This is a genomic window from Mesorhizobium sp. XAP4 (assembly GCF_029269325.1).
In the GTDB taxonomy this organism is placed as follows: domain Bacteria; phylum Pseudomonadota; class Alphaproteobacteria; order Rhizobiales; family Rhizobiaceae; genus Mesorhizobium; species Mesorhizobium ciceri.
Window position 1 is genome coordinate 229,976 of record NZ_JARIXW010000006.1, and the last position, 111,914, is coordinate 341,889.

A 111,914-nucleotide genomic window follows, 5' to 3' on the forward strand; every position below is an offset into this window, starting at 1 on the left:
GCCCGGTCGACGTCGGCGACCAGTTGGATACGCTCGATGGCGACTGCCGCCTGGTCGGCCAGTGCGTCGAGAAGCCGCTGCTGCTCGGGCGTCAGCAACGGTCCCTGCTTGTCGTTGTCGAGGCCGACGACGCCGATGGGCGTGCGTCCTGTCCGCAAGGGCAGATAGAGGCGCTTGGCGCCCGGAAGCGTGTCGGCGCCGCGACCCGCGGCACGATTGTGCTCCCAGGCCCAGCGGGCGGCGGCGATGTCGGCTTCGGCCAGCGTGTCATCAGGCGGATAGCCGGCCTTGACGGTGATCGTCCCGTCTTCCGGCAAAAGCAGCACCACGCGCAGCTTCAGCATCGAGGCGATCTGGAAGGCGGTGGCCCAGAGGACGTCGTCCAGCGTCCCGGCGCCGGCGAGCTTCTTCGAAAAGAGGTAGATGTCCTCGGTCGCCCGCGCCCGCGAGCGGGCGGCGACCGCCTGGCGCTGCACGCGCGCCGTCAGATTGCTGGCAATGACCGCAACGACGAGAAAGACGCCAAGCGCGACGATGCTCTCCGGATCCCTGATCGTCAGCGTATAGCGCGGCTCCAGGAAGAAATAATTGAAAGCAAGGGCGCTGACGAAACAAGCATACAGAGCCGGCCACAGGCCGCCGGTCACCGCCGATGCCAGCACCCCGATGAGCAGAATGATCGCCAGATTGCGAACGTCGAGAAACTGATCGAGAAGGACGGCGAAGGCGAGCGAGCCGATGACAAAGGCCGTCGCCTTGAGATAGGGCCAGATTTCGAACTGCCACTGCTCGTCGGCCGCCTTGACGCTCCGCGACGCCGCCTCGGTGCCGCGTTCGCTTCCCGAAATGACATGGACGCTGATATCGCCGGCATTGCGGATGAGATCGTAGGTGAGCGAGCCTTCGATCAATTCGCGCCAGCGCGACCGGGTCGGCCTGCCGACGACGATATGGGTAAAATTGTTCGCCGTCGCATAACGCACGATGTCCTGCGCCACATTCTGACCCGGAATGGTCGTCACCTCGGCGCCAAGCTGCTGGGCAAGGCGCAGGTTCGTCGCCAGCCGGTCCTTGTCATCCTCGGGCATGCTGGCCGAGCGCGTGCTGTCGACGTGCAGCGCCGTCCACGGCGCACGCAGCCGGTCGGCCAGCCTGCGTGCATAGCGCACGCGGGCCGCTCCTCCAGGTTGCGCGTCGAGGCAGACGAGGACCCTTTCGCCTGCCGCCCACGGTCCGGGAATGGCGTGCGCCTGCATATGGATGAGCAACTGGTCGTCGACACGCTGCGCGGTGCGGCGCAGCGCCAGTTCCCTGAGCGCCGTCAGGTTGCCCGGCGAGAAATAGTTCTCGATTGCGCGCTGCGCGGTGTTGGGGAAATAGACCTTGCCTTCCTCGAGCCGCTTGATCAGGTCGTCGGGGGTGAGATCGATGATCTCGACATCGTCGGCCTGGTCGATGATGGAATCGGGAACCGTCTCGCGAACCCTGACCTTGGTGATCTGGGCGACGACGTCGTTCAGGCTTTCGACATGCTGGATGTTGAGCGTCGTATAGACGTCGATGCCGTGCGTCAGGATCTCCTGGACGTCGAGATAGCGCTTGGGATGGCGGCTGCCGGGCGCATTGGTGTGGGCGAGTTCGTCGACAAGAACCAGCGCCGGGCGCCGGGCGAGGATGGCATCGATATCCATCTCGTCGAGGATGCGCCCTTTGTAGTCGACCTTGCGGCGGGGAATGACCTCATAGCCCTCGACCAGGGCCAGCGTCTCCTTGCGGCCATGCGTCTCGACGACGCCGATCACCACATCGACGCCGTCGGCCAGCCTGGCGCGGCCCGACATCAGCATCTCATAGGTTTTGCCGACGCCGGGTGCCGCGCCGAGGAAAATTCTTAGGCGGCCGCGACCCTCCCGCTCGGCATGGTCAAGCAGTGCGTCGGGCGAGGGTCTGGTGTCGCTGCTTCTGTCGTCAGGCATCGGGATCGATCATGGATGGCGCCGGGGGTACTGTCGATCCCCGGCCGCCGCCATTCACTCTTTCGCTACGTCCAGCGCAAGGTTGAGGCCAAGCACATTGACCACAGGCTCGCCCATGAAGCCGAGTTCCCTGCCCTCGACTTGGGCATCGACAAGCGCCTTGACCCTGGCTTCCTCGATGCCCCTGGCCTTGGCCACCCGGGCGACCTGGAAGTAGGCGGCTTCCGGGCTGATGTCGGGATCGAGGCCACTGCCGGACGTCGTCACCAGGTCCATCGGCACAGGCTGGTTCGGCTTTTCCGCTTTCAACTTCTCGGCGTCGCCCTTGATACGATCGATCAGCTTGGGATTGGTCGGACCGAGATTGCTGCCGCTCGAGGCGGCTGCATTGTAGCCGTCGCCGGCAGCCGAGGGGCGGCCGTGGAAATACTTGTCGCTGGCAAACCCCTGGCCGATCAATTCGGAGCCGATGATCTTGCCGTTCCTCTCGACCAGGCTGCCATTGGCCTGCCGCGGAAACAGCGCCTGGGCGATGCCGGTCATGCCCAGGGGATAGATCAGGCCGGTCAGGACCGTGAAGAAGACGATCATGATGATCGCGGGTCTTATCTGGGTGAGCATGGAGATGTTCCTCAAAGCAATTCCAGGAAAAGTGTGAAGCGGTTTTCCCTAGGGAATTGCGTTAAAACAAAGAGTTAAGCGAGGCCAAGCGCGGTGACGATCATGTCGATCGCCTTGATGCCGACGAAAGGCACGATGAGGCCGCCGAGGCCGTAGACGAGAAGATTGCGGCTGAGCAGCGCGCCGGCGCCGATGGCCCGATATTTGACGCCCTTCAGCGACAGCGGGATCAGCGCGATGATGATCAGCGCGTTGAAGATGATGGCCGACAGGATGGCACTCTGTGGCGTCGCCAGATGCATGACGTTGAGTGCCTGCAGCGGACCGGTCGTCTGTCCCGGTGCGACGTAGAAGACGGCGAACATCGCCGGGATGATGGCGAAATACTTGGCGACGTCGTTGGCGATCGAGAAGGTCGTCAGCGAGCCCCGCGTCATCAAGAGCGCCTTGCCGATCTCGACGATCTCGATGAGCTTGGTCGGATCGCTGTCGAGATCGATCATGTTGCCGGCCTCGCGGGCGGCGACCGTGCCGGTGTTCATGGCGACACCGACATCGGCTTGCGCGAGGGCCGGCGCATCGTTGGTGCCGTCGCCGCACATGGCAACCAGCTTGCCCTTGGCCTGTTCGTCGCGGATCAGCTTCAGCTTGTCCTCCGGTGTGGCCTGGGCGAGGAAGTCGTCGACGCCGGCTTCCGCAGCGATGGCCGCCGCCGTCATCGGGTTGTCGCCGGTGATCATCACCGTGCGGATTCCCATGCGGCGCAGTTCGGTGAAGCGCTCCCTGATACCGCCCTTGACGATGTCCTTGAGGTGGATGACGCCGAGCAGGCGGCCGTCGCGTTCGACCGCCAGCGGCGTGCCGCCGGACTTGGCGATCTCGTCCGCGATGGCCTGGAGATCCCTGACGGTATCGCTGCCGGGCCGCGTGGCATGGGCTGCGACCGTCGATTGGTTGACATGGGCAAGCACGGAATCCACGGCGCCCTTGCGCACCGACGAACCATCGATGTCGACGCCGCTCATACGGGTCTGTGCTGTGAAGGGCACGAAGGTGGCGTGCAGCGTTGCCATGTCGCGGGCGCGGATGGCGTATTTCTCCTTGGCCAGCACGACGATGGAGCGGCCTTCCGGCGTTTCGTCGGCGAGCGAGGCAAGCTGGGCCGCGTCGGCCAGTTCCTGTTCGGTGACGCCCTTGACCGGGCGGAACTGCGTCGCCTGGCGGTTGCCGAGCGTGATCGTGCCGGTCTTGTCGAGCAGCAGCGTGTCGACGTCGCCTGCGGCTTCCACGGCGCGACCCGACATGGCCAGCACGTTGAATCGCACCAGACGGTCCATGCCGGCGATGCCGATGGCCGAAAGCAGCGCCCCGATCGTGGTCGGGATCAAGGTGACGAACAGCGCCACCAGAACGGTCACCGAAATGTAGCCGCCCGAATAGGAAGCAAAACTCGGGATCGTCGCGGTGGCCAGCACGAAGATCAGCGTCATGCCGACGAGCAGGATGTTGAGGGCGATCTCGTTCGGCGTCTTCTGGCGCTCCGCACCTTCGACCAGCGAGATCATGCGGTCGAGGAAGGTGTGGCCGGAAGCCGCCGTGATGCGCACGCGAACCCAGTCGGACAGCACCTGCGTGCCGCCGGTGACCGCCGAACGATCGCCGCCGGATTCGCGGATCACCGGCGCGGATTCGCCCGTGATCGCGGCCTCGTTGACCGAAGCGACGCCTTCGATCACTTCGCCGTCGGACGGGATGATGTCGCCGGCCTCGACCAGCACGGCATCGCCGACCTTGAGGCTGGTGCCGGGCACAAGTTTGTATTTGGTGCGGTCTTCACCGGTCAAAAGCTTGGCCTTGGTCTCGGTGCGTGCCTTGCGCAGCGAATCCGCCTGCGCCTTGCCGCGGCCTTCTGCGACCGCTTCGGCGAAGTTGGCGAACAGCACGGTGAACCAAAGCCAGATGATGATCTGCAGCGTGAAGCCGAGATTGCCGCCGCCGGAGACCAGGTCCTTGACGAACAGCACCGTGGTGAGCGCCGAGACGACGGCAACGACGAACATCACCGGGTTCCTGGCCAGCGTGCGCGGGTCGAGCTTGCGGAAGGCGCCGCCGATGGCGGGAAGCAGGATGCCGGCATCCATGATGCTGGCTGATTTCGAGTTGCTCATTTTGAAGCTCCGGCTTCGGTGTTGTTGGACGGCACCGGATGATCGGATGCCGAAAAGAGATGGGGCGGCCCGTAGGCCAGCAGCCAGAGGACGAGCATGACTGCCGCAAGGCCGAGAAACGTCGACAGGGTCGGGAAAGGAGGAGGTCCCTCCTCCTTTCCGTGATCGTCCCTGTGGGCGACCTTGCGGCGCATGGCATTGAACCACGACATGGCGGCCTCAGAAGGTCTGCCCGTGAGCCATCGCCAGGTGCTCGATGATCGGCCCGACGGCGAGCGCGGGGAAGAAGGTGAGGCCACCGACGATCAGGATGACGCCGATCAGCAGCCCGACGAACAGCGGGCCGTCGGTCGGGAAGGTGCCGGCGGAGGCCGGAACCGTTTTCTTCGCCACCAGCGAGCCGGCAATGGCCAGCGCCGGGATGATGACCAGGAAGCGGCCCATCAGCATGCCGATGCCGATGGTGATGTTGTACCAGGGCGTGTTGCCGCTGAGGCCGCCAAAGGCCGAACCGTTGTTGGCCGCCGCCGACGTGTAGGCATAGAGGACCTCGGAGAAGCCATGCGGGCCGGCATTGCCCATCGACGCCACGCCGGTCGGCAGCACGACGGCGATGGCCGTGAAGATCAGCATCGCCAGCGGCAGGCACAGTATGGCCAGCATCGCCATCTTGACCTCCTTGGCCTCGATCTTCTTGCCGAGATATTCGGGCGTGCGACCGACCATCAGGCCGGCGACGAAGACGGCGACGACGATGTACATCAGGATGCCGTAGAGGCCCGCGCCGACACCGCCGACGATGACTTCGCCAAGCTGCATGTTGATGATCGGGATCATGCCGCCGAGCGCCGTGAACGAGCCGTGCATGGCGTTGACGGCGCCGCAGGAAGCGGCCGTGGTGATGACGGCAAACAGCGCCGACAAGGCGATGCCGAAACGTGTCTCCTTGCCCTCCATGTTGCCGCCGTCGATGCCCAGCGCATGCACCAGCGGGTTGCCGGCGGCTTCCGCCCAGTAGCAGATGGCGACACCGGCGATGAACATGACGCCCATGGCCGAGAGGATCGCCCAGCCCTGGCGCTGGTTGCCGATCATGCGGCCGAAGACATTGGTCAAGGCGGCGCCGATGGCGAAGATCGACACCATCTGGATCAGGTTGGAGATCGCGTCGGGGTTCTCGAACGGGTGCGCGGCATTGGCGTTGAAGAAGCCGCCGCCATTGGTGCCGAGCATCTTGATGGCCACCTGCGAAGCGACCGGGCCGACGGCGATGGTCTGCTGCGCGCCTTCGAGCGTCGTGGCGTTGACATAGGCGCCGAGCGTCTGCGGCATGCCGAGCCAGACATAGGCCAGCGTCAGGACGACGCAGAACGGCAGCAGCAAATAGAGTGTGGAGCGGGTCATATCGACCCAGAAATTGCCGATCGACTTGCCCGAAGCCCGGGCAAAGCCGCGGATCAGCGCGATGGCGATGGCAATGCCCGTGGCCGCCGAAACGAAGTTCTGCACCGTCAGCCCGGCCATCTGCACGAGATAGGACATCGTGCTCTCGCCACCATAGTTCTGCCAGTTGGTGTTGGTCATGAAGCTGGCGGCGGTGTTGAAGGCGAGCCCAGGCTCGACCGCTGTCATGCCGGCCGGGTTATAGGGCAGGCTGCCCTGCAGGCGCTGCAGGGCGTAGAGCACCAAGAAGCCGGCAAGGTTGAAGAGCAGCAGGGCGACCGCATAGGTGGTCCAGTGCTGTTCCTCGCGTTCGCTGGTTCCGCAAACACGGTACAGCCCGCGCTCGAGCGGGCCAAAGACGGGCGAGAGCAGCGTCCGGTCGCCGTTGAAGACGCGGTGCATGTAGCCGCCGAGCGGCTTCACCAGCAATATCACGATCCCGCAATAGACCAGGATCTGTATCCAACCGTTCAGTGTCATGGCTGTGGCTTTCCGTGCCTTCAGAAGCGTTCTGGACGAACGAGCGCGTAGGTCAGATAGGCGAGCAGGAACAGCGTAACGCCGCCACCGAGAATATAGTCGACGATCATTTTCTCAGCCTCGCTCTAGAGCGCGTCGCAAACTTTGATGTAGGCGAAACAAAGGGTGAAGAACAAAATTCCGATCCCGATAACGGCCATATCCATTGTTTTTATTCCTTTTGTTCTTTTGTACTTTGCGAACTTGACAGGAGAGTTCGCAATATCGAAAGTGTCCCGTCGCATCTTTGGCGACGAAACCGGTTGTGTTTTCTGAAGGGAATATGGACCCGATCGCCATAAAGGTTCGAGACGGGGCGCAGTGGAAAGAAATAGGAATTTCATAAAGATTTTAGCGCGGGCTCTTCCCGACACGCAGGGATTGTCGCGCAAGACACGCGGCCAGCCACAGGATTGCGATTTCCTTGCGAACTGCCGGAAACGGGAAAGCCCGGCTGGGGCCAGCCGGGCCTTCTATGGTGGTGTGGCTTTAGCCGCCACGGAGGGTATCGATCTTCAGGCGGCGTAGCCGCCATAGCCACGCGCAACGGCGTGCACGCCCGCCACCGGCTCGAGGTCCGGCCACAGGATACAAGAAGCTTGCGCAAACTGGACGAGCGCGTGGCGGGCCTGCTCGATGGTCACATAGCCTGGGATGGCGAGTTCACATGCTTCCACCGCGTTGCGGTAGAGCGGGCCGCGGCGGGAGGTCGTCCAATTGGTGAGGAAGTCGTGCATTTCGGCCAGCGACGCAATCTCGCGTTTGAAGCCAAGGCCGACCGAGAGTGCGACCGGGGAATGAAACAGCTTGTCGTGCATGAAGCGGGCTCCTGGTTTTTTTGCGCGCTTGGAGAGATATCCGGCGGGTCCGCGAACGGGACGCCCTGAAACGCGCAATGAGGCCGGAGGTTCCAGACTTGGGTCTTGGCGGTTTTTGATTGTGCCTGGTCGGCGAAATTATCAATTTCGCAGCGCAACGATCGTGTGCCGGACGCTCAACGGCTCCGCTTCCACTTGGCGACGGCAGGCTCTCCAAAATCCCGAAGGAGCCATCGAGATCGCTTGCCGCCCTGAGGCTCACGCCTTCTTCACGAACTCGGTCTTGAGCACCAGGCCTTTCACTTGCTTGGTGTTGCATTCGATCTCGCCGGGATTGCCGTTCAGGCGGATAGCCTTCACCAACGTGCCGCGCTTGATCGTTTCCGAAGTGCCTTTGACTTTGAGGTCCTTGATCAGCGTGACGGAATCGCCGTCATTCAATTGAGCGCCATTGCTGTCGCGCACGATTACATCGTTCGGCATGCCATCTCCTGTGATTGACAGGTTTCAAGGGCAGAGCGCGGCGGGATGTTTACCGCCCTGCTTCGCGCAAAGGCTCGGGCTTGTCCTGCGAAGCTCGTAGAGCGAAGCAGGATGGCGGAGAGAGCGGGATTCGAACCCGCGTTACGGTCTCCCGTAAACACACTTTCCAGGCGTGCGCCTTCAACCACTCGGCCACCTCTCCGTCCATGCATGTCGCGTCGGCCGGTTTTGCCGCGCGGGTTGGGGAGATGCACCTCCCTTGGGGCAAGACGGAACTTCCGCCATCGGCGTCGCCAACCAGCAAACGCCTTCCCCTGCACCTGAGCCGTCGAAGCAACAGGCGCGGGGCTCATCTAGTCGATCCGACGGCGAATGCCAAGCCATAACGGCAGTCTATTCGCTTTGCCGGCCACACAGTCTTTCACGAGGCCGCCGGCATGCCCGTTTTTGCGGGCGCCGCCGCTGCAATGGTGTGCACAGGCAGGACCGCAGGGACGGCCGCCCTTGACTTCCCCCGGAGTTGCCTGTCGGGTGCCGAGGCTTTGCGGGGGCATTGTGCGGACATGACATCGAGCAATGGACAGACGCCAGTCAGGCGGCCGGACAGCGGGCTGTCCTTCGTGCCGGTGGGCTGGCTTGTCTTCGTCATGGCGTGGTCAGTCTACGGCCTGATCTCCGTCTGGCCCGCGGTCGGCGCCACCGGCCTGCCAGACAGCGTGCTTTACCTTATCTATGGCGGGCTCGTCGTCGACATCGTCACCATCCTATGGGGGCTTTACCTGCTCGGCCTCGCCTTCGGCCGCTCGGCCCGCTTCCCGCGCCAGTTCACGATCTGGCAGATTGCCATAATCGTCGGGCTGCTGGTCATCCATGCCTATGCCCCTACGGTGCCGGGATTCGTCTTCTCGGGCCAGGCGCTTGTCATCACCGGCGCCGAAATCGCCATCGGCGCGCTCTGCATCTATCTGCTGCGCCATGGATCCGAAGCCGATGCCGTTTATGTCAATCCGAAAACCGCGAGCCCATCGGCCTTCGTCTCGGTCATCACCGCGCTGCTCGGCATCGTCCTGGGCGCGGTCATCGGCGCCGTGGGCGGATTCGCCATCGGCTCGCTGATCGCCGATGCCACCGAGATGAGCTGTTTCGAGGGCGCCTGCGGCTATTTCGCCGTGTTCACCGGCCTGGCCGGTCTGGTGATCGGCGCCATCGGCGGCGGCGTTTTTGCTGTCTGGCGTATCCACCGGCACAAAAGGAAGCCGGCCGCATAATTCGCGCGGGCAACAAATCCGGGTTCACACGGTCTTTGGAGACTTCGCCGGCAAGTCGGCTTGCGACCACCAAACGCAAAAACCCGCCTGTGCGGCGGGTCATCGGCGCAAGTCAACGCCATACCGAAACTATCAGCATAGCTGCCCTCACATGTCAATGAAAAGCGACCCGACCGACTGTCGTCCGGCCCTCCGTTGACCTGAGTTTGGAGTCTGCAAATTCGCGTATGGCGATTGCGATCCAGCCATGCGCATTCTATCTCTGAAAAGCCCCTCGGGAGAGGACCAGCCCGGAGGAGGGTTCTGATGTTTCGCTTCGTCTTTCGTCTTGCCGCAATGATCGCGCTGTCGATTTCCGTCATCATGGCGGTGCTCGACGCGACACGCACAGTGGCGGCCTCCGTGCTGGTGCTGACCCCGCTCAACAGCAGTTGGCTGGCGGTCTCGCCCGACACGCGGGCCGCCTTCGAGACCTTCATCCGAACCAAGACCAGCCCGCTGCTGTGGGATGGCGCCATCGCCTGGGTGCTGAACCAGCCGGGCTTCGCCGTGTTCGCGGTGCTGGCTTTCCTGCTCTATGCGATAGGCTACAGGCGGCAACGTCGCGCCGGACAGTTCGTCGCAAACTGATCCGCTTTCCGCGAAGAGAGGGAAACCCGCGCATGTTCTTTCTCAGCGACATGCTGAACAAGAAGCTCAATCTGCCGAAGCCCTCCGAGGCCCTGCCGGGCCGCGCCAGGGCGATCCCGACCGCATCCAGGCACAAGGTCTTGAAAAGACCGCTCAAGGGTCCTTATCCCGAGGGGCTGGAGACGGCCATGTTCGGGCTCGGCTGCTTCTGGGCTGCGGAGCGGCTGTTCTGGCAGATCGAAGGCGTCTGGGTCACCGCGGCCGGCTATGCCGGCGGCTTCACGCCCAATCCGACCTATCAGGAGACCTGCACCGGGCTAACCGGTCATGCCGAAGCGGTGCTGGTGGTCCATGACCCCGGGATCGTCTCCTATGCTGGGCTTCTGAAGCTGTTCTGGGAAAGCCACGATCCCACGCAGGGCATGCGCCAGGGCAATGATGCCGGCACCGCCTATCGTTCAGCGATCTACACGAGCGACGAGGCGCAACTGTTGGCGGCGAGCGCCTCGCGCGATGCGTATGAGACCTCGCTGCGCGGTGCCGGCCACGGCAGGATCACCACCGAGATCGCCCCGGCGGCCGAATTCTACTTCGCCGAAGCCGATCACCAGCAATATCTGGCGAAGAACCCTTACGGCACATGCAACCTCAAAGGCACCGGTGTCGCTTGCGCCATCCCTGCCGCCGCCTCCGCCTGACACTTGGCGCAAGGACAAGCTGCGGTGCGGCTTGCCCGCACCAAGCTTTTCCAAAAGGTCAAAATTCCGCGTGAATTTTGTTTCGGGCCATGCCAGATTGCCGCCGAGCGGGAGGGAATACACTCCTGGCTGACGTCGCATGCCTGCCGGAGAACCGGGCCGGCATGCGGTGCGTAACGGAAAAAATAACCGACAGGGTGTGGATCACATGAAACGTATCGTTCTCGGCCTCCTGGCCGCAACCGCAATGGTTCTTCCGGCTTTCGCCGCGGATGTCCAGCCGGCCATCCTCTATGATCTCGGCGGCAAATTCGATAAATCCTTCAACGAGGCTGCCTATCACGGCGCCGAGAAATTCAAGACGGAAACCGGCACGGCCTACGTCGAATTCGAGGTCTCCAATGCCTCGCAGCGTGAGCAGGCGCTGCGCCGCTTCGCCGAGGACGGCCACAACCCGATCGTCATGGCCGGCTTCGCCTGGGAGGATGCGCTGAAGAAGGTCGCGGCCGAATATCCCGATCTCAACTTCGCCATCATCGACGACGCCGTCGACATGCCCAATGTCCGCTCGCTGGTATTCAAGGAAAACGAAGGCTCCTATCTCGTCGGCATCATGGCGGCGATGGCCTCGAAGTCGAAGAAGGTCTCCTTCGTCGGCGGCATGGACATCCCGCTGATCCGCAAGTTCGAATGCGGCTATGTCGGCGGTGCCAAATCGGCCGGCGCGACCGATGTCATCCAGAACATGACGGGTGACACGCCGGCTGCCTGGAACGATCCGGCCAAGGGCGGCGAGATCGCCAAGACGCAGATCGACCAGGGCTCCGACGTGGTCTATGCCGCGGCAGGCGGCACCGGCGTCGGCGTGCTGCAGGCGGCGGCAGATGCCGGCAAGCTCGGCATCGGCGTCGATTCCAACCAGAACGGCCTGCAGCCCGGCAAGGTGCTGACCTCGATGCTGAAGCGCGTCGACGTCGCCGTCTACACCGCCTTCATGGACGGCAAGAACGGCACCTTCAAGGGCGGCGTCGAGAATCTCGGCCTCAAGGAAGGCGGCGTCGACTACGCCATGGACGACAACAACAAGGCGCTGGTGACGGACGAGATGAAGGCGGCCGTCGAAAAGGCCAAGGCCGACATCATTGCCGGCAAGGTCGAAGTACACGACTATACGACTGACAACGCCTGCCCCTATTGAGCGGCACGAACATACAGCCATGATCTGCAAACCGCCGGGCGCCAGCCCGGCGGTTTTGCCTTTACCGGATCGAGCGAAACCTTCGCTCCGTGCCGGACACCGTTTCGAGATACAGATGCAGCCGACGATCGGACCCATGGGCGAGCACGACGTAGCAGCGGTCGCGCAACTGCGCCTGTCTGCCTTTTTCGAGGGAACCGGAAGGACTCTCGGGGAAGATGCGGCAGGGCTTCGCGACTTGATCGCCGGTGACGGTTTCGAGGCGGCATTCGTGGCCCGGATCGGCGACACCCCGGTCGGGACATGCCTGCTGGTCCGCCACGAACTGGAGCCCGCGCATGATCTGACGCCATGGCTGGCCGGGTTGGTTGTCGATGCAAGGTATCGACGCCAAGGCATCGCCACCGCGCTGGTCAAGGCAACGGAAGCCCATGCGGCGTCACGGGGCGTCGAGATGCTCTATCTCTACACATGGGATGCGCGTGGTTTCTACGCGGCCCTCGGCTGGAACATCGTTGAGATATGCAGTTCGGACGGCGAGACGATGGCTCTGATGTCTCGCCGGCCTCGCCTATAGCAGCTTCGCGACGAGACAACCGAGCGCGAACGCCACCATCAGTCCGGCGGCAACCACAAATCCACGCCGGCCGCCCAGCGCGTGGACGCCGACGCCGTATGGCCGCTGCGACAGGCTTCGGATCACGGTTGGCGGCCTGGCGTCGCTCAGGCCAGAACTACGCATCTGCGGCAGCTCGCCAATGCGCTGCGTGATCTGCTTCCAGCGCTCTTCGCCATCCCCCGGTTCGGCACGGTCGAAGACGTGCATGCGCTCGGCAAGTCGCACGACCTCGTCGCGGAAGGCCGGGTCGATCTCCAGATCACGTTCGGCCCGTTCGCGCTCCGCATCGTTCATCAGGCCACGCACATAGTCGCTGGCCCGTGCAATGCGATCGCTTTCACTGGCCATGGCGTGCGCCCTTCCCTTTTTCCTCACCAGTGCGGCGGCTTGGTTACAGGCACTTCATCTCCCGTCTGCTCCTCCAGCGCCAGGAAACGATCCGTCAGCGCGTCGAGCTTGCGCTGCATGCGCTCGATCACTTTCCACTGCTCGGCGATCTGGCCGGACAGTTCCTCGATGGTCTTCTCCTGCTCGGCGGCGCGGATTTCCAGCGTCGTCAGCCGGTCGGCGGGTATGGTCATGTGAATTCCCCAGTCTTCACCGCGATGTCTTGCGCCGCGATGTCTTGCGCCGCAATGCGAATTTCGGCTTCGTCATACTAGCGAATGTGAAGGCCCCGGCCACGTTGCAAATTGACAAGCGCACCGGGATTTGTCGAGAGTGAACCTGCTCCGCCAATTGGCACGGGCGGAGCGTCATGCTAGGCGTTTTGACCAAGCGATAAAAAAATAAGAGTGGGACAGGCTGCATGGCGCAAGCCGCAATCGAGTTGATCGGCATCAACAAGAGTTTTGGTGCGGTGCGCGCCAACCGGGACATCAATCTTGAGATCGGTCGCGGCACGATCCACGGCATTGTCGGCGAGAACGGCGCTGGCAAGTCGACGCTGATGTCGATCCTCTACGGCTTCTACCAGGCCGACAGCGGCGAGATCCGCGTTGGCGGCCAGCCGGCTTCGATCAAGACCCCCAATGACGCCATCGCGCTCGGCATCGGCATGGTGCATCAGCACTTCATGCTGGTCGACAATTTCACGGTGCTGGAGAACGTCATCCTCGGCGCCGAAAGCGATGCGCTCTTGAAGAAGAGCATCGCCAAGGCGCGCTCCGAACTGGAGCGGCTGGAGCGTGAATACGGGCTGGAAGTCGATCCCGATGCAATCATCGAGGAACTGCCGGTCGGCCTGCAGCAGCGTGTCGAGATCCTGAAGGCGCTCTATCGCGGCGCCGAGATCCTGATCCTCGACGAACCGACGGGCGTTTTGACGCCGGCCGAGGCCGACCATCTGTTCCGCATCCTTCGGCAGTTGAAGGACCAGGGCAAGACGGTGGTGCTGATCACCCACAAATTGCGCGAGATCATGGCCATCACCGACACGGTGTCGGTCATGCGCCAGGGCACGATGGTGGCGACGCGCGAGACCAGGAAGACGACTGTCGAGGAACTGGCCGAGCTGATGGTCGGCCGGCGCGTGCTCTTGCGGGTCGAGAAGGGCGAGGCAGAGGCCGGCGCCGTCAAGCTCGCAGTCAAGAACCTGACGGTCAGGGATACGCGCGGCGTCACCATGGTCGACGACATCTCCTTCGATATCAGGGCCGGCGAGATCGTCGGCATCGCCGGTGTCGCCGGCAACGGACAATCCGAACTGCTCGAGGCGATTTCCGGCATCAGGCGTGCCGTTTCCGGCTCGGTCATGCTGGATGGCAAGCCGATCGACCTGACCGGTGCCGCCGACCCCGGAGAGTTGCGCGACCGTGGCCTGGCGCATGTGCCGGAGGACCGCCATCACGTCGGGCTGGTGCTGGCCTTCGAGGAGAACGAGAATTCGATCCTCGGCTATCACGATGATCCCCGCTATTTGAAGGGGCCGTTCCTCAACATCGATGCCATCCGCAACGATGCCAGGGACAAGATCGCCAAATACGACATCCGCCCGGCCGACTGCCGGCTGAAGACCGCCAATTTCTCCGGCGGCAACCAGCAGAAGATCGTGCTGGCACGGGAGATGGAACAGGACCCGGGCGTGCTGATCGTCGGCCAGCCGACACGCGGCGTCGATGTCGGCGCCATCGAGTTCATCCACAAGCGCCTGATCGCCATGCGCGATCAGGGCAAGGCGGTGCTGGTGGTGTCGGTCGAGCTGGACGAGATCCGTTCGCTGTCCGACCGTATCCTGGTGATGTTTGCCGGCCGCATCGTCGGCGAGCGCGGCTCCGAAGCGACCGAAGGCGAGCTCGGCCTGCTGATGGCCGGCATCGAGCACCAGGAGGCAGCACTTTGAGCACGCCTTACGCCAAACTACCGGCCTGGGCCGACTATGGCCTGATCCCGCTGATCAATCTGTTCGTCGCCTTCGTCGTCGCCGGCTTCGTCGTGCTTCTGGTCGGCGAGAATCCGTTGCGCGCCGCCGTCATCCTGGTCGAAGGCGCCTTCGGCAAAGGCACTGGCATCGCCTTCACCCTGTTTTATGCCACCACCTTCATCTTCACCGGGCTTTCGGTGGCGGTTGCCGCGCATTGCGGCCTGTTCAACATCGGCACCGAGGGGCAGGCCTACATCGCCGGCCTTGGCATCGCCATCGTCTGCCTGAGCTTCGACAGTACACTGCCGTGGTGGCTGACCTTCCCGCTGGCGATCATTGCTGCGGCGGCGGTGGGCGCATTGTGGGCGCTTATCCCGGCCTATCTGCAGGCCAAGCGCGGCTCGCACATCGTCATCACCACCATCATGTTCAACTTCATCGCCGCCTCGATCATGGTTTACCTGCTGGTCGGCCCGTTGAAGCCAGCCGCCTCGCAAGCGCCGCAGACGCGCAACTTCCTCGCCGGCGCGGAACTGCCCAAACTCAACTGGATCATCGAGCTGTTCGGCGCCAAGATCCGTTCGGCGCCGCTCAACGTCACCTTCCTGCTGGCGCTGGTCATGGCCTTCCTGGTCTGGCTGCTGATCTGGCGCACCAAGCTCGGCTACGAGATGCGCACCTACGGTCACAGCCCGAAGGCGGCACGCTATGCCGGCATTTCCGAAACCCGCATCATCATCACCGCCATGATGATCTCGGGCGCACTGGCCGGCATGATGGCGCTCAATCCGGTGATGGGCGATCAGCACAATGTCGCCATCGACTTCGTTTCCGGCGCCGGCTTCGTCGGCATCGCCGTGGCGCTGATGGGCCGCCTGCACCCTGTCGGCATCGTATTGGCGGCGGTCCTGTTCGGCATGCTCTACCAGGGCGGCGCCGAACTCGCCTTCGAGATGCCGGCAATCAGCCGCGACATGATCGTCATCATTCAAGGCCTGGTGATCCTGTTTGCCGGTGCCCTCGAGCACATGTTCCGGCCCTACATCCAGGCGCTGTTTGCCTCGTTCAGTCCGCGATCGGTCGGCATGGAAGCGGTCAAGGGGAAAGGTGCCTGAGATGGATGTGTTCAACGCGATCATCCAGACACTGGACTCCACCATCCGCCTCTCGGTGCCGCTGCTGCTTGCTTGCCTCGCCGGGCTCTATTCGGAACGCGCCGGCATCTTCGACATCGGCCTCGAAGGCAAGATGCTTGTCGGCGCCTTCGCCGGAGCGGCCGCAGCTTCCGTGTTCCATTCGGCCTTTCTCGGCCTCGGCATGGCGGTCGTGATCTCGGTCGCCTTCGCCATGATCCACGGCTTTGCCTCGATCACTCATCGCGGCAACCAGATCGTCTCCGGCGTGGCGATCAATTTCATCGCCGCCGGCTCGACCATCATCCTCGGCCAGGCCTGGTTCCAGCAGGGCGGGCGCACGCCGGCGCTGCAACCGGGCGAGCGCTTCGAGGCCATCACCTTGCCGGGCGCCGAGGCCATCCGCGACGTGCCGATCATCGGACCGGTCTATGCCGAACTCCTGTCGGGCCACTCGATCCTGGTCTATCTTGCCTTCCTGATGGTGCCGTTCACCTGGTGGGTGCTGTTTCGCACCCGCTTCGGCCTGCGCCTTCGCGCCGTCGGCGAGAACCCGGCCGCCGTCGACACCGCCGGCATCTCGGTCGCCTGGCTGCGCTACCGGGCGCTGATCTGCACCGGCATCCTCACCGGCATTGCCGGCGCCTACCTGTCGATGGTGCAAAATGGCGGCTTCGTGAAGGACATGACTGCCGGCAAGGGCTATATCGCGCTGGCAGCCTTGATCTTCGCCAAGTGGAAGCCGGTCAACGCCATGTTCGCCTGCCTGCTGTTTGGCTTCCTGGACGCTGCGTCGATCCGCCTGCAAGGATCCCCGCTGCCCGTCATCGGCAAGGTGCCGGCGCAGTTCATGCAGGCGTTGCCCTACATCCTCACCGTCATCCTGCTCGCCGGCTTCATCGGCAAGGCCATTCCGCCACGCGCCGGCGGCGTGCCTTATGTCAAGGAACGTTGAGCGACGGGTCGGCTTTGCGCGGGGTTTTGAACACGATCATCGGAGAGAACGCTGAATGTCGCATGATCTGTTCGAGGCCGCCAAGGCCGCCATGGCCAAGGCCTACGCGCCCTATTCTAAGTTTCCGGTCGGCGCTGCCTTGCGCACCGAGGACGGTCGCGTCTTTACCGGCGCCAACATCGAAGTCGCCTCCTATCCGGAAGGCTGGTGCGCCGAGACCACGGCGCTCGGCCACTACATCATGGGCGGCGGCGGCAAGATCGTGGAAATCGCCGTGCTTGCCGAACGCATGGCCAAATGCTCGCCTTGCGGCGGCTGCCGCCAGCGGCTTGCCGAATTCTGCCGGCCGGAAACAAAGCTCTATCTCTGCGACAATGCGGGTGTGGCCGAAACCGTGACCATGGGCGACATGCTGCCTTACGGCTTCCGCGGCGATATTTTGAAATGAGCAACAGGCTCAAATGAACAGCTGGCAACGATGACGGAAAAAGCCCTGGATCATCTCGTCGAAAGGCTGGACGGCCTGGCGCCGGCCACGGCACTGGTGCTCGGCTCGGGCCTCGGCGGTCTGGTCGACCAGATCGAGGACCCGATCCGCATCTCCTATGCCGACCTGCCCGGCTTTCCCAGAAGCGGTGTCACCGGGCACGCCGGCGAAGTGGTGGCAGGGCTGTTTGCCGGCGTGCCGGTGCTGCTGCTGTCGGGCCGTGCCCATTACTATGAGCACGGCAACGCCGCGGCGATGCGGCCGGTGCTGGAAGTGCTTGCCGGCATCGGCATCACGAAACTGATCCTCACCAATGCCGCCGGCTCGGTCGATCCGGACATGCCGCCGGGCTCGGTGATGCTGATATCGGACCACATCAATTTCTCGGGCACCAACCCGCTGATCGGCGAACCAAGCGACCGGCGTTTCGTCGGCCTGACCGAAGCCTATGATGCCGGCATCCGCCAGGCCATCGAGCGGGCGGCAAAAGCGACCGGCACCACCCTGCACAAGGGCGTCTATATGTGGTTCTCCGGCCCATGCTTCGAAACGCCGGCCGAAATCCGCATGGCGCGCATCATGGGCGCCAATGCGGTCGGCATGTCGACCGTACCGGAGGTCATTCTCGCCCGCTTCCTCGGACTGCGCGTCGCCGCCTGTTCGGTCATCACCAATCTGGCGGCCGGCATGACCGGGGCCGAGCTTTCGCACCAGGAGACCAAGGACATGGCGCCGGTCGGCGGCGCGCGGCTGGCGACGGTCCTGCAGCGCGTGTTCCGCGACGGACTGCTGGAGATCTGATGCTTCCCCAGGAAATCATCCGCCGCAAGCGCGATGGCCTCAGGCTGTCGGAGGAGGAGATCGCCGGCTTCGTCGCGGGCGTGACGTCAGGCGCCGTTACCGACGGCCAGGCCGGCGCCTTCGCCATGGCGGTGTTCTTCAACGGCATGAACCGCGACGAGGCCGTGGCGCTGACGCTGGCGATGCGCGATTCCGGCGATGTGCTCGACTGGTCGGACCTGCCAGGTCCGGTCACCGACAAGCATTCGACCGGCGGCGTCGGTGACAATGTCTCGCTGATGCTGGCGCCGATCGTCGCCGCCTGCGGCGCCTATGTGCCGATGATCTCGGGCCGTGGCCTTGGCCACACCGGCGGTACGCTGGACAAGATGGATGCCATCCCGGGCTACATCAGCCAGCCCGATGTCGCGCTGTTTCGCAAGGCGGTGCTCGAAACAGGCTGTGCCATCATCGGCCAGACCGCCGACCTCGCACCCGCCGATCGACGACTCTATGCGATCCGCGACGTCTCCGGCACGGTCGAATCGGTGCCGCTGATCACCGCTTCGATCCTGTCGAAGAAGCTGGCGGCCGGGCTGCAATCGCTGGTGCTCGACGTCAAGGTCGGCAACGGCGCCTTCATGGAAAAATCGCGCGACGCCACCGCACTCGCCAACAGCCTGGTTGAGATCGCCAACGGCGCCGGACTGAAGGCCTCGGCGTTGATCACCGGCATGAACGAGCCGCTGGCGTCGGCCGCCGGCAACGCAGTCGAGGTGCGCAACGCCGTCGATTTCCTCACCGGCCGGTATCGTGACCGTCGGCTCGAAGATGTGACGCTGGCGCTGGCCGCCGAAATGCTGCAGTCGGCCGGGCTGGTGTCGTCCAATCAGGATGGCATGCGGCGCGCCACCGAGACGCTCGCCAGCGGCCGCGCCGCCGCCACTTTCGCACGCATGGTGGCCGCGCTTGGCGGCCCCGCCGATTTCATCGAGAAACCGGAAAAATATCTGCCTGCGGCGGCGATCGAACTTGCCGTCAAGGCGACCGCAAATGGCTTCGTCACCGGCATCGCCACCCGCGATATCGGGCTCGCCGTGGTCGGCCTGGGAGGTGGACGCACGCGGCCGGACGACCAGATCGACCCTGCGGTCGGCATCACCAGACTATTGCCGGTCGGTGCGGAGGTTGGGATCGGCGAGCCGCTGGCGCTGATCCATGCCCGCTCATCGGCCGATGCCGAGGCCGCCGCGGCAACCGTGCTTTCGGCCTATATGGTCGGCGCCTCGAAGCCGCCCGCCGACAAGTCGGTCATCCGGCGGATTCTGCCGCGCGGCTAGAGCAATTCCAGGAAAAGTGTGAAACGGTTCTCCCTGGGAAAAAGCGCATAGCGCTTTCCCTTGGGAAATTGGAAAACGAATAGCCTTACCGGACGAGCAGCAGCGTGCCGTTCTCGACCTGGTATTTGTCGAGCCGGTTGAGGAAGCTCATGCCGATCAGATTGGTGCGCAGCGCCCTGTCGTCGAGCACGATGGTCTGGACGTCATTGACGGTGATGCTGCCGATCTGCAGGCGGTCGATCATGGCCACGGCCGCCTTGATGGTGCCGTTGGCGGTGTTGACCTCGCGGTTGAAGTCGGAAGCGTTCAGCGACAGGCCGATCCTGCGTGCCGTCGAAATGTTGATGGCGACCAATGTGGCGCCGGTGTCGATCATGCCGTCGACCTGACGTCCGTTGAGCTTGAAGGGTGACGAGAAATGCCCGCGTTCGTCTGCCGCGACGAGGACCTTGCGGCCCATCGGCAGCGGTGCCGCGGGCTTGTTGGGCACCGATGCCAGGTTGACGTTCGGCTGGGCTTCGACCGCTTGTTTGCCCGGCACCGCCGACCTCAGCAGGTTTTCGACGAGTTGCGGATTCGACTGATACACAATCGGTATCGATGCCGATGTACCGGCGAAAACGGCGAGGATCAGAAGTTTGCGCAGCATGGATCGGCCTCGCCGCATGACCCCGAAAATCGGGAACGATTTTCGGAAAGGCTCATGCACAAAATCAAAGTGCTACAGCGTCCTTTGCGCGTCCGAAACGGACGCGCGGCGCTGTAGTGACAGCCGATCGTTAAGCCCGGATGGTGTTTGCCGCTTTAACGCGCGCCAAAACCGCGCCTTTGCGTAAATATTTGGTAAATCGTACCAGGCGACTTGGTCTGATATTACTTGGTCCCGTACATGCGGTCGCCGGCGTCGCCGAGGCCGGGCATGATGTAGCCCTTCTCGTTGAGCTGGCGGTCGATCGAAGCGGTGAAGACGGGAACGTCCGGATGCGCCTTGATGAAGCGCTCGATGCCTTCGGGCGCCGCCAGCAGGCAAAGGAAACGGATGTTGGTGGCGCCGCGCTCTTTCAGCTTGTCGATCGCCGCGATCGCCGAATTGGCGGTGGCCAGCATCGGATCGACGACGATCACCAGCCGGTCGGCGAGGTCGCTCGGCGCCTTGAAGAAATATTCGACCGCCTCCAGCGTTTCGTGATCGCGGTAGAGACCGACATGGGCGACGCGCGCCGCCGGTACCAGGTCGAGCAGGCCTTCCAGCAAGCCGTTGCCGGCGCGCAGCACCGAGGCGAAGACCAGTTTCTTGCCCTCGAGCGTCGGCGCTTCCATCGTTTCCATCGGCGTTTCGATGGTCGTCGTCGTCAGTTCGAGATTGCGGGTGACCTCGTAGCCGAGCAGCAGCGAGATTTCGCGCAGCAGCCGGCGGAAGCCCGCCGTCGAGGTTTCCTTCTTGCGCATGATGGTCAGCTTGTGCTGGACAAGCGGGTGGTCGACGACGGTGACGCCCTGCATGGTGTTCTCCTGATGCCTGCGCCCGAAAATGCGCGCATCGCCCTTTCGGACGCGCCGCGCTTCAAGCTGCCTGGGCGAATCCTAGCGGCAATGCGCCGGCCAAGGAACCGCTTGGCCCGCACCGACCACAGCTTTGTCGGCGGAAATCAGCGTGCCGCGCTGTTCAACCGGGCAAGAAGTGCCGTCTTTGTCTTTCTATCGACGAAAGCGGCCTCGATGGCCGTTCTGGTGACGGCGGTCAGCGCCTTGTCGTTCATCGAGAAATGCTCGGCAGCGATATCGTATTCACGCTTGAGCGAGGTCCAGAAATAGGGCGGATCGTCGGAATTGAGCGTCACCTTGCAGCCTGCCGCCTGCAGGGCCGGAAACGGATGATCGGCGAAACTGTCGAACACCTTGAGCGCGATGTTGGAACCGGGGCAGCATTCCAGCACGATGCCCTCGTCGGCGATGCGCCGGACGAGGTCCAGGTTCTCGATGGCGCGCACGCCATGGCCGATGCGGGACGGACGGATGTGATCCAGCGCCGCCTGGACGGTCTCCCAGCCCGTCAGTTCGCCGGCATGGATGGTGATGCCGAGCCCGGCTTCGCGAGCGATCTCGAAAGCCCTGACATAGTCCTCCATATCACCGATCCGCTCATCGCCGGCAACGCCGAAACCGGTGACCAGCGGATGCCCGCAGCGCGCCGCGAAGCGCGCCGCCTGCTCGATCGACTCGACGCCGACATGGCGCACGCCGGTGACGATCATGCGGCCCTCGATGCCGGTCTTGGCCTTGGCGCGGGCCATGCCTTCGCCGAGCGCGTCGGTATAGGCCTTGGGCGACAGGCCGGCTTTTTTAGCGTGGTCCGGCGAGGTGAACACCTCGGAATAGATGGCGCCATCGCGGGCAAGGCTGGTCAGATAGTGGTCGGCCAGCCGCGCATAGTCCTCCTCGGTCCGGAACAGATCGGCGGAAAAATCATAAGCCGCCAGGAAGGAGGTGAAATCGTGCCAGACGAAGGAACCGTTCTGGATATAGGGCGAGGTGTCCTTGCCGTATTTCTGCGCCTGGCGGATGACGAGTTCGGGCGCCGCTGCCCCTTCGATGTGGCAGTGCAGTTCCGCTTTCAAAGGCATTCAATCATCCCGTCGGTCCGTCCAGGTCTCGAAAACCCGCCACCTGGAAGCGCGGCTGAACACCGCGCCTTAAACAATAGCGCCCGCACCATCGATCGGCTATGGTCCCGCCGGTTTTATGACGGATCAAAAAAATGTCAGTTGAGAGAACCACGGCCGCGGGCGGCATGGAAACCTCCTATGGTTTCAAGCGTGTAGGGGCTGGCGACAAGCAGTCCCTGGTCAACGATGTTTTCCACAAGGTCGCCAACCGCTACGACCTGATGAACGATCTGATGTCGGCCGGCCTGCACCGTCTGTGGAAGGACGCCATGGTCACCTGGCTCAATCCGCCTAAACGGGCGGGCTGGAAGGTGCTCGACGTTGCCGGAGGCACCGGCGACATTGCCTTTCGCATCGTCGATGCCAGCCACGGCAATGCCCATGCCACTGTGCTCGACATCAATGGCTCGATGCTGGCTGTCGGCCGCGACCGGGCCGAAAAGAAGGGCCTGTCCGGCAACACCGATTTCGTCGAGGCCAATGCCGAGGAACTGCCCTTCCCTGATGCCACATTCGATGCCTATACCATCGCTTTCGGCATCCGCAACGTACCGCGCATCGAGGTGGCCTTGGGCGAAGCGTTTCGCGTGCTGAAGCCCGGTGGGCGCTTCCTGTGCCTGGAATTTTCCGAGGTCGAGATGCCGCTGCTCGACAAGGCTTATGAAGCCTGGTCGTTCAACGCCATTCCAAAGATCGGCAAGATGGTCACCGGCGACGGCGAGCCCTATTCCTATCTGGTCGAATCGATCGCCAGGTTTCCCAACCAGCAGAATTTCACGACGATGATTTCCCGCGCCGGCTTCGACCGCGTTTCCTTCCGCAACTATTCCGGCGGTATTGCAGCACTTCATTCGGGCTGGAAGCTTTGAGGCCGGACCGCATTTCTCACAATCGACGCGTGCTATGCCGGTTCAAAGAGCCGGCAGGGTTGGCGCTGCCATGAGCAATGTCAGTGCAGGATTCCGGCTCGTAAGGGCCGGCTGGGTGCTGGTCCGCGAGGGTGTCGTCGCCGCTCTGCCGGGTGAGGAACTGTCCGGCCTGCCGAAGTTCGGCTGGCGGATGGCACGGCTGTTCACGCGCCGCCGCGCGCTGGCCTATGAGCGCAGCGACCGGCTGGCCAAGGCGGTCGTCCGGCTCGGTCCCTCCTATGTAAAGCTCGGCCAGTTCCTGGCGACGCGGCCCGACGTCGTCGGCAACGACATGGCGCTCGATCTCGCCATGTTGCAGGACAAGATGCACACCTTTCCGAAGGCCGAAGCCATAGCGGCCATCGAAGCCTCGCTCGGGCGCAAAGTCGGCGATCTCTACGCGCAATTCGGCGATCCGGTCGCCGCCGCCTCCATCGCCCAGGTCCATGCCGCCGATGCCATGCATGACGGCGTTGCCACCAAGGTGGCGGTCAAGGTGATCCGGCCCGGCGTGCGCCGCCGCTTCTTCCAGGATCTCGAAAGCTATTTCCTTGCCGCTCGCCTGCAGGAGAAATACATCCCCTCGTCCCGCCGGCTGCGGCCGGTCGAGGTCACGCAGACGCTGGCACAGACCACCAAGATCGAGATGGATCTTCGCCTCGAGGCGGCGGCCCTCTCGGAGCTCGGCGAAAGCACCAGGTACGACCCCGGCTTTCGCGTGCCGTCCGTCGACTGGGAGCGTACCGGCCGCGACGTGTTGACCATGGAATGGGTCGACGGCGTCAAGATGAACGACATTGCCGGACTGGTCGCGGCGGGCCACGATCTGAAAACCATCGCCACCAACCTGATCCAGTCGTTCCTGCGCCACACGCTGCGCGACGGATTTTTCCACGCCGACATGCATCCGGGCAATTTGTTCGTCGAGGCGAACGGCACCATCGTTGCCGTCGATCTCGGCATTGCCGGCCGGCTCGGCAAGAAGGAGCGCCGCTTCCTCGCCGAAATCCTCTACGGCTTCATCACGCGGGACTATTTGCGCGTCGCTGAGGTCCATTTCGAGGCCGGCTATGTGCCGCGCCAGCACAATGTCGCGGCCTTCGCGCAGGCGATCCGGGCGATCGGCGAGCCGATCCATGGCCAGCCGGCCGAGACCATCTCGATGGCCAAGCTTCTGACGCTGCTGTTCGAGGTTACCGAGCTCTTCGACATGGCGACGCGGCCCGAACTGATCCTGCTGCAGAAGACCATGGTGGTGGTCGAGGGCGTGGCGCGCACGCTCGACCCGGCCTTCAACATGTGGAAGACTGCCGAGCCGGTGGTCGGCGACTGGATATCAGGCAATCTTGGGCCGCGTGGCATGATGATGGATGCGCGCGATGGCGCCAAGGCGCTGCTGACGCTGGCCCGCCAGGTGCCCGAGCTTGCGGCGCGCACTGACCGGCTGTCGCGCGAGATCGACCTGATGGCCGAGCACGGCCTGCGCTTCGACGAGACCACCGCCCACGCCATCGGCAAGGCCGAGGCGCGCTACAGCCGTTCCGGCCGCTGGGCACTCTGGGTGATTGCCGTGACGCTGGTCTATATCGCCTGGAAGATGATCTGAGTTCTCGGTGACAGCAGTGCCGGCATTGCTATCATTGAAAGCATCGCTTTCATGGATTACGTTGAGGTAAGGAGCAAAAACATGAGCACACTTACCATCCGCAATCTCGACACCAACGTGAAGCAGAAACTGCGTGAGCGAGCTGCCGTGAGGGGAGTCTCCATGGAAGAGGAAGCGCGTAGCGTTCTTGCCAAGAGTGTTCTTTCGGACGGTGTGGACCAAGACCCTCGGGGAGAGTCACTCTATGCCGCGATTCGTAGGCTGGTTGAGCCCCATGGCGGTTTCGATGTCGAGTTGCCGGAGCGCGGCCCTACGCGCGAGCCACTGAAATTTGACTAACCATGTTCGTGCTGGATACGAATGTTATCTCGGAAACCTTCAAACCACGGCCGGATGCAGGGGTGGCTACCTGGATGGATAGCTCGCTCGCAACCCGCTCATATGTCACGGCGATGACCAAGGCAGAGCTGCTCGTTGGGCTTGCGAACATGCCGGACGGAACGCGTAAGGCTGCACTGGGTAGTGTCATCGGGGCCTTTTTCACCAAATGGCTCAAGACCCCAGTGCTCGCGTTCGGTGACCGCGAAGCCGAAGCCTACGCGGAGATTGTTTCGAACAGACGATTTCTGGGACGTCCTATACGCGAATTTGACGCACAGATCGCCTCGGTTGCTCGCTCGCGGGGCTTTGCGGTGGTGACTAGAAATGTTGCTGACTTTTCCGATTGCGGTATCAGCATAGTCAATCCTTGGGAGGGTGCATGAGCCTCTCCGGCAAGCGCATCCTGCTCATCATCGGCGGCGGCATCGCCGCCTACAAAGCGCTGGATCTGATCCGCCGGCTGCGCGAGCGCGGGGCTGCGGTTCGGGTGGTCATGACATCGGCCGCGCAGGAATTCGTCACCACGCTGTCGGTCGGCGCGCTCTCCGCCGACCATGTCTTCACCGAGCTGTTCGACCGCAATGACGAACACGATGTCGGCCATGTCAGGCTGTCGCGCGAGGCCGATCTGCTGGTGGTGGCGCCCGCCACCGCCGACCTGATGGCGAAGCTCGCAAACGGCCACGCCAACGATCTGGCCTCCACCGTGCTTGTCGCCACCGACAAGCCGGTGCTGATGGCGCCGGCCATGAACCCCAGAATGTGGGCGCATCCGGCCACCCGCCGCAACCGCGCGACGCTGCAGAAGGACGGCGTCACCTTCGTCGGTCCGGCCAGGGGCGAGATGGCCGAAAGCAATGAGGCGGGCGAAGGCCGCATGGCCGAGCCGCTGGAGATCGTTGCCGCGGTCGAGGCGCTGCTCGATGTCGGCCCCAGGCCGCTGTCGGGGCGCAAGATCATCGTCACCTCCGGCCCGACCCATGAGCCGATCGACCCGGTGCGCTACATCGCCAACCGCTCGTCCGGCAAGCAGGGCCATGCGATCGCGGCAGCACTGGCCAGGCTCGGCGCCGATGTGCGCCTCGTCTCCGGCCCTGTCGGCATCGCCGATCCCCCCGGAGTGAAGACCATTCACGTCGAGCGGGCGCAGGAGATGCGCGACGCGGTGGAACGGCTCTTGCCCGCAGATGCGGCGGTGTTCGTCGCCGCCGTGGCCGACTGGCGCACCGAGAACTCGGCCGGTGAGAAGATCAAGAAGGTCGCGGGCGAAGGGCCGCCGGTGCTGCGCATGGTCGAGAATCCCGACATTCTCGCCGGCGTCGGCCATCACAGCCAGCGACCCGGCCTGGTTATCGGCTTCGCCGCCGAGACACAGGATCTCCTGCGCAACGCCGAGGCCAAGCTCAAGAAGAAAGGCGCCGATCTCATCGTTGCCAACGACGTGTCGCAGGGAAGCGGCGTCGGCTCTTCGGGCGTGATGGGCGGCGATCGCAACCGGGTGCGGATCGTGTCAAAGGCCGGTGTCGAGGAATGGCCGGAGATGAGCAAGGACGAAGTGGCGGCTCGGCTTGCCGCCCTGATCGCCGAACGGCTTAAAACAATCGTCGTTTGACTGAAAAATGTTCTGCTGCAGTGACGCACCGCCCTGCCGCGAGACTGCGTTCAGGCGGCGCGCGCTTTAAGTCCTGCGGCTCACATCAATTGGTCAAAAGCTCCGCGGTTCGGGCAAGTGCGCCGGCGAAGCCGTTGAGCGGAATGGAAAAGCTCACCGCTTGTCCGGTGTCTGCCGCGAAAGCGTCGATCTTCAGCGTGGTGCCTGATTTCAGCAGCGGCGTGACAGTCGCATCGAACACCACCGGCACCAGACAGCCGACGACCTGGCAGGTGTTGAACGCCAGGCTGCCGTCCAGCTTCTGATCGTCGATGGTCAGGCTCACCCCCTTGGCCAGCGCCAGGCCGAACGGCAGCGCAAGCGTTCCCGTGGCATCCTCGCCGGTCTTGCTCGACAGCTCGATCGCCAGCAGGCGCTGATTGTTTTGCTTGTTGAATTGCTGATGCGACAGGCTGCAGGTTTTGGTCGCGCCTGATATCTGGCAATTGACCGTCCAGTCGCCGTGGGTTTCGGACAGTGCCGACGCGCCACCGGGCAACTGCGGCGCATCGGCGGCAGCCGGTGCCGCGACCGCCTTGTCGCTCTTGGTTTGCGCCGCCACGGCCGGCACACCGACGGTGCAGGCAACACCCAGCATCGCCACGAAATACGCGAACTTCCTCATCAAGACCCCTCCCGCCCGGCTCCGCCTCGGGCCAGCTAGAAGCTGACCTTGAGAGACGCGCTGATCGCGTTCTGTTTAACCGTTTCGCCGAAGGCGCCATTATATCTGACGGACATGCCGACGCCATTGACGCCATTCAGTTCAAGGCCGGCGCCGACCCGATAGAGCGGCGAATCGACGGCCTCCGTCAAGTGCAATGCGGGGTTGCCAGGCAGATTCTCCGCCGCCGCGAAGCGACCTTCGATTTCCCACTCCTTGTTGGAAAACTCCGCCCCGGCCTTGCCGTAGACGCGAAGGCTGGCAATGTCGCTGAGCGCGATGTCGGTGCCGATCTCGATTGCAGGGGTTGCAGAATAGTAGGTGTTGGCCGAGCCATCGAAGTTGAAGGCGGCGACCGAACCCTCCTCCGTGCCTGAGACACGCAGCCAGCGCGCGTCGAACTGCACTGTCGGCTGCAGATAGAACGCGCCCATCTCCCGGGTGAAACCCAACCGCGCCGAGCCGCCGAACATCGCGGTCTTCTGTGTGTAGGTGACGCTGCTGCCGATGCCAGGCAGCATTACCTCGTCGAGATAATCACCCGCCAACGTTTCGCCCGGAATGTAGAATGCCGGGTCGATATGGGTGTCGCGTTCGCCCTTGAACGAGCCCGTGCCGCCACCGAGTGCAAAGTCCACGAAGTAATTCTTGTTGGTATATTTGGCCAGCGCATAGGCCTGCCAGGCCTCACCGGTGGTCTCCGACAGCAGGTCTCCATCAAAGCCGATCTTGGAATCGAACTCTGTGCGGCCGATGGTGGCGCCAAGCGACCAGTTCTGGCCAATCTCGCCAATGCCGCCAAGCGACATCGTCTTCAGGACGTCGTCGCGGCTTGTAGTGCCAGCACCCGCGTCGCGGCCGTACTCGGCCTGCGGGCTGATCGTTGCCCAGACGCAGCGGCCGTCGGGATTCTTGTAGGCAGGCACGCCAGTACACTCACGCGCCGCTTCCAGCATCATGTCGGCTTCGCGGTTGATCATGTCGAACGTATGCACGGCATAATGCGGTGTGAGCCGGGTCAATGCTGCACCCAGTTCCTCTTCATTGGGCAGGAAGCGCAGCATGTTGATCAGCCTGGCCATCGGGTTGTCCGGGGTCGATGCTGCCTCGACATCGTCAAGGTACTGCGCCATCTGGAACACGCCGGGATCGGTGGTGCCGGACCCCGGATCCTGCGCCAGTTCCAGGAATGTCGGGTTGTCGGCGTAAAGAACGAGATCGGTGCCGCCATCCACCCGGAACTGGAAGTTGAAGCCCACTGCCGGATGCAAGGTCTTCGCTGCTATGCCGGAGTCGGTCATCCCCGAGCCATTGGCGACCACATATTCCGTGAACAGCTTATCGATCGACAGGAAATTCAGCGGCGCTTCGCCGTTGAAGTCACCGGCCGCCGTTAGTGCCAGGGCATCCGTGATCTGGTTGTTGAGATCCACATCGGTGACGAAATCGCCGGAGAGGTTTTGTTTGAAGCCGCCGCCGACATCCACCTTCGCCACCACGCCGATGCCCTGGTTGGTATAGAGCCCGTCATTGGTGAACAGCCCGCCGCCGAGATCGATGGTTTTCAGTCCGACCATCGAGGCATCGGCAAAATTGTGGAAGCTGTTGTTGCCGCCGCCGAGATCGATGTTGCCGACGACGCGTCCCAGCGCGTCGCCCAGCGGCGAATTGTCGACATGGTCATCACCCGACGTGCCGGTAATGGCCAGCGGACTGAAATCATCGAGCAGCGATTCCAGGATCGCATTGGTCGGCACGACGGGACCGGGCGCCAACAGGAAGGTCTGGAATGCCTGGATATCCGCTGCCTGGATCTCGAATGTCGGCGTCGCTCCCATTGCGTAGAGCAGGCTGTGGTTGGTCAGCGCGTTGTTGGCGCCGCCGACGAGCATGGCGGCAACGCCGGTTCCGGCGCCGCCAATCGTGTAATGACCGTTGAGATTGATGGTGATGTTGCCTTTCGCGCCGTTGGCTGTGCTTTCGCCGTAGGCGGCCACGGAACCAGCACCCTGCGCGAACAGGCTGTCGCCCGCGGTCAGCGTAACCGCGTGCGCGTCGCCGATGCCGGTCGCGCTCTGTCCGAACATGGCATACGAGCTCGCACCCTTGACCCAGACCTGGCTCATGGCCGTCGCCGTCGCCGCCGCGGCATCGCCGATGCCACCGCCGGAACCGGCAGCGCCGGTGGAGAGCGTGCCGGCCAGGCCGCCGCCGCCGCCCACCGCCTGGGCCACGATGCCGTGCGCCCGCTCGCCATAGGTGACGATCTCGCCGTCCTGCTGGATGGTCACCGTGCCGCCATTGCCCTTGGCACCCGCAAATGTGTTGAAGCCGATGGTGTTGTTGTCGATGCCGCTGCCGCCATCCGCCGTGGCGCCGAAGCGCCCAAAGCCGGCACCGCCGATGCCGCCGCCGCCGCCGACCGACTGAGCGATGATGGCGACCGCATCGACACCATGCGTGGTGATGGTGCCGGTGCGGATCACGGTCACGTCGCCGCCATCGCCGCCATTGCCGCCAAGGCCGCCGATGCCGAGCGCGTTCGAGGTTTTACCTTTTGCGTCGCCGCCGACACCGCCGCCGCCGCCCACCGACTGCGCCACGACGCCATGCGCGCGGGCGCCGAAGGTTTCGATCGATCCGGAAACCTCAACCCTCACATCTCCGCCATCGCCGCCGTTGCCGCCCTTGCCGCCCAGGCTGAGAGCAAAGGAATCGGACCCGGCGAAGTCGGACGAAACCGTACCACCATATCCGCCACCGCCGCCGATGGACTGGGCGAAGATGCCGTATGACCCATCCTTGTGTGTGATGATCTCGCCATCGTTGGTGACGGTGACCTTGCCACCACCGGCCTCGTTGTCGGGGTCGTTGGGGTCGCCGACCACCGGGATCGGAATCCCGTTGGGTATGCTGGCACCGCCACCGATTGTCATGTCTGCTTCCGATGCGCCGGTCGCGGCACCCGAGGCACCACCGCCACCGCCGATCGACTGCGCAAAAATGCCGTGCGAGATATAGCCCAGTGTTTCAATCTTGCCGAAGTTGTTGACCTCGACCTCACCACCGATGCTGCCACTGCCGCCTTGGCCGCCAATATACATGGTAACGGCCGTCTCGGCCTTACCGGTCTCCGTCGAGCCAGCGCCACCCGCACCACCGCCGCCGCCCACCGACTGTGCGAAGATGCCGTGCGAGTTGTCGTCCTGCGTCAGGATCGAACCGCTCTGGAAGTTCTGGACGTGAACCTTGTCGCTGGTACCGCCAGCGCCGCCGGCGCCGCCGAGGCTCAGCGTGATGGCGATCTTCGAGTCGGTGGATGACGTGCCGGACGCGCCGCCGACGCCACCGGAGCCGCCGATCGACTGCGCCAGGATGCCGTGGGAATTGGCCTTGTCGGTCTGGATTATGCCGCTGTTTTCGACATTGACCTTGCCGCCGTTGCCGCCGACCTCACCCGAGCCGCCAAGCGACAGGTTTACCGCGACCTCACCGCCATCGCTCTTGCCCTTGCTTTCGCCGGCACCACCTGCGCCGCCGCCGCCACCGACCGACTGCGCGAAGATGCCTATCGAGCGCTCCTGCTTGGTCCATATCGTTGCGCCGGCCATATTGACGACATCGACCTGGTTGCCATTGCCGCCCTTGCCACCCGCACCGCCAAGCGAGCCGCCGATTGCGTAAGTGCCAAGCACGCCAGAGCTGGACGAGCCGCCGACACCGCCGCCGCCACCGATCGAATTGGCGCTGATGCCATAGGAATCGGCGCCGTCCGTGACGATCAGATTGCGGTTGGTCACCGAAACCGTGCCGCCATTGCCGGCGCCGCCGGCACCGAGGGCGATCGCCGCGCCGATACCGACCGAAGTCTCGCCAGCATCGCCTGGGCCGACGATATCCTCTTTGGTCGAAGCCGAGCCGCCGCCGCCGCCACCGCCGCCGATGGACATGGCGAGGATGCCGACCGAGTTGAACCCGCTTGTGCGGATCTCGCCCGAATTATCGACTGCGACACCGACCTTGCCATCGAAACAAGTGGCATTGCCACCTGCGTCCGCGGCACAGGCGGCATCGTTGCCTTCGCCGCCATTGCCGCCGATGCTGACATTTGCGGTAACGCTCGTGCCGGCGGTGCCGCCGACGTGGAAGGCCTGCGTGTTTGTCGCACCGCCCATGCCGCCACCGCCGCCGATCGATTGGGCAACAATGCCGGACGAATAGTCGCCGTCGGTGGTCAAATTGGCGGAATTCGTAACATCCACGGCACCGGACTTGTTGCCTGTGCCACCCGCCCCGCCAACACCAACGTTGACGGCGACGTTGACGCCGTTTTCTGTACCGAGATCGGCCGTCGCGCCATTGGTTGCTCCGCCATTGCCGCCGCCGCCGCCGATCGACTGGGCAACGATCGCGGTGCTCATGTCCCCACCCGTCTTGATCGTCATGGCGTTGTGAACGGCGACATCGCCGCTGATGTTGCCCTTGCCTCCGCCGCCACCGATGGTGACCGTCGCATTGATGCTGGCGTTGACCCCGAAGCCGCCTGCAGCTCCCCAGGAATCGCCGCCATTGCCGCCGCTGCCGGCCACCGATTGCGCGAGGATGCCGATCGCGTTGGCGCCTTTGGTAACGATGCTGCCGCCGCCATTCATGCCGCTGTCGACCATGACGAGGTCGCTCTTGCCACCGTCGCCACCCCAGCCGCCAACAGTGACACCGAGTGAAACGCTGACCCCCGTGCTGGCTGCACCCGAAATCGTGGCAGCGCGGCCGCCATTGCCGCCGCCGCCGCCGATGGACTGGGCAACGATGCCGCCGGAACCGGCTGCGTCGGTGTCGGCAATCAGGTTGCCATCAGCCCGAACCGTTACCTTTCCACCGTTGCCTCCGTTGCCGCCCTCGCCACCCACGGCAACCCCGACCGAGGCGGACACGTAGAGACCAGCGCTGACCGCGCCTGAATAAGCCGAACCGCCGTTGCCGCCACTGCCACCGACCGATTGCGCAAGGATGGCCTTCGAGCCCATGCCGCCGACATGAATGTCACCTTTGTGGGTGGCCGTGACCTGGTTGCTGAGATTGCCATCGCCGCCACCGCCGCCGATCGCCACGGAAGCGGCGCCGAACAGACCGACGGCAAACGTTCCGACAGATCCGCCATTGCCGCCACCGCCGCCGACCGACTGGGCGAGAATGCCGTGTGAGAGGGAGCCCACCGTCGTGATGTTGGTGGTGTTCTTGACCTCTACCTCGCCGGCCGCGCCGCCGGCCCCGCCTTTGCCACCGATGCCGACCGCGGCAAAGGCGCCGGCCGCCATCGCAAACCCGCCGTCGCCGCCCGAGCCGCCGACCGACTGCGCGAAGATGCCGATCGACATATCCTTGTCCGTGCTGATCAGGCCTGTGTTTTCGACATAGACCTTCTTGCTCCCGCCGCCCGACGCGCCATCGCCGCCAAGCGAGAAGGACGGCCCGCCAACCGAGACGGCAAATCCGCCTGAGCCGCCACCGCCGCCGATCGACTGCGCCAGGATGCCATGAGACTGGACACCTTCGGTGTGTACCGCCGCGCCATTGGTGACATCGACGGTCCAGCCCGTGCCGCCGCCACCTCCCTTGCCACCGATTGTGACGTTGGCGCCGAGGCCGGCGGAAGCCGTGCCGCCGCCATTGCCGCCGCCGCCGCCGATCGACTGGGCGATGATACCCGTGGAGCGGTCGCCAAGCGTGTGAATCAGCCCTGAATTGATGCCGACCGTCACTGCCTTGGCATCGCTGGCAGTGCCGGCCTTGCCGCCGATGCTGACAGCAGCCACAAGACCCGCGCCGTTCAACGAGAAGCCGCCATTGCCACCGCCACCGCCGACCGACTGCACGATGACGCCGGCCGAGTCCGACTGATGGGTCGTGACGTCAAGTGTTGTCGTCGAGAAGAACTTTGCCGTCCCGGCTTCGCCGCCCCCCGCGCCCGAACCACCGATGCCCACGCTTGCGTTGACGCTCAGGCCGAACTGGCCGCCGCCATTTCCGCCACCGCCACCGATCGACTGCACGATGATACCGGCCGACCTTTCGCGGAAAGTCTCGACCGAACCATTATAGGTGGCTTCCGTCGCCACGCCCTTGCCGGCCGCGCCGCCTCTTCCCCCCATGCCGAAGCCGGCAATCGCCGACAGTGTGCCGGAAAAGCCGCCATTGCCGCCGCCGCCGCCGACCGACTGCACGATCAGGCCGGCCGAATCCGCGCCGTCCGTGGTGATCGATTGCATCGCGCCATCAGCCGTGCGCAGCGTGACGGCATCGGCATCGCCGCCGCCTGCGCCACTGCCGCCGACACCCACACTGGCGCCGAAGCTGGCAGCGCCGGAAAAGCCGCCATTGCCGCCGCCGCCGCCGATCGATTGGGCAACGATGCCGGTCGACCGATCCCCCGAGGTGTTGACGGTGCCGCCGACGGTCGCGTCGACCACGCCGCCTTTACCCGCCTTGCCGCCACTGCCGCCGACGCCCACTGCTGCGACGGTCGAGCCGGAAAGTGCAAACCCGCCATTGCCGCCGCCGCCGCCCACCGACTGCATAAGCACGCCGATGGAATCGTCCCCGAGCGTGGTGACCTTGGCGTTCGCAACGTTGTAATTCACCTTGTCGCCGTCACCCGCCGCATCGCCTGATCCGCCTACCGACACACCCACCAGGCCGCCAATGGCAATGGCGCCGCCGCCATTGCCGCCGCCGCCGCCGACCGACTGTGCGATGATGCCGCTAGCGGAACGGCCGTTCGTCTCGACGGTCACACCGTTGCCGGCCTGATTGACGTTGACCACGCCACCCTTGCCGCCAGTGCCGCCGCCACCGCCGATGGCGACCGAAATTGCAGGCGCTACGCCGATGGCGTAGCCGCCATTGCCGCCGCCACCGCCGACCGACTGGATCAGAATGCCATGCGCGCCGTCGCCGCCGTTTCCATCGACGCCGGTCTTGATGACGCCGCCAATATTGCCGGTCGCCGTATCGCCCTGGCCGCCACCGCTTGCCTTGCCACCGATCGACACGAGACCTATAGCGCCGCCGCCATCGCCGCCGCCGCCGCCCACCGACTCGACCAGCATGCCGATGGCGCCCAGGCCACTGGTGGTGATGTTGCCGGTGTTGGTCCCCGTGGCTGCCCGGCCGTCATTGCCATCCGTACCCGCGCCGCCACCGCCGAACAGACCTAGACCGCCACCGCCGTCGCCGCCGCCACCGCCCACCGACTGCACGACCATGCCGCTGGCAAAATCTCCCCGAGTTGTGATGGTCCCGGAATTTATCCCCTCGGCATTGCCGCCGATTGTCGGCACGCCCCCATTGCCGCCGTTACCCACGATACCGAAACCACTTGCACCATCACCGGCAACGCCGCCCGCCGACCGCACAAGCATACCCTTCGAGAAAGCCCCGTCCGTGGAAATGGAGCCGGCATTATCGCCTTTCGCGTCACCGCCGAAACCGCCATTGCCGCCATTGCCACCCTTGCCGGCACCGATCGCAGCGCCCAAGCCGCCATTGCCGCCGCGCCCTCCGCTGGAATTGACGGTGATGCCGTTCGAATTGACCCCGTGCGTGATGATATTGCTTTCGATCGTAGTGGTCACGGTCGCCGTGCCGCCATCGCCACCCCGCCCGCCGACGCCACCCTTACCGCCTACCGCGATGGCGAATGCCCATGCGCCGTTACCACCATCCCCACCGCCGGCGTCGCCCAATATGCCGGGAGCATTGTCCCCCGATGTTTCGAGGGCGCCAGATGCGTTGTTCGTTATATCGACGGTTCCGCCCTTGGCGCCATCGCCGCCTTTACCACCCTTGATCTCCACAAAAGGCGGGACGGCTGTTGCATGGACAGCCGAGCCGCCATCGCCGCCGCGCCCACCCCGGGCGCTGCCAACGAAAGCGGCCTCCCCGGAGGTCGTGCGGCCGACACTATTCGTTCCCGTAGCCGGCGCCACCGGCGAATTGCCATCTCCGGCGTCAGCAGTACCGATTCCGTCATCACCATTGTCGCCCGGTGCACCATCCGTATTGATGGACAATTGCTGCGCATGGACCGGAGATTGAGCGTAAGGAAAGACCAGCCCCACCAGTGCCGTAGCGCAAAGCAATCGAGCTATCCGTTTGGGCAGAGTGGCGAGACATTGATTCGGCCGGCCGGGCAAACCCTTCTGAGTCGCCGCGGCATCACGAAGAACTTCCTCAGAACATGCCTTGGCTGAACCGTCGTCGGCCGATGCGCACGACAATACGGCAACGCGCTCTGTGAACAAAGCCATGCACTTACCCCCCATTTTACGGGGGCGCGCCTCAATGCCTGCTTGAGTCCGACGCCACCGCTATGCTCTGCTCATGCAATTGCAATAAGGATGCCGGCACTGTGCAATAAGGTTCAATGCATTAAAACAGGGCATCCGTATTCCCACTTGCGGAGCTCTGACTCAATTAGAATACATTAACTTATGCCGGATGAAACCAAAAATTTACGTGGGGAACACTGACCAAAGCCACCGACGTTTCATAGTCATCATATGATGACTATCTGCCGTTTCGCGGTCGAAATCGCAGAACAAAGCGATTGGACCGCCCGATTTCGTGATACTCGACCCGCTGGCCATGGCATCGACGCGCAAACGCCCTATATCAAAGGACAGAGTTTTTGCGCGGGAATGAACGGATGTCGGCACTTCGGCCATCAACGATCTTCACAGTGGCAATGCTGGCCACGGCAGTGCTGGCGGGCGTTTGCCTGCCGGCTTCCGCGCAAGCGCTCAATCCCGCTACCGGCAACAATGCGCTGATCCGGCAGAACGACCTGCAAATCCTGCAAAACAGGATACAGCGGCAGCAATATCAACAGCAACAGCAGCAGAATCGCGCCCAGGACCGCCAGATCTTTCAGCAACCGCCACCGGTCGTGCAGCAGCTCAAGCCAAGCTGCCAGACCCAGATAATCGGCACCACCGCCGTGAGCAATTGCCGCTGACATCAAGGCCTTTTTCGTTTATTTAGCCGACTTATGTATTTCGAGTGTCGTTGGCACATGCGAAAGTTTTGGTTTTGCAACGACGCCTTGTCGCGCTATGCGGCATTGCATCGACTGGATTGACGAATGGCAGCCACCAAGAAAAAGGCCGTACGCAAGGCAAAGAAGGGCGAGAGAATCCGCCAGGTGGCGGCTATTCCCTTCCGGCTGACCGCGCGTGGCGACATCGAGGTGATGCTGGTCACGTCGCGTACCACCAGGCGCTTCATCGTCCCCAAGGGCTGGCCGATGAAGGGCAAGAGCGGACGCAAGGCGGCCACCATCGAGGCGCAGGAGGAAGCCGGCGTGCTCGGCAAGACGCTGAAGCAGCCGGCGGGCACCTATTCCTACTGGAAGCGGCTGGCCAATCGCTTTGTCCGCGTCGACGTCATCGTCTACCTGCTCGAGGTGAGCGAGGAACTGGCCGACTGGCAGGAAGCCAAACGACGCCAGCGGGCCTGGCTGGCGCCAGCCGATGCGGCCATGCTCATCGACGAGCCGGATCTTTCAACGTTGGTGAAGACGCTGAAGATCCCTGTGCAGGTGGACCAGGCGTAGAGCCTCACTCGCCGGGGTCATCGCTTTCGGGAAACGGCCGCACCGGCGTGCCGGTATAGGCCCACAGCCACTCGCGCGGCAGCGGCCCCTTGTTTCGCTCGCCATGCTGCGACTGCTCCCAGGCATGCGCCAGGATGCCGACCGAGCGCGACAGCACGAAAAGCCCTCGCGTCAGCGGCGGCGGAAAACCGAGTTCGCCATAGATGACGGCGGTGGCGCCATCGATGTTAAGCGGTATTTTTTTCCCCTTGCGGCGTTCGACGTCCGCCTCGACCGCTTCGGCGATATCGGCGAAACGCCCATTGACGGCACCGCGTGCGGCAAATTCGCGGGTCAGTTCCAGCAAGCGCGGCGCGCGCGGGTCGACGGGATGGAAGCGATGTCCGAGCCCCGGCACATAGCCCTTCTCCTCGGCGAAGAACCGGTCGAGCCGCGCCGAGACCGCCTCATTCAGCGTCATCCCGGCATCGATCGCCACGGCAATGTCACCATAGAAGGAAAGCGCCTGCTCGCCGGCGCCTCCATGCACGTCGCCGAGAACGTTGATGGCCGAGGCCATGGCGCTGTTGATACCGACGCCGCAGGTTGCAGCCATGCGCGCGATGGCAATCGATGGCGCCTGCGGTCCATGGTCGACGGCGGCAGCCAAGGCAATGCCGAGCAATTCTGCCTGGTCCTCGCTGGGCAGTTCGCCGCGCAGCATCAGCCAGATGACAGCCGGAAAGCTGACGCGGCCGATCAGATCCTGGATCTCGTAGCCGCGCAGCCGGATGACACCTGGCCGCATCTCGATGATGTCGGTCTGCCACCATTCCTCGCCGCGCTCACGGCCCGTCTTCTTCTCCGTGCCGCTCATGCGCGTGCCTTTGTCCTGGTGCGGGGCGGCAGGTCGGCGAACACCTCGCTCATATGTTCGCCGAGCGCCGGCGGCGGCTTTGTCGGCAAGGGCGCCTCGCCATCGACCATGAAGCCGCCGCGCAAAACGGTCAGCGGCTTGTCCATGCCAGCCACATCGTCGAAATGCGCGGTCACCTGGCGCTCGAGGACTTGGGGCTCGGCCAGCACTTGCGGGATCGTCAGCACCCTGCCGGCAGGCACGCCGGCGCGATTGAGCGTCTCTTCCCAGGCCGCCGCCGAGGCGCCCGCCAGGGCGTCCTCGATCTCGACTTTAAGCGCCGCACGGTTGCGCTTGCGCGTCTCGCGCTCTGCATAGCGGACATCGGAAGCCAATTCCGGCCGGCCGATCAGCCGGCACAGCGCCACGAACTGCTCCTGCTTGTTGGCGGCGATGTTGATGAGCCCGTCGCCGGTGCGAAACGCACCGGAGGGTGCCGCCGTCATGTTCTCGTTGCCCATCGGCATGGGGTCGATACCTGCGGTCAGATAGTTGGAAACCGGCCAACCAAGTGCGGAAAGTGTGCATTCGAGCATCGAAACGTCGAGAAAGGCACCCTCGCCGCTCGTCTTCTGCCGCACCAGCGCCGAGGCGATGGCGAACGCGCCGACCAGTCCGCCAAGCGTATCGGCGACGGGATAGCCGACCCGCAGCGGCGCCGCTTCCGGTGTGCCGGTGATGCTCATGATCCCAGACAGGCCCTGGATGATCTGGTCATAGGCGGGATTATCGCGCATTGGCCCGGTCTGGCCGAAACCCGATATCGCGCAATAGACGAGGCCCGGACGAACCGTCTTCAGTGCCTCGTAGCCAAGCCCCAGCCGATCCATCACGCCGGGGCGGAAATTCTCCACCAGTGCGTCGGCGCTGGCCACCAGATCGAAAAAGCGCTCGCGATCGGCTTGCTTCTTGAGGTCGAGCACAACCGACCGTTTGCCGGCGTTCTGAGCCAGGAACGAGGCGCCCATGCCGGCGCTGTTCAGCTTTGCCGAGCCGCCGAGCTGGCGGGCGAGGTCGCCGCCTTGCGGCGCCTCGACCTTGATCACGTCGGCGCCCAGCAGCGCCAGCTGGTAGGCGCAATAGGGGCCGGCCAGGACATTGGTCAGGTCGAGGACGCGAATACCGGAAAGCAGTTCTGTCATGGCATCAGGGATCGATCAGGCATCGCCGGGCACATGCTCCGGTCCGCGCCGACGACGATGCTCGATGAAGGCCCAGATATGCGGGCCGGCGAGACCGATGAAGGCGAGCGTCAGCAGTGTCAGCGACAGTTTGTGGGTGTAGAACACGGACCAGTCGCCATTCGAGATGGTCATCGCCCGGCGGAACTGGGTTTCGGCGAGCGGCCCAAGGATCATGCCGATGATGACAGGCGCGGTCGGAAAATCGAACCGCCGCATCAGGAAACCGGCGGCCCCCAGCAGATAGAGGATGACGAGGTCGATGGGCGATTGCGAAATGCCATAGGTGCCGACCGTGGCGAACACCAGGATGCCGGCATAGAGCTGCGGCGCCGGGATTTTCAGCAGCCGCACCCACAGCCCGATCAGCGGCAGGTTGAGGATGACCAGGATGACGTTGGCGATGAACAGGCTGGCGATCAGCCCCCAGACGAGGTCGCCCTGGGTCGTCAAAAGCAGTGGTCCGGGATTGATGCCGTAGCTCTGGAACGCCGACAGCATGATCGCCGCCGTCGCCGAGGTCGGCAGGCCAAGCGTCAGCATCGGCACCAGCACGCCGGCTGCGGACGCATTGTTGGCGGCCTCGGGGCCGGCAACGCCTTCGATGGCGCCGACCGTGCCGAACTCCTGCTTGTGCTTCGACAGCTTCTTTTCGATGGCATAGGACAGGAAAGTCGGGATTTCGGCGCCGCCGGCCGGCATGGCGCCGATCGGGAAGCCGATCGCGGCGCCGCGCAGCCAGGGTTTCCACGAACGCCCCCACTCGGCCGCCGTCATGTAGAGCGAGCCCTTCAGCGGCACGATCTCGTCCTTGCCGGCATAGCGGCGCGAGGCCATGTACAGCGTCTCGCCGACGGCAAACAGGCCAACGGCGGCGATGATGACGTCGACGCCGTCGAGCAGTTCGGTCATGCCGAAGGTGAAGCGCGGCTGGCCGGTCTGCAGGTCGACGCCGATCATGCCGATGACGAAGCCTGCGAACAGGCTGGTCAGGCCGCGAACGGAAGACGAGCCGAGCACCGCCGAGACGGTGATGAAGGCCAGCACCATCAGCGAGAAATATTCGGCCGGACCGAAGGCCAGCGCGAATTTGACCACCACCGGCGCCAGGAAAGCGACGCCCATCGTGCCGATCGTGCCGGCTACGAATGAGCCGATCGCCGAAGTGGCGAGGGCTGCACCGCCGCGGCCGGAACGCGCCATCCTGTTGCCTTCCAGCGCGGTGACGATGGTGGCGCTTTCGCCGGGCGTGTTGAGCAGGATCGACGTCGTCGAGCCGCCGTACATGGCGCCGTAATAGATGCCGGCAAACAGGATGAAGGATGCCTCCGGCGCCACCTGATAGGTGATCGGCAAAAGCAGCGCGATGGTCAGCGCCGGCCCAAGACCGGGCAGCACACCGATGGCGGTACCAAGCGTGGTGCCGAGCAGGCACCACAGAAGGTTGACCGGGGTGAAGGCGACCGAGAAGCCATGTGCCAGATGTCCGAGCGTTTCCATGGCGTCAGCCCCTCAACATGGTGATGAACGCATCGATGACCGTGTTCAGCTGGTTCTCGATGAAACCGGCACCGATGTTGACGCCGAGCGCCCTGGCGAAGCCGAAATAGGCGGCCAGCGCCAGGATAAGGCCGAGCACGACGTCCCGCAGCGTACGCTTGCTGCCGAAGCCGTAGCAGACGAGCACGAACATGATGACGGATGCCGCCGTGAAGCCGAGCGGTTGGATGAGCAGCAGATTGGCGATCAGGCCGATAACGACGAAGCCCATTGCCTTCCAGTCGGTCGGCGTCTCCTTTTCCTCCTCCGGCTGCCAGCCGCCGCGAAGCGCGGCAAGGATGAGCAACAGCGAAAGTACCACCAGGCCAACCATGGTAAGGTAGGGAAAGACGGTCGGGCCGACCTTGGAGTAGAGCGGCGACACCGGGATCGCCAGCGTCTGCCAGGCAACGGCGCCGGCGCAGGCCAGGAGCCCGATGCCTATCAACAATTCCGGCACGGCAAGCCGCGACGGCGCCGGCTGCTGGTCGCTGGTGCTCATGATTGTCCTCCCCAGGAGAGCTGGCCAAGTATGGTTGGCGAAAATGCCCGGCGCCGCATGCTTGCTCCCCACCGCAGGGTCATGCCGGCTTGCATTTCATGCGAGAAGGGGCGACCTGCGCCGCCCCTATGACGATGGATCAGGCGAGCCCGAGATCCTTCAGGATCGCCTCGATGCGGGCTGAATCCTCGGTGACGAACTTCGCATAGTCGTCGCCGGTGAGCAGGATCGGCGTCCAGTTGCGGTTCTTGCATTCGGTCGCCCACGCGTCACTCTTGGCCATGGTCTCGATGAGGGTGATCATCGCTGCCTTGTCGGCGTCGGAAATGCCCGGCGGTGCGAAGACGCCGCGCCAGTTGAACAGTTCGACATCGATGCCGGCCTCCTTCAGCGTCGGCGCATCGATGCCGTCCTGGCGCTTGTCTGCCGAGATGGCGAGCAGCCGCAGCGCGCCCGCCTTGACCTGCTCGGAGAACTCGCCAAAGCCGGAGATGCCGGCCGCGACCTGGTTGCCGAGCAGCGCCGACAACGCCTCACCGCCGCCGGCGAACGGCACGTAGGACAGGTTTGTCGCCGGCACGCCGACAGTCTTGGCAATCAGGCCGAACAGGATGTGATCGGAACCGCCTGCGGAGCCGCCGGCGACAGGAACCTTTGTCGGATCGGCCTTGAGCGCGGCGACGAAATCAGCGGCCGTCTTGAACGGCGACTCCGCCGGCACGACCAAGGCCTCGAACTCGCCGGTAAGGCGGGCGATCGGGGTGACCTGCGTCAGATTGTTGGCGGCCTTGTTGGCAATGATGGCGCCAACCATGACCATGCCGGCAACCATCAGGGAATTGCCTTTGCCGTTCCACTGGCTGATGAATTGCGGCAGCCCGACAGTCCCGCCGGCGCCGCCGACATTGGTGATCTGCGAACCCGAGATGAGCTTTTCACTGCGCAGCACCTGGTCGATCGTGCGCGCCGTCTGGTCCCAGCCACCACCCGGTGCGGCAGGCACGAAGAGCTGTATCTGGGGCGCGCCTTCGGCGAAAGCGGGAGAAAGATGCGACGTCATCAGCCCGGCACCCACGGCTGCGGTGCTCATCAAAAATCTGCGTCTGTCCAGCATGGGATTCCTCCAAATCACGACACCTCCTCCGGTGCCCGCCAAAACGCGCCTGCATCCAGACCCGTCATCGATTTCAAGCAGATGTTACGGAGTTCTGTCAACGGAAACGATATTCTGCTGGACAGAACGATTTGGCGGCGCGACACAGTCGCGTCGCTCGGCTTTCTTCAAACTGGAACCGCCATGGACTCGCCAAGCAAATCGGCAGATGCGGAAATCGACCGCGCCGAAGGTGTTGCAGCACTCGATCGGGCGATTGCCATCCTCGATGCCTTCAGCACGGAGGACCGGTCGCTCAGCCTGGCCGAAATCGCGGCGCGCACCGGCCTCTACAAGAGCACCATCCTGCGGCTTGCGAATTCCCTTTTGCGCGGACGATTGCTCGAGCGCCTCGACAATGGGCGCTACCGCGTCGGACCCGCGACGTTTCGGCTCGGTGCGCTCTACCAGCGTTCGGTCGTGGCGGTCGACATCCTGCTGCCGATCATGCGCGATCTTTCCGAGCGAAGCTGGGAAAGCGTTGCCTTCTACGTTCGCTCGGGCGATGTCCGCACCTGTCTTTACCGCGTCGAATCCAAGCACCCGATCCGCTACACGATACGCGAAGGCGACGTATTGCCTTTGCTGCTCGGCTCGGGCGGCCGCGTGCTCGCAGCGTTTTCGGGCCAGCAGGGCGAACCCTACGAGACCATCCGCAAGACCTGCAACTGTCTCGCCGTCGGCGACCGCGACCCCGAGACGGGGGGCGTGTCGGCGCCGGTATTCGGGCCAGGGGGCGTCCTGCTCGGCGCCTTGACCCTGGCTGGACCAAGCACGCGCGTCGACGCGGCCTTTCTGCAGCGCATGAAGCGTCCGCTGCTCGAGGCAGCGGCCCGCGCCACCCGCGCCTTCGGCGAGGACGCCTCCATGCTCGAGCAGGCAAGCCTGGCAGCGGACGCCCTGCCGTAGAATGCGGCCTGATTGGAAGGCTCGCCCAGTTCAACTTGACCAGAACCACACGGCGGTTCTTGGCGCGGCCCGCCTCGTCATCGTTGCTGGCGACAGGTGCCATCATGCCGGCGCCCGCAGCGGTCAGCCGCGCCGCTCAGGTCACCGCGCCAGCAGGATGGTCGGAGCGTCGTGATAGGTGGTCTTTACCACTTCCCGGTAACCGCACTTGGCAGCCACCCTCAGCGAAGCGCCATTTTCCGGATCGATGATACAGACGGTCTTCTCGCGCCCGAAAATCACTTCGCCCCATGCCAGGACGCGGCCAACCACCTCGGTGGCGAAGCCCGCGCCGTGCACGGCCGGAACCAGCGCCCACCCGGCCTCGGGAATGCCTTCGATCGATGGTTCCATGTCGCGCTTCAGATCGTGAAACCCGGCCTCGCCGATGAAGCGCCCGGTCGCCTTCTCCTCGATCGCCCAGAAGCCATAGCCAAGCAACGACCACAGGCCGGCGTGACGCAGGAAGCGCATCCAGCTTTCTTCGCGCGTGCGCGGCTTGCCGCCGATGAAGCGGGTGACGACGGGATCGGTCCACATCGCGGCATAGGTGTCGAAATCATCCAGCCGGTGTGCCCGCAGGATGGTTCGCTTCGTTTCGATGACAGGAGCACTGGTTGCTTGCGGATTGTTCATGGGATCTGCCTCGCACGGATCGCCAGCGCTTAGCAAATCGCCGGTGCTGCGCAAGGGGCCAGGGCAACACGGCCCATCATCCAGGCGCCGCCATGGGAATTTTGCGCGACGATGTTATTTTTCACCGCAGGCTGATTCAACACCCGCCAGCGCGACCTTTTTTCAGGCGCGCATTGGTGGCGTCAAACCCAGGGAAAAGAGCATGGATACCACCGATCTTGTGCTTGCGATCTTCCATCATCTGCTGGTGTTTTCGCTGGCGGGGATCATCGGCGCCGAATTCGTCCTGATCCGCGGCGATCTGGGTGCTGCGACGCTCAAGAGGCTCGCCGGCATCGACCGCCATTACGGCGTCATCGCCGCGCTGATCATCGTCGTCGGCATCGGCCGTGTCTTCTATGGCCTCAAGGGCTGGGAATTCTACGTCTACAACTGGGTGTTCTGGGCCAAGATAGCGGCGTTCGGCGCTGTCGGCCTGCTGTCGATCATCCCGACCGTCCGCTTCATATCCTGGAACAGGCAGGCGAGCGGCAATGCCTCGTTCCAGGTGCCGGTGACCGAACTTGCGTCCGTGAAGACCTATATCCGCGCCGAAGCTTTCATCTTCCTGCTCATCCCGGTCTTCGCCGCGGCGATGGCGCGCGGCTACGGCTACTAGGGTGGCGATCACCCTCCGACATTATCCACCCATCGAGTGCGGATGTTTGCGGATATCGGCAGTTTGCCGCCCAGTTGCTATTTGCTAGCTTGCCCTAGTTGTTGCTTCATGCGCAGCCGGTGTTGAGAGGAGTTCCGCGCGGCGTTGGAGATTCATATCCCGGGAGGAGATCACGATGAGAAGATTTGTCGCCACTCTGGCTGCTGCCGCGGCCGTCACGCTTTATGGGTTCGCGGCCAGCGCGCAGACCTATCCTGAACGCACCATCACCGTTGTGGTGCCGTTTGCGGCCGGCGGGCCGACCGACACGGTCACGCGCCTCGTCGCCGAAGCGATGTCGAAGGATCTCGGCCAGCAGGTCATCGTCGAGAATGTCGGCGGCGCCGGCGGCACGCTGGGTGCCGGCCGCGTCGCCAACGCCGAGCCTGACGGCTATACGCTGCTGCTCCATCATATCGGCATGGCGACAAGTGCGACGCTGTACAGAAAGCTCGCCTACGACACGCTGAACGCCTTCGAATATGTCGGCCTCGTCACCGAGGTGCCGATGACCATCGTCGGCCGCAAGGACCTGGAGCCGGCCGATCTCAAGGGATTGGTGGAGTACGCCAAGGCCAACAAGGATTCCATAACCGTCGCCAATGCCGGCATCGGTGCGGCCTCGCATCTGTGCGGCATGCTGTTCATGAGCGCCATCAAGACGCCGCTGGTCACCGTGCCCTACAAGGGCACCGGCCCGGCCATGACCGATCTCCTCGGCGGTCAGGTCGACATCATGTGCGACCAGACGACCAACACCACCAAGCAGATCCAGGGCGGCACCATCAAGGCCTATGCCGTCACCTCGCCGGAGCGCCTCGATGTGCTGAAAGACGTGCCAACGACGGTGGAAGGCGGCCTTCCCGAAGTGCAGGTCGGCATCTGACACGGTCTCTATGCACCCAAGGGCACTCCGGCCGGGATCACCGAACGCCTGTCGAAATCGCTTCAGGTCGCGCTGAAGGACCAGAACGTCGCGGCCCGCTTCGCCGAACTCGGCACCAAGCCATCGCCCGAGGCCGATGCGACGCCCGCCGCACTGAAGGCCAAGCTGGAAAGTGAGATCGCGCGCTGGAAGCCGATCATCGAAGCCGCCGGCCAGTATGCCGACTGAGGTTTGAACAGGGGCGCCACCGGCGCCCCTGTTCGCTCGGCATCCGCTACGCACCGCGGCTTGGGAGAACCATCATGAAACCTTTCGCGATCGACAGGGCCAACGGCCTGTGCGCCGCCCTGTTCATCGGCTTCGGCGCATGGTTCGCGCTGCAATCGCTCGGCCTCGAAATCGGCACCGCGTTGCGCATGGGGCCAGGCTATTTTCCGCTGGTCCTGGCGATCGTGCTGATCCTGCTTGGCGCCGTCATTCTCGTCCAGGCTGTACGCGTCGAGGGCGAAGCGATCGGGCATATTGCGTGGCGCGGCATGCTGCTCATCCTGCCTGCTCCGATCTTCTTCGGCCTGACGGTGCGCGGCCTCGAATTCATCCCGTCGATCTTCCTGACGGCGCTGATCGCGTCGTTTGCCAGCCGCCGCATGAAGCCGTTGACCGCGCTCGTGCTGTCGGCCGGCCTGACATTGTTTGCATTCCTTGTCTTCAGCTACGCGCTCGGCCTGCCGTTCCGCCGCTTCGGCCCGTGGCTGGCCCCGTGGTTGGTATCGTAAGGCGATGAGCATGGATCTGCTCGACAACCTTGCGCTCGGCTTTTCGACGGCGACGTCGCTGACCAACCTCGGTTTCTGCCTGATCGGCGTCCTTCTCGGCACGCTGATCGGCGTCCTGCCCGGCATCGGCGCCACCGCGACCATCGCCATGCTTTTGCCCATCACCTTCCAGATCGGCGACCCGGTTTCCTCCCTCATCATGCTCGCCGGCATCTATTACGGTGCGCAATATGGCGGCTCGACCACCGCCATTCTCATCAACATGCCCGGCGAATCCTCGTCCGCCGTCACCGCGATCGACGGCTACCAGATGGCCAGGAACGGCCGCGCCGGGGCGGCCCTCGCGATCGCGGCCATCGGCTCGTTCTTTGCCGGCACCGTGTCGACGTTCCTCGTCGCCATCTTTGCCCCGCCGCTGACGGCGATCGCGCTGAAATTCGGCGCGGCCGAGTATTTTTCGCTGATGATCGTCGGCTTGGTTTCGTCCGTCGCGCTCGCCCACGGCTCGATCGTCAAGGCGCTGGCCATGGTCGTGCTCGGCCTGCTGCTCGGCATTGTCGGCACCGACATTTACACCGGCACGCCGCGCTTCACGCTTGGAATCCGGGAATATGCCGACGGGTTGAATTTCGTTGCGGTGGCGGTCGGCGTCTTTGGCATCGCCGAGATCCTGCGCAACCTCGAAAACGAGGATGAGCGCTCCGTGATGATCCGCAAGGTCACCGGCCTTATGCCGACCCGCGAGGACTTTCGGCGCATGGCAGCGCCCATCGTGCGCGGAACGATCATCGGTTCGGCGCTCGGCATCCTGCCGGGAGGCGGCGCGATCCTGGCAGCCTTTGCCTCCTACACGGTCGAAAAACGCGTCTCGAAAAACCCGAAGGAGTTCGGCAAGGGCGCCATCGAAGGCGTCGCCGGACCGGAATCGGCAAACAATGCCGGTGCGCAGACTTCCTTCATCCCGATGCTGACGCTCGGCATTCCGGCCAACCCTGTCATGGCGCTGATGATCGGCGCCATGATCATCCAGGGCATCGTGCCCGGCCCCAATGTCGCGACCGAACAGCCGGCGCTGTTCTGGGGCATCATCGCCTCGATGTGGATCGGCAATGTGATGCTGATCATCCTCAACCTGCCGCTGATCGGGCTTTGGGTGAAGCTGCTGACAATCCCCTATTACGTGCTTTTCCCGATCATCATGGCGTTCTGCTCGATCGGCGTCTACAGCGTCAACAGCAACGTCTACGATCTCTACGCCGTCGCCTTCTTCGGCTTCCTCGGCTACCTCCTGACCAAGCTGCGCTGCGAACCGGCACCGCTGCTGCTCGGCTTCGTGCTCGGCCCGCTGCTCGAGGAAAACCTGCGCCGCGCCATGATTCTCTCGCGCGGCGACCCGAGCACCTTCGTGACCAGACCGATCAGCGCCGGCCTGCTGCTCATAGCGCTCGCCGTGCTCGCCGTCGTCTTCCTGCCGGCGGTCAAGAAAAAGCGCGAAGAGGTGTTTGTGGAGGAGAGTTGAACTACGCCGCCGTTCCGCCTCGGTCCTGAACCTCTTCGACCGGGTCGAGCGGTGCGATCGGCACCAGCGGTGCCGGCACATCGGTCGTCTTGACCTCGGCCTTGCAGATGTCGGCGATGACGCAGGCCGGGCAATCCGGCTTGCGCGCCTTGCAGACGTAGCGGCCATGCAGGATCAGCCAGTGATGTGCATGGCGCATATATTCGTCCGGAATGATCTTCAACAATCCCTGCTCGACCTGTTCCGGCGTCTTGCCGGGCGCCAGCCCGAGCCGGTTGCCGATGCGCAGAATGTGCGTGTCGACCGCCATCGTGTGCTGGCCGAAGGCCATGTTGAGCACGACATTGGCGGTCTTGCGCCCCACCCCGGGCAGCTTGACCAATTCATCGCGATTATCGGGTACCTCGCCGCCATGGTCGCGGATCAGCGCCTGCGACAGCGCAATCACATTCTTCGCCTTGTTGCGCCACAGCCCGATGGTGCGGATATATTCGCCGACCCTTGCTTCCCCCAGCGCCAGCATCTTGTGCGGCGTATCGGCGGCCCTGAACAGCGCCCGCGTGGCCTTGTTGACGCCGGCATCCGTCGCTTGCGCCGACAGCACCACCGCGACCAGCAGCGTGAAGGCGTTGACATGTTCGAGTTCGCCTTTCGGCTCGGGCCGCTGGACGGAAAAGCGCCGGAATATCTCGTTAACTTCGGCCGGGCTGTAGCGTGACGCGCGTCGCACCGGCCGCGGGCGCGGCTTTGCGTTCGAACCATCGCGTCGTGCGGGCAACAGCTCTTTTTTGGACAGGGAAGAATCTTTGGACTTGGGGCTTGCCATTTCCCTCCTATAATATCCTCTCATGAGCGACACAAACGCCTCGTTTCAGGCCGACGAGCCATTCTTTCAGGCGCTACTGACCCCGCACCGGTCTCTGGGCCGGACAGGCTTCTTCGTCCTGATGGGCGCGCTGCTGTTCGGCTGGCTGGTGACAGGCGCGTTTTTCCTGTCGCGCGGCGCCTGGCCGGTGTTCGGCTTCTTCGGCCTCGACGTGGCCGCCGTCTACATCGCCTTTCGCATCAACTATTGCCACCGCCTTTTCGCGCGCGCTGGCGACCGCCAAGACACGCTGAGGCAGCCGCGAGCGATTCCTGGGCTCGAATCCGGTGCCTATCTGGGTATGCGCCGCAAGAAGGCAAGTTTCGGGTGGCGATCGACGCCCCGAGGGGCGATATTCCGGCTCAAGGAGACAGTTCCATGAGCACACACACCGCAGTCCTCAAAAAGGACATCACGCCTGAGGGCAGCGATTATGAGATCGTGCGACGTGCCATCGAGAAGATCAGTCTCGACTATCGTGATCAGCCTTCCCTCGAAGAGCTGGCCGAGGAGGTCGGCGAGACGCCGACCGGCCTGCAAAAACTCTTCACCCGCTGGGCCGGCCTGTCGCCCAAGGCCTTCCTTCAGGCGGTGACACTGGACCATGCGCGCAGGCTGCTCGATTCCGGCATGCCGCTGCTCGAGACCTCATTCGAACTGGGCATGTCCGGCCCCGGCCGGCTGCATGACCTGTTCGTCACGCACGAGGCGATGTCGCCGGGCGACTACAAGACACGCGGCGCCGGGCTCACCATCCGCTACGGCTTCCATTCCTCGCCGTTCGGCACCGCCCTGATCATGGCCACCGAGCGCGGGCTCGCCGGCCTCGCCTTCAGCGACCCCGGCGAGGAACGCGCCGCCTTCGCCGACATGGCCAGCCGCTGGCCGAACGCCATCTACGTCGAGGACATGACTGCCACCGGCCCCTATGCCGCCCGTATCTTCGACCCGACGCTGTGGCGCCCCGACCAGCCGCTGCATGTCGTCATGATCGGCACCGACTTCCAGGTTCGCGTCTGGGAGGCGCTGCTCAAGATCCCGATGGGCAAGGCTCGCACCTATTCCTCGATTGCGGCCAGCATCGGCGCTCCGTCCGCCAGCCGTGCGGTCGGTGCGGCCAACGGCGCCAATCCGCTCTCTTTCGTGGTGCCTTGTCACCGCGCCATCGGCAAATCAGGCGACCTCACCGGTTATCATTGGGGCCTGACCCGCAAGCGCGCCATTCTGGGTTGGGAAGCCGGGCAGGTATCGTAATATCGATTTTTCTCGATATTGCGAAGAAAAACATGGTTATATCGGCGCTATCAAGTATAAGCGCTATTTACGCTGTGGTTTCCGCTTTTGCAACCGAGGGCAACCTCCGGTTCCTGTAGTTGTTATTTTGAGGCGTTATTTTAGGTAACTCTAAATTAACCACGATAAAGTGATGATGCTCTCATATTAATCCGGACGATCCGGCTTGATAGGAGGTCTCGATGACATTGTTTCGCGCCGCCTGCGGCGCAGCTCTGCTGGTTGCCAGCGTCGACGAGGCCGCGTTGGCCACGACGCAGAATGTCATCTTCAACGGCACGATCGCGCCCACCTGCACGCTGGTCGTTGCCACCAACGGTACGATGACGGCCAGTCCCGATCTCCAGTCCCTGAGCTCCCACAACAGCGGCGGCTCGGCTGGAACCGTGACGCTGACGACGACCGGAGGTGTGTCGCTGAGCGTCGACCCGGTCACCACCATGACGGTGCCATCCGCCGACAGCACGTCGACGACCTGGACACCCACCTACTCCGCCGCCGGCGCGCATTCCATCGTCGAGACCGGCTCGACAACCAGCATCACCACCCCCGGCGCAGATCTCGTCTCGGTTCACCTTGCCGGAACCAAGGGCGGCAGCAATCGCTTCGCCAACGGCAATTATCAGGCAACGGTAACGCTGCGCTGCGAATGACGCGGGCGAAGGAGGGGTCGTGAAACATGCTCGAATCCTGGCGACGGCGTTGGCCGTCGGATTGGCGCCCGTTGCCGCCAAGGCTCAGTCGATGTCGCCGATGCGTGGCGATATCAAAAGCTTCACCGACGTCTTTGCGGTTCGCGTCTTCCCCGCCAATCCCTACGACCGCAAGATCCGGGTCGAAATTCACGTCTACGATCAGGATTTCCAGCCGGTAGATGCCAGGGTCTCTCCAAATGTCTTCCAACTGGCCTCCCAGGCCTCCCGTTCTGTCCTTGTGGTTGTGCCTTTCGACGGCGCTGCCGAGCGTAAGGTGCGTATCTGTACCGAAAGCATCCCCTTTCCCAATCAACAGACGCAGATAAGGGCACAGATATGCGGAAAGTTTTTTGGGCGCCGCAAGTCCTGACACTGGCGCTCGCGGCTGTTTGGGCGGGTGCCTCGCCGGCCGGGGCCGAGGACGTCTACAACCTCAACCAGAACGAAAGCGGCTTCAACCTGCCCGGCGTCACCTTGCCCCAGGGCCAGGACGAGGTCCATGCCGCGGATGGCACCACTTGCCGTTCCGCCGTCTCCGGCTCCGGCGCCTATGTCGATCTCGGCGTCATCAGAGGCAACAGCCAGTCCGACAATGATGTCGCCACTTACGGCCGCGTGGTGATCCCCATCGGGCGTACGCCCAAGCGCGTCGATTGCAGCCGTCTCTACGAGCTTGAGGTCGAGCGCCTTCAGCTGGAGCTGAAGCTCCTCAAAATGGGCCTCGGCACCGACGGCCAGACGGCGAGTATTGCCGCCACCGCTCCCGCGACCGCATCACCGGGGTGGGCCAACGAAGGCTGGAGCATCAGAACCGGAAATGGCGATGGCAAGAAAAAGAAGAAGCAGTAGCCGCGCGCTGTTTGCGATGGCGGCACTTGCCGGTTCCTGCCTTCCGATGCAGGCGGCGATCATCGGCACCTGCACCATCATGGTCGGGGCGTCCGGAACGATGAAGGCCAATCCCGCCATCAGCATACTGGGCTCCAAACAGGCAGGCGGATCGAGCGCCAGCGCCACCGTGGTGGCAAGCTCCCTGTTATGCTCAATACTCAACCTGCTTGACTGCTATTCGGTTTCGGCGCCGGCGCCTGCCGCATTCTCGTCCGCGCCGAGCGGCGGTGGCACCAACGTGACGTTCGCTTCGGTCTTCCGCCTCGATGGCTCGGGGGCCGATGTCAACGGAAGTGTGCCGCAGAGGGTTGCCAACGGCACCCACGCGATGCAGGTCGACCTCACCGCCACCAAGTCGAGCGGTATCTTTCCCGCCGGCAACTATCAGGGCACGGTCACCGTGCGCTGCGAATAAGGCCGCGACAACTCAAATCGGGCTGGACCATGCGCGTGGTCTGGCAAGCTGCGGCCTTACAGGTTAGCTTCCACGCAATCGGAACGATCTGCGTTCGCCCGGACGCACGAAGACGCTCCGGCATTTTGAATTTGCGTTGCCAGGAGGCCCTGCTTGATTATCGTCATCGGCTCGATCAACCTCGACCTTATCGCCAAGGTCGACCGCTTGCCGAGCCCCGGCGAGACGGTGGGCGGCTCGGCCTTCACCACCGCGCCTGGTGGCAAGGGCGCCAACCAGGCCCTGGCCGCCGCACGCGCCGGCGCCTCGGTGCGCATGGTCGGCGCCGTCGGCAGGGACAGCTTCGCCGCCGAAGCACTGGCATTGCTGCGCGACGGCAAGGTCGACCTGTCCGGCGTTGCCGAGACTCACGCCTCGACCGGCACGGCACTGATCATGGTCGCCGACGACGGCGAGAACATCATCGCCGTGGTGCCGGGCGCCAACGCTTCCGTGGTGCCCGGCGATCTCTCCAAGGCCTTTCTGAAAAAAGGCGACGTCGTGCTGCTGCAAAATGAGATTCCGCTGGCCACCGTCGATGCCGCCCTCGACCAGGCAAGGGCGGCCGGCGCCATCACGGTGCTCAACACAGCACCTTTCCAGGCGCAGACAGCCGGCTTTCTCGACAAGGCCGACTATGTCGTCGCCAACGAAACCGAGTTCGACCTGTATGGCGAAGCGCTGTCGCTGCAAGGCCGCGATCGGGCGGCGCGCATGCGCGACTTTGCCGGAAAGACCGGCCGCACCGTCGTCGTCACGCTCGGCGGCGATGGCGTGATGGCGGCGACACCGACCGAGTTCCTGGCCGTTGCTGCGCGCAAGATCATCCCCGTCGACACGGTCGGCGCCGGCGATACGTTCTGCGGCTATTTCGCCGCCAGCCTGTCGTCGGGCCTCACGCTCGAACAGGCGCTGGCGCGCGCCGGCGCGGCCGGCTCGCTGGCCTGCCTGAAGCCTGGCGCCCAACCGGCGATCCCGCTCGCCAAAGACGTCGATCAGGCGCTGCAGGAAACCCGTTAGAATGCTGCGTCCTCAAACAAAACATGCCGTGCCGCCGGCAGGCGACATCTGCCGCCTGTCCGCAGTCGAACTCGCCGGCGCGATCCGGGAGAGAGAGCTTTCCGTGCGCGAGGTGGTGGCGGCATTCCTCGACCGCATCGAGGCGGTCAATCCGCTGGTGAACGCCATCGTCTCCTTGCGCGATCGCGCCGATATCCTGCGCGAAGCCGATGCGGCCGATGCCAGCCCGACGCGAGCCAAAACCAACCCGCTCTTCGGCCTGCCGATGGCCATCAAGGACCTCGCCTCGACCACGGGCCTCAGGACCTCTTTCGGCTCGCCGATCTTCGCCGATTTCGTGCCGCAGGAGGACGATTTCTTCGTCGAGCGCATCCGCAATGCCGGCGCCATTATCATCGGCAAGACCAACGTCCCCGAATTCGGGCTTGGTTCCAACACCTACAACGCCGTGTTCGGGCCGACGCTGAACGCCTTCGATCCGGCCCTGACCGCCGGAGGCTCGAGCGGCGGCGCGGCCGTTGCCCTGGCGCTCGACATGGTGCCCGTCGCCGATGGCAGCGACTTTGGCGGCTCGCTGCGCAACCCGGCCGCCTGGAACAATGTTTTTGGCTTCCGCCCGTCGCAAGGACTTGTTCCTGGCGGACCCGATTTCGAAGTCTTCCATGCGCAGATGGGCGTCGACGGGCCGATGGGCCGCAACGTCGGTGACATGGCACTGCTGCTCGATGTGCAGGCCGGTTACCACCCGCACGCGCCATTGTCCTACGAGAAACCCGGCTCGTTCCTCGAAGGGCTTGGAATACCCGCAACTGGTGGCCGCATCGCCTGGCTCGGTGACCTCGGCGGTCATCTGCCGGTTGAAACAGGCATTCTCGGCCTGTGCGAGGCGGCACTTGGCCGCTTTGCGGAGGCGTCCTTCGCGACCGAGCCCCTGCTGCCGGATTTCGATTTCGAAGCGCTGTGGCAGGCCTTCGTGACGCTGCGCCAGGCCAGCAGCGGCTGCGCGCTCAAAACCCACTATGACGATCCCGCAAAGCGCTGCCTGCTCAAGCCGGAAGCCATCTGGGAAGTGGAGAACGCAACGCGGCTGACGGCGCCGCAGATCCGCGCCGCTTCGGTCATCCGCACGTCCTGGTATCGCACGCTTCTGTCGATCTTCGACCGCTATGATCTGATTGCGCTGCCGACAGCGCAGGTCTTCCCCTTCGACATCGATACGCATTGGCCGCGTGAGGTCGCCGGACGCACAATGGACAGCTATCACCGCTGGATGCAGGTTTCCGCCTTCGCGACCTTGGGCGGCTGCCCGGCGGCCAATGTGCCGGTCGGCTTCGACGATAGAGGGCGGCCGATGGGCATGCAGCTGATCGGCCGGCCACGCGGCGACCTTGCCGTGCTCAAGGCGGCGGCCGCCTATGAGGCAACACTGCCCTGGCCGGTCGGCGCCTGAATCGCACGCGTTGGCGTGCCGCGGCGCTTCGCGCACCGGCTTGCATCGCTATCGCCGCCATGCATTGATTATCCTCAGCCGCGCCGCCTCGGCGGTATTCCTGGGGAAAAAGCATGTCGCTCGAACTCTACGCCGCCTATGTCCTCGCTTGCATCGTCATTATCCTGGTGCCCGGTCCGACGGTCACGCTGATCATTGCCAACAGCATCCGCCATGGCTCGCGCGCCGGCCTCGCCAACGTCGCCGGCACGCAGGCCGGGCTTGCCGTGATGATCGCCATCGTCGGCATCGGCCTCAACACGCTGATCGCAGGCATGGGCCACTGGTTCGAATGGGTACGGCTGATCGGTGCCGCCTATCTGATCTGGATGGGTGTGCAGATGTTCCGTTCCAAGGGCACGTTGAATGCCGATGGAACAGCGAGAAAGCCGCGCGGCGGCTTCTTCCTGCAGGGCCTGCTGGTGGCGCTGAGCAACCCCAAGACGCTGATTTTCTTCGGCGCCTTCTTTCCGCAGTTCATTTCGCCGCAAGGCAACTACTCGCTGCAGATCGCCGTCATGGGTCTGACCGCCATGATCTTCGCCGCCTTCTCGGATTCGACTTACGCGCTGGCCGCCGGCCGCGCCGGGCGCATACTGTCGGCCGGCCGCATCAAGCTTTTGTCGAGGATCAGCGGCAGCTTCATGGTCGGCGGCGGCCTGTGGCTGGCGTTTTCGCGGTCGAAGTAAAGGCGGCCGAGCCGGCGCCGCAAGGAGTTGCAGCACCCTGGGATGGCAACAGATTGAAAGTGTGCTGTCCCACCACCACATGAATCTGGCTTGAGGGATTCATGTCTGTCTTTTGGACTTGGGATGGTTTGAAGAGGAACGCGCCTGGCGTGATCCTCTTTATTGGTGCGTTTGCGGTTATGATCATGTTGGCGGCAAACAAATGGATCAACGACGCCAGCCCGATCCGATCGGTCGACACAGTCGAGGCAAACGTCGAAAGTGTCCGGTTGGACCATGGCCGCGGCATATATCTGGTTTCTATCGAGAACGGTTCGTCTGTCCTTATCGATGACGATCACCCGCATCTGATCGGCTCGCGCACAAACATCGAACGCGTCACGCGCGACAATGGCTTCGTCTTCTACCGATTCGTGAATTGAATCATGGCAACAGTATCTTCTCTCAGAAACCGCCTGCTTCTGTTTCAGGCAGAATACCGAGACGCAGTCATTGGTGTCGTATTCTTCTGCGCACTGCCCCTGGCGGCGCTGATCCCGATTGCGATGAACCAGGACAATCCGGTTGTGGCAACTCAGCGTGTGATAGGCACTATCGAGTATGTGAGGTTAATGCCCATCAATCCGAAGATGGCTGTCGGGCGCGGGCTGTATTACACATACGATGTCCGCCTTGATGGCAACAACGCGGTGACATCCATCGATGATGAAGTGGGGATGCCGCACCTTGTCGGTTCGGTCATCCCCATCGAGCGGCAACATCATAAGCGCGGCGGAGACACCTATCGGTTTCTCAATGAGTGAAGACGCGTGCTCACAAGTTCAGTTCTGTTCTGACGGTCAGTTAAGCCGCCCCAGCCTCTCCACCAGCAAGGCGAAAAACGCATCATGGTCGATGTCGCGCATCACCATGGCGTTCTTCGGCCGTTTGGTGACGCCCCACCAGTCGATCACGGTCATGCCCATGGTCAGTTCCGAGGCGGTTTCCACGCTGACGTTGCAGTTGCGGCCCTTGAACAGGTCCGGCTTCAACAGATAGGCGATGACGCAAGGATCGTGCAGCGGGCCACCGTCGGTGCCGTATTTCTCTTCATCGAAGCGCTCGAAGAACTCCAGCATCTCCGCGGTGGCGGTGCCGACCCTGGTGCCCAGCGCGCGGAAGGCCTGCGTGCGCTTGGCGGTGGTCAGCGCCTTGTGGGTGACGTCGAGCGGCATCATGACGATCGGAATGCCGGATTTGAGCACGACATCTGCGGCCTGCGGGTCGACATAGATGTTGAATTCGGCGGTCGGGGTGACATTGCCGCCTTCGAAGAAGCCGCCGCCCATCAGCACGATTTCCTTGATGCGCGGTGCAATGCGCGGCTCGCGGATCAGCGCCAGCGCAATGTTGGTGAGCGGGCCGAGCGCGCAAAGCGTGATCGTGCCGCTTTCTTCGCTCATCAGCGTCTCGACGATGAAATCGACCGCGTACTGGTCCTGCAGCTTCATCGTCGGTTCGGGCAATTGCGGACCGTTGAGGCCGGTCTTGCCATGCACTTCCTCGGCGGTGACCAGTTCGCGCGTCAGGGGCCGGATGGCACCGGCATAGACCTTGATGTCCGGGCGGCCGGCCAGCTCGCAGATCTTGCGGGCATTCTTTTCGGTAAGCTTCAGCGGCACGTTGCCGGCAACGGCTGATATGCCGACGATCTCCAGTTCGGAGCTGCCGAGCGCCAGCAATATGGCGACGGCATCATCCTGGCCGGGATCCGTGTCGATGATGATCTTGCGTGACTGGGGCATTTCAATTCCTTGTTTGGCGAGGTCGTGGACTTGCATCGATCCGATCGGAACATCCAAATGACGCCGAAGCGGCCGCGAGCTGCCAGGCCGAACCGCTCGACCGGGGAAGACAATCCCGACCCGCGCGCTTTTCCTTGCATCTGCTCGCCGTTTCAAGCGCCATGTCTGTCATTCCTGTGAGTCCACGGCCTGGTCTTTTTGGGCGGGTCTGTTGACGGCTTGAACTTGGTCGCGGGGCGGACCATATCAAGGCCATCGGGAAAAATGCCATCTGGGTTTTTCCACTTTATGTCGCTCTTGAGAGGACAGTGTAACATGAGCCGAATGACGCCCTTTTCCAGCCCGCTTCTGCTTGGTTTCGACGCCATGGAAAAGACCCTGGAACGCCTGGCGAAGTCCGGTGACAGCTACCCTCCCTACAACATCGAACGCCTCAGCGGCGCCGACGGCAAAACCGAAAGGTTGCGCATCACATTGGCGGTCGCCGGTTTCGCCGAAAGCGATCTCGATGTCACCACGGAGGAAAACCAGTTGGTCGTGCGCGGCCGTCAAACCGACGACACCGAGCGCGAATTTCTTCATCGCGGCATCGCCGCGCGCCAGTTCCAGCGCTGTTTCGTGCTGGCCGACGGCATGCGGGTGATCGCAGCGGAGTTGAAGAACGGCCTTTTGGCGATCGACCTCGATCGGCCGGAGTCCGAACGGCTGGTACGGAAAATAAACATATCGGTGAAAGACTGATCTTTACCGATGGCTCTCATGCGGGATGGCCTTGAGCGGCGTCCTCGCGCCAAGGAGGCTTTGAAATGACCAGAACTGAAACTATCACCATGACCAATGGCGAATTCGCTCATCTCGGCGAGGGCTCGGTCGCTTATCTCAGAAAGGTTTCGAGCGACGAATTGCTCGGCCGTTTCCCCAATCTCGGCGAAATCGCTCCCGGCATGGAACTGTGGGCGCTGTTTGCCGCCAATGGCCAGCCGATCCTGCTTTCCGACGCGCGTGACCGCGCACTGGCCGGTGCCATGGAAAACGACCTGACCACGGTCGCCATCCACTAAGACCCAGCGCGCCGCCCTGTTAGGCGCGACCAGCAGGCTCAAACGCATAGGGCCGCCCGTGGCGGCCCTTGAAGTTCGTCTCACCAGAAAATCAGGCCGCGTGCGAGGCCTGGGTGTCCGATAAAAGCGCGTGGATAGCCGCGGCGTCGCGCGTACCCCTGATCTTGGCCACCGTGTCGGCGTCACGCAGCACTCGCGCGATGCGCGACAGTGCCTTGAGGTGATCGGCACCCGCCCCTTCCGGCGCCAGCAGCAGAAACACCAGATCGACGGGCTGATCGTCCAGCGATTCGAAATCGACAGGCGTCTCCAGCCGGGCGAAAACACCTGCGATGCGCTTCACGCCGGCCAGCTTGCCGTGCGGGATGGCGATGCCGTTGCCGACGCCGGTCGAACCCAGCCGCTCACGCTGCAGGATGGTGTCGAACACCTCCCGCTCCGGAATGCCGGAAATCGCCGCCGCCCGTTCGGACAGCAACTGCAGCAGCTGCTTCTTGGAGTTCGCCTTCAACGCCGGCAATATCGCCGGAACGTTGATAAGATCGCTCAGATCCATGCTTGAAAATCCCTTGTTCGCCTGCCGTCACCAGTCCTCACCCCTCGTGCGGCCGGCTCTTATCCCAGTGCGACCTCGTCGTCACCGTGCGACCCTTGTCGTCACCGTGCGACCGTTGTCGTCACGCTTGTGCGACCTTGGTCGTCGACGGGTCGATCCAACCGATATTTCCATCGGGTCGGCGATAGACGATGTTGAGATGGTCGGTTCCCGCGTTGCGGAAGACGAAGACCGGGCTGTCCTTGGTGTCGAGCTCGATGACCGCCGACGCCACCGACATGGTCTTCAGCGTCATGGTTGATTCGGCGACGATGGCCGGCGCGAAATTCTCCGGAATGTCCTCGTCGTCATCGGCAAGCGGCGCCATCACCGTGTAGGCTATGTCGGTCGGTTGGCCGTTGGCGGCGCCCGAATTGTGCGATTTCAGCCGGCGCTTGTAGCGCCTCAGGCGGGTTTCCAGACGGTCCGCCGCCGCCTCGAAGGCAAGCGTCGGATCCTGGGCATCGCCGGTGGCCTGCAGCGAAGCGCCGGAATCCAGCCGGATCATGCAATCCGCCGAATAGCGCGAACCCGATTTGATGACCGTGACATGTCCGGCAAAGCCGCGATCGAAATATTTGCCGATCGCTTCGCCGACACGATCGTTGATGCGTGTCCGAAACGCATCGCCGATGTCCATGTGTTTTCCCGATATGCGCAGATTCATCTGAAAACTGACCTTCCTTGCTCAGGCTTCAAACTGGCCCGAGTTTATACTCGTGATCCGTGCGCACAAGCTTTGCGGCGTCACTTGCGCCGATTTTAAATCCAGACTTTCCGGTTGATCACAAGCCGCCCTTTGACCGTCCCGAGGCCAACGTCGTGACGGACCATCCGCATGCGGGCATCTAGCCCGTCTCATGCGGGCGGGCTTCTAGCCAGTTCACCGCGGCTTGTCAATGAAGTGCTGGCTTGTGGAAAATCGACCCGCCTCAGCGCCCGGCGCTGGCCATCGCACGTTTCTCGCGCCGGCGCTGCACCGAGGAGGGGATATTCATGCCTTCCCGGTACTTGGCGACCGTACGCCTTGCAATGTCGACGCCACTTTCGCGCAACATGTCGACGATTGCATCGTCGGAAAGCACGTCGACGGGCTTCTCCTCGTCGATCAACTGCTTGATGCGGTCACGCACGGCTTCCGAGGAGTGCGCATCGCCGCCGCCCGATGCGGCGATCGAGGCGGTAAAGAAGTAGCGAAGCTCGAACACGCCGCGCGGCGTCAGCATGTATTTATTGGCTGTGACCCGGCTGACGGTCGATTCGTGCATGCCGATGGCGTCGGCCACAGTGCGCAGATTGAGCGGCTTCAGCTGCCGCACGCCATGGACGAGGAAGGCGTCCTGCTGGCGAACGATTTCCGAAGCGACCTTGAGGATGGTCTTTGCCCGCTGGTCGAGGCTGCGCGTCAGCCAGTTGGCGTTCTGCAGGCATTCGGCCAGAAAATCCTTTTCCGCCTGGTTCTTGGCCTGCGGAGAGACCTGGGCGAAATAGATATGGTCGACCAACACCCGCGGCAGCGTTTCGGCATTGAGTTCGACCGTCCAGCTGCCGTCATTGGCCGCGCGCACCTCGACATCGGCGACGATCGCGTCGCTGGCGCCGCCCGAAAACGCCATGCCCGGCCGGGGATCGAGCGCCCGGATTTCGGCCAGCATGTCGAGCAGATCCTCCTCGTCGACACCGCAGATCCGTTTCAATGCGTGAAAATCGCGCCGTGCCAGGAGTTCGAGATTGGCGACCAGCGCCTTCATCGCCGGATCGAGCCGGCTCCGCACGGCAAGCTGCAGCGACAGGCATTCGGCCAGGTCGCGGGCAAACAGGCCGGCCGGCTCGAAGGTCTGACACACCGCCAGCACCTTCGCCACGGCGGCGGCATCCGCACCGAGACGAGCGGCGATCTCTGCCAGATCGGCACGCAGGTAGCCGCTCTCGTCGAGGCCGTCGGCGAGGTCGGCGGCGATCAGACGTGCAGCCGGATCGGCGAAGGTTAGCGCTACCTGTTCACCGACATGGTCGCGCAGCGTGATCGCAGCAGTCGCCATATCGCCGGCGTCAAACCACTCGGATGAGGAACCCGCGCCATTGCCGGAAGCCGATTTCCATTGCGCCGTCAGGTCGGGACCGAGCCGCTCGCTGGTGCCCGGGTCGTCGGGAAACAGGTTTTCCAGCGACGTGTCGAGCTTGTCCGAGATCGCCTCCGCGCTCCACTGCGTCTCGTTTTCGAACCAGTCGCCTTCGGAGGTGGCTTGCGGCTCTGCCTCGATCTTCTGCGCCTGGTCGCTGGCGGCATCGTCCTGCGGCTCGGCGCGCTCCAGCAGTGGATTGCGCTCGATTTCCTCGTCGATGAAATGCTCGAGCTCGACATGGGTGAACTGCAGCAGCCGAATCGACTGCATCAGTTGCGGCGTCATCACCAGCGACTGCGATTGTCGTAGCTGTAGTTTGGCCGCCAACGCCATGGTTCGGTTTCAAACGCCTCGTCTACGCATCCGGACTTCCGGAAAGGAATTTTGCAGCCGGCCATAGAAACTGGCCCGGCTTTTGCTTGTCAAGGCAATTGGTAGCAAAACTCGCTTACCGGAGCGTTATCTCGGAGCAAAATCGACAAAAAGCGCCGCGCGAACCGCAAAAATCGTGTCAGGAAACAAATTTCACGCTCAGAGGGTGAAACCCTCGCCGAGGTAAAGTCGCCGCACATCCGGGTTTGCCACCACTTCGTCGGCCCTTCCATGGGTCAGCACCTGGCCGGCATGGATGATGTAGGCGCGGTCGATGAGGCCGAGCGTTTCGCGCACATTGTGATCGGTGATGAGGACGCCGATGCCGCGCGCCGTCAGGTGGCGCACCAATTGCTGGATATCCGCGACGGCGATCGGATCGATGCCGGCGAAAGGCTCGTCGAGCAGCATGTAGGCCGGACGCGTCGCCAGCGCTCGCGCGATTTCCAAGCGTCGCCGCTCGCCGCCCGAAAGCGACATTGATGGCGCCTTGCGCAGATGGCTGATGTGGAATTCCTCGAGCAGTTCGTCGAGATTGCGCTCGCGCACCTTGCGGTCCTTTTCGACCACTTCCAGCACGGCGCGGATATTCTGCTCGACATTGAGGCCGCGGAAGATCGATGCTTCCTGCGGCAGATAGCCGATGCCGAGGCGTGCGCGACGGTACATCGGCATCGACGTGACATCGAAGCCGTCGATCTCGATCGTGCCTTCATCCACCGGCACCAGGCCGGTAACCATATAGAAACAGGTCGTCTTGCCGGCGCCGTTGGGGCCGAGCAGTCCAACGGCCTCTCCGGCGCGCACGCCGATGGTGACGCCGCTGACGACCTTGCGGCCCTTGTAGCTCTTGGTCAGCCCCTTGGCGATCAGGGTTCCCTTGAACTTTCCCGCATCGACGGTCACCGTGGCCGGCGCCGAAAGCTTGCCGGCGGCCCGTCCCGGAAGACGCGCCGTCAGCGACGACAGGCTGGCCATCAGGGGTTCGTCGCTCCCGATTTCGGCGGCGGTGTGATCGACATCTGGACGCGTTGCCCAGCGCATGGATCCACCTGAGCCAGCCCGCTTTTCATCTGCACGGTAAGTTTGCAGCCCACCAGAACGTTGTCGTTTTGCGACAGAACGACCTTTTTGCCCGAAAGCACCAGCACCTGGCTCTTCATATCGAAGCTGCCTTGATCGCCGGTCGCGATCTGCGCATCCGATTTGATGTAAACCTTGTCGGAGATCTCCAGGTGGTCGATGTTGGCCGAGCCCGTCATCGCCGCACCCGCGGCCTCCGTGCCCTTGGCAGCGGCGTTGGGGTCCTTGACGTAGTAGACCGTCATCTTGCCGGCCTTCATCAATGTCGGCCCCTGGACGACGCTGACATTGCCCGTGAAGATGGCGACACTGTCGGCCTGGCGGACTTCCAGCTTGTCGCTCTCGATCTGGATCGGCTTGTCGCCGGACAGTTTGAGGCCTGATTGACTGGTCGTCTGCGCCCATGACGGCACGAGTCCGAGCAGCAGCAACGCTGAAGTTGCAGCCGCGAGCCGCGTCGAACTACTGAGCCGCATTGGTTTCTCCGCTGTTTCCCTGTGCCGCCTTCAGGGCGGCGGAATCGATGTTGACGCGCACTTTGTTCTCGAAAACCAGAATCTTGCCATTGTCCTGAACCGACATCGTATCCGCCGTGATCCGCGACCCGCCACGGCTGACATCGACGGGATCTCCTGTCTTCATAGTGCCTTTGCCCATGTCGAGGAAGACCGATTTGAACTTGGCCTGCATGCCGTCGGTCGTGGTGATCGTGACGTCGCTGGTCAGGTTCATCGTATTGCCGTCGCGATCGTAGGTGCCGTGCGAGGCCTTGACCGCCGCCACATTGTCGGACGCGATCGGCACCTTGGCGTCGATGCCTTCCAGCTCGATGATACCTTGCGTGCTGACATCCTGAATGGCACGCAGCGCCGTCATCGAATAAGGCTGCTTCTGCTTGGTGAAACCGTTGAGCTTGGGATTGGCCATCACCAGCTTGCCGTTGGAAAAGGCAGTGCCTTCCGCCTGAATCTTCACCGAGACGGGTGCGGCGAGATAGGAGTAGACCGGGAAAGCGACCGCTATCAGTGCTGCGGCCACCGGCACGGCAAATTTGAGAACGCGCACGCGGCGCGAATGACGCTGTGCACGGTCGAAAGCATCGCCGCGCGTCCGGCCGTCCGCCGGGGGAGCCAACACCGCCTCGGCGTCGGTCGGTTCAATCGGTCGCGCTAACATTCACTGCTTTCTTCTAACCCTGCCCGCCCTCGGGCACCGCCTATAGGTGGGACGCCGGCGCTTTCAAGCAAGCACAAGCCCACGAAAACTGCAAAAATGTGACAGCCGCCTTTGTACAGACGAAAACGAAGTCCGCACAACTGCGTGTTCTCCATAGCAGAAACAGACACGCGGCGTAAAATTTATCAGCCATCGGTCTCGTCGCCCGACCTGGTGGCGATTGCACGAATATGTGAGCAGACCGACGCCTGGAGAGGGCCCGACCCGGCCCCGTCGACTGCCGACGCGGATAGCCACCTCACGTCCAGGCGCCGACTTGTCTCGCCATGCGCAAAAGAGAACTGCTTCCAGATGGGAGGATCATGGTCTAAAAGCGTCTCCTCCCGCCGACTGAAAGGCTGACCATGGCACTGAGAGCCGACGACCTGATCGACCGCCGCCGTTTGCGGCGCAAGCTGACATTCTGGCGCGTCGTCGCCATAGGCATCATAGCCCTTGGGGTGATTGCGCTTTCAACCTGGTTCTATGGCGACGATTTCGGCGGCTCGACGGTCGACCATATTGCCAAGGTCAAGATCGAAGGCACGATCACCGAGGACGAGGAACTGATCAAGCGGCTGGAAACCATCCGTCTTTCATCGAAGGTGAAAGGCGTGATCCTGTCGATCGATTCGCCTGGCGGCACCACCGTTGGCGGTGAATCGATCTATGAAGAAGTGCGCAAGCTGGCCGCCGACAAGCCGGTGGTGGCGGAAGTCGGCACGCTCGCCGCATCGGCGGGCTATATGATCGCCAGTGCCGCCGATCACATCGTTGCCCGCAAGACCTCGATCGTCGGCTCGATCGGCGTGCTGATCCAGTATCCCGACGTCAGCGGCCTGATGGACAAACTCGGCGTCAAGCTGGAGGAGGTGAAATCCTCGCCGCTGAAAGCCGCGCCCTCTCCCTTCAAGCCGACCAATGACGACGAGCGCGCCATGGTTCGCAAGCTCATCCTCGACAGTTACAACTGGTTCGTCGACATCGTCGCCGAACGCCGCAAGATGAGCCGCGAACAAGCGCTGGTGCTTGCCGACGGCTCGATATTCACCGGTCGCCAGGGCGTTGCCAACGGGCTGATCGACGCCGTCGGCGGCGAGACCGTGGCGATCGACTGGCTGGCGACCAAGGGCGTCGATGCCAAGCTCAAGGTCGTCGAGTGGAAGGATACCGAACGGCGCAGCGGCTTCCTGTTCTCGAAAGCGATGGCGCAAACGATCGGCAGTGCGCTCGGCCTGCCCGCCTACAGCAGCGACGTCATCCATGAAATCGGAGCCGACCGCTTGTTTCTTGACGGTCTCGTTTCCGTCTGGCACCCTTGAGAAGCCGTTTGGGGCAAGTGAAAAAAGCAAATAAAATCATCCTCATAATTTTGACCGCACTGCTTTCACGGGGACCCGTCTCATGATCAAGTCCGAACTTGTGCAGATTATTGCCACGCGCAATCCGCATCTTTTCCTGCGCGACGTCGAAAACATCGTCGGCGCGATCTTTGATGAAATCACCGACGCCCTTGCCGAAGGCAACCGGGTCGAGTTGCGTGGCTTCGGCGCTTTTTCGGTGAAAAATCGTCCCGCCCGCACCGGACGCAATCCGCGCACCGGCGAATCCGTCGAGGTCGAGGAGAAATGGGTGCCGTTCTTCAAGACCGGCAAGGAACTGCGTGAAAGGCTGAACGGCGGCAAGTAGGCGCGACGCCAGCGCCTGACGCCTTTCGGACAGGCCAGCTTCCGACGGAAAACATCATGTTCAATCGCTTCATCCTTATCGCGATCTTCGTGCCCCTGGCGATCATCCTGATCGCACTCGCTGTCGCCAACCGCGAACTGGTCGCCTTCACGCTGGACCCGTTCAATCCCGGCAATCCGAAGCTGACCCTGACTTTGCCGCTGTTCATCTTCCTGTTCCTGGCGCTCGCCATCGGCATGATCGTCGGCAGTCTGGCTACGTGGGTCAAACAGGGTCGCTATCGCAAGCTGGCGCGCCAGCGCGGCGTCGAAGCCGAAAACCTGCGCCAGGCGGTCAGCCGTGCGCCGGCGGTATCACAAAGCCAGGCACCGGGGTCCGCCCAAGAGGCAGCATTGCCGAAGCCGACCGCTTGAGCCGCCAATCGGCGGTTTTGTCCTCACGGAGTTTTTCATGCTGACCATTTCGGCCGCAGAGGTCGACCATGCGCTGACCTTTCCCCGGCTGGTCGAGACGCTGCGCATGGCGTTTCGCGACGGCGCGGTGCAGCCTGTCAGGCATCATCATACGATCGAGCGGCCCGATGGTGCCGCCTCCACACTGCTTTTGATGCCGGCCTGGACCGATCTCAACGCGGCCGGCACGTCGGCCGGCGGTCACGTCGGCGTCAAGATCGTCACCGTGTCGCCCGACAACAATGCCATCGGCAAGCCCGCGGTGATGGGGCTCTATCTTCTGCTCAACGGCGCCACCGGCGAACCCGAGGCCCTGATCGACGGCCAGCGGCTGACACAATGGCGCACCGCCTGTGCTTCGGCGCTTGCGGCCTCCTATCTCGCCCGCGACGATGCCTCGCGGCTGCTTGTGGTCGGCGCCGGCGCGCTGTCGCCCTTCCTCGCCAAGGCGCACTCGGCCGTGCGGCCCATCAAGACCATCCGCATCTGGAACCGCACCCCGGCCAATGCCGAGAAAGTCGCGGCCGATCTGTGCGCCCAGGGCTTCGCGGCCAGTGCGGCAAGCGATCTCGATACGGAGCTTGGGCAGGCCGACATCGTCTCCTCGGCGACGATCACGACCACGCCGTTGATCAAGGGCGCATTGTTGCGGCCGGGAACCCATGTCGACCTGGTCGGCGGCTTTACGCCGACGATGCGCGAGAGCGATGACGATGCGATCAGGCTTGCCCGCGTCTATGTCGACACCCGCGCCGGCGCCACCAAGGAAGCCGGCGACATCGTCCAACCGCTGACCTCAGGCGTGCTGAAACCGGAAGCCATCGTCGCCGATCTGCACGAATTGGCGCGCGGCCGGAAGAAGGGCCGCGAGAGCGCCGGTGAGATCACGCTGTTCAAGTCGGTCGGAGCGGCGCTCGAGGATCTTGCCGCCGGCATTGCCGTCTACAAGGCGCTCACGGCCTAGTTTACCGTTGCACCCATTTCGGCGCCCATCGCCTCGGCGATCACACGAAAATCGTGATCCCCGATTTCAAAAAGGCCAAAGCGAAGCTGATAACCCCAGTTCGACTTGGCCACGGTGAAGTCCAGCCTGTCGAGCAGCGGCTTGATCGGCGCTTCCTCGGCCTTGGCCCACGCCACATCGCGGCGGAACGGCGTGAAGCCGGCGCCCATATCCCCCTGATAGGGCTCGCCTTCCCGCACGATGCCTATCGCCGTGAAAGCCTGCAGGCCGTCTTTCTCGCCCAAAACAGTGGTCGGCGAATAGTAGACGACGCCGTCACCCGGCTTGACGCAACGCAGCGGTGCCGCCTTGCCGTGGTTGACCTGCATGAAGCCGGCTGTGCGACCACGCCGGACATGTTCGGCCGACGCCACCGCGATCCAATACGCGCTCATTTCTGTTCCCCATTGGCCTGTTCCCCGTCGGACAGCCAGTAGACGCGCAGGCGATGATTATCGGGATCGAGCGCGACAAAAGTACGGCCGAAATCCATGTCGGTCGGCGTCTGCAGGATCTTCAGCCCGCGCCCGGACCAGTCGGCATGGGCGGCATCGACCGCATCGGGCGTATCCAGCGCAAACACGATTTCGGCGCCACCGCCTGACGTGGCGGCTGCCGGCTCCACCGTGTGGCGCGACCACAGGCCGAGCTTGAAGCCGGCATCGAGCACGAACAGCACGAAGGTCGGCGAACTTTCGACCGGCTCACGACCGAGCAGCGCGCTGTAGAAGGCACCGCTCTGCTGCGGCTGGTCGACATAGAGGATGACGAAATTCGGGGTGGCCATATCTGCTCTCCAAGGTTCGGTGTTTCGACTTGACGAACATACGATAGGCTACTGTCAGAATATGGCAGCAGTCATCGCGAACCACGCGGCTTGTCGAGCGTCGTTCGCCATTCCTTGAGCAGCGCCTGGCGACGACGCGGATAGCGCGTGTCCATTGCTTGGAGTTCGGCGATGCGATCGGCGCGAAAATGCCGGAAATCCTGCCGCATCTCGCACCACGCCACCACCACCCGCACCTTGTCGAAGAAGCCCAGCGCAAATGGCCAGACGACGCGCTGGGACACGGCCCCGCCGGCATCGCGGTAGAGAAAGCCGAGCTTGCGCTCGTTGCGGATGGCCTGCCGCACCAGACCAAGATCGATGCCCTCGGTGGCCGCGGCAGGAGGCCCGACCAGCAGTGTGCTCGCGTCAAGATCCTCGCGCAGATCGTCGGGCAGCACGGCTGCGATCTTGGCCAACGCGTTGGCGGCGGCGGCCGAGAGACGCTGGTCCGGCTGCCTGGCGACCCAGCGCGAGCCGAGCACAATGGCTTCGATCTCCTCGTCGCTGAACATCAGCGGCGGCAGCATGAAGCCGGGCTTGAGCACATAACCCAACCCCGCCTCACCTTCGATCGGCGCGCCCTGGCCCTGCAGCGTGGCGATGTCGCGGTAGAGCGTGCGGATCGAAACGCCCGTCTCGTCGGCAAGCATGTGCCCGCTCACCGGCCGGCGATGCCGGCGCAAGCACTGTATGAGGTCGAGCAGGCGTTCGGAGCGGGACATCGAGCAGATTTGCCTGTTTCTTTGACATTGGTCCATCGCCGGCAGACATAAACCGGAGAGGCCGACCTGTCGGACTTGGTTGCGAAGCCGGTTGCCCTATGTCAAAAGCGGCCACGCCGTTCGGAGTTGCCCCCGCTTGAAGTCTTTTCGCGACAAACGCCGCGACAACCGTCCACATCCATCCGCCAAGAGTGCGGCGGACGTGTCACGCCCGCGTCCCGGCCAGGCTCCTGCCAGACCGGAAGCGCCACCGCGCGAGCGCCATGAGGCGAAGACGGAAAATCGTTCCGAACCGAACTCGGCGCCGCGCATCCTGGCCCGCCGCGAAGGCGCTCTGCCCACTGAACATCTTCCCGTGATCCTGGAAGTGGCGCCCAATGCCGATTATGCGCTGCTCGACAGCGGCACCGGCCAGAAGCTCGAACAATATGGCCCCTACCGGATCGTGCGGCCAGAGGGCCAGGCGATCTGGCAAAAGGCCTTGCCGGCAAAGGAATGGGAGCGCGCCGACGCCGTCTTCACCGGAGACACCGACGAGGAGGGGATCGGCCGCTGGCGTTTCCCGAAGCTGCCGCTCGGCGAGACCTGGCCGATGAAGCATGACGGCATCGACTATCTCGGCCGTTTCACCTCGTTTCGTCATGTCGGCGTCTTTCCGGAGCAGGCCTCCCACTGGGACCACATGGCCGGGCTGATCGCGGCGGCGAAGCGGCCGGTCAAAGTTCTGAACCTGTTCGGCTATACCGGTCTCGCTTCCTTGGTGGCGGCTCGCGCCGGTGCCGAGGTCACCCATGTCGATGCCTCGAAGAAGGCGATCGGCTGGGCCCGCGAAAACCAGGAGATGGCCGGCCTCGGCAGCAAGCCGATCCGCTGGATCGTCGACGACGCGGTGAAATTCGCCGAGCGCGAGGAGCGCCGCGGCAGCCGCTACGATATCATTCTGTTCGACCCGCCGGCCTATGGCCGTGGCCCCAAGGGCGAGGTCTGGCAATTGTTCGAGGACCTGCCCGATTTGACCGACCTCTGCCGGGCGATCCTGACGCCGAAGCCGCTCGCCGTGGTGCTGACCGCCTACTCGATCCGCGCCTCCTTCTTCGCCATCCACGCCCTGATGCGCGATACCTTTGCCGGCATGGGCGGCAAGGTTGAATCGGGTGAGTTGATCATCCGCGAAAAGTCCGCCGGCCGGGCGCTATCGACCTCATTGTTTTCGCGTTGGGTGGCTGAATGAACGAGCGGCATGCAGGCGCACCTGGCCAGGTGAAGGAGGTCACCAGCCTCGCCAATCCGCTGGTCAAGGACATCAAGGCGCTCGCTCAGAAGAAATTCCGCGACCAGCAGAACGCCTTCATGGCCGAGGGATTGAAGCTGGTCATCGATGCGCTCGATCTCGGCTGGCAGATCAGGACATTGGTTTTCGCCAAGGCCGGGCGCGGCAACGCTGCGGTGGAGAAGGTGGCCGCACGCACGGTTGCCGCAGGCGGCATGGTGCTCGAAGTGTCGGAGAAGGTGCTGGTCGCCATCACCCGTCGCGACAACCCGCAAATGGTGGTCGGCGTCTTTTCGCAAAAATTCCTCGCCTTGAAGGATGTCCGCGCTGACAATGGCGACGTCTGGGTGGCGCTCGACCGGGTGCGCGACCCCGGCAATCTCGGCACCGTCATCCGCACCGTCGATGCCGTCGGCGCCAAAGGCGTCATCCTGGTCGGCGATACCACTGATCCATTCTCCGTGGAGACGGTGCGTGCCACCATGGGTTCGATCTTTGCCGTGCCGGTGGCGAAGGCGACAACCGAGGCTTTCCTCGCCTGGCGAGGCGGGTTTTCAGGCCTCGTCGCCGGAACCCACCTGAAAGGCGCCGTCGACTACCGCTCGGTCGATTTTTCCCGCGGGCCCGTGCTGCTGATGATGGGCAACGAGCAGCAGGGACTGCCCGAAAGCCTAGCTGCGAGTTGCGACAGGCTGCTCAGGATTCCGCAAGCGGGCCGTGCCGATTCGCTCAATCTGGCCGTTGCCACCGGCATCATGCTGTTCGAGATCCGGCGCGGCGCGCTGAAGCTCGAGCCAATCCTGGACCAGCAATGAAGGTTGCCTGCCCGTGAGATCATGGTCTCCCTACGCATTGCTCGTCGTCGCGGCCATCGCGCTCGACCAGTGGATAAAATACCTGGTCGAGGCCGATCTGCCTTTTCAGGAGAAGGTTGATCTGCTGCCCTTCCTGGCGCTGTTTCGCACCTACAATACCGGCATCGCCTTCTCGATGTTCTCGTCCTTCGGCGACACCGGGCTGATCGTCATTTCGCTCGCCGTCGTTGCTTTCGTGCTGTTCCTGGCGACACGGATCGCGCCGTCCCAGATCCTTGCCCGCACCGGCTTTGCGCTGATCGTCGGCGGCGCGCTCGGCAATCTGATCGACCGCGCCGTCTACGGCCACGTCATCGACTATATCCTGTTCCACACGCCGGTCTGGTCCTTCGCTGTCTTCAACCTTGCCGACGCCTTCATTTCGGTTGGCGCGGCGTTGGTCGTCTTCGACGAGCTGGTCGGCTGGCGGCGCGAACCCAAAGCCAGTCCTTCCAAGGATTGACCCCGTGCGGCCATCGCCGCACAGTTCATGTCGTCAAGATCGCGGAGAAAGACATGTCCGAAACCTTCAAAGCCATCCTCGTTTCGCGTGACGCCGAGAAAAAGCAGTCGGTCGCCGTGACCGATCTCACCGAGGCCGACCTGATGGAAGGCGATGTCACCGTCGCGGTCGAGGCAACGACGGTGAACTACAAGGATGGCTTGGCGATCACAGGCAAGGCGCCGGTGATCCGCCGCTGGCCGCTGGTGCCGGGCATCGATTTCGCCGGCACCGTCATTTCGTCCTCGCATCCCGACTGGCGCGCCGGAGACAAGGTCGTGCTGAATGGCTGGGGCGTCGGCGAAACCCATTTCGGTGCCTATGCAGGCCGTGCCCGCGTCAAGGGCGACTGGCTGGTGCCGCTGCCGCAAGGCATCAGCCCGCATGACGCGATGGCCGTCGGCACCGCAGGATATACCGCCATGCTCTGTGTCATGGCCCTGGAGCGGCACGGCATCCTGCCCGATCGCGGCCCGGTGGTGGTGACGGGGGCAGCCGGCGGCGTCGGCTCGGTCGCGGTCTCCATCCTGTCCAGCCTCGGCTACCATGTCATTGCTTCCACCGGCCGCAATGCCGAAAGCCCCTTTCTGATGGACCTTGGCGCCGCCGAGGTGATCTCGCGCGAGGAGCTTGCCCAGCCGGCCAAGCCGCTGGCCAAGGAGCGCTGGGCCGGCGGTATTGACGCTGTCGGCAGCCACACGCTGGCCAATGTGCTCTCGATGACCTCCTATGGCGGCGCGGTCGCCGCCTGCGGGCTGGCCGGCGGCATGGACCTGCCGGCCAGCGTCGCGCCCTTCATCCTGCGCGGTGTCTCATTGCTCGGCATCGATTCAGTGATGGCGCCGAAAGCAGTCCGCCTCGAGGCATGGCGCCGCATCGGCACCGACCTCGATCTGCAGAAGCTCGCCAGCCTGTCCAGCACCATCGGGTTCGACGGCATCGTCGATGCCGCGCGCGATATCGTCGAGGGCAAGATCCGCGGCCGCGTCGTCGTGGATATGTGACTCCGCCCAACTGCCGGAAGGGCGGATGCAATCGCCAGATCTGGTGGCAAACCCGCCGCGCCTCGGCAAAAAACGCTCATCCGCTAAAATTGGAACGATCCGCCGCAATTTTCCATAAGCTCTGTCTGGCAAGAATTTCGCATGATCGCGCAATCCGGCAGCCAACAGGCGGACACTGGCGACGATGTCGATGCGGTGCTCCCGCCGGCGTCGACGCGGCGCTTCGTCGCCGCGCCGTCGCTGGTGCCCGAGCCGGAATTCTCCAGGCGCGAAGGCCTGTCCTTTCTGACATTCGTCGCCATCGTGGTGATGGCCGGGCTGGCGCACCTGACCGGGGCACCGATGTTCATCAGCGTTGCATTGCTCGCAACCGGCCTAGCCGGCCTTGCCATGCATCTGCGCGCCAGGCGCAGCGAACATCGCACCGCCGCCCTTCTTGACGAAACCACGGCCCGCAGCCGCGCCGAGATCGAGACGCTGGCCGACCGCATGTGGGAGATGCAGGAGAGCGATGAGCGCTTTCGTGGCCTGATCGACGCGCTTGGCGATCTCGTCATCCATCGCGACCGCGACGGCTACATCGTCTATGCCAACAAGGTCTTCGCCGATCTCGTCGAGATCGACCAGCGCGATCTTGCCGGCAAGACCCTGGCGGAACTCGGCATCGAGGTCGGCATGGTTCCCGATGCCGCCTTTTCCGACCATGAGTGCCTGAGTTCCACCGATGTCTCTATCAGCACGCCGAGCGGGCAGCGCTGGTTCTCCTGGATCGAACTGTCGGTGCGCGACAAGGACAGTGGCGCGGTTTCGCACCGCGCCATCGCCCGCGACATCACCGCCCGCAAACGCGCCGAGTCCTCGCTGATCACCGCACGCGAACGGGCCGAATATGCCAGCCAGGCCAAATCGCGTTTCCTCGCCACCGTCAGCCATGAAATCCGCACCCCGATGAACGGCATCATGGGCATGGCCAGGTTGCTCGCCGACACCAGCCTGTCGCCGGAGCAGCAGACCTATGTCGGCGCCGTCTCGACCTCAGCCAGCGCATTGCTTGCCCTGATCGAGGATCTTCTCGACTATTCCAAGATCGAAGCCGGGCGTTTCGACCCGGAGCCGCAGCCGATGTCGGTGCGCGAGATCGCCGACAACATCATCGAATTGCTGGCGGCGCGCGCCTTCGCCAAGGATATCGGGCTGGGTTGTCATGTCGAACCCGACGTGCCGCAATTGATCACCGCCGATCCAGGCAAGGTCAGGCAGGTGCTTCTCAACCTCATCGGCAACGCCATCAAGTTCACCGACAGCGGCGGCGTGCTGGTGAGCATTGCACGCGCACGCACCGAAACCAGCGACCGCATATGCTTTACCATCGCCGATACCGGTCCGGGCCTGCATGATGCCGACCTGGAGCGCATTTTCGAGGAGTTCGAGCAGGCCGACGGCACGTCGACACGCACACATGGCGGGGCCGGCCTCGGCCTTGCCATCTCCAGGCGCCTGGTGGCCGCCATGGGTGGCACGATCTCGGTATCCAGCCGGCTCGGCCAGGGATCCGAGTTCGTCTTCGAAGTCCCTGCGACAGCGGCCACCGAAGCGCCGCAGGGCCGCCAGAATGCTCTCTCGGGCAGACGCGTGGTGATCCTGTCGAAGAACGCCGTCGAGGCCGACGCCATCGCCCGCACCATCCGTGCCAACGGTGGCGCGGTCGACATCGCCACCACCGCCGCACAGGCCGCGCCTTTCGCCGCCGGCTGCGACGCGATCCTGGTCGATGCAGCGATGGAGGAAGGCGACGGAAGGCTGCTCAAGCGCCTGCGCCAGAGCGGTTTCTCCGACTGTGAGGCGATCACGCTGATCGCGCCGACAGATCGCGGCATGCTTGGCGAGTTCCGCGCCAGCGGCTACGCAACCTTCCTGGCCAGGCCGGTGCGCGGCGGAACACTTTTGCGTGTACTGTTGAGCAGCCATGCTCCGAGCCTCGGCCCGCCGCAGCCGGAAAAGCGCGGCGCGCCGACACTGCGCGCCGTCGGCAACCGCCAGCGCGGCCTGTCGGTGCTGATCGCCGAGGACAATGACATCAATGCCATGCTGGCCCGCGCCACGCTGCTGAAGGCCGGGCATCGCGTCAGGGTGGTCGGCAACGGCAAGGCGGCCGTCGAGGCTGTCACCGGCGCCGCGCACAAGGACCGCTTCGACGTGGTCTTGATGGATCTGCACATGCCGGTCATGGACGGGCTGGACGCGATTGCCGCCATCCGCCGCCATGAGGAAGAAAGTGCCGTGCGGCCGGTGCCGATCATGGTGCTGTCGGCCGACAGCCAGGAAAAGACCCGCCATGCGGTGTTGGCCCATGGCGCCAGCGGCTTTGTCACCAAGCCGCTCGACCCCGAGGCGCTGGTCAATGCCGTCGAGGGCCAGGTCGTCGCGGCCTGAGCTTTCCACCGCCCGTTCCGCACCGGGCGATCACTTAAACGTAGCCGGTTGATCGTATTCGCCAGCCGACGAAGTATTGCCCACGACGTCGTATCACGGTACTGTCACAATCCTGTTGCACCTACACCGTATCCCCGTGCCAAGAGGGATGGCTCGAAGGAGAATCACTCGTGCATACAGTTATGCCGGAATGTGACACTCGGCCGAACGCCAGCAGCGCCTTGCTTGCCGGACGTAACGTCGATTCCGTCATAAAGGGCGCGGCGCTGGGCCGTATAGGCAATCTTGAAGTGCGGCTCGCTCGCAACGAGGCCGAGATCGCGGCCGCGCAGGAAGTGCGCTACCGGGTGTTCTACGACGAACTTGGCGCCAGGAAGGACCTGTTCCAGGCTCATGATCGCCGTGACGCCGACCGGTTCGATCCACTCTGCGACCATCTGCTGGTTTTGGACACTACGCTTTCCGGTCCCGAACATCGCCGTATCGTCGGCACATATCGGCTGCTGCGGCAAGAAATCGCGGCCACCGCCGGCGGTTTCTATTCCGAAGGTGAATTCGAGCTGACCAAGCTCATTGCCCGTCACCCCGGCCAGCGTTTCCTGGAACTCGGCCGCTCCTGCGTCTTGCCGGAATACCGCTCGAAACGCACCATCGAGGCGTTGTGGCAAGGCATCTGGGCCTACATCAACCATTACGAAATCGGTGTGATGACCGGTTGCGCTTCTTTTCACGGCACCGTGCCGGCGGCGCATGCCGAGGCGCTCACCTACCTCGCCCACCACTGCCGCACAAATTCGGCCTGGGACGTGCGCGCGGTCTCCGGGCGCTACTGCTCGATGGACCTGATGCCGATCGAGGCGGTCAATGCCAAGGCGGCGATCGCCGCGATGCCGCCTCTGGTCAAGGGCTATCTGCGCGTCGGCGCCCGCATCGGCGATGGCTGCGTCATCGATCGCGAATTCTCGACGGTCGATGTGTTCGTTGTGATGCCGGTCAAGGAAATCGGCGCCCGCTACGTCAACTATTATGGCGGCGAAGCCCAGCGCTTCGCTGCGTGAGCCTGGCGAATAGAAAGTAGCGGGAGCTATCTCGTTCAACCCCTATTCGCTATTCGCTTCCTTTTCACAAAATATCTTCCGGCCGCCTGCCGGGCCGGCTCTTGTAGGACGGAAACGACCAGCCGAATTTGAGCGCACCACCGCGCACGACGAACGCCGCCGCAAAACCGGCAAGGTCCGAGGCGAGCGGCGGCAATCCGGCAAGATCGCCAAGTGTGTAAAGGCCGGCACCTGCAAGGGCCGCCGTGACGTAGATTTCGGGCCTGAGCAGCACCGATGGCTCGCCGGCAAGGAGATCGCGCAGAATGCCGCCGAAAGTGGCGGTGAGCACGCCGGTGATGACTGAGACGACCGGCGAGCCGGTAATCGCAAGCCCCTTGGCCGCGCCCATCACCGAAAAAGCGGCGAGCCCGATGGCGTCGAGCCAGAGCAGCCATTTCCAGCGCGATTCGACACGATGCGCGCTGAAGAAGACCAGCACCGCAACCGCGGCGCAGATCAGCACATAGCCGGAGTTGGCGACCCAGAAAACCGGCAGGTTGAGGATGACGTCGCGAAGCGTGCCGCCGCCTATCCCGGTGACGCTGGCCAGGAACAGGAAGCCGATAATGTCGAGCTGCTTACGCGAAGCCGCAAGCGCCCCCGTCGCCGCGAAGACGGCGACACCGGCATAGTCGAGAAGCGCGATGGGGTTCATTGCAGGCCAGGGGAGTAGGGGAGTAGGGCAGTAGGGCAGTATGTTTAGCACGAAGCCGCACGGAAGGTGCGATTGCCCTTTTCCCTACTGCCCTACTGCCCTACTCCCCTACTCCCCTAACTATGCATCTTTCTCAGCCTGCTCGTTTACCGGCCCCGGCTCGACCGCCGCTTCAGCGGCGGCAAACTTCGGACCGCCTTTGGCGACGCCGACCATAGCCGGGCGCAGCACGCGGTCGCCGATCGAATAGCCCGGCTGCACGACCTGGACCACGGTGTTGGCCGGGACGTCCGGATTGGGCACTTCGAACATCGCCTGGTGGAAATTGGGATCGAACTTCTCGCCTTCCGGCGCGAGCTTCTTGACCCCATGCCGTTCCAGCGCCGACAGCATGGCGCGCTCGGTGAGGTCGACGCCTTCGATCAGCGCCTTGAAGCCGGCGTCACCCGATGCCTTGGCCTCGGCGGGAATCGCATCCAGCGCGCGGCGCAGATTGTCCGACACCGAAAGCATGTCGCGGGCGAAATTCGCGACTGCGTAGGTGCGCGCATCGTGAACATCGCGCGCCGTGCGGCGACGCAGGTTTTCCATCTCGGCCGCCACGCGCAGCGCGCGGTCCTTCAGCTCTTCATTTTCCTTCAGCAACCGGACAAGGGCTTCATAGTCGCCGTCGGTGCTGCCTTCCGTGCGCTCGGCTGTGGGCTCGGTCGCCTCGACTTCATCGGGCGCGCGTTCGTCTTTTGCCTGGTCGCTCATCGCCGTTTCCCGTCAATCTCGAATGATGTGGATTTTGTGCCCGATATCGATGTTTGGCAGCCAAAAATCAAGGGGTAAGCGATTATGGAAGCCACCGGCCAAGGCCGGACAATGACGGGCAAGACGTTTCGATTTTAATTCAAATTTCACCTTAACTGCCGGCTTTGCTTGCCCCACAGGCAGGATGGGGGAACCATTCCCTTGCTGGAGGAGTTTCGAAGCCGACACAGGATTTTGAGACGATGACCCGCAACACGGGCGAAAAGGCAGAAGGGCTGGCCATCGAGGTCAGGCGCCAGTTGGGTGCCGAGGCGGTGACCCGCTTTCTACGCACCTTGCCGGCCTTCCGCACCGAGGCCGACATTCCCGACCGGCTCCGAGAACTGCTCGACCGCCTCGATGGGGCGGAGCGCGGTGACATCGGCTGGCGCCGGCGTTAACGCAACAATCGATCTTGGCAGCAAACCTCCTATCGGCAATAGCCGGGGAGAGCCGAACCATCTAAGGATAGATGTGTTGTGGTTCAAAATGGAGGACGTAGTGCGCAAGGTTTCGATCACCTCATCGTTGATGGCGCTTGTCGGCCTCGGCGCCATCACCTTGGCGGCTTTTCCGGCACAAGCAGACAATCTGCAGCTGCAATTGGGCAAACATGGCCCGCGGCTGAAGCTCATGGAAGATTGCGACCCCGCCTATGACGATTGCGAAGGCCCCCGTCGCGACGACCGGCGTGACCGCCGTCAACGAGGCTGCACGGAGGACCGGGCCCTCGACAAGGCAGACCGAATGGGCATCCGCCGCGCAAGGATAGAGTCCGTCGGCCGCCGGGAGATCACAGTCCGCGGCAGACAGGGTGGCGACCGCGTGCGCGTGACTTTTGGCACCGAGCGCGGCTGTCCCATCCTCGATCGCGAATAGCGATCGACCCCAGCGGAAAACCGACGCTCAGAATCATCAGCAGGTCGAACCGGCGGTTGGCTGGCTCGACCGCCAGGCCACGCGACAATTACGCACAGTAATTTTGCGTGATGTCGCCTTGCGGCGGCGAGGCACCCCGCCTATGCTTCCTGATGAACATGATTTCCCCTGAGACGGTCGCCAACAGCAAGCGCGCCTGGCTGAAGATTCTCGCCCGCTACAAGAAGCCTGACAGGCGGCGCAGCACCGTCGAACTCGCCATCACCCTCATTCCATTCGCCATACTCTGGGGCCTGTCCTCGGCGGCCTATGCCTATGGCCATTGGTGGGGACTGATCCTCATCCTTCCCGCGGCCGGGTTTCTGGTGCGCATCTTCATGATCCAGCACGATTGCGGCCACGGCTCCTTCTTCGCCAATCGCTACGCGGACGACTGGATCGGCCGCGCGCTCGGCATCCTGACGCTGACACCCTACGATTGCTGGCGGCGCGCCCACGCGACGCACCACGCCAGCGCCGGCAATCTTGACGAACGCGGCATGGGCGACATCCGGACGCTGACCGTTGCAGAATACCGGCAGATGTCGTGGCGAGGCCGCCTTGCCTATCGTCTCTATCGCCACCCGCTGGTGATGTTCGGGCTCGGTCCGATCTGGCTGTTCATCTTCGAGCAAAGGCTGCCCGTCGGCATGATGCGCGGCGGCCTGACCCCTTGGGTGTCGTCGATGACCACCAATCTTGGCATCGCGGTCGCAGCAGCCATCCTCATTTGGTTCGTCGGTCCCGGCGCGTTCCTGGTGGTCCACCTGCCGATCGTCATCCTCGCCGGTTCGGCCGGCATCTGGCTGTTCTATGTCCAGCACCAGTTCGAGGAAACGGAATGGGCGAAGGATGTCGACTGGGAATTCCAGCACGCTGCCTTGCACGGATCGTCCTATTACGACCTCCCGCCGGTGCTGAACTGGTTCACCGGCAACATCGGTGTCCATCACGTCCATCACCTCTCCGCCAAGGTGCCGTGCTACCGGTTGCAGGAAGTGCTGCGGGATTATCCCGAACTGCGCGACATCGGCCGTGTCACGCTGCTGGAAAGCCTGCGCTGCGTTAAACTGGCGTTGTGGGACGAGAACCGCCGCAAGCTGGTGTCGTTCCGCGAGGCACGGGCGGCGGCTTAAGCAATTCCAGCAGAGGTGGTGAACGGTTTCCAGGGAAAGCGCGTAGCGTTTCCCTGGGGCAATTGCGTCAAACCAAGAAAAACAAAACGACCGCCAGTCTATAGGCACCGCGCCTGGAGCTCCTATCAGGCAGCCCTGATCATGTCGGCGGCCTTTTCGGCGATCATGATGGTTGGCGCATTGGTGTTGCCACCAATCAGTGTCGGCATCACCGAGGCGTCCACGACACGCAAGGCTTCAAGCCCGCGCACCTTGAGTTGCGGATCGACCACCGCCATCTCGTCGACGCCCATCCGACAGGAGCCGACCGGGTGATAGACCGTGTCGGCGCGGGTACGGATATGGGTCATCAGATCGGCATCGCTTGGCTCGCCGGCGATGTGCATTTCCTTGTGCCGGTAGCGCGTCAGCGCCGGTGAAGCCAGCACCTGCCGGGTGATCCTCACGCCTTTCAACAGCAGCTCCGCATCGCGCTGGTCGCCGAGAAAGCGCGGATCGATGCGCGGCGCGGCAAGTGGATCGGCGCTGGCCAGCCCAACCTCGCCACGCGAGTGCGGCCGCAATATGCAGACATGACAGGAGAAGCCGAAGCCGTAGTGCAGCGTGCGCGCATGGTTTTCGACCAGCCCGATGACGAATTGCAGCTGCAGGTCAGGGCGCTCAAGCGCCGGGTCGGATTTGACGAAAGCGCCGCTCTCGGCCGCCGGCGAGGCGATCAGCCCGGTCCCATCCCGCCGCCACTGCGCGATATGCCGTAGGAAACCCAACGCGCCGCGCGGGCTCATGCCAAGCATATCGGTGTCCTTCGATCTCCAGCCGACGATGAAATCGAGGTGGTCCTGCAGGTTCTTGCCGACGCCCGGCAGTTCGTGGACGACGGGAACGCCATGCACGGCAAGTTCGGCCGCCGGGCCGATACCCGACAGCAACAGAAGCTGCGGCGAACCGAAGGCACCGCCACACAGGATCACCTCGCACGACGCCTGCGCCACTGCCTCGCCTTTGCGTGTCCGGTAGCGGATACCGGTGGCCCGCTTGCCGTCAAGGACGATGCCTGTGGCGTGCGCCCGCGTGATCACGGTCAGATTGGCCCGCTGCATCACCGGATGGAGATAGGCGGCGGCAGCCGAACAGCGCTCGCCATTGCGGGCGCCACCGGCGAACTGGGTCACCTGGAAATAGCCTGCGCCCTCTTGTTCCGGTCCGTTGAAATCGTCCGAGGCGCGAATCTGGTTTTCGGCACAAGCCTCTATGAAGGCCTTGGCGATTGGCCTCGGCGAGCGCTGGTTCGACACTTTCAGCGGGCCGTCCCCGCCATGCAGGGCATCAGTGCCGCGCTCATTGCCTTCGGCGCGCCGGAAATAGGGCAGCACCTCATCCCACGACCAGCCCTCACAGCCCAGATCGGCCCATTCGTCATAGTCGCTGCGATGGCCTCTGACATAGAGCATCGCATTGATGGCGCTGGAGCCGCCCAGCGCCTTGCCGCGCGGCTGGTAGCCCTTGCGGCCGCCAAGACCTTGCTGCGGCACGGTTTCGAAGGCCCAGTTGTTGATCCTGGGCCGGCCGGAAAGCATACCGATAATGCCAGCCGGAGCGCGGATCAGCATATCCCTGCCCTCACCGCCAGCTTCGATCAGGCAGACCGTTTTCGAGGGATCTTCCGAAAGCCGTGCGGCAAGCGCACAGCCGGCGGACCCACCGCCGGCTATGACATAGTCGTAACGCATGAAGACCCCTCCCCGATCATTCCGGATTTTCCATCCGGAAGCTCAAGAGAAGGCTTGAACAGGGCGTTGTAAAGACGCGCGGAATTACCGCAACGTCAGCTGCTGCGAACGCGCCGCCAGGAGTATTTCGGGCCTTTTGGTTCCGGCACGGCGGCTGGCTGGTAGTAGAGCCCCAATCCGCCGGTGCGGCCCTCCTCCAGGCGCTTCAACAGCACGGGGTTCGATATCTCGAACTCGTCGAAGCCCAGGCGCAGCATATGCGGCAGTTGGTCGACCAGTACCTGGCCCGTGGCGCGAACGGCACCTTCGAAATGGTAGCGGCCGCGCAGCAGTTCTCCCTTGGAGAAGGAGCGGCCGTCGCTGAAGGCCGGAAAGGCCAGCGCCACCAGCGACAGCTGGTCGAGCAGGTCGGCGATCTTCTCGAGTGGATCACCCGGCTGCAGCAGGACGCCGAGCCGTTCCTTGGCCGAGCGGCGCACCTCCGGATCGAGATCGAGGAAGACTTGCAACGGCAGGATGAAGCGGCCGTTGCCGGACAGCGCATCGGCGCTTTCGGCATGCGTCCACTCATCCTCCTGAAAACCCGCGGCGGTCCAGAGCCGGGTCTCCGATGTCGTCGGTCCAGTCATCAAAAAGTTCCTAAACAGTCAAACGAACCAAGGACGTGTTGAGATTCAGGTCAGGCTGCGCCGAAAATGGCGGCTTCCGAGAACCGGAGCGGAGCGTACTTGAAGTACGTGAGCACCGGAAGCGCAGGAAGCCGCCGTTTGCAGACCAGCCCCACCTGAATATCAGCATATCCTAAAGGGATGCGTCGGTCAGCGACTTCTCCAGCCCCGACAGGTGAATGCCGCACTCGGTCTTGGCATGACCGGCCCAGCGGCCGCTGCGCGCGTCCTCGCCCGGCTGCACCGGCTGCGTGCACGGGAAGCAGCCGATCGACAGATAGCCATAAGCGACCAGCGGATTTTCGCGCAGCGCATGCGCGCGCATATAGTCGGCCTGGTCCGATGTCGTCCAATGTGCCAGCGGATTGATGCGGATGCGCGGACCGACCGCCTCGAACACCGGCAGCGCTGCCCGCGTCGCGGCCTGAAAACGCTTGCGGCCAGTGAGCCAGGCACGAAATGGCGCGACACCGCGCGCCAGCGGCTCCACCTTGCGCACGTCGCAGCAGGCATCGGTATCGCTTTGGTGCAGATTGCCCGTCGGATCGATCCGTTCGAGTGCTGCTTCCTCGGGTTTGATCACCCTTATGTTGGTCAGCCCGAAATCGGCGGCGAGCGCATCGCGATAGCCGAGCGTCTCCTCGAAATGCTTGCCGGTGTCGAGGAAGATGACCGGCAGCGTCCGGTCGATCTTGGCGATCATGTGCAGCAGCACGGCCGAATCCGCGCCGAACGACGACACCGCCGCGATCTCGTCGAGGAACAGTTCGCGGGCCGAGCGTTCGATGATCTCGAGCGGCTTCAGATGACCATAGAGCGCATCGAGCCCTGCCGCTTTGGCGGCGATGCCGTCATCGACGTCTCCAATACGGTCAAGCGGCCTTGGCTTCGCCAGCATAGAGCGCCTCCTTGAACGGCGCGGGACCGACTCGGCGGTAGGCGTCGATGAATTTCTCTTGTGGGTCGAGCCGAAGGCCGAGATAGGTCTCGACGATCTGTTCGATGGCGTCGGTGATCTCTTCCGAAGAGAAGCCGCGGCCGATGATCTCGCCGACCGAGGTGTTCTCGTCGGCCGAGCCGCCCAGCGTCACCTGATAGAGTTCGGAGCCCTTCTTCTCGACGCCGAGGATGCCGATGTGGCCGACATGGTGATGACCGCAGGCGTTGATGCAGCCGGAGATCTTCAGCTTCAGTTCGCCGATCTCGCGCTGCCGCTCAAGCGAGGCGAAGCGGCGCGAGATTTCCTGCGCGATTGGGATCGAGCGCGCCGTGGCCAGCGCGCAGTAGTCGAGGCCCGGGCAAGCGATGATGTCCGATATCAGGTTGGAATTGGCCGTGGCCAGGCCGATGCCGACCAGCGCATCATAGACCGCCTTGAGGTCGGCGCGGGCCACATGCGGCAGGATCAGGTTCTGCTCATGGCTGACACGCAGCTCGTCAAAGCCATATGTCTCGGCGATGTCGGCAATTGCGTCCATCTGGCTGTCCGAGGCGTCGCCGGGCACCTCGCCGATGCCCTTCAGCGAGATCGTCACCGCCGCATAATCGGGATGGCGGTGCGTCACGACATTCTGGTCGAGCCACTCCGAGAACCCCTTGGAATCGAGCCGCGCCAGCTTGACCGCCTGGTCGCCTTCCAGCCGCTCAGCGAGTGCCGGTGGCGCGAAATAGGCCTCGATGGCGCGGATATCGGCTTCCGGCAGCTTCAGCTGGGCGTCTTTCAACTCTTGCCACTCGGCCTCGATTTGGCGGGTGATCTCCTCGACGCCGGTCTCATGGACGAGGATCTTGATGCGCGCCTTGTACTTGTTGTCGCGGCGGCCATAGAGGTTGTAAACGCGCAGGATCGCCGTGCAGTAGGACAAAAGGTCGGCTTCCGGCAGGAAGTCGCGAATCTTGCGGGCAACCATTGGCGTGCGGCCCTGGCCGCCGCCGATATAGACGGCGAAACCGAGTTCGCCGGCGGCGTTCTTCCTCAGGTGCAGGCCGATGTCGTGGGTCTGGATGGCGGCGCGGTCGCGCTCGGCCCCCGTCACCGCGATCTTGAACTTGCGCGGCAGGAACGAGAATTCCGGATGCACCGACGACCACTGGCGCAGGATTTCCGCGTAGGGACGCGGATCGGCGACCTCGTCGGCGGCAGCGCCGGCGAAGTGGTCGGCGGTGACGTTGCGAATGCAATTGCCGCTGGTCTGGATGGCGTGCATCTCCACGCTTGCGAGATCGGCCAGGATCGCCGGAATGTCCGACAGCGCCGGCCAGTTGAACTGGATGTTCTGGCGCGTGGTGAAATGGCCGTAGCCCTTGTCGTATTTGCGGGCGATGTGGCCGAGCATGCGCAGCTGCTTGCCGTTCAGCGTGCCATAGGGTACCGCGATGCGCAGCATGTAGGCATGCAGCTGCAGATAGACGCCGTTCATCAGCCTCAATGGCCGGAACTGGTCCTCGGTGATCTCGCCGGCAAGACGGCGCTGCACCTGGTCGCTGAACTCGGCGACGCGGGCCTGGACAAAATCGTGGTCGAACTCATCGTAACGGTACATGCTTGGTCTTTCAGGGCGCGTCCGCCCATGCCTGGTGTCTTGGTTATGCTGCCCGCGCAGCCTGCTTGCCGAGATCGTTGCGGATGGTCGGGCCGGCGGCGCGGATCTTCTCGCGCAGCCGCACCGGTTGGACGACGCCGTTGACGACTTCAGCGTCGATCAAATTGACGTCGACCACTTCGTTGGCGGCATAGGCCTTGGCGCCGATCGCCTCGAGCCTGTCATCGGCTGCCTTGTCATGGGCGAGGTCGGCATGATCCACCGTCTCGGCCCAGCCGCCATCGGCGTACCAGACGGCGATGCCGTCGGTGAGGCGGTTGGCGGTCAGTATCTTCATTGCTGAACTCCTTCGGCGACCGAACTGGACGCGCCTTCATGCCTGTGTGCCGCCAGCGGCTCGGACCGTTCAAAGTTGGCGCCGGCGACCGCATCGCCGATGATGGTCATGACCGGACCGGAAAGATCGGCGCGCGCTTCCAGCGACGGCAGGTCGGCAAGCGTGCCGTGGAAGCGCCGCCGGTTGGCGAGGCTGGCATTCTCGACCACGGCCACCGCAGTGTCCGGCGACAGGCCGGCCTCGATCAGCCGTCCGGCAACCTCGGCCGCCACCGAGCGGCCCATATAGACGGCGACGGTAGCGCCGGAAATCGCGAGCTTGGCCCAGTCGGGCAGCGAATTGCCCTTGAGGTCGTGGCCGGTGGTGAACACCATCGACGAGGAGACACCGCGCAAGGTCAGCGGCAGTTCGAAATCGGCGGCGGCGGCAAAGGCCGCGGTGACGCCCGGGACCACCTCATAGGCGATGCCGGCGTCGCGAAGTGCCGCCATCTCTTCGCCGGCCCGGCCGAACACCAGCGGATCGCCAGACTTCAGCCGCACGACACGCTTGCCTTCACGGCCAAGCTCGACCAGCAGCGCATTGATCTCAGCCTGGCTCTTGGTGTGGCAGCCCTTGCGCTTTCCGACCGGCAGGCGCTCGGCATCGCGGCGACCCATGGCAACGACCGCCTCGGGCACAAGGGCGTCATGGACGATGACATCGGCTTCCATCAGCAGACGATGGGCTCGCAAGGTCAATAGATCCTCGGCGCCCGGACCGGCGCCAACCAGCGCGATGTGACCGCAAGCGGGCGTGTTCGACAGCAGAAGATCGACGGCGGCGTCATGCGCCTGCGAAAGCTGGCCGGCTTCAGCCGCGCGCGCAGGAGCGCCAGCGAAGAAATCATGCCAGAAGCGGCGGCGGGCATTGCCTCTCGGCAGCAGCTTCTCGGCAGCCCCGCGAAACGAAGCTGCAAGAATTGCCAGCGGCCCGAGCGACGGCGACAGCATGCGGTCGATGCGGCCGCGCAACATCTGGGCAAGCACCGGGCCTGCACCCTCGGTGCCGATGGCGATGGCCACCGGCGCGCGGTTGACCAGCGCCGGGGTGAAGAAATCGCAAAGCTCAGGCCGATCGACGGCATTGACCGGAATGCCTAGGCGGCGCGCATCCGCGGCCACCCGGCGGTCGAGTTCCTCGTCGCCGCTGGCGGCAAACACCATGACCGCGCCTTCGAGCTGCGACGCCTCGTAAGTCGCGGCAAAATGCGTCGCGCCGGCCTGGGCGACGAAGGCGAGCAGGTCGGGCTCGGCATGTTCCGCGATGATCCGCAGGACCGCGCTCGACTGTCCGATCAGCCGCGCCTTGGCCAGCGCCTCTTCGCCGCCCCCGACGATGGCCACAGCTTCGCCCTCAACCCGCATGAACACAGGGAACGCGTTGAGCTTGGGAGCAGTGTGCGACATGGACGCGAGCGGAATCCTCAATGAGCTTGCAGTTCTACGCGCGAGCGCGAGAAACCAGAAGGAACGCACTCGCGCATCCCTTATCGGGATGCAATTGCTTTTCTGAAAGCATCCCGGCTAAGAGAAAAATATTTCTCATTTACAGATAGAGCGGATTCAAGCTGCTGTCGCAGGCCTTGATTTGTGGCTCTTTTAGCGCCCGGCGAGAAAAGCCGCAAAACTGTTTTTTCTAAATTCTACCAAGTTAGTAGATTAAAGTCGCGACCTCGGGATAGCCAGAATGTCCAACGCCGACGTGGCTGCCGACTGGAACATTACCGGCTCGAGGTGCGTTCTCAAAAGGCCCGTCATGTCGGATCGAAATCCGGCTGCGGAATGCCAACTAAAGGTCGCCACGCGGCTAAAAAGGAGCCCTGTCATCATGAACACAATCATACTCAAGCACGGTATCTGGGTGATCGTGGCCGATGGCGAGAAGGCGCTTTTCCTCAGGAACGCCGGTGACAACAAATATCCGAATCTCGAGGTGGTGCAGGAAATGCAGCAGGACAACCCGCCCACCCGCGAGCAAGGCAGTGACAGCCCCGGCCGATACAGTGATGGTCCCTCCGTACACCGCAGCGCAGTCGAGGATACGGACTGGCACCGCATCGGCAAGGAGCGTTTTGCCGATGAAATCGCCGCCCGGCTCTACAAGCTCGCGCATGACGGCGAGTTCAGCGAGATCGTGCTCGTCGCGCCGCCGGTGGTGCTTGGGACAATACGCAAAAAGCTGCACAAGGAGGTCGGGGACAAGGTGACCGCCGAAATTCCCAAGACATTGACCAACCATGCCATACCGGAAATCGAGGCCTTGCTGCGGGCAGCCTGATCATTGTCGATCGGCCCTGACGAATCGAGACGAATAGCTCCGCACAAATTCCGATCCGGCCGGCAGCTTCTCAGCTGCCGGTCAAATATTTGCGCCAGCGCCGTCGATTTCACGGCTTTGCGGGTTGCATCGCCGACATACCATCCACCATATTGCAAACAGGCGGCGGCCTTGGGCGGCGCTCATCCAACATCGCTGACTTGAAAGGCGCTCCATAGACAATGCCGCATGACACGCCCCTTATCGCCACCATCGTCGCCGGTCTGGGGCTGGCTTTCGTCTTCGGGGCTCTCGCCAACCGCTTCCGCATTCCGCCCCTGGTCGGTTATCTCATAGCCGGCGTGCTGGTCGGGCCGAACACGCCCGGCTTCGTCGCCGATGCCGGGCTTGCCAACGAACTGGCCGAAATCGGCGTCATCTTGCTGATGTTCGGCGTCGGGCTGCACTTCTCGCTCAAGGATCTGCTGTCGGTGCGTGCCATCGCCGTGCCGGGCGCCATCGTCCAGATCGGCTTTGCCACCGCGCTTGGCGCTGGTCTTGCCTGGATGCTCGGCTGGTCGATGGGCGCGGGGCTGGTGTTCGGCCTGGCGTTGTCGGTCGCCTCGACCGTGGTGCTGCTGCGTGCCCTGCAGGAACGGCGGATGATCGAGACCGAGCGCGGCCGCATCGCCGTCGGCTGGCTGATCGTCGAGGATCTGGCCATGGTGCTGGCGCTGGTGCTGCTGCCGGCGCTCGCTGGCGTGCTCGGCGGCCAGGAGCAGGCCGACGCCCATGCCAGCGGCCTGCTGTCGCTGCCGGCCAGCTACGGCATCTGGGGCGTCGTCGGCATCACACTGGCCAAGGTCACCGCTTTCGTCATCGTCATGCTGGTGGTCGGCCGCCGGGTCATTCCCTGGATCCTGCACTATGTCGCCCATACCGGCTCGCGCGAACTGTTCCGGCTGGCGGTTCTGGCCATCGCGCTCGGCGTCGCCTTCGGTGCGGCCAAACTGTTCGGTGTCTCGCTGGCGCTGGGCGCCTTCTTCGCCGGCATGATCATGAGCGAATCCGAACTCAGCCACCGCGCGGCGGAAGAATCGCTGCCGCTGCGCGATGCCTTCTCCGTGCTGTTCTTCGTCTCGGTCGGCATGCTGTTCGACCCGTTCAGCCTGATCAGCAATGGTTGGCCGATCCTGGCGACGCTCGCCATCATCATCATCGGCAAATCACTGGCCGCGTTCGCCATCGTTGTTGCCTTCGGCTATCCCATCGCCACGGCGCTGATAATCTCGGCAAGCCTCGCCCAGATCGGCGAGTTCTCCTTCATCCTGGCTGAACTCGGCGTCGGGCTGAAGCTGCTGCCGGAACAGGGCCGCGACCTCATTCTGGCCGGTGCGATCCTGTCGATCGTCCTCAACCCGCTGATGTTCCTGGCCATCGACTGGATGAAGCCATGGCTGGAACGGCGCGCCGCCAGGACGGCACCACCGGTCGAGGCAAAACCGGTTGGTCCAGCGACGGAGCCGGGCCAGGTGGCCTCTGTCGCGGCAGCGGCGAAAAAGGAGGACGGGCCGCCGCCAAAGACGACACTCACCGGCCATGCCATCCTGATCGGCTACGGCCGTGTCGGTGGCCTGGTCGGCTCGGCGCTGAAAGGCGCGGCAATGCCCTTCCTGGTCATCGAGGACGCCGACAAGACGCTGGCGAAGCTGAAAGCGGACAGCGTCGAGACCGTCGCCGGCAATGCGGCCAATGCCGAAGTGTTCGCCGCCGCCAATCCCGAGGGCGCCAGCCGGCTGATCCTTGCGATCCCCAATGCCTTCGAAGCCGGCCAGATCGTGCTCCGCGCGCGCGCCGCCAATCCCGCTATCAACGTCATCGCCCGTGCCCATTCCGATGCCGAGGTCGAACATCTCAAGGGTTTGGGCGCCGATACGGTGATCATGGGCGAGCGCGAGATTGCGCGCGGGATTGTGGAAGAAGTTCTCGGTTCCAAACCGGGGTTGAGGCGCGAAACCGCCGAGCCGTCGGTGGCCTGAGTCCCAAAGCCCAAGCTGCACTCTCGCACGCTGGCAACGTGATCGGCTCGACCACCCTTTCAAGCGAGCATCACGCCACGAATGCAGAGCCGCCATTTTGCGCGATACTGCTGAGGTATTTGGCGGGCGGCTTCCCAAGCGCCTTCTTGAACATGGTGATGAAGGCCGTAACGGAACCATAGCCGAGATCGCCCGAGACCTGCTGGACACTCTTGCCGGAAGCCAGTTCCCGAATTGCAACGATCAAGTGCAATTGCTGGCGCCAGCGCCCGAAACTCAGCCCCGTCTCCTTTGCCACAAGGCGGGCGAGGCTGCTCTCGCTGAGCGCGATGCGGTTGGCCCATTCCGCCAGTGTGCTGCGGTCGGCAGGGTCTTGCGCCAACGCTTCGGCGATCCTGTTCAAGCGTGGCTCGGACGAGATCGGCAGGTGCAATTGCTGGACAGGCATGCGTGGCAATTCGGTGAGCAGCATCTTGGTCAAGAGTTCGCCCCTCGCCCCGTCATCCTCCACCCGATCGGAAAGCTCGATGATCAATTCGCGCAGCAGGGGCGAGATTGAAAGCGTGCAGCACCGCTCCGGCAGATCGGCGGCTCCCGGCTCTATGTAGACGAAGAAAATCCGGGCGTTGGCGGTTGCGACATTGCTGTGCTCCATGCCGCCGGGGATCCACACCCCGCAATGCGGCGGCACCATCCATAGACCGCTTGGAACGCGGCATGTGACGCCGCCGCCGAGTGCGAAGACGAGTTGGCCTTTGCGGTGCCGATGGGCGGGGACTTCCGCTCTGGTGTCGGGGATGTCGACGCGCACGGCAATCGCCGGCGCGGCAGGGTCATCCACATCGAGATCGAGCCAGGGGTAGCTGAGGGGTTGTCTCATGGTTGACTGTTATTAGCGATTAAACGCCATGATAGCTAAATTCTTTAACAGCGAAAGTCGATAAGCTCCGGCTCGTACTCAGCTTGCCGTGCTTTCCACAGCAAGCTGGCACCGACAAGCCAGCAACAAGGTACGCCATGCTCGCCCTGGTCATCTCTCCCGAAAGCGCGACCGGGTTGAGGCTCACCGACATCGCCGAGCCTCAACCGGCTTCGAACGAAGCGCTTGTCTCTGTCCACGCAACTTCGTTGAACCGGGGCGAACTGCGCCTGCTTGCCATACGCCCCGAGGGCTGGATACCCGGCCAGGACATCGCGGGGATTGTCGAACGAAGAGCGGCCGATGGTTCCGGGCCAGCCGTCGGCGCCCGGGTTGTTGCTTTGGTCGACGAGGCCGGTTGGGCCGAACGCATCGCAGTCCCAATCGACCGTCTCGCCGTCCTGCCGGATGACGTCAGTTTCGTTTCCGCAGCCACGCTTCCTGTCGCCGGTACGACGGCACTAAGGACTCTACGCCATGGCGGCGACCTCGCCGGCCAGCAGGTCTTGATCACGGGTGCAAGCGGAGCGGTCGGCCGTTTTCAGATCCAGATCGCCCGCGAGCAAGGCGCCTCGGTGACGGCAATCGCCGCGGCCCGGCATGCCGACGATCTCCGCGGCCTCGGAGCCCGGCAGGTTGTCGAAGCGATCGATCTGGCCGAGGGGCCGTTCTCGCTGATCACCGAGTCGGTCGGCGGCCAAAGCCTCGCACGCGCGATCGAACGTATCGCACCTGGCGGGACCATCGTCATGTTCGGTTCGAGCAGCGGCGAGCTGACGCCCGTCGGATTCCGCCAGTTCGTTCCGGATCATGAAGGGGCAAGGCTTCAGACTTTTGCGTACTACACGTCTGGTCCAGGCATCGGCGAGGACATCGCCTCACTGCTCGCTCTGGTCGCAGCCGGCCGGCTCGAAACGCGCGTGGCCTTGACGGCGCCGTGGACAGACGTCGCTCAAGCGCTGGACGCACTGCGACAGCGCAGCTTCAGCGGCAAGGCTGTTCTCACCATAACAGGATGAGCATCCTGTTTTGTCACACGTGCTGGCCGCCATTGATGTGGATTTCCGAGCCAGTCACATACGACGCCTGCTGCGAGCACAGGAAAAAGATGATGTCGGCGACTTCGGCCGTGGTGCCAAGGCGCCTGAGAGGAATGGTCTCGACGATCTTGTCCGTGCCCGGCGACAGGATCGCGGTATCGATTTCGCCCGGCGCAATCGCGTTGACCCGGATGCCGTGCGGACCGAAATCATGCGCCATCTCGCGCGTCAGCGAGCCGAGTGCCGCCTTCGATGTCGCGTAGGCCGTGCCGGCGAAAGGATGCACGCGGGTTCCGGCGATCGAGGTTACGTTGACGATCGAGCCCTTGGCCGCCGCCAGTTCCTTGAACAGCCCGCGCGCCAGCATGATCGGCGCGAAGAAATTGACCTGGAACACGTCGCGCCAGACATGCATCGGCGTGTCGATCGAATTCATGCGGCTGTTGCCGTCCTTGAGCTTCGGCGAAATGCCGGCATTGTTGACCAGCGCATGCAACTGGCCGCCATGCGCTTCCAGCCGGTGGCGAATTTCGGAGACGGCGATGCCGACATCCTCCTGATCGGCGAGATCGACCTTGATGTGGTCTTCCGGCCCGGCCGGCCACGGGCAGTCCTCGGCGAAAGCCTGCCTGGAGCAGGTGATGACGCGCCAGCCCTCGCGCGAAAAACGCTTGACGGTGGCGTGGCCGATGCCGCGGCTGGCGCCGGTCAGCACGATGGTCTTTCGGGTGTCGAGTTCAGTCATTTCAGGTCTCCAGCCGGCAGATGTAGCCGAACGCCGCCGAGGTGGCGAGAGGCCGAAATGTCACCATTCACCTCAAAGGAGGAACCGGGAAGCCGGCTCGCCGTTGGTCCTTGAATGCGGAAAGGGCGCGGGGTTCTGAATCAATCTATCAGGACAAAGCCATGACACAGACAGCACCCCTCGACATCGCCACTGCCTTCACCAAAGCGTGGACAGGACACGACCTCGAAAAGGCAGCATCCTATGTCGCCGACGACGTCGTTTTTGATGGGCCGATGCAACAGTCGACTGGCAAGGCCCCCTACCTCGAGGGCCTGACCAAACTTTCACAGGATGTGACCGGTGTGCGCATGATCGCGGCCTTCGGAGACGACCACCAGGCGCTGCTTATGTATGACTTGATGACAGAGTCGTCCGGCGCGCTTTCCTGCGCCAAGCACCTCACCATCAGCGACGGCAAGATTCACAGCGACAAACTGACCTTTGACAGCAAGAAGCTGGGCAGCGCCAAACCAAAGGCGAATTAGCGGGTCTACTCAGCCGCCAAGGAGGTCGAGGATCGAGGTCTGCCGCTTCTTGCGCGGACCGCCGACGTCGCCTGGCGGCACCGGGTGCTTGATCGATGCGGTGGCGCCGTCATCCTCCGGCATGGAAAGGCCATCGGCATCGACGGTTTGGGCGGGACGGGCCGCGCGGACCGGCGCTGGTGCTTGGGCAACCGGCGCTGCTGGCCGCGCCGGTGCCTGCTGGCTGACCGACGTGGACGGAACCGGCGCCGTGTTGTTCGCCGAGGGTATCTCGTCGGGGACGATTGTGTCGGCCGGCGTCGATTTCCAGGTGCCGGGCAGCGGCCGCACCGGCACACCCTCGTGGGCCGCAACCATGAACTCGTGCCAGGCCTGCGCCGGCAGTGCGCCGCCGGTGACCTTCTTCATCGGGCTGCCATCATCATTGCCGAACCACACACCGGTGGTGAGGTTGGCGGTGTAGCCGACGAACCAGGCGTCGCGCGAATTCTGACTGGTGCCGGTCTTGCCGGCCGATGGCCAGGCGAAAGCCGCTTTCCGGGCAGTGCCGATCTCAACCGTGCCCGTCATCATCGAGTTCATCATGCCGACGATCTCAGGCTTGACGACGCGCGGCGCGCTGCCGCCGCCGCTGTCGTAAAGCACTTTGCCCTCGGTGGTCGTCACGCGCCGGATGAAATGGATGTCGGGCTTGTAGCCGCCATTGGCAAAGGGGACATAGGCCGATGTCAACTCCAGCGGCGTCACTTCCGAAGTGCCGAGCGCGATCGAGGTGTTGGCTGTCAGGTCGGACTGGATGCCCATGCGGTGCGCCGCCTCGACAACCGCGTTCGGCCCGACCTCCATGGTCAGCTGCGCTGCCACCGAATTCAGAGACTTGGCCAGCGCAGTGGCCAGCGTCACCTTGCCGAAATACTTGCCGCCGTAATTGTCGGGCGTCCAGTTGCCGATCTTGATCGGCGCATCGTTGCGGATGCTGTCGGGCGTGCGGCCGGCTTCAAGAGCGGCCATATAGACGAACGGCTTGAATGCCGAGCCCGGCTGGCGACGTGCCTCCGAAGCACGGTCGAACTGGCTGGTCGAATAGTCGTAGCCGCCGACCATGGCGCGCACCGCACCGGAATCGTCGATCGACACCAGGGCGCCCTGGCTGACGTTGAGTTTCTTGCCGCTGTCGTCGATCAGCCTGCGGATCGATTGCTCGGCGAGCTTCTGCAGGTTCAGGTCGACGGTGCTGTCGATGACGATATCGCCGCGTACGTCGCCGATCAGGTCGGGCAGTTCCTCCATGATGGTATCGGCGACGTAATTCTCCGAGCCGGTCCAATAGGAAGGCGCACGCGTTGCCGGCGCGCTCATCGCCGAGGTCAGTTCCTTGGCGCTGATCTTGCCCTCGTCGCGCATGGCGGCAAGCACCAGCTGCGAGCGTTCCTCGGCGGCCTTGGGATCGCGTGCCGGGGACAGCCGCGACGGCGCCTTCAGCAGGCCGGCAAGCAATGCGGCTTCCGACAGGGTGACGTCGCGCGCGCTCTTGCCGAAATAGCGGCGCGAGGCGGCTTCGACGCCATAGGCGCCAGAGCCGAAATAGACCCGGTTCAGGTACATTTCGAGGATCTGGTCCTTGGTGTGCTTGTGCTCCAGCCATAGCGCCAGCAGCACTTCCTGCACCTTGCGCTCCAGCGTGCGGTCGGGTGTCAGGAACAGGTTCTTGGCCAATTGCTGGGTCAGCGTCGAGCCACCCTGCGAGAAATGCCCGCCAAGCACATTGGTGACCATCGCGCGGGAAAGCCCGATCGGGTCGATGCCGAAATGCGAGTAGAAGCGCCGATCTTCGATGGCGATGACGGCTTCCGGGATATAGGGCGACATTTCGTGCAGGCCGACCGCCTCGCCGCCGCTCATGCCGCGATTGGCGAGCAATTGGCCATCTGCCGAGACGATCTTGATGTTGGGGGCGCGGTCGGGAATCGACCAGGTCGTCGCCGCCGGCATCTTGGCGCCGTAGTAGATGACGATGCCGGCCACGGCGATGCCGCCCCAGATGGCGAGCACGAAGCACCAGTAGAATAGCCGGCCGAGCACGCCGAACAGGCCGCGCCGGCTTCTGCCGCGCTTGACCCGCGACGATTTCCCTTTGGCCGGCTTGCGTTTTGCGGAGGCTTTGCGATTGCTCGGCACGACGCGATCCTCCTCGTTCACCGAAAGACCCGCCGAGGACCGCGCCTGCGGCGGCCCCTCGAAACTGGGTTCGATGCGACTGTCTCTGCGGTTCGCCATGCGCTGTGCTTGATGTCCCCGATGCCTATGGCGTTCGGGTTGAAGAGTAGATGCGGCGATTTAAGGGCGGGTTAAGTCGTGTTCGAATGCCGGCCTTGGGGTTGGGCAGCCAAAAAGGCCAGCGTCTGCTCTTTGCAGGTTACTGACACCACGCTGTTCGCTGTCTCGTTCAGATGGGCTCGAACTTCACATCCGGCTGGTCGGGACCGCCGGCTTGCCGCAACAGCGCGACAATGTGTTCGCCCCTGTCAACCGGCTGTCGCCTCCAGTTCGAGGCGTTCGTGACGTGCAGCCAGCCATCGACCATCATGAAAAAATCCTCGGATTGATCATGTCCGGCGCCGAAGCGAAGCGATTTGTTTTCAGCGAATCGAACCAGCGCCGGATCGATCGACCTGTAGAGCACAGGCCAGTTGCCGCCGCCGGAATCCATATGAAACTTGTAGCTCGGGGCGAAATCCAGCCGTCGCCGCAACAGGCTTCCGTCGAAAAAACAGAAGCCGGGCCACAGGAACCAGCCGCCTGGCGTCGGCGTGTCGCGCCGCACGCTGCCGTAGAGGCTTTTGCCCTCCATCCGGGCGCGGATCGAAAACGGTTCAGTCGGAAAGATGTCATGATCGATGAAGCCGAACAGCTTCGGCCCGAACCTGGGCAAGAAATTCCGCACGATCCAGTTGAGCGCTTGACCGTGCGATCTGCTGACGACCAGCCTGTTCTTCGGCAATGCGACATAGGGGACATGCTGGCGACGGCAGAGATCGCGGATTGCTTCCCTTGCCTCGCCCTTGTTGCTGTTGTCGAAAACGATGTAGCTTTCGTGCTCGGCCAGGTATCGGCGTACCAGGTGGATCTGCCATTCGATCATTTCGGGCCGGTTGAAGGCCACGGTGGCGACGACCGCATCGCGGAATACCTGCTCTTGCCCCTGCAATTCGCTGACCGGTGCGGATGTCCTCAGAAAGCGAAACACCCGCCAACGATAGCGCAGCAGCGCCTCGCGCCTTGGCGGTCTGTTCAGCCTCTCCCATTCCGCCACGGTGATCGGGGGCTGATCGACGTCTTCCGGGGCGTCAGAAGCAACCATGTCGCGCCCCCGCATGGCTTAGTTCTGCTGGATCGAAATGCCCTTGTCGTCGATCTTGAGCTCGACGCCCTTGGGTTTGGTCTGCTCGCGATAGACATAGATACCAAGCGCGATGACCACGACGACGAGCGCGCCGATGACGAGATTGAGCGTATTCTGTTTCATTGCGCGCTCTTTGCGTTGTCGAGCCTCAGGCTCGTTTCAGAACCTTGACCAGCACCAGCAGGATGATGGCGCCGATCGTGGCATGGATGATCGCGGCGAGAGTGCCGCCGCCGATGGAAAAGCCGATCCGCGGAAACAGCCAGCCGGCGATGAACGCACCGACGATGCCCACGATGATGTTGCCGATCAGGCCGAAGCCGAATCCGGAAACGATGAGACCGGCGAGCCAGCCGGCGATGGCACCGATGATGATGAAGACGAGCAGGCTTTCGACACCCATAGCGATTTCCTCCGAGCAAGAGGGCGACCGCGGACCGGAAAGCCCCGAATCGGCCTCGATATCAACGGCTTCAGGCTATTCGAAAGCAGCCGGCCTCACCAGCGGCGCGCTTATTGATCGTCGTCGTCGCTTGCGGCAGGGCGCCAGCTGGTCGGCTCGACCTTCTTTTGCGTGTGACTGTCGATATAGACCCACCAGCCGTCGTCGCGATATTGCGCGATGGATTCGTTGATGACGCCGTCGCTGTCCTTCCAGGTCACGGAGACCTTGGAGCCGTCTGTCGGCGCGGTCGCAATCGGCTTTCTGTCCGCCATGTCATTATCCCCAATTGCACCGACAAACTGAGCCGACAGAACGCGACGGCCTGTATCGGGTTCCAAACGGTCACCGGCCCGCGGAGCGCGCCAACGGCCCTCAGCTATGGGCGAAGATATCCTCTTCGTCCCAGCCCATCAGGTCAAGCTTGGCACGCGTCGGCAGGAAGCGGAAGCAGGCATCGGCCTCCTTGGTCCGCCCATCGCGCGCCAGCCGTCCGGCCAGTACATCGCGCAACCGGTGCAGATAGAGCACGTCGGAAGCCGCATATTCGAGCTGTTCGGGCGACAGCGTCTCGGCCGCCCAGTCCGACGATTGCTGCGCCTTGGACAGCCCGACGCCGAGAAGCTCGAAGCAGATGTCCTTGAGCCCGTGGCGGTCGGTATAGGTGCGGGTCAGCCGCGAGGCGATCTTGGTGCAGAACACCGGCTCCGGCATGACGCCGAACGCATTGTAGAGAACGGCAAGATCGAAGCGGCCGTAGTGGAACAGCTTGGTTACGCCACGGTTCCTCAGCAGGCTGACGAGGTTCGGCGCCTTCTTCTGGCCGGGCGCGATCTGGATGACGTCGGCGCTGCCGTCGCCGGGCGAAATCTGCACCACGCACAGCCGGTCGCGATGCGGATTGAGCCCGAGCGTTTCGGTGTCGATGGCCACTGCCCCGACATTGTAGTGCGAGAGGTCGGGCAGGTCGTTTTTATGGAAACGGATATCGGCCATTGTCTTCTCCGGTCGAGCCCTACAGTGCCCCCTGACCCGCAGGGGATGCTGCAGCGCTTTATCTTGTGGCCCGTCCTCGCCGCGATCGGCTGAAAAATCAACAGGAAAACAGGGGTTCCGCTGCTCAGCGCGTCAAGGCATCGAGAATCCGCGCCCAGGAGCGCTGGCCCTTGTGGAAGGAGCTGAGCTCGTATTTCTCGTTGGGCGAGTGGATGCGGTCGTCGTCGAGGCCGAACCCGACCAGCAGCGATTCCATGCCGAGATAGGTCTGGAAATCGCCGACAACCGGAATGGAGCCGCCGCTGCCCGTCGTAACCGCCGGCTTCGGCCATTCGTCGGACAGCGCATTCTTGGCCTTGGCCAGGAAGGGCGAGTCGTAGGAAAGCTGGATTGCCGGCGAGCCGCCATGCGGATGGAATTCGACGGAACAGTCGGCCGGAATGCGCTCCTTGACGAACTTCTGGAACGCGGCCCGGATTTTTTTCGGGTCCTGCTTGTGGACGAGGCGAAACGAGACCTTCGCCGAGGCTTCGGCCGCGATCACCGTCTTGAAGCCCTTACCGGTATAGCCGCCGATGATGCCGTTGAACTCGGCCGTCGGCCGCGCCCAGGTCAATTCCAGCACGGAGCGGCCCTTTTCGCCCGACGGGATCGACAGGCCGACCGGTCCCAGGAACGTCTCGGCAGTCTCGCCGAGCGTCTCCCATGATTTCAGGATCTGCGACGGCGTTTCCTCGACGCCATCATAGAAGCCGGGAATGGTGATGTGGCCGTCCTTGTCGTGGACATCGGCCAGCACCCTGGCCAGGATGCGGATCGGGTTGGCGGCGGCACCACCATAGAGGCCCGAATGCAGGTCGCGGTCGGCGGCCTTCACCGTGATCTCCTCACCCACCAGCCCGCGCAATCCGACGCAGATCGACGGCGTGTCGCGATCCCACATGCCGGTATCGCAGACCAGCGCGAAATCGGCCTTGAGTTCGTCGGCATTGGCCTCGAGAAACGGCTTCAGAGAAGGCGAACCGGATTCCTCTTCGCCCTCGAACAGGATGGTGATGCGGCAAGGCAGATTGCCATGCACCTGTTTCCAGGCGCGGCAAGCCTCGACGAAGGTCATCAACTGGCCCTTGTCGTCGGCCGACCCCCGACCGACGATCACCTTGTGGTCCGGCCCGACCTCCTTGACAGCAGGCGCGAACGGATCGCTTTCCCACAATTCGATCGGGTCGACCGGCTGAACGTCATAATGGCCGTAAAACAGCACATGCGGCGAACCGGCCGGGCCGTCATGGTGCGCAACCACCATCGGGTGGCCGGCCGTGTCGCGAACGCTGGCGTCGAAGCCGATCAGCTCGAGTTCGGCCACCAGCCATTCCGCCGCCTTGCGGCAGTCGGCGGCATAGGCTGGATCGGTGGAGATGGACTTGATCCTGAGCAAGCCGAACAGGCGCTCGAGGCTCTGGTCGAGATTCTTGTCGAGACGGTCGAGGACGGGGGAAACTGCGGACATATGTGAAGCCTTTCGATTCAGAACCGGAACCGTAAAGGCATGACGGGAAAACGAAAAGCCCGCGATCATTGGACCACGGGCTGCAAACATCTCTGCGAGGCAAAAAAAGACCGCCGTGGTGGAGGGGGAACCACGGCGGCCTTCTACTCGAAACGATGCGGCAGCCCGGAGAGGGGGGATAGGCTGCCGCAGGTGTCCGGGATAGGCGGGGGACGGGCCTTGCTCCGGACTCGGCGAAAACTGCCGATGACGTGTATTTGGGTCTCTGAACGTGGCGATTCAAGGGCACGAAAATTACAGTTTTGTAACATGGGCGTGAGCAGGGCGACGGCGATCTGTCAGGGTGTTGCCGGAACCGATAGTCGAGGCTGCCTTTGGCATGGACCAAGCCGCCGCGCCGCGCTATCCCTGCCGGCATGAAAAAAGGCGATCATCTCTTCCTTGTCGACGGCTCCGGCTACATCTTCCGTGCCTATCACGCGCTGCCGCCGCTGACCCGCAAATCCGACGGCCTGCCGGTCGGCGCCGTTTCCGGCTTCTGCAACATGCTGTGGAAGCTGATGCTCGACGCCCGCAATACCGATGTAGGCATCGTGCCGACGCATTTCGCCGTCATTTTCGACTATTCGTCAAAAACCTTCCGCAATGACCTCTACCCCGAATACAAGGCCAACCGCTCGGCACCGCCGGAAGATTTGATCCCGCAATTCGGCCTGATCCGCCAGGCGACCAGGGCGTTCAACCTGCCCTGCGTCGAGATCGAAGGCTACGAGGCTGACGATCTGATCGCCACCTATGCGAGGCTCGCCTGCGAAGCCGGAGGCGATACCACCATCATCTCCTCCGATAAGGATTTGATGCAGCTGGTTGGCGATACGGTCGCCATGTACGACCCGATGAAGGACCGCCAGATAGGCATTCCGGAGGTCATCGAGAAATGGGGCGTGCCGCCGGAGAAGATGGTCGACCTGCAGGCGCTGACCGGCGATTCGGTCGACAATGTGCCTGGTGTGCCCGGCATCGGGCCGAAGACGGCGGCGCAACTGCTCGAACAGTTCGGTGACCTGGACACGCTGCTGGCCCGGGCCGGCGAGATCAAACAGGACAAGCGCCGGGAATCGATCATCGCCAACGCCGACAAGGCGCGCATTTCTCGTCAGCTGGTGACGCTGATGAACGACGTACCGGTGACCGAGGGTCTGGAGGATTTCGTCCTGCACGCGCCCGACGGCCCGAAGCTGATCGGTTTCCTCAAGACCATGGAATTCACCTCGCTGACCCGCCGTGTCGCGGAAGCGACCAGCACCGAGGCCGGCGACGTCCAGGCCGTCGCGGTCACCGTCGAACGCGCCGATCATGCCCATGGCCCGGACGTTGGCGCCGGTTTGCCGCCGGCTGCCCGGAATGCGCCTGGCACTGAACCGGACGAAGCCGGCGGGACGGCGGAGACGTCAAAACAAGGCGATACCCCCTCCCTGCTCGCGGCACTAAGGCTTGAGCGCGCGGCCACCGGCAAGATCGATATTTCTGCCTATCATTGCATTCGCGATGTCTCGACCCTGAAAGCCTGGGTGGCTGAGGCACGGGAGGCTGGCATCGCCGCCTTCGACGTCAGGGCGACATCCGCCGATCCGATGCAGGCCGAACTGATCGGCATGGCTATCGCCACGGCTCCCGGACGCGCCGCCTACATTCCCTTCGCCCACATGAGCGGCAATGGCGACCTGCTCGGTGGTGGCGCGCTCGAAAACCAGATTCCGCTGCGCGAGGCGCTGGCGGTGCTGAAACCGCTGCTCGAAGACAGATCGGTTCTCAAGATCGCGCAGAACCTAAAATACGATCTTGTCATCATGAGCCGCTACGGCGTCGATGTCGCACCGTTCGACGACACCATGCTGATCTCCTACGTGCTCGATGCCGGTACGCCCCATGGTCACGGCATGGATGCGCTTGCCGAAAAGTGGCTCGGTCATACCCCTCTTCAGCTCAAGGACGTGACCGGCTCGGGCAAAAGCTCGGTCGGTTTCGATCAGGTCGACATCGACAAGGCGACGGCTCATGCCGCCGAAGACGCCGATGTGACGCTGCGGCTCTGGCTGGTGCTGAAACCGCGGCTTGCCGCCAAGGGCCTGGTGTCTGTCTACGAGCGGCTGGAGCGGCCGCTGGTGCCGGTGCTGGCGCGCATGGAACAGCGCGGCATCTCGGTCGACAGGCAGATCCTGTCGCGGCTCTCCGGCGAATTGGCGCAGGGCGCCGCTCGCCTCGAAGAGGAAATCTACCAGCTCATCGGCGAACGCATCAACATCGGTTCGCCAAAGCAGCTCGGCGACATCCTGTTCGGGCGCATGGGCCTGCCCGGCGGTTCGAAGACCAAGACCGGCCAGTGGTCGACCTCGGCGCAGCTTCTCGAAGATCTCGCTGCCGAAGGTCACGAACTGCCGCGCAAGATCGTCGACTGGCGCCAGCTGACCAAGCTGAAATCGACCTATACCGATGCGCTGCCCGGCTTCATCCACCCCGACACCAAGCGCGTCCACACCTCCTACGCGTTGGCCGCTACGACGACGGGACGCCTGTCATCCTCCGATCCGAACCTGCAGAACATCCCGGTGCGCACCGCCGAGGGCCGCAAGATCAGGACCGCCTTCATCACCGACAAGAGCCATCGGCTGGTCTCGGCCGACTACAGCCAGATCGAATTGCGGGTGCTCGCCCATGTCGCCGAGATCCCGCAACTGCGGCAGGCTTTCGCCGACGGCGCCGACATCCACGCCATCACCGCGTCGGAGATGTTCAACGTGCCGGTCGAAGGCATGCCCTCGGAGGTTCGCCGCCGCGCCAAGGCGATCAATTTCGGCATCATCTACGGCATTTCGGCCTTCGGTCTCGCCAACCAGCTGTCGATCCCGCGCGAGGAAGCCGGCAACTACATCAAGAAATATTTCGAGCGCTTCCCCGGCATCCGCGATTACATCGAGGAGACCAAGGCCTATGCCCGCGAGCACGGCTTTGTCGAAACGATCTTCGGCCGCCGCATCCATTACCCCGACATAAGATCGTCCAACCCCTCGCTCCGCGCCTTCAACGAACGCGCCTCGATCAATGCCCGCCTGCAAGGCACCGCCGCCGACATCATCCGCCGTGCCATGATCCGCATGGAGGAGGCGCTGGAAAAAGCAGGCCTTTCGGCACGCATGCTGCTGCAGGTGCATGACGAACTGATCTTCGAGACCGTCGAGGCGGAAGTCGAGGCGACGATCCCGGTCGTGCGTCATGTCATGGAAAACGCGGCGATGCCGGCGGTCTCGATGTCGGTGCCGCTGCATGTCGACGCGCGAGCCGCCAACAACTGGGACGAGGCGCATTAGCACCAACGCAAGGTGTGTTGAGATTCAGATCAGGCCGAGCCGAAAATGGTGGATTCCGAGAACCGGAGCGGAGCGTACTTTTCGTACGTGAGCACCGGAAGCGGCAGGAAGCCGCCATTTGCAGGCCGGCATCATCTGAATCTCAACTCACCTCAAGCCGCCTCAGCCAAACACTTGGCACATGTCCCGCGAAACTCGATCACCGCCTTCTTGGCGGCGAAGCCGGTGGAGCGCACCCATTCGTCCAAGCTGTGGCCGACATCGTGGTCGGACATCTCGGTGACCTGCCCGCATGTGTCGCAAATGGCGAAGGCAGTCATCGAATGGCTGTGGTCATGCGGCTCGGCGCAGGCGACGAAGGAATTGATGCTTTCAAGCCGATGCACGAAACCTGACTTCACCAGCGTGTCGAGCGCGCGATAGACCTGGAGCGGTGCGCGAAAACCGCGCTCGCGCAATTGGTCGAGCAAGGTGTAGGCACTGAGCGGTCCGCTGGCGGTCTCGAGTTTCTCGAGCACGCACAGCTGGTTTTTCGTCAGCACATCCCTTGCCGCCATGATCCTGTTTCCAACTCGCCTTGCGTCGCTTGCGCCGCGCACAAACGATCCATGTCCCACCCAGATAGCGACGAACAGGCATTTTTGCTACTGTTTCCAGCATTCTGCCCGCAAGGCGGCCGAGAACATCGATCGGAGCGGGGCAACAGGCAGGTTGCCCGCCGTTTTTCGCTTTGCCGGCTTATCGAGCGGACCTATTTCCTCGGCGGGCCTTTGCGCTCGGCAGAAGCCGCCCACAGATTGATGTCGGATTCGCGCGCGTAGGTGTCGATCTCGGCGAGTTCGGCATCGCTGAAGTCGAGCGCCTTGAGCGCGCCGACGCAGTCCTCGACCTGCTCCGGCCGGCTGGCGCCGATCAGTGCCGAGGTCACCCTGCCCTTGCGCAGCACCCAGGCCAGCGCCATCTGCGCCAGCGTCTGTCCGCGCCTGCCGGCGATGGCGTCGAGCGCCTTGATGTTGGCGATGGTCTTGTCGTTGATGAAGGCTGTCTTCAGCGACTTGCCCTGCGACGCACGGCTGCCGTCCGGAATGCCGCCGAGATACTTGTCCGTCAGCATGCCTTGCGCCAGCGGCGAGAACACGATGGAGCCAACGCCGAGCCCTTCGAGCGTGTCGAGCAGGCCGTCTTCCTCCACCCAGCGGTTCAGCATCGAATAGCTCGGCTGGTGGATGACGCAAGGCGTGCCAAGCTGCTTCAAGATATCGGCCGCCTCGCGCGTGCGCTGCGAATTGTAGGACGAGATGCCGGCATAGAGCGCCTTGCCCGAGCGCACGGCATGGTCGAGCGCACCCATCGTTTCTTCCAGCGGCGTGTCGGGATCGAAACGGTGCGAATAGAAGATATCGACATAGTCGAGCCCCATCCGCTTGAGGCTCTGGTCGAGGCTGGCCAGAATGTATTTGCGCCCACCCCATTCGCCGTAGGGCCCGGCCCACATCTGGTAACCGGCCTTGGTCGAGATGATCAGTTCGTCGCGGTAGGCAGCGAAGTCGGTGCGCAGGATCTCACCGAAGGCGGTTTCGGCAGAACCGGGCGGCGGACCGTAATTGTTGGCGAGGTCGAAATGCGTGATGCCGAGGTCGAAGGCCTTGCGCGCGATCGCCTGCTTGGTCTTGTGCGGCGTGTCGGTGCCGAAATTGTGCCACAGGCCCAGCGAGATCGCCGGCAGCTTCAGGCCGGAGCGGCCACAGCGGTTGTAGACCATTTTCTCGTAACGGTTTTCGGCGGGCGTGTAGGGCATCGGAAAATCCTCGAATGGAAACGAGCCGGTCGGCTGCATCGTCACAACGCGGCGAGTTGGCTCTGCCCCCACCCTTACCCTCTCTCCGTCGAAACGGGGAGAGGGTTGAGGTGTGCTGCCCTATTTCTTCTTCGCCAAAAGCGCCTTGGCTTCCTTGACGCCAAGTGCGGCCGGCCGTTCGCAGGTGGTCTGCATGGCGACGAACTTGCCGGTTTCGCCGGAACGCAGCAGGCCGGTCATCACGTCGACGGCGTGCAGCGCCAGCTCCATCGAACAGCGGTGCGGCCGACCTTCCGCGATCGCCACCGCCATATCGGCAAGGCCTGACGTGCGGTAGTTGGCCATCATGCCTTGCGAATGCATCTCGTTGGGCACGCCGAACGGATGCGGCCAGTTCGGCAGCTTCTTGACCGGCTTGGCCGCGACGGTGAAGCGAACGTCACCACCGAAGAAGTTCGGGTCCGGCACAAACACCGTACCCGCCTCGCCATAAAGCTCCATCGGCGCGTGGCCGTGGGCCCAGACGTCCCAGCTGGTGTTGAGCGTGATAACGGCGCCGTTCTCGAACTCCAGCAGCCCGTGGATGGTTGTCGGCGTGTTGACCGGTATCTTTTCACCCGCGCGCGGCTTTGAACTGATCGTGCGCTCCTTGGCCGGCGTCGTCGCGAAGGCCGCGACCTGCTTCACCGGCCCGATCAGCTGGATCAGATTGGTGATGTAATATGGTCCGATGTCGAGCACCGGCCCCGCGCCTGGCTGGAAAAAGAAATCCGGATTGGGGTGCCAGTGCTCCATGCCGTGGCCCATGACATGGCACGTGCCACTCGTGACCTTACCAAGCTTGCCGGTGTCGATCAGGTTGCGCACCAATTGATGCGCGCCGCCGAGGAAAGTGTCTGGCGCCGAGCCGATGCGCAGACCCTTTTTCTCCGCCCGCTTCTTAAGGTCGAGCCCTTCCTTGACCGACAGCACGAACGGCTTTTCCGAATAGACGTGCTTGCCGGCGTCGAGGATCTGCTTTGACACCTCATAGTGCACCGCCGGGATGGTCAGATTGACGATGATGTCGATGTCGTCGGCCTTGAGCAGGTCTTCGACGGTTTCGGCGCGCAGCTTGAACTCCTTCGCCCGCGCCTTGGCCGCCTCCATGTTGATGTCGGCGCAGGCACGCATTTCAATGCCGCGAAACAGCGGCGCCAGCGAAAAATACGCCTTCGAGATGTTGCCGCAGCCGATGACGCCGATGCCAAGTTTCTTTGCCATGCTGATTGCTCCTAATAGGTTTTGGCGGCTGCGATGGAGCGGCGGGCGAAACGCTCGATGTCGTTGGGGTTGTCCTGTTCCATGACGTAGTATTGGGCAGCACTCCTGGCACGCAACACCTTGATCAGGCCGGCCCAGTCGATGGTGCCATGGCCGACATCCGACCAGCCATCCTCATCCAGCCCCTCGCCGGGCTTGGCCATGTCCTTGACGTGGACGGCGCTGATGCGCTTGCCGTGTTTCTCGATCCACGGCAGCGGATCATCGCCGCCGCGCACCACCCAGGCAACGTCCATCTCCCAGCTGACATCGGGCGCGGATGAGAGGATGTGGTCCTGCGGCACCGATCCGTCGGCAAGTTTCTTGAACTCGAAATCATGATTGTGCCAGGCAAAGCCGTAGCCGGCCTTTTTCGCGGCATCACCGACCTTGGCCAGGCGTTCGCCGAAACCACGCCAGCCGGCCACGTCGGATGGCCGCTGGTCGGGCATCAGGAAAGGGCAGATGAGCAGCGTGATACCGAGTGCGTCGGCGGTTTTGCGCACGCCGTCAAAATCGTTCTCGAGCGCGTCGATCGAGAAATGCCCAGTCGGCATGGCAAGCCCGTTCCTGTCGAGCTCGGCACGGAATGCGCCGGGATCATCATAGACGCCGCCGAAACCTTCGACCTGGGCGTAGCCGAGCTTGCCGAGCATGGCGAGCACACCGTCCCAGGGTTGGAAATTGCGGGCGCTGTAAAGTTGGAATGACCAATTCATCGTCTCTGTCCGTTTTGCTTGGGGATCGTCGTTGGAAGGTTGGTTCTCGGAAGCTAGATGCGTGTGCCGGTTGCGGTGTCGAAAAGCGAGGCGCGCATCGGATCGAAGCCAAGCGTCACCGCCTCGTCGTTCTTGGGCGTGCGTTCCGAGGTCACTCGGACGCTGAAATTCTGCTGGGCAAGTTTCAGCCAGACCAGCGTGTCGGAGCCCATGGGTTCGACCACCTCGACATTGGCGGCCATCGAGAACGGCCAGCCGGTGCCGCTGTTCAGGCTGACATGCTCGGGCCTGATACCGAATGTGACGGGGCCGGGAGCCGGAGGCTTGGCAAAGTCGTAAGTGCCGAGCGGGATCTTGATATCCCCGGCCGCGAACCGCCAGCCGCCGTCGGCGTCTTCCAGGTGGCCATCGACGAAGTTCATTGCGGGCGAACCGAGAAAGCCGGCGACGAAGCGGTTGACCGGACGGTTGTAGATGGTCTGCGGCGCATCGAGCTGCTGGATGACGCCGCCCTTCATCACCGCGATGCGGTCGGCCAGCGTCATCGCCTCGATCTGGTCGTGGGTGACGTAGATCATGGTGTTCTGCAGCTTGCGATGCAGCAGCTTGATCTCGACGCGCAGTTCGGCGCGCAGCTTGGCATCGAGATTGGACAGCGGCTCGTCGAACAGGAACACGTCGACATCGCGCACCAGCGCCCGTCCGATGGCGACGCGCTGGCGCTGGCCGCCGGAAAGTGCGGCCGGCTTACGCTGCAGCAGCGGTTCGATCTGCAGGATTTCAGCCGCCCGCGTGATCCGCTTGGCGATCTCTTCTTTTGGCGTGCCGGCGACACGCAGCCCGAACGAAAGGTTCTTCTCCACCGTCATTTGCGGATAGAGCGCATAGGACTGGAACACCATGCCGATGCCGCGGTCCTTGGGCTCTTCCCAGGTGACGTTCTTGCCCTTGATGAAGATGCGGCCTTCGGAAACGTCGAGCAGGCCGGCAATGCAATTGAGCAAGGTCGACTTGCCGCAGCCGGACGGCCCGAGCAACACGATGAACTCGCCATCGGCGACATCCAGATTGAGCGTCTCCAGGACGGTCACCGCGCCGAAATTCAGCGACAGGTCCTGGATCGAAACGCTGGTATCGTTGGCTGCCGTCATCGCCATCACCCCTTCACCGCGCCGGCGGCGATGCCACGTACGAAAAGCTTGCCGGAGATGAAGTAGACGATGAGCGGCACAAGCCCGGTCAGGATGGTTGCGGCCATATTGACGTTGTACTCCTTCACGCCTTGCACCGAATTGACGATGTTGTTGAGCTGCACCGTCATCGGATAGGTGTCGGGGCGGGTGTAGACGACGCCGAACAGGAAGTCGTTCCAGATGCCGGTCACCTGCAGGATGATGGCGACGACGAAGATCGGCAGCGACATCGGCAGCATGATGCGCAGGAAGATGCCCCAGAAGCCGGCACCGTCGACACGTGCCGCCCGGAACAGCTCCTCCGGCATCGAGGAGAAATAATTGCGGAACAGCAGCGTCAGGATCGGCATGCCGAAAATGGAATGGACGATCACCAGCCCGCTGAGGCTGCCATAGAGGCCGATCTCGCGCAGGATGATGACGATCGGATAGATCATCACCTGGTAGGGAATGAAGGCGCCGACGATCAGGACGATGAAGAACGTATCCGCGCCCTTGAAGCGCCAATTGGCCAGTGCATAACCATTCACCGAGGCGATGGCGATCGACAGCAGCACTGACGGCACGGTGATGCGCACCGAATTCCAGAAGCCGCGCGAAAGCCCGTCGCAGTTAAGGCCGGTGCAGGCAGTCGACCACGCCTTGACCCACGGTTCGAAAGTGATCTCGAGCGGCGGTGAGAAGATGTTGCCGAGCCGGATCTCCGGCATGCCCTTGAGCGAGGTGACGACCATGACGTAGAGCGGCAAGAGGTAGTAGACCGCCATGACGAACAATGTGCCGTATAGGAAGACGTTGCGGCGCGAAATCACGCGGCGCGGCTTCGGGCCGTAGGGATCGGTGATGCCCTGGCGCGCGCCGGCGGCGGTGCTCGCTTGAGCGGTGATGTCTGCCATGCTCATTTGCGCCGCCCGAACTCGAGATAGGCCCAGGGCACGATGACGATCACCACCGAGAGCAGCATCATGGTCGAGGCAGCAAAGCCCTGGCCGAGGTTCTGGGCGAAGAACATATAGTCGTAGACGTATTTGGCCGGCACTTCGGAGGCGATGCCCGGGCCGCCGCTGGTCTGGGCCACGACGAGATCATAGACCTTGACGATGCCGGCAGCGATGATGACGAGCGTGGTGATGAAGACCGGCCGCATCATCGGGATGACGATGAACAGATAGGTCTTCCACATCGGGATCCCATCCACCCGCGCCGCCTTCCAGATGTCCTCGTCAATGCCGCGCAGGCCAGCCAGCATCAGGCACATGATGAGCCCTGTGCCTTGCCACAGCGCCGCGATCGATATGCCGTAGATGACGATGCTGGAATTGTAGAGCGGGTCGAAGCTGAAGCTCGTCCAGCCTAAGTCACGGACCACATGCTGGATGCCGAAATCCGGATTGAGCAGCCACTGCCAGACCAGGCCGGTGACGATGAAGGAGAGCGCGAAAGGATAGAGGAAGATGGTGCGCAACGTGTCCTCGAAGCGGATCTTCTGATCGAGCAGTGCTGCAAGCAGGAAGCCGATGACCAGCGAGAACACCAGCGAGATCGCGCCGTAGATCAGCAGGTTTTCGATCGAGATCAGCCAGCGCGGCGTCGCCCACAGCCGGTAGTACTGGTCGAGCCCGACGAAATTCAGCCGCGGCAGAAGCTTCGAATTGGTGAAGGAATAGAGCACCGTCCAAACGGTGCCGCCGACGAAAACCACCATGGCGGTGAGGATCATCGGGATCGAGGCGACCTTCGCATTGAGGTTGCGGAACAGAAGGTTCGGGCGTTCGCTCTTGCTCATCTCGTCAGCCGGCTGGGTAAGGGCGGTGCATTCCCGGCCCTGCATTCGCAAGGCCGGGAGCGAGGTGGGTTGCCGCCAGCGTCAGTCCGCCGAAGCGATGAGGTCGGCGAAGCGCTTCTGTGCGTCTTCGATGGTCAATTCCGGCTTGGCGAAGAATTCGGCGAAAAGGTCTTCCTTCTGCTTCTGGGTGTCCTGCGAAAGCAGCTGATCCGTCCACGGTATGACGGCACCCTTGGCGAGGATGGCGAGGCCTTTCTTCATGCAGTCGTTCGCCGCGTTGAGATCGACGTCGCCGCGCACCGGCAGGGAACCCTTCTTCAGATTGAAGGCAACCTGCGTCTTGGGATCGAGCAGCGTCTCGGCCAGCACCTCCTGCGCCTTGCTCTTGTCGGCATCCTTGAGCAGCGGGAAGTAGAAGGCGTCGCCGCCCGTGGCTATGACCTCGTTCAGCCCAAGGCCCGGCAGGCAGGTATAGTCCTTGCCGGCGGTCTTGCCGGCAACCTGGAACTCGCCCTGTGCCCAGTCGCCCATGATCTGGCCACCCGCCTTGCCGGTGATGACCAGGTTGGTCGCCTGGTTCCAGTCCTGCACATTGGTGTTCTTCGCCATCTTGCGGGCATCGTCCGCGGCCTTGAAGACCTTGGCGACTTCGGGCCCGGCGGCGAACTTGGCATCCTTGTTCTTGTAGACCTTGAGGAACGTGTCCGTGCCGCCCACAGCCGCAAGCAGCACGTCGAAGGCACCGGAGGATTGCCAGGCTTGCCCGCCGACGGCGAGCGGGATGATGCCGGCCTTCTCCAGTGCCGGCGCTGCCGCCACGAATTCATTCCAGTCCTTCGGCAACGGCACGCCGGCCTTCGCGAAGGCTTCGTTGGACAGCCACAGCCACTGCCAGGAATGGATGTTGACGGGCACGCAATAGATCTTGCCGTCGATGGTGCAGCCGTCGAGCAGGCTCTTCGGCCGCACGACATCAGTCCACTTGCCCTTGGTGGCGACGTCGGTGAGGTCGCGCATCAGCCCGGCCTGCACCAACTCTTCCGCCTGCCGGCCGTGGTTGAACTGCGTGGCGCCCATCGGATCGCCACCGGTGATGCGGCTGATCATGATCGGCCGCGCCGTGCCGCCGGAGCCGGCAATGGCGCCGTCCACCCAGTGGTTGCCGGTCGCATCGAATGCCTTGGCAAGTTCCGCAACCGCCGCGGCCTCGCCGCCTGAAGTCCACCAATGGGTGACTTCCAGGTCCGTCGCGGCCGCCTGGCCGGCAAATTGCAGTGCAGCCGTCGCCGCCAGGGCAGCGGTCAAAAATCTGTATCGCATTTCGGCTCCTCCCAGAATCTGAAACGTTACAGATTTTCGATACGGCAATTGCGCGGGCTGTGCAACCCATCAACGAAGCGCCCTCGATATTTTTTTCGGGCAGCGAACAAATTCGTCTGAATGATCGCCCTTCTCATGCACTGCAGCATGGTTTGCTGCGGCGCAAACACCGAAATGCCGCCTGATACGGGCAAAAGGCGGCGGCAGGGGCGATTTCTCCTGGAATCCCAATGCGTTTCGCAAAAAGAACCATCCACCTCGTGACGAGGACATACATCTCGATACTGGCAATCTGTAACGTTTCAGTATATTGACGCTTTGCCGGGGCTGGGACGCATATCGTATCGCTATGACGGCGATTGCCGACATGGCCCGCGGCTGCTATGCGCCTGACGGGCGGGACGAATGGACAGACAGCGTACGGACAAGAACGGGGAGAACTCGGCACAGGGACGGCCGACGTTGAAGACGCTTGCCTTCATGACCGGGCTCGGCGTCACCACCGTGTCACGCGCCTTGAAGGATGCCCCGGAAATCGGCGCCGAGACCAGGCGCCGCGTCCAACTCGTCGCCAAGCAGATCGGCTACCGGCCGAACCGCGCCGGCGTGCGTCTGCGCACCGGCAGGACCAATGTCATCAGCCTCGTGCTCAACACCGACCGCGAGATCATGAGCTTCGTCTCGGACATCATCTACGGTGTTTCGGAAGTGCTCGCCGAAACGCCCTATCACCTGATCGTCACGCCCTATTCCCGCTCGCAGGATCCGATGGAGCCGATCCGCTATCTCGTCGAGACCGGCTCGGCCGATGGCGTCATCATCTCGCGCACCCAACCGAACGATCCGCGCGCCCGCTACATGCTCGAGCACGGCATGCCCTTTGCCACGCATGGCCGCACCGATATGGGCCTCGTCCACCCCTACCATGACTTCGACAACCATGTATTCGCGATGGAAGCCGTGCGCCGCCTGGCGAGCATGGGCAGGCGCAAGCTGGCGCTTCTGTCGCCGCCACCCGGGCTGACCTATTATGGCCACACGCTGAACGGCTTTGCCGATGCGCTGAGCGAGGTCGGCGCCAGCGAAATTCCGTTCAACACCGTTTCCATCGATCACACGATCGAGCAGATCAGGACCAGGACCGCGCAGGTGATGCGCCGCGAAAACAGGCCGGACGGCTTCGTCAGCAGCGCCGCCGCCGCGACACTGGCTATCGTCGCCGGCATCGAAGATGCCGGCCTCAAGCTTGGCCGCGACGTCGATGTCGTGTCCAAGCAATCGTCGGACCTGTTGCACCTGTTCCGGCCGGAATTGCTCGTCGTCAACGAGAACTTCCGCCTGGCCGGCTCCGATCTCGCCCGCTCCGTGCTCGGCTGGATCGGCGGCGCCGCACCCGGCTCGCTGCAGCGCCTGGTCGCCACCAGCGAGGTTCAGGCGTTCAGACCGCCGGTTTCCGTTTAGGCTCTTGGGCCGGCTTGTCAGCCAGCCGCACCGCTTCCCCACGGCCCATGGAACGCGCCTTTGTCGTCGATACGCTCGAAGCCGTGCGCGCCGAAGAAGTCGCGCTGCGCCTGGATCAGATTCGAGGTGCCGCGGCCCTGGCGATAGCTGTCGAAATAGGCAAGTGCGGAAGACAGCGCCGGAACCGGCGAGCCGGCTTCCGAAGCCCTCGCCACGATGCGGCGCAGCGACGGATGCGCTCCCTGCATCAGCGAGATGAAGGCCGGCGCCATCAGAAGGTTGGTCGAGGCGCCGCCCTTGCTGAAGGCTTCCGCCATGGTGTCGAGCATCTGCGAGCGGATGATGCAGCCGGCGCGCCAGATCCTGGCGATGGTCGGCATCGGCAGGTTCCAATTGAATTCCTTCGACGCGCCGCTCATCACCGCGAAACCTTGGGCGTAGGCGGCGATCTTGCCGGCGAACAGCGCCAGTTCCAGATCTTTCAGCAAGGCGTCCTTGTCACCGGAAATCTTCGTCACGCCGATGTTGCCATAGGCCTTTTCCGCCGCCAGCCGCTCGTCCTTGATCGACGACAGAACGCGCGCCGCCACCGCCGCCTCGATCGCGGTGGCCGGGATGCCGAGCTGCTGCGCCTCGATGACCGACCATTTGCCGGTGCCCTTCTGGCCGGCGCGGTCGAGGATGATGTCGACCACCGGCTTGCCGGTCTTCGGATCGTCGGCGGCCAGCACCTTGGCGGTGATCTCGATCAGGTAGGAGTTGAGCCGGCCCTTGTTCCAGTCGGCAAACACCGTGCCGATCTCTTTCGGACCCATGCCCAGGCCGTCGCGCAGGATGCCGTAGATCTCCGCGATCATCTGCATGTCGGCATATTCTATGCCGTTGTGGATGGTCTTGACGAAATGTCCGGCGCCGTCGGTGCCGAGCCATGCCGCGCAGGGTTCGTCCTTGAATTTGGCGGAGATCGCCGTCAGCACCTTCTCGACACGCTTCCATGAGTCCTCCGTGCCGCCGACCATGATCGACGGCCCGTGGCGCGCCCCCTCCTCGCCGCCGG

The 111,914-nt window shown here is 63.5% G+C and carries 111 protein-coding genes, 1 tRNA gene and 3 pseudogenes (2 of these 115 running past the window's edge); 55 read left to right on the forward strand and 60 right to left on the reverse strand.

What is annotated here, in order from left to right:
- From P3C39_RS24975 to P3C39_RS25015, 9 genes are all read right to left on the reverse strand, one after another.
- Positions 1-1,976 carry the 5' portion of a sensor histidine kinase KdpD gene (locus tag P3C39_RS24975; RefSeq protein ID WP_275954495.1) on the reverse strand. 754 nt of this gene lie to the left of the window's left edge, so the window shows 1,976 of its 2,730 coding nt (coding positions 1-1,976); the start codon lies at positions 1,974-1,976; its stop codon lies off the left edge, out of view.
- Positions 1,977-2,030: 54 nt separating this feature from the next.
- On the reverse strand, positions 2,031-2,597 hold the full coding sequence (gene kdpC / locus P3C39_RS24980; protein WP_275954496.1) for a potassium-transporting ATPase subunit KdpC: 567 nt from the start codon (positions 2,595-2,597) through the stop codon (positions 2,031-2,033).
- A gap of 74 nt (positions 2,598-2,671) precedes the next feature.
- Positions 2,672-4,765, reverse strand: a complete 2,094-nt coding sequence (gene kdpB, locus P3C39_RS24985; protein WP_024502785.1) for a potassium-transporting ATPase subunit KdpB — start codon at positions 4,763-4,765, stop codon at positions 2,672-2,674.
- On the reverse strand, positions 4,762-4,959 hold the full coding sequence (locus tag P3C39_RS24990; protein WP_224621338.1) for a hypothetical protein: 198 nt from the start codon (positions 4,957-4,959) through the stop codon (positions 4,762-4,764). Before P3C39_RS24990 ends, kdpB begins: the two co-directional genes overlap by 4 nt.
- Before the next feature lie 25 nt (positions 4,960-4,984).
- Positions 4,985-6,688 carry a potassium-transporting ATPase subunit KdpA gene (kdpA, locus tag P3C39_RS24995; RefSeq protein WP_064995589.1) on the reverse strand — a complete coding sequence of 568 codons (1,704 nt, stop codon included), beginning with the start codon at positions 6,686-6,688 and terminating at the stop codon, positions 4,985-4,987.
- Positions 6,689-6,708: 20 nt separating this feature from the next.
- Positions 6,709-6,798 (reverse strand): K(+)-transporting ATPase subunit F, encoded by a 90-nt coding sequence (locus P3C39_RS25000; RefSeq protein WP_032808122.1) that lies wholly within the window; start codon positions 6,796-6,798, stop codon positions 6,709-6,711.
- Positions 6,799-7,242: 444 nt separating this feature from the next.
- Positions 7,243-7,545 carry a DUF982 domain-containing protein gene (locus tag P3C39_RS25005; protein ID WP_013529642.1) on the reverse strand — a complete coding sequence of 101 codons (303 nt, stop codon included), beginning with the start codon at positions 7,543-7,545 and terminating at the stop codon, positions 7,243-7,245.
- Positions 7,546-7,803: 258 nt separating this feature from the next.
- Entirely contained in the window at positions 7,804-8,028 is a 225-nt protein-coding gene (locus P3C39_RS25010) for an alkylphosphonate utilization protein (protein WP_013529641.1), read from the reverse strand.
- A gap of 112 nt (positions 8,029-8,140) precedes the next feature.
- Positions 8,141-8,230 (reverse strand) — tRNA-Ser (locus tag P3C39_RS25015).
- Between the two features lie 361 nt (positions 8,231-8,591).
- Between P3C39_RS25015 and P3C39_RS25020 the strand changes: the two genes are divergently transcribed.
- The 5 genes from P3C39_RS25020 (at position 8,592) to P3C39_RS25040 (ending at position 12,399) form a co-directional block, all read left to right on the forward strand.
- Complete coding sequence (locus tag P3C39_RS25020; RefSeq protein WP_245459032.1) at positions 8,592-9,296, forward strand: hypothetical protein; 705 nt, start codon at positions 8,592-8,594, stop codon at positions 9,294-9,296.
- A 306-nt stretch (positions 9,297-9,602) separates the two neighbouring features.
- Positions 9,603-9,926 carry a hypothetical protein gene (locus tag P3C39_RS25025; protein ID WP_024502789.1) on the forward strand — a complete coding sequence of 108 codons (324 nt, stop codon included), beginning with the start codon at positions 9,603-9,605 and terminating at the stop codon, positions 9,924-9,926.
- Between the two features lie 32 nt (positions 9,927-9,958).
- Entirely contained in the window at positions 9,959-10,624 is a 666-nt protein-coding gene (gene msrA, locus P3C39_RS25030) for a peptide-methionine (S)-S-oxide reductase MsrA (RefSeq protein WP_275954497.1), read from the forward strand.
- Positions 10,625-10,832: 208 nt separating this feature from the next.
- The gene (locus tag P3C39_RS25035) at positions 10,833-11,822 is read left to right on the forward strand and encodes a BMP family ABC transporter substrate-binding protein (protein ID WP_024502791.1); all 990 of its coding nucleotides are present in this window, start codon (positions 10,833-10,835) and stop codon (positions 11,820-11,822) included.
- A gap of 115 nt (positions 11,823-11,937) precedes the next feature.
- The gene (locus P3C39_RS25040) at positions 11,938-12,399 is read left to right on the forward strand and encodes a GNAT family N-acetyltransferase (RefSeq protein ID WP_013529636.1); all 462 of its coding nucleotides are present in this window, start codon (positions 11,938-11,940) and stop codon (positions 12,397-12,399) included.
- Here P3C39_RS25040 and P3C39_RS25045 read toward each other — a convergent pair.
- Both P3C39_RS25045 and P3C39_RS25050 read right to left on the reverse strand, forming a co-directional pair.
- The gene (locus tag P3C39_RS25045; protein WP_013529635.1) at positions 12,394-12,789 is read right to left on the reverse strand and encodes a hypothetical protein; all 396 of its coding nucleotides are present in this window, start codon (positions 12,787-12,789) and stop codon (positions 12,394-12,396) included. The genes P3C39_RS25040 and P3C39_RS25045 overlap by 6 nt on opposite strands.
- A 23-nt stretch (positions 12,790-12,812) precedes the next feature.
- On the reverse strand, positions 12,813-13,022 hold the full coding sequence (locus P3C39_RS25050; protein WP_013529634.1) for a SlyX family protein: 210 nt from the start codon (positions 13,020-13,022) through the stop codon (positions 12,813-12,815).
- A 227-nt stretch (positions 13,023-13,249) separates the two neighbouring features.
- Here P3C39_RS25050 and P3C39_RS25055 point away from each other — a divergent pair, with 227 nt between their 5' ends.
- Genes P3C39_RS25055 through deoA form a run of 6 tightly spaced genes read left to right on the forward strand, consistent with a single transcriptional unit; the run spans position 13,250 to position 19,498 of the window.
- Entirely contained in the window at positions 13,250-14,782 is a 1,533-nt protein-coding gene (locus P3C39_RS25055) for an ABC transporter ATP-binding protein (RefSeq protein WP_013529633.1), read from the forward strand.
- Positions 14,779-15,918, forward strand: a complete 1,140-nt coding sequence (locus P3C39_RS25060) for an ABC transporter permease (RefSeq protein ID WP_024502793.1) — start codon at positions 14,779-14,781, stop codon at positions 15,916-15,918. The genes P3C39_RS25055 and P3C39_RS25060 overlap by 4 nt, the downstream gene beginning before the upstream one ends.
- Position 15,919: 1 nt before the next feature.
- Positions 15,920-16,891 carry an ABC transporter permease gene (locus P3C39_RS25065; protein WP_275954498.1) on the forward strand — a complete coding sequence of 324 codons (972 nt, stop codon included), beginning with the start codon at positions 15,920-15,922 and terminating at the stop codon, positions 16,889-16,891.
- A gap of 55 nt (positions 16,892-16,946) precedes the next feature.
- Positions 16,947-17,339 (forward strand): cytidine deaminase, encoded by a 393-nt coding sequence (gene cdd / locus P3C39_RS25070; RefSeq protein ID WP_013529630.1) that lies wholly within the window; start codon positions 16,947-16,949, stop codon positions 17,337-17,339.
- 30 nt (positions 17,340-17,369) lie between these two features.
- Positions 17,370-18,179, forward strand: a complete 810-nt coding sequence (locus P3C39_RS25075; RefSeq protein WP_064995584.1) for a purine-nucleoside phosphorylase — start codon at positions 17,370-17,372, stop codon at positions 18,177-18,179.
- A complete protein-coding gene (deoA, locus tag P3C39_RS25080) occupies positions 18,179-19,498 on the forward strand; it encodes a thymidine phosphorylase (RefSeq protein WP_275954499.1) in 1,320 nt (439 codons plus the stop codon). The genes P3C39_RS25075 and deoA overlap by 1 nt, the downstream gene beginning before the upstream one ends.
- Before the next feature lie 85 nt (positions 19,499-19,583).
- On the opposite strand, the gene P3C39_RS25085 is transcribed toward deoA, so the two are convergent.
- The 3 genes from P3C39_RS25085 to P3C39_RS25095 form a co-directional block, all read right to left on the reverse strand.
- On the reverse strand, positions 19,584-20,147 hold the full coding sequence (locus tag P3C39_RS25085; protein ID WP_275954500.1) for a TIGR02281 family clan AA aspartic protease: 564 nt from the start codon (positions 20,145-20,147) through the stop codon (positions 19,584-19,586).
- 224 nt (positions 20,148-20,371) lie between these two features.
- Complete coding sequence (upp, locus tag P3C39_RS25090; protein WP_013529626.1) at positions 20,372-21,001, reverse strand: uracil phosphoribosyltransferase; 630 nt, start codon at positions 20,999-21,001, stop codon at positions 20,372-20,374.
- 146 nt (positions 21,002-21,147) lie between these two features.
- Positions 21,148-22,122 carry an adenosine deaminase gene (locus P3C39_RS25095; protein ID WP_064995582.1) on the reverse strand — a complete coding sequence of 325 codons (975 nt, stop codon included), beginning with the start codon at positions 22,120-22,122 and terminating at the stop codon, positions 21,148-21,150.
- A gap of 134 nt (positions 22,123-22,256) precedes the next feature.
- Here P3C39_RS25095 and ubiE point away from each other — a divergent pair, with 134 nt between their 5' ends.
- The 5 genes from ubiE to coaBC all read left to right on the forward strand — a co-directional run bounded on the left by ubiE (position 22,257) and on the right by coaBC (position 26,671).
- The gene (gene ubiE / locus P3C39_RS25100; RefSeq protein ID WP_024502799.1) at positions 22,257-23,033 is read left to right on the forward strand and encodes a bifunctional demethylmenaquinone methyltransferase/2-methoxy-6-polyprenyl-1,4-benzoquinol methylase UbiE; all 777 of its coding nucleotides are present in this window, start codon (positions 22,257-22,259) and stop codon (positions 23,031-23,033) included.
- A gap of 70 nt (positions 23,034-23,103) precedes the next feature.
- Positions 23,104-24,678: a 2-polyprenylphenol 6-hydroxylase gene (gene ubiB, locus P3C39_RS25105; protein ID WP_275954501.1), complete on the forward strand. Its 1,575-nt coding sequence runs from the start codon at positions 23,104-23,106 to the stop codon at positions 24,676-24,678.
- An 81-nt stretch (positions 24,679-24,759) separates the two neighbouring features.
- Entirely contained in the window at positions 24,760-25,017 is a 258-nt protein-coding gene (locus P3C39_RS25110) for a plasmid stability protein (RefSeq protein WP_013529622.1), read from the forward strand.
- 2 nt (positions 25,018-25,019) lie between these two features.
- A complete protein-coding gene (locus P3C39_RS25115; protein ID WP_024502801.1) occupies positions 25,020-25,442 on the forward strand; it encodes a type II toxin-antitoxin system VapC family toxin in 423 nt (140 codons plus the stop codon).
- Positions 25,439-26,671, forward strand: coding sequence for a bifunctional phosphopantothenoylcysteine decarboxylase/phosphopantothenate--cysteine ligase CoaBC (gene coaBC, locus P3C39_RS25120; RefSeq protein ID WP_275954502.1), 1,233 nt, complete (start codon positions 25,439-25,441; stop codon positions 26,669-26,671). Before P3C39_RS25115 ends, coaBC begins: the two co-directional genes overlap by 4 nt.
- Before the next feature lie 85 nt (positions 26,672-26,756).
- Here coaBC and P3C39_RS25125 read toward each other — a convergent pair whose 3' ends face one another.
- Together P3C39_RS25125 and P3C39_RS25130 are read right to left on the reverse strand one after the other, a co-directional pair.
- Positions 26,757-27,335: an invasion associated locus B family protein gene (locus P3C39_RS25125; protein WP_024502803.1), complete on the reverse strand. Its 579-nt coding sequence runs from the start codon at positions 27,333-27,335 to the stop codon at positions 26,757-26,759.
- Between the two features lie 35 nt (positions 27,336-27,370).
- Positions 27,371-35,446, reverse strand: coding sequence for an autotransporter outer membrane beta-barrel domain-containing protein (locus tag P3C39_RS25130; protein ID WP_275954503.1), 8,076 nt, complete (start codon positions 35,444-35,446; stop codon positions 27,371-27,373).
- A 635-nt stretch (positions 35,447-36,081) separates the two neighbouring features.
- Between P3C39_RS25130 and P3C39_RS25135 the strand changes: the two genes are divergently transcribed.
- Together P3C39_RS25135 and P3C39_RS25140 are read left to right on the forward strand one after the other, a co-directional pair.
- Positions 36,082-36,390, forward strand: a complete 309-nt coding sequence (locus tag P3C39_RS25135) for a hypothetical protein (protein WP_013529617.1) — start codon at positions 36,082-36,084, stop codon at positions 36,388-36,390.
- A 126-nt stretch (positions 36,391-36,516) separates the two neighbouring features.
- Entirely contained in the window at positions 36,517-36,987 is a 471-nt protein-coding gene (locus P3C39_RS25140; RefSeq protein ID WP_013529616.1) for an NUDIX hydrolase, read from the forward strand.
- Between the two features lie 4 nt (positions 36,988-36,991).
- Here the strand turns inward: P3C39_RS25140 and P3C39_RS25145 are convergent, their stop codons facing one another.
- From P3C39_RS25145 to P3C39_RS25165, 5 genes are all read right to left on the reverse strand, one after another.
- Positions 36,992-37,843, reverse strand: a complete 852-nt coding sequence (locus tag P3C39_RS25145; RefSeq protein WP_013529615.1) for a citryl-CoA lyase — start codon at positions 37,841-37,843, stop codon at positions 36,992-36,994.
- Positions 37,840-39,024, reverse strand: a complete 1,185-nt coding sequence (locus P3C39_RS25150; protein WP_013529614.1) for a CoA transferase — start codon at positions 39,022-39,024, stop codon at positions 37,840-37,842. Before P3C39_RS25150 ends, P3C39_RS25145 begins: the two co-directional genes overlap by 4 nt.
- A gap of 15 nt (positions 39,025-39,039) precedes the next feature.
- Entirely contained in the window at positions 39,040-40,563 is a 1,524-nt protein-coding gene (locus P3C39_RS25155; protein ID WP_013529613.1) for a tripartite tricarboxylate transporter permease, read from the reverse strand.
- 4 nt (positions 40,564-40,567) lie between these two features.
- Entirely contained in the window at positions 40,568-41,104 is a 537-nt protein-coding gene (locus P3C39_RS25160) for a tripartite tricarboxylate transporter TctB family protein (RefSeq protein ID WP_027161342.1), read from the reverse strand.
- 139 nt (positions 41,105-41,243) lie between these two features.
- Positions 41,244-42,218 (reverse strand): tripartite tricarboxylate transporter substrate-binding protein, encoded by a 975-nt coding sequence (locus P3C39_RS25165; protein WP_027161341.1) that lies wholly within the window; start codon positions 42,216-42,218, stop codon positions 41,244-41,246.
- Between the two features lie 183 nt (positions 42,219-42,401).
- On the opposite strand from P3C39_RS25165, the gene P3C39_RS25170 reads away from it, so the two are divergent.
- Complete coding sequence (locus P3C39_RS25170) at positions 42,402-43,166, forward strand: IclR family transcriptional regulator (protein ID WP_013529610.1); 765 nt, start codon at positions 42,402-42,404, stop codon at positions 43,164-43,166.
- 31 nt (positions 43,167-43,197) lie between these two features.
- Here the strand turns inward: P3C39_RS25170 and P3C39_RS25175 are convergent.
- Positions 43,198-43,302, reverse strand: a pseudogene (locus P3C39_RS25175) (DUF4892 domain-containing protein); the annotation flags it as partial.
- A gap of 5 nt (positions 43,303-43,307) precedes the next feature.
- Positions 43,308-43,841: a GNAT family N-acetyltransferase gene (locus tag P3C39_RS25180; RefSeq protein WP_013529609.1), complete on the reverse strand. Its 534-nt coding sequence runs from the start codon at positions 43,839-43,841 to the stop codon at positions 43,308-43,310.
- A gap of 202 nt (positions 43,842-44,043) precedes the next feature.
- On the opposite strand from P3C39_RS25180, the gene P3C39_RS25185 reads away from it, so the two are divergent.
- From P3C39_RS25185 to P3C39_RS25200, 4 genes and pseudogenes are all read left to right on the forward strand, one after another.
- Positions 44,044-44,499, forward strand: a complete 456-nt coding sequence (locus P3C39_RS25185; RefSeq protein ID WP_275954504.1) for a DUF2214 family protein — start codon at positions 44,044-44,046, stop codon at positions 44,497-44,499.
- 175 nt (positions 44,500-44,674) lie between these two features.
- Positions 44,675-45,652, forward strand: a pseudogene (locus P3C39_RS25190) (tripartite tricarboxylate transporter substrate-binding protein).
- Positions 45,653-45,726: 74 nt separating this feature from the next.
- Positions 45,727-46,200 (forward strand): tripartite tricarboxylate transporter TctB family protein, encoded by a 474-nt coding sequence (locus tag P3C39_RS25195; protein WP_275954505.1) that lies wholly within the window; start codon positions 45,727-45,729, stop codon positions 46,198-46,200.
- Between the two features lie 10 nt (positions 46,201-46,210).
- Positions 46,211-47,719, forward strand: coding sequence for a tripartite tricarboxylate transporter permease (locus P3C39_RS25200; protein WP_275954506.1), 1,509 nt, complete (start codon positions 46,211-46,213; stop codon positions 47,717-47,719).
- A 1-nt stretch (position 47,720) separates the two neighbouring features.
- On the opposite strand, the gene nth is transcribed toward P3C39_RS25200, so the two are convergent.
- Positions 47,721-48,545, reverse strand: coding sequence for an endonuclease III (gene nth, locus P3C39_RS25205; protein WP_024502815.1), 825 nt, complete (start codon positions 48,543-48,545; stop codon positions 47,721-47,723).
- Positions 48,546-48,567: 22 nt separating this feature from the next.
- Here nth and P3C39_RS32940 point away from each other — a divergent pair.
- The 11 genes and pseudogenes from P3C39_RS32940 to P3C39_RS25260 form a co-directional block, all read left to right on the forward strand.
- Positions 48,568-48,792, forward strand: a pseudogene (locus tag P3C39_RS32940) (DUF2244 domain-containing protein); the annotation flags it as partial.
- A 170-nt stretch (positions 48,793-48,962) separates the two neighbouring features.
- Positions 48,963-49,838: a bifunctional helix-turn-helix domain-containing protein/methylated-DNA--[protein]-cysteine S-methyltransferase gene (locus tag P3C39_RS25215; protein ID WP_275954508.1), complete on the forward strand. Its 876-nt coding sequence runs from the start codon at positions 48,963-48,965 to the stop codon at positions 49,836-49,838.
- 221 nt (positions 49,839-50,059) lie between these two features.
- Positions 50,060-50,530 (forward strand): hypothetical protein, encoded by a 471-nt coding sequence (locus P3C39_RS25220; protein WP_027161336.1) that lies wholly within the window; start codon positions 50,060-50,062, stop codon positions 50,528-50,530.
- Positions 50,531-50,549: 19 nt separating this feature from the next.
- Positions 50,550-50,942 carry a hypothetical protein gene (locus P3C39_RS25225; protein ID WP_064995573.1) on the forward strand — a complete coding sequence of 131 codons (393 nt, stop codon included), beginning with the start codon at positions 50,550-50,552 and terminating at the stop codon, positions 50,940-50,942.
- A complete protein-coding gene (locus P3C39_RS25230; protein ID WP_027161334.1) occupies positions 50,909-51,421 on the forward strand; it encodes a hypothetical protein in 513 nt (170 codons plus the stop codon). Before P3C39_RS25225 ends, P3C39_RS25230 begins: the two co-directional genes overlap by 34 nt.
- Positions 51,396-51,878, forward strand: coding sequence for a hypothetical protein (locus P3C39_RS25235; protein ID WP_224675258.1), 483 nt, complete (start codon positions 51,396-51,398; stop codon positions 51,876-51,878). Before P3C39_RS25230 ends, P3C39_RS25235 begins: the two co-directional genes overlap by 26 nt.
- 153 nt (positions 51,879-52,031) lie before the next feature.
- Positions 52,032-52,937, forward strand: coding sequence for a ribokinase (locus P3C39_RS25240; RefSeq protein ID WP_127365991.1), 906 nt, complete (start codon positions 52,032-52,034; stop codon positions 52,935-52,937).
- A 1-nt stretch (position 52,938) separates the two neighbouring features.
- Entirely contained in the window at positions 52,939-54,387 is a 1,449-nt protein-coding gene (locus tag P3C39_RS25245; protein WP_275954509.1) for an amidase, read from the forward strand.
- Between the two features lie 113 nt (positions 54,388-54,500).
- Positions 54,501-55,115, forward strand: coding sequence for a LysE family translocator (locus P3C39_RS25250; protein WP_275954510.1), 615 nt, complete (start codon positions 54,501-54,503; stop codon positions 55,113-55,115).
- Positions 55,116-55,216: 101 nt separating this feature from the next.
- On the forward strand, positions 55,217-55,537 hold the full coding sequence (locus P3C39_RS25255; RefSeq protein WP_013529594.1) for a hypothetical protein: 321 nt from the start codon (positions 55,217-55,219) through the stop codon (positions 55,535-55,537).
- A 3-nt stretch (positions 55,538-55,540) separates the two neighbouring features.
- Positions 55,541-55,918, forward strand: coding sequence for a hypothetical protein (locus P3C39_RS25260; protein ID WP_275954511.1), 378 nt, complete (start codon positions 55,541-55,543; stop codon positions 55,916-55,918).
- A gap of 36 nt (positions 55,919-55,954) precedes the next feature.
- On the opposite strand, the gene P3C39_RS25265 is transcribed toward P3C39_RS25260, so the two are convergent.
- On the reverse strand, positions 55,955-56,899 hold the full coding sequence (locus P3C39_RS25265) for a nucleoside hydrolase (protein WP_063170333.1): 945 nt from the start codon (positions 56,897-56,899) through the stop codon (positions 55,955-55,957).
- Between the two features lie 315 nt (positions 56,900-57,214).
- On the opposite strand from P3C39_RS25265, the gene P3C39_RS25270 reads away from it, so the two are divergent.
- The gene (locus tag P3C39_RS25270; protein WP_013529591.1) at positions 57,215-57,640 is read left to right on the forward strand and encodes an Hsp20 family protein; all 426 of its coding nucleotides are present in this window, start codon (positions 57,215-57,217) and stop codon (positions 57,638-57,640) included.
- A 65-nt stretch (positions 57,641-57,705) separates the two neighbouring features.
- The gene (locus tag P3C39_RS25275; RefSeq protein WP_013529590.1) at positions 57,706-57,960 is read left to right on the forward strand and encodes a DUF1150 family protein; all 255 of its coding nucleotides are present in this window, start codon (positions 57,706-57,708) and stop codon (positions 57,958-57,960) included.
- Positions 57,961-58,051: 91 nt separating this feature from the next.
- Here the strand turns inward: P3C39_RS25275 and ptsN are convergent, their stop codons facing one another.
- From ptsN to lptC, 6 genes are all read right to left on the reverse strand, one after another.
- Positions 58,052-58,516, reverse strand: a complete 465-nt coding sequence (ptsN, locus tag P3C39_RS25280) for a PTS IIA-like nitrogen regulatory protein PtsN (protein ID WP_013529589.1) — start codon at positions 58,514-58,516, stop codon at positions 58,052-58,054.
- A 121-nt stretch (positions 58,517-58,637) separates the two neighbouring features.
- Positions 58,638-59,222: a ribosome-associated translation inhibitor RaiA gene (gene raiA / locus P3C39_RS25285; RefSeq protein WP_013529588.1), complete on the reverse strand. Its 585-nt coding sequence runs from the start codon at positions 59,220-59,222 to the stop codon at positions 58,638-58,640.
- Positions 59,223-59,487: 265 nt separating this feature from the next.
- Complete coding sequence (gene rpoN, locus P3C39_RS25290) at positions 59,488-61,014, reverse strand: RNA polymerase factor sigma-54 (RefSeq protein ID WP_275954512.1); 1,527 nt, start codon at positions 61,012-61,014, stop codon at positions 59,488-59,490.
- Positions 61,015-61,212: 198 nt separating this feature from the next.
- On the reverse strand, positions 61,213-62,031 hold the full coding sequence (gene lptB / locus P3C39_RS25295; protein ID WP_013529586.1) for an LPS export ABC transporter ATP-binding protein: 819 nt from the start codon (positions 62,029-62,031) through the stop codon (positions 61,213-61,215).
- Complete coding sequence (locus P3C39_RS25300) at positions 62,031-62,612, reverse strand: LptA/OstA family protein (protein WP_013529585.1); 582 nt, start codon at positions 62,610-62,612, stop codon at positions 62,031-62,033. The genes lptB and P3C39_RS25300 overlap by 1 nt, the downstream gene beginning before the upstream one ends.
- Positions 62,599-63,312: an LPS export ABC transporter periplasmic protein LptC gene (gene lptC, locus P3C39_RS25305; protein WP_013529584.1), complete on the reverse strand. Its 714-nt coding sequence runs from the start codon at positions 63,310-63,312 to the stop codon at positions 62,599-62,601. Before lptC ends, P3C39_RS25300 begins: the two co-directional genes overlap by 14 nt.
- 404 nt (positions 63,313-63,716) lie before the next feature.
- On the opposite strand from lptC, the gene sppA reads away from it, so the two are divergent.
- The 4 genes from sppA to P3C39_RS25325 all read left to right on the forward strand — a co-directional run bounded on the left by sppA (position 63,717) and on the right by P3C39_RS25325 (position 66,456).
- Positions 63,717-64,673 carry a signal peptide peptidase SppA gene (gene sppA, locus P3C39_RS25310; RefSeq protein ID WP_275954513.1) on the forward strand — a complete coding sequence of 319 codons (957 nt, stop codon included), beginning with the start codon at positions 63,717-63,719 and terminating at the stop codon, positions 64,671-64,673.
- Between the two features lie 82 nt (positions 64,674-64,755).
- Positions 64,756-65,040 (forward strand): integration host factor subunit beta, encoded by a 285-nt coding sequence (locus tag P3C39_RS25315; protein ID WP_006200394.1) that lies wholly within the window; start codon positions 64,756-64,758, stop codon positions 65,038-65,040.
- A 56-nt stretch (positions 65,041-65,096) separates the two neighbouring features.
- Positions 65,097-65,453: a DUF1049 domain-containing protein gene (locus P3C39_RS25320; RefSeq protein ID WP_064995565.1), complete on the forward strand. Its 357-nt coding sequence runs from the start codon at positions 65,097-65,099 to the stop codon at positions 65,451-65,453.
- A gap of 37 nt (positions 65,454-65,490) precedes the next feature.
- Complete coding sequence (locus P3C39_RS25325) at positions 65,491-66,456, forward strand: ornithine cyclodeaminase family protein (RefSeq protein ID WP_275954514.1); 966 nt, start codon at positions 65,491-65,493, stop codon at positions 66,454-66,456.
- On the opposite strand, the gene P3C39_RS25330 is transcribed toward P3C39_RS25325, so the two are convergent.
- From P3C39_RS25330 to P3C39_RS25340, 3 genes are all read right to left on the reverse strand, one after another.
- Positions 66,453-66,890, reverse strand: a complete 438-nt coding sequence (locus P3C39_RS25330) for an EVE domain-containing protein (protein WP_275954515.1) — start codon at positions 66,888-66,890, stop codon at positions 66,453-66,455. The genes P3C39_RS25325 and P3C39_RS25330 overlap by 4 nt on opposite strands.
- On the reverse strand, positions 66,887-67,282 hold the full coding sequence (locus P3C39_RS25335) for a VOC family protein (protein ID WP_013529579.1): 396 nt from the start codon (positions 67,280-67,282) through the stop codon (positions 66,887-66,889). Before P3C39_RS25335 ends, P3C39_RS25330 begins: the two co-directional genes overlap by 4 nt.
- Positions 67,283-67,353: 71 nt before the next feature.
- Entirely contained in the window at positions 67,354-68,046 is a 693-nt protein-coding gene (locus P3C39_RS25340) for a YafY family protein (protein ID WP_063169010.1), read from the reverse strand.
- Between the two features lie 136 nt (positions 68,047-68,182).
- Here P3C39_RS25340 and P3C39_RS25345 point away from each other — a divergent pair, with 136 nt between their 5' ends.
- The 6 genes from P3C39_RS25345 (at position 68,183) to P3C39_RS25370 (ending at position 75,167) form a co-directional block, all read left to right on the forward strand.
- A complete protein-coding gene (locus P3C39_RS25345) occupies positions 68,183-69,277 on the forward strand; it encodes a class I SAM-dependent rRNA methyltransferase (protein ID WP_013529577.1) in 1,095 nt (364 codons plus the stop codon).
- Complete coding sequence (locus tag P3C39_RS25350) at positions 69,274-70,131, forward strand: RNA methyltransferase (RefSeq protein WP_013529576.1); 858 nt, start codon at positions 69,274-69,276, stop codon at positions 70,129-70,131. Before P3C39_RS25345 ends, P3C39_RS25350 begins: the two co-directional genes overlap by 4 nt.
- Before the next feature lie 13 nt (positions 70,132-70,144).
- Entirely contained in the window at positions 70,145-70,633 is a 489-nt protein-coding gene (gene lspA, locus P3C39_RS25355; RefSeq protein ID WP_013529575.1) for a signal peptidase II, read from the forward strand.
- Between the two features lie 53 nt (positions 70,634-70,686).
- A complete protein-coding gene (locus P3C39_RS25360) occupies positions 70,687-71,676 on the forward strand; it encodes an MDR family oxidoreductase (protein ID WP_024502831.1) in 990 nt (329 codons plus the stop codon).
- A 141-nt stretch (positions 71,677-71,817) separates the two neighbouring features.
- Positions 71,818-74,109 carry a PAS domain-containing hybrid sensor histidine kinase/response regulator gene (locus P3C39_RS25365; protein WP_275954516.1) on the forward strand — a complete coding sequence of 764 codons (2,292 nt, stop codon included), beginning with the start codon at positions 71,818-71,820 and terminating at the stop codon, positions 74,107-74,109.
- 182 nt (positions 74,110-74,291) lie between these two features.
- Positions 74,292-75,167 (forward strand): GNAT family N-acetyltransferase, encoded by an 876-nt coding sequence (locus P3C39_RS25370; protein ID WP_023812526.1) that lies wholly within the window; start codon positions 74,292-74,294, stop codon positions 75,165-75,167.
- 64 nt (positions 75,168-75,231) lie between these two features.
- On the opposite strand, the gene P3C39_RS25375 is transcribed toward P3C39_RS25370, so the two are convergent.
- Both P3C39_RS25375 and grpE read right to left on the reverse strand, forming a co-directional pair.
- Positions 75,232-75,864: a trimeric intracellular cation channel family protein gene (locus P3C39_RS25375; RefSeq protein WP_275954517.1), complete on the reverse strand. Its 633-nt coding sequence runs from the start codon at positions 75,862-75,864 to the stop codon at positions 75,232-75,234.
- 120 nt (positions 75,865-75,984) lie between these two features.
- Positions 75,985-76,620, reverse strand: coding sequence for a nucleotide exchange factor GrpE (grpE, locus tag P3C39_RS25380; protein ID WP_275954518.1), 636 nt, complete (start codon positions 76,618-76,620; stop codon positions 75,985-75,987).
- A 242-nt stretch (positions 76,621-76,862) separates the two neighbouring features.
- Between grpE and P3C39_RS25385 the strand changes: the two genes are divergently transcribed.
- From P3C39_RS25385 to P3C39_RS25395, 3 genes are all read left to right on the forward strand, one after another.
- Positions 76,863-77,060 (forward strand): hypothetical protein, encoded by a 198-nt coding sequence (locus P3C39_RS25385; RefSeq protein WP_024502834.1) that lies wholly within the window; start codon positions 76,863-76,865, stop codon positions 77,058-77,060.
- Entirely contained in the window at positions 77,035-77,538 is a 504-nt protein-coding gene (locus tag P3C39_RS25390; RefSeq protein WP_318014183.1) for a hypothetical protein, read from the forward strand. Before P3C39_RS25385 ends, P3C39_RS25390 begins: the two co-directional genes overlap by 26 nt.
- Before the next feature lie 152 nt (positions 77,539-77,690).
- The gene (locus tag P3C39_RS25395) at positions 77,691-78,713 is read left to right on the forward strand and encodes a fatty acid desaturase (RefSeq protein ID WP_013529567.1); all 1,023 of its coding nucleotides are present in this window, start codon (positions 77,691-77,693) and stop codon (positions 78,711-78,713) included.
- A gap of 125 nt (positions 78,714-78,838) precedes the next feature.
- On the opposite strand, the gene P3C39_RS25400 is transcribed toward P3C39_RS25395, so the two are convergent.
- The 6 genes from P3C39_RS25400 to cysG all read right to left on the reverse strand — a co-directional run bounded on the left by P3C39_RS25400 (position 78,839) and on the right by cysG (position 85,439).
- Positions 78,839-80,443: a GMC family oxidoreductase N-terminal domain-containing protein gene (locus tag P3C39_RS25400; protein ID WP_275954519.1), complete on the reverse strand. Its 1,605-nt coding sequence runs from the start codon at positions 80,441-80,443 to the stop codon at positions 78,839-78,841.
- 95 nt (positions 80,444-80,538) lie between these two features.
- Positions 80,539-81,072: a DUF934 domain-containing protein gene (locus P3C39_RS25405; RefSeq protein WP_275954520.1), complete on the reverse strand. Its 534-nt coding sequence runs from the start codon at positions 81,070-81,072 to the stop codon at positions 80,539-80,541.
- 172 nt (positions 81,073-81,244) lie between these two features.
- Entirely contained in the window at positions 81,245-82,009 is a 765-nt protein-coding gene (locus P3C39_RS25410; protein WP_024502838.1) for a phosphoadenylyl-sulfate reductase, read from the reverse strand.
- Complete coding sequence (locus P3C39_RS25415; protein ID WP_024502839.1) at positions 81,984-83,654, reverse strand: nitrite/sulfite reductase; 1,671 nt, start codon at positions 83,652-83,654, stop codon at positions 81,984-81,986. Before P3C39_RS25415 ends, P3C39_RS25410 begins: the two co-directional genes overlap by 26 nt.
- 43 nt (positions 83,655-83,697) lie before the next feature.
- A complete protein-coding gene (locus P3C39_RS25420) occupies positions 83,698-83,991 on the reverse strand; it encodes a DUF2849 domain-containing protein (RefSeq protein ID WP_013529562.1) in 294 nt (97 codons plus the stop codon).
- On the reverse strand, positions 83,988-85,439 hold the full coding sequence (cysG, locus tag P3C39_RS25425) for a siroheme synthase CysG (protein WP_275954521.1): 1,452 nt from the start codon (positions 85,437-85,439) through the stop codon (positions 83,988-83,990). Before cysG ends, P3C39_RS25420 begins: the two co-directional genes overlap by 4 nt.
- 421 nt (positions 85,440-85,860) lie before the next feature.
- On the opposite strand from cysG, the gene P3C39_RS25430 reads away from it, so the two are divergent.
- Together P3C39_RS25430 and ybaL are read left to right on the forward strand one after the other, a co-directional pair.
- Complete coding sequence (locus P3C39_RS25430) at positions 85,861-86,310, forward strand: host attachment family protein (protein WP_275954588.1); 450 nt, start codon at positions 85,861-85,863, stop codon at positions 86,308-86,310.
- A 221-nt stretch (positions 86,311-86,531) separates the two neighbouring features.
- On the forward strand, positions 86,532-88,328 hold the full coding sequence (gene ybaL, locus P3C39_RS25435) for a YbaL family putative K(+) efflux transporter (RefSeq protein WP_275954522.1): 1,797 nt from the start codon (positions 86,532-86,534) through the stop codon (positions 88,326-88,328).
- 70 nt (positions 88,329-88,398) lie between these two features.
- On the opposite strand, the gene P3C39_RS25440 is transcribed toward ybaL, so the two are convergent.
- A complete protein-coding gene (locus tag P3C39_RS25440; protein ID WP_275954523.1) occupies positions 88,399-89,208 on the reverse strand; it encodes a helix-turn-helix transcriptional regulator in 810 nt (269 codons plus the stop codon).
- A 137-nt stretch (positions 89,209-89,345) separates the two neighbouring features.
- Between P3C39_RS25440 and P3C39_RS25445 the strand changes: the two genes are divergently transcribed.
- Positions 89,346-90,266, forward strand: coding sequence for a zinc-binding dehydrogenase (locus P3C39_RS25445; RefSeq protein WP_275954524.1), 921 nt, complete (start codon positions 89,346-89,348; stop codon positions 90,264-90,266).
- 13 nt (positions 90,267-90,279) lie between these two features.
- Here the strand turns inward: P3C39_RS25445 and P3C39_RS25450 are convergent, their stop codons facing one another.
- The gene (locus P3C39_RS25450; RefSeq protein ID WP_013529556.1) at positions 90,280-91,032 is read right to left on the reverse strand and encodes an SDR family oxidoreductase; all 753 of its coding nucleotides are present in this window, start codon (positions 91,030-91,032) and stop codon (positions 90,280-90,282) included.
- A gap of 161 nt (positions 91,033-91,193) precedes the next feature.
- Between P3C39_RS25450 and P3C39_RS25455 the strand changes: the two genes are divergently transcribed.
- Positions 91,194-91,559, forward strand: coding sequence for a nuclear transport factor 2 family protein (locus tag P3C39_RS25455; RefSeq protein ID WP_027161316.1), 366 nt, complete (start codon positions 91,194-91,196; stop codon positions 91,557-91,559).
- A gap of 9 nt (positions 91,560-91,568) precedes the next feature.
- Here P3C39_RS25455 and P3C39_RS25460 read toward each other — a convergent pair whose 3' ends face one another.
- The 7 genes from P3C39_RS25460 to P3C39_RS25490 form a co-directional block, all read right to left on the reverse strand.
- Positions 91,569-93,836 (reverse strand): transglycosylase domain-containing protein, encoded by a 2,268-nt coding sequence (locus P3C39_RS25460; RefSeq protein ID WP_063173098.1) that lies wholly within the window; start codon positions 93,834-93,836, stop codon positions 91,569-91,571.
- A gap of 169 nt (positions 93,837-94,005) precedes the next feature.
- Positions 94,006-94,920, reverse strand: a complete 915-nt coding sequence (locus P3C39_RS25465; protein WP_275954525.1) for a hypothetical protein — start codon at positions 94,918-94,920, stop codon at positions 94,006-94,008.
- Positions 94,921-94,938: 18 nt separating this feature from the next.
- On the reverse strand, positions 94,939-95,085 hold the full coding sequence (locus P3C39_RS25470; RefSeq protein WP_275954526.1) for a hypothetical protein: 147 nt from the start codon (positions 95,083-95,085) through the stop codon (positions 94,939-94,941).
- A gap of 25 nt (positions 95,086-95,110) precedes the next feature.
- Positions 95,111-95,365: a GlsB/YeaQ/YmgE family stress response membrane protein gene (locus P3C39_RS25475; protein WP_013529551.1), complete on the reverse strand. Its 255-nt coding sequence runs from the start codon at positions 95,363-95,365 to the stop codon at positions 95,111-95,113.
- 110 nt (positions 95,366-95,475) lie between these two features.
- A complete protein-coding gene (locus P3C39_RS25480) occupies positions 95,476-95,679 on the reverse strand; it encodes a hypothetical protein (RefSeq protein WP_013529550.1) in 204 nt (67 codons plus the stop codon).
- A gap of 100 nt (positions 95,680-95,779) precedes the next feature.
- The gene (locus P3C39_RS25485; protein WP_013529549.1) at positions 95,780-96,400 is read right to left on the reverse strand and encodes a ribonuclease D; all 621 of its coding nucleotides are present in this window, start codon (positions 96,398-96,400) and stop codon (positions 95,780-95,782) included.
- Between the two features lie 124 nt (positions 96,401-96,524).
- Complete coding sequence (locus tag P3C39_RS25490; RefSeq protein WP_275954527.1) at positions 96,525-97,910, reverse strand: M20/M25/M40 family metallo-hydrolase; 1,386 nt, start codon at positions 97,908-97,910, stop codon at positions 96,525-96,527.
- 416 nt (positions 97,911-98,326) lie between these two features.
- Between P3C39_RS25490 and polA the strand changes: the two genes are divergently transcribed.
- Positions 98,327-101,278 (forward strand): DNA polymerase I, encoded by a 2,952-nt coding sequence (gene polA, locus P3C39_RS25495; protein WP_063173101.1) that lies wholly within the window; start codon positions 98,327-98,329, stop codon positions 101,276-101,278.
- Between the two features lie 152 nt (positions 101,279-101,430).
- Here the strand turns inward: polA and P3C39_RS25500 are convergent, their stop codons facing one another.
- From P3C39_RS25500 to P3C39_RS25535, 8 genes are all read right to left on the reverse strand, one after another.
- Complete coding sequence (locus P3C39_RS25500) at positions 101,431-101,835, reverse strand: Fur family transcriptional regulator (RefSeq protein WP_013529546.1); 405 nt, start codon at positions 101,833-101,835, stop codon at positions 101,431-101,433.
- Positions 101,836-102,029: 194 nt separating this feature from the next.
- Positions 102,030-103,076 carry an L-glyceraldehyde 3-phosphate reductase gene (gene mgrA / locus P3C39_RS25505; RefSeq protein WP_275954528.1) on the reverse strand — a complete coding sequence of 349 codons (1,047 nt, stop codon included), beginning with the start codon at positions 103,074-103,076 and terminating at the stop codon, positions 102,030-102,032.
- 120 nt (positions 103,077-103,196) lie between these two features.
- Positions 103,197-104,339: a Gfo/Idh/MocA family oxidoreductase gene (locus tag P3C39_RS25510; RefSeq protein WP_013529544.1), complete on the reverse strand. Its 1,143-nt coding sequence runs from the start codon at positions 104,337-104,339 to the stop codon at positions 103,197-103,199.
- An 11-nt stretch (positions 104,340-104,350) separates the two neighbouring features.
- Complete coding sequence (locus P3C39_RS25515) at positions 104,351-105,097, reverse strand: sugar phosphate isomerase/epimerase (protein ID WP_275954529.1); 747 nt, start codon at positions 105,095-105,097, stop codon at positions 104,351-104,353.
- A gap of 53 nt (positions 105,098-105,150) precedes the next feature.
- Positions 105,151-106,248 carry a sn-glycerol-3-phosphate ABC transporter ATP-binding protein UgpC gene (ugpC, locus tag P3C39_RS25520; RefSeq protein WP_027161308.1) on the reverse strand — a complete coding sequence of 366 codons (1,098 nt, stop codon included), beginning with the start codon at positions 106,246-106,248 and terminating at the stop codon, positions 105,151-105,153.
- A gap of 5 nt (positions 106,249-106,253) precedes the next feature.
- The gene (locus P3C39_RS25525; RefSeq protein WP_275954589.1) at positions 106,254-107,186 is read right to left on the reverse strand and encodes a carbohydrate ABC transporter permease; all 933 of its coding nucleotides are present in this window, start codon (positions 107,184-107,186) and stop codon (positions 106,254-106,256) included.
- 2 nt (positions 107,187-107,188) lie between these two features.
- On the reverse strand, positions 107,189-108,076 hold the full coding sequence (locus P3C39_RS25530) for a sugar ABC transporter permease (RefSeq protein ID WP_024504415.1): 888 nt from the start codon (positions 108,074-108,076) through the stop codon (positions 107,189-107,191).
- Between the two features lie 81 nt (positions 108,077-108,157).
- A complete protein-coding gene (locus P3C39_RS25535; RefSeq protein ID WP_275954530.1) occupies positions 108,158-109,396 on the reverse strand; it encodes an ABC transporter substrate-binding protein in 1,239 nt (412 codons plus the stop codon).
- Between the two features lie 405 nt (positions 109,397-109,801).
- On the opposite strand from P3C39_RS25535, the gene P3C39_RS25540 reads away from it, so the two are divergent.
- Positions 109,802-110,857 (forward strand): LacI family DNA-binding transcriptional regulator, encoded by a 1,056-nt coding sequence (locus P3C39_RS25540; protein WP_063169024.1) that lies wholly within the window; start codon positions 109,802-109,804, stop codon positions 110,855-110,857.
- A 17-nt stretch (positions 110,858-110,874) separates the two neighbouring features.
- Here P3C39_RS25540 and gndA read toward each other — a convergent pair whose 3' ends face one another.
- A protein-coding gene (gene gndA / locus P3C39_RS25545; protein WP_064995551.1) for an NADP-dependent phosphogluconate dehydrogenase crosses the window boundary here: on the reverse strand, positions 110,875-111,914 show its 3' portion. It continues 388 nt past the right edge of the window; the window shows 1,040 of its 1,428 coding nt (coding positions 389-1,428); the start codon falls outside the window, past its right edge; its stop codon occupies positions 110,875-110,877.

Coding starts and splice junctions, on each gene's coding strand:
- P3C39_RS25165 (WP_027161341.1), bottom strand. CDS start 42,218: ATGCTGGACAGACGCAGATTTTTGATGAGCACCGCAGCCGTGGGTGCC.
- ugpC (WP_027161308.1), bottom strand. CDS start 106,248: ATGACGGCAGCCAACGATACCAGCGTTTCGATCCAGGACCTGTCGCTG.
- P3C39_RS25340 (WP_063169010.1), bottom strand. CDS start 68,046: ATGTCCCGCTCCGAACGCCTGCTCGACCTCATACAGTGCTTGCGCCGG.
- P3C39_RS25245 (WP_275954509.1), top strand. CDS start 52,939: ATGCTGCGTCCTCAAACAAAACATGCCGTGCCGCCGGCAGGCGACATC.
- P3C39_RS25490 (WP_275954527.1), bottom strand. CDS start 97,910: ATGTCCGCAGTTTCCCCCGTCCTCGACCGTCTCGACAAGAATCTCGAC.
- P3C39_RS25330 (WP_275954515.1), bottom strand. CDS start 66,890: ATGAGCGCGTATTGGATCGCGGTGGCGTCGGCCGAACATGTCCGGCGT.
- P3C39_RS25530 (WP_024504415.1), bottom strand. CDS start 108,076: ATGAGCAAGAGCGAACGCCCGAACCTTCTGTTCCGCAACCTCAATGCG.
- P3C39_RS25145 (WP_013529615.1), bottom strand. CDS start 37,843: ATGAGCGGCACGGAGAAGAAGACGGGCCGTGAGCGCGGCGAGGAATGG.
- P3C39_RS25415 (WP_024502839.1), bottom strand. CDS start 83,654: ATGTACCGTTACGATGAGTTCGACCACGATTTTGTCCAGGCCCGCGTC.
- P3C39_RS25395 (WP_013529567.1), top strand. CDS start 77,691: ATGAACATGATTTCCCCTGAGACGGTCGCCAACAGCAAGCGCGCCTGG.
- deoA (WP_275954499.1), top strand. CDS start 18,179: ATGCTTCCCCAGGAAATCATCCGCCGCAAGCGCGATGGCCTCAGGCTG.
- P3C39_RS25195 (WP_275954505.1), top strand. CDS start 45,727: ATGAAACCTTTCGCGATCGACAGGGCCAACGGCCTGTGCGCCGCCCTG.
- P3C39_RS25510 (WP_013529544.1), bottom strand. CDS start 104,339: ATGGCAAAGAAACTTGGCATCGGCGTCATCGGCTGCGGCAACATCTCG.
- P3C39_RS25025 (WP_024502789.1), top strand. CDS start 9,603: ATGTTTCGCTTCGTCTTTCGTCTTGCCGCAATGATCGCGCTGTCGATT.
- P3C39_RS25525 (WP_275954589.1), bottom strand. CDS start 107,186: ATGGCAGACATCACCGCTCAAGCGAGCACCGCCGCCGGCGCGCGCCAG.
- mgrA (WP_275954528.1), bottom strand. CDS start 103,076: ATGCCCTACACGCCCGCCGAAAACCGTTACGAGAAAATGGTCTACAAC.
- cdd (WP_013529630.1), top strand. CDS start 16,947: ATGTCGCATGATCTGTTCGAGGCCGCCAAGGCCGCCATGGCCAAGGCC.
- P3C39_RS25360 (WP_024502831.1), top strand. CDS start 70,687: ATGTCCGAAACCTTCAAAGCCATCCTCGTTTCGCGTGACGCCGAGAAA.
- P3C39_RS25180 (WP_013529609.1), bottom strand. CDS start 43,841: ATGAACAATCCGCAAGCAACCAGTGCTCCTGTCATCGAAACGAAGCGA.
- P3C39_RS25170 (WP_013529610.1), top strand. CDS start 42,402: ATGGACTCGCCAAGCAAATCGGCAGATGCGGAAATCGACCGCGCCGAA.
- P3C39_RS25300 (WP_013529585.1), bottom strand. CDS start 62,612: ATGCGGCTCAGTAGTTCGACGCGGCTCGCGGCTGCAACTTCAGCGTTG.
- P3C39_RS25085 (WP_275954500.1), bottom strand. CDS start 20,147: ATGCTGCGCAAACTTCTGATCCTCGCCGTTTTCGCCGGTACATCGGCA.
- P3C39_RS25230 (WP_027161334.1), top strand. CDS start 50,909: ATGCGGAAAGTTTTTTGGGCGCCGCAAGTCCTGACACTGGCGCTCGCG.
- P3C39_RS25515 (WP_275954529.1), bottom strand. CDS start 105,097: ATGAATTGGTCATTCCAACTTTACAGCGCCCGCAATTTCCAACCCTGG.
- P3C39_RS25235 (WP_224675258.1), top strand. CDS start 51,396: ATGGCAAGAAAAAGAAGAAGCAGTAGCCGCGCGCTGTTTGCGATGGCG.
- P3C39_RS25260 (WP_275954511.1), top strand. CDS start 55,541: ATGGCAACAGTATCTTCTCTCAGAAACCGCCTGCTTCTGTTTCAGGCA.
- P3C39_RS25270 (WP_013529591.1), top strand. CDS start 57,215: ATGAGCCGAATGACGCCCTTTTCCAGCCCGCTTCTGCTTGGTTTCGAC.
- P3C39_RS25265 (WP_063170333.1), bottom strand. CDS start 56,899: ATGCCCCAGTCACGCAAGATCATCATCGACACGGATCCCGGCCAGGAT.
- ptsN (WP_013529589.1), bottom strand. CDS start 58,516: ATGGATCTGAGCGATCTTATCAACGTTCCGGCGATATTGCCGGCGTTG.
- P3C39_RS25460 (WP_063173098.1), bottom strand. CDS start 93,836: ATGGCGAACCGCAGAGACAGTCGCATCGAACCCAGTTTCGAGGGGCCG.
- cysG (WP_275954521.1), bottom strand. CDS start 85,439: ATGTCGCACACTGCTCCCAAGCTCAACGCGTTCCCTGTGTTCATGCGG.
- P3C39_RS25110 (WP_013529622.1), top strand. CDS start 24,760: ATGAGCACACTTACCATCCGCAATCTCGACACCAACGTGAAGCAGAAA.
- coaBC (WP_275954502.1), top strand. CDS start 25,439: ATGAGCCTCTCCGGCAAGCGCATCCTGCTCATCATCGGCGGCGGCATC.
- ubiB (WP_275954501.1), top strand. CDS start 23,104: ATGAGCAATGTCAGTGCAGGATTCCGGCTCGTAAGGGCCGGCTGGGTG.
- P3C39_RS25455 (WP_027161316.1), top strand. CDS start 91,194: ATGACACAGACAGCACCCCTCGACATCGCCACTGCCTTCACCAAAGCG.
- P3C39_RS25020 (WP_245459032.1), top strand. CDS start 8,592: ATGACATCGAGCAATGGACAGACGCCAGTCAGGCGGCCGGACAGCGGG.
- P3C39_RS25050 (WP_013529634.1), bottom strand. CDS start 13,022: ATGACCATACCCGCCGACCGGCTGACGACGCTGGAAATCCGCGCCGCC.
- P3C39_RS25400 (WP_275954519.1), bottom strand. CDS start 80,443: ATGCGTTACGACTATGTCATAGCCGGCGGTGGGTCCGCCGGCTGTGCG.
- P3C39_RS25430 (WP_275954588.1), top strand. CDS start 85,861: ATGAACACAATCATACTCAAGCACGGTATCTGGGTGATCGTGGCCGAT.
- P3C39_RS25335 (WP_013529579.1), bottom strand. CDS start 67,282: ATGGCCACCCCGAATTTCGTCATCCTCTATGTCGACCAGCCGCAGCAG.
- P3C39_RS25035 (WP_024502791.1), top strand. CDS start 10,833: ATGAAACGTATCGTTCTCGGCCTCCTGGCCGCAACCGCAATGGTTCTT.
- P3C39_RS25370 (WP_023812526.1), top strand. CDS start 74,292: ATGCCGGAATGTGACACTCGGCCGAACGCCAGCAGCGCCTTGCTTGCC.
- rpoN (WP_275954512.1), bottom strand. CDS start 61,014: ATGGCGTTGGCGGCCAAACTACAGCTACGACAATCGCAGTCGCTGGTG.
- P3C39_RS25010 (WP_013529641.1), bottom strand. CDS start 8,028: ATGCCGAACGATGTAATCGTGCGCGACAGCAATGGCGCTCAATTGAAT.
- upp (WP_013529626.1), bottom strand. CDS start 21,001: ATGCAGGGCGTCACCGTCGTCGACCACCCGCTTGTCCAGCACAAGCTG.
- kdpC (WP_275954496.1), bottom strand. CDS start 2,597: ATGCTCACCCAGATAAGACCCGCGATCATCATGATCGTCTTCTTCACG.
- ubiE (WP_024502799.1), top strand. CDS start 22,257: ATGTCAGTTGAGAGAACCACGGCCGCGGGCGGCATGGAAACCTCCTAT.
- P3C39_RS25410 (WP_024502838.1), bottom strand. CDS start 82,009: ATGCTGGCGAAGCCAAGGCCGCTTGACCGTATTGGAGACGTCGATGAC.
- P3C39_RS25040 (WP_013529636.1), top strand. CDS start 11,938: ATGCAGCCGACGATCGGACCCATGGGCGAGCACGACGTAGCAGCGGTC.
- P3C39_RS25315 (WP_006200394.1), top strand. CDS start 64,756: ATGATCAAGTCCGAACTTGTGCAGATTATTGCCACGCGCAATCCGCAT.
- P3C39_RS25325 (WP_275954514.1), top strand. CDS start 65,491: ATGCTGACCATTTCGGCCGCAGAGGTCGACCATGCGCTGACCTTTCCC.
- P3C39_RS25065 (WP_275954498.1), top strand. CDS start 15,920: ATGGATGTGTTCAACGCGATCATCCAGACACTGGACTCCACCATCCGC.
- sppA (WP_275954513.1), top strand. CDS start 63,717: ATGGCACTGAGAGCCGACGACCTGATCGACCGCCGCCGTTTGCGGCGC.
- P3C39_RS25350 (WP_013529576.1), top strand. CDS start 69,274: ATGAACGAGCGGCATGCAGGCGCACCTGGCCAGGTGAAGGAGGTCACC.
- P3C39_RS25150 (WP_013529614.1), bottom strand. CDS start 39,024: ATGACAGAACTGCTTTCCGGTATTCGCGTCCTCGACCTGACCAATGTC.
- P3C39_RS25095 (WP_064995582.1), bottom strand. CDS start 22,122: ATGCCTTTGAAAGCGGAACTGCACTGCCACATCGAAGGGGCAGCGGCG.
- P3C39_RS25375 (WP_275954517.1), bottom strand. CDS start 75,864: ATGAACCCCATCGCGCTTCTCGACTATGCCGGTGTCGCCGTCTTCGCG.
- P3C39_RS25185 (WP_275954504.1), top strand. CDS start 44,044: ATGGATACCACCGATCTTGTGCTTGCGATCTTCCATCATCTGCTGGTG.
- P3C39_RS25135 (WP_013529617.1), top strand. CDS start 36,082: ATGTCGGCACTTCGGCCATCAACGATCTTCACAGTGGCAATGCTGGCC.
- P3C39_RS25540 (WP_063169024.1), top strand. CDS start 109,802: ATGGACAGACAGCGTACGGACAAGAACGGGGAGAACTCGGCACAGGGA.
- P3C39_RS25160 (WP_027161342.1), bottom strand. CDS start 41,104: ATGAGCACCAGCGACCAGCAGCCGGCGCCGTCGCGGCTTGCCGTGCCG.
- nth (WP_024502815.1), bottom strand. CDS start 48,545: ATGGCAAGCCCCAAGTCCAAAGATTCTTCCCTGTCCAAAAAAGAGCTG.
- P3C39_RS25255 (WP_013529594.1), top strand. CDS start 55,217: ATGTCTGTCTTTTGGACTTGGGATGGTTTGAAGAGGAACGCGCCTGGC.
- P3C39_RS25005 (WP_013529642.1), bottom strand. CDS start 7,545: ATGCACGACAAGCTGTTTCATTCCCCGGTCGCACTCTCGGTCGGCCTT.
- P3C39_RS25500 (WP_013529546.1), bottom strand. CDS start 101,835: ATGGCGGCAAGGGATGTGCTGACGAAAAACCAGCTGTGCGTGCTCGAG.
- kdpA (WP_064995589.1), bottom strand. CDS start 6,688: ATGACACTGAACGGTTGGATACAGATCCTGGTCTATTGCGGGATCGTG.
- lptC (WP_013529584.1), bottom strand. CDS start 63,312: ATGTTAGCGCGACCGATTGAACCGACCGACGCCGAGGCGGTGTTGGCT.
- P3C39_RS25140 (WP_013529616.1), top strand. CDS start 36,517: ATGGCAGCCACCAAGAAAAAGGCCGTACGCAAGGCAAAGAAGGGCGAG.
- P3C39_RS25075 (WP_064995584.1), top strand. CDS start 17,370: ATGACGGAAAAAGCCCTGGATCATCTCGTCGAAAGGCTGGACGGCCTG.
- P3C39_RS25275 (WP_013529590.1), top strand. CDS start 57,706: ATGACCAGAACTGAAACTATCACCATGACCAATGGCGAATTCGCTCAT.
- P3C39_RS25405 (WP_275954520.1), bottom strand. CDS start 81,072: ATGACTGGACCGACGACATCGGAGACCCGGCTCTGGACCGCCGCGGGT.
- P3C39_RS25125 (WP_024502803.1), bottom strand. CDS start 27,335: ATGAGGAAGTTCGCGTATTTCGTGGCGATGCTGGGTGTTGCCTGCACC.
- P3C39_RS25450 (WP_013529556.1), bottom strand. CDS start 91,032: ATGACTGAACTCGACACCCGAAAGACCATCGTGCTGACCGGCGCCAGC.
- P3C39_RS25115 (WP_024502801.1), top strand. CDS start 25,020: ATGTTCGTGCTGGATACGAATGTTATCTCGGAAACCTTCAAACCACGG.
- P3C39_RS25535 (WP_275954530.1), bottom strand. CDS start 109,396: ATGCGATACAGATTTTTGACCGCTGCCCTGGCGGCGACGGCTGCACTG.
- ybaL (WP_275954522.1), top strand. CDS start 86,532: ATGCCGCATGACACGCCCCTTATCGCCACCATCGTCGCCGGTCTGGGG.
- P3C39_RS25365 (WP_275954516.1), top strand. CDS start 71,818: ATGATCGCGCAATCCGGCAGCCAACAGGCGGACACTGGCGACGATGTC.
- P3C39_RS25250 (WP_275954510.1), top strand. CDS start 54,501: ATGTCGCTCGAACTCTACGCCGCCTATGTCCTCGCTTGCATCGTCATT.
- P3C39_RS25465 (WP_275954525.1), bottom strand. CDS start 94,920: ATGGTTGCTTCTGACGCCCCGGAAGACGTCGATCAGCCCCCGATCACC.
- polA (WP_063173101.1), top strand. CDS start 98,327: ATGAAAAAAGGCGATCATCTCTTCCTTGTCGACGGCTCCGGCTACATC.
- P3C39_RS25215 (WP_275954508.1), top strand. CDS start 48,963: ATGAGCACACACACCGCAGTCCTCAAAAAGGACATCACGCCTGAGGGC.
- P3C39_RS25480 (WP_013529550.1), bottom strand. CDS start 95,679: ATGGCGGACAGAAAGCCGATTGCGACCGCGCCGACAGACGGCTCCAAG.
- P3C39_RS25420 (WP_013529562.1), bottom strand. CDS start 83,991: ATGAAGATACTGACCGCCAACCGCCTCACCGACGGCATCGCCGTCTGG.
- P3C39_RS25470 (WP_275954526.1), bottom strand. CDS start 95,085: ATGAAACAGAATACGCTCAATCTCGTCATCGGCGCGCTCGTCGTCGTG.
- P3C39_RS25440 (WP_275954523.1), bottom strand. CDS start 89,208: ATGAGACAACCCCTCAGCTACCCCTGGCTCGATCTCGATGTGGATGAC.
- P3C39_RS25445 (WP_275954524.1), top strand. CDS start 89,346: ATGCTCGCCCTGGTCATCTCTCCCGAAAGCGCGACCGGGTTGAGGCTC.
- P3C39_RS24990 (WP_224621338.1), bottom strand. CDS start 4,959: ATGCGCCGCAAGGTCGCCCACAGGGACGATCACGGAAAGGAGGAGGGA.
- P3C39_RS25475 (WP_013529551.1), bottom strand. CDS start 95,365: ATGGGTGTCGAAAGCCTGCTCGTCTTCATCATCATCGGTGCCATCGCC.
- msrA (WP_275954497.1), top strand. CDS start 9,959: ATGTTCTTTCTCAGCGACATGCTGAACAAGAAGCTCAATCTGCCGAAG.
- P3C39_RS25220 (WP_027161336.1), top strand. CDS start 50,060: ATGACATTGTTTCGCGCCGCCTGCGGCGCAGCTCTGCTGGTTGCCAGC.
- P3C39_RS25045 (WP_013529635.1), bottom strand. CDS start 12,789: ATGGCCAGTGAAAGCGATCGCATTGCACGGGCCAGCGACTATGTGCGT.
- P3C39_RS25385 (WP_024502834.1), top strand. CDS start 76,863: ATGACCCGCAACACGGGCGAAAAGGCAGAAGGGCTGGCCATCGAGGTC.
- P3C39_RS25200 (WP_275954506.1), top strand. CDS start 46,211: ATGGATCTGCTCGACAACCTTGCGCTCGGCTTTTCGACGGCGACGTCG.
- P3C39_RS25320 (WP_064995565.1), top strand. CDS start 65,097: ATGTTCAATCGCTTCATCCTTATCGCGATCTTCGTGCCCCTGGCGATC.
- P3C39_RS25155 (WP_013529613.1), bottom strand. CDS start 40,563: ATGGAAACGCTCGGACATCTGGCACATGGCTTCTCGGTCGCCTTCACC.
- P3C39_RS25055 (WP_013529633.1), top strand. CDS start 13,250: ATGGCGCAAGCCGCAATCGAGTTGATCGGCATCAACAAGAGTTTTGGT.
- kdpB (WP_024502785.1), bottom strand. CDS start 4,765: ATGAGCAACTCGAAATCAGCCAGCATCATGGATGCCGGCATCCTGCTT.
- grpE (WP_275954518.1), bottom strand. CDS start 76,620: ATGAGCGACCAGGCAAAAGACGAACGCGCGCCCGATGAAGTCGAGGCG.
- P3C39_RS25000 (WP_032808122.1), bottom strand. CDS start 6,798: ATGATCGTCGACTATATTCTCGGTGGCGGCGTTACGCTGTTCCTGCTC.
- lptB (WP_013529586.1), bottom strand. CDS start 62,031: ATGGCCAGCCTGTCGTCGCTGACGGCGCGTCTTCCGGGACGGGCCGCC.
- P3C39_RS25485 (WP_013529549.1), bottom strand. CDS start 96,400: ATGGCCGATATCCGTTTCCATAAAAACGACCTGCCCGACCTCTCGCAC.
- raiA (WP_013529588.1), bottom strand. CDS start 59,222: ATGAATCTGCGCATATCGGGAAAACACATGGACATCGGCGATGCGTTT.